Source organism: Nonomuraea sp. NPDC051298 (assembly GCF_055586305.1).
This window is the reverse complement of sequence record NZ_JBVJIM010000010.1, coordinates 222388-333941: the sequence shown is the minus strand read 5'-3', so window position 1 is coordinate 333941 and position 111554 is coordinate 222388. Positions and strand designations below refer to the sequence as shown.

111 protein-coding genes, 2 tRNA genes and 1 pseudogene (1 of these 114 running past the window's edge) are annotated in these 111554 nt (G+C 68.9%); 52 read left to right on the top strand and 62 right to left on the bottom strand.

The annotated features are described in order from the left end of the window. Nucleotides 1–140 precede the first annotated feature (140 nt). From ACZ6S0_RS28370 to ACZ6S0_RS28360, 3 genes are all read left to right on the top strand, one after another. Nucleotides 141–332, top strand: coding sequence for a hypothetical protein (locus ACZ6S0_RS28370; protein ID WP_465922342.1), 192 nt, complete (start codon nucleotides 141–143; stop codon nucleotides 330–332). Between the two features lie 6 nt (nucleotides 333–338). After that, nucleotides 339–1106, top strand: a complete 768-nt coding sequence (locus tag ACZ6S0_RS28365) for a tyrosine-protein phosphatase (RefSeq protein ID WP_465922341.1) — start codon at nucleotides 339–341, stop codon at nucleotides 1104–1106. A 75-nt stretch (nucleotides 1107–1181) separates the two neighbouring features. Next, the gene (locus ACZ6S0_RS28360; protein ID WP_465922340.1) at nucleotides 1182–3407 is read left to right on the top strand and encodes a tetratricopeptide repeat protein; all 2226 of its coding nucleotides are present in this window, start codon (nucleotides 1182–1184) and stop codon (nucleotides 3405–3407) included. Nucleotides 3408–3444: 37 nt separating this feature from the next. Here the strand turns inward: ACZ6S0_RS28360 and ACZ6S0_RS28355 are convergent, their stop codons facing one another. From ACZ6S0_RS28355 to ACZ6S0_RS28290, 14 genes are all read right to left on the bottom strand, one after another. Further along, nucleotides 3445–4431, bottom strand: a complete 987-nt coding sequence (locus ACZ6S0_RS28355) for an SIS domain-containing protein (RefSeq protein ID WP_465922339.1) — start codon at nucleotides 4429–4431, stop codon at nucleotides 3445–3447. A 3-nt stretch (nucleotides 4432–4434) separates the two neighbouring features. Beyond that, nucleotides 4435–5337, bottom strand: a complete 903-nt coding sequence (locus ACZ6S0_RS28350; RefSeq protein WP_465922338.1) for a PfkB family carbohydrate kinase — start codon at nucleotides 5335–5337, stop codon at nucleotides 4435–4437. Then, nucleotides 5334–6341 (bottom strand): adenosine deaminase, encoded by a 1008-nt coding sequence (locus ACZ6S0_RS28345; RefSeq protein ID WP_465922337.1) that lies wholly within the window; start codon nucleotides 6339–6341, stop codon nucleotides 5334–5336. The genes ACZ6S0_RS28350 and ACZ6S0_RS28345 overlap by 4 nt, the downstream gene beginning before the upstream one ends. After that, a complete protein-coding gene (locus ACZ6S0_RS28340; RefSeq protein ID WP_465922336.1) occupies nucleotides 6338–7300 on the bottom strand; it encodes a nucleoside hydrolase in 963 nt (320 codons plus the stop codon). Before ACZ6S0_RS28340 ends, ACZ6S0_RS28345 begins: the two co-directional genes overlap by 4 nt. Continuing rightward, the gene (locus tag ACZ6S0_RS28335; RefSeq protein WP_465922335.1) at nucleotides 7297–8241 is read right to left on the bottom strand and encodes a nucleoside phosphorylase; all 945 of its coding nucleotides are present in this window, start codon (nucleotides 8239–8241) and stop codon (nucleotides 7297–7299) included. The genes ACZ6S0_RS28340 and ACZ6S0_RS28335 overlap by 4 nt, the downstream gene beginning before the upstream one ends. Before the next feature lie 2 nt (nucleotides 8242–8243). Next, the gene (locus ACZ6S0_RS28330; RefSeq protein ID WP_465922334.1) at nucleotides 8244–8648 is read right to left on the bottom strand and encodes a secondary thiamine-phosphate synthase enzyme YjbQ; all 405 of its coding nucleotides are present in this window, start codon (nucleotides 8646–8648) and stop codon (nucleotides 8244–8246) included. Nucleotides 8649–8666: 18 nt separating this feature from the next. Continuing rightward, a complete protein-coding gene (locus ACZ6S0_RS28325; protein WP_465922333.1) occupies nucleotides 8667–9791 on the bottom strand; it encodes an SIS domain-containing protein in 1125 nt (374 codons plus the stop codon). Between the two features lie 43 nt (nucleotides 9792–9834). Then, entirely contained in the window at nucleotides 9835–10782 is a 948-nt protein-coding gene (locus ACZ6S0_RS28320) for a carbohydrate kinase family protein (RefSeq protein WP_465922332.1), read from the bottom strand. Next, on the bottom strand, nucleotides 10779–12911 hold the full coding sequence (locus ACZ6S0_RS28315) for an ADP-ribosylglycohydrolase family protein (RefSeq protein ID WP_465922331.1): 2133 nt from the start codon (nucleotides 12909–12911) through the stop codon (nucleotides 10779–10781). Before ACZ6S0_RS28315 ends, ACZ6S0_RS28320 begins: the two co-directional genes overlap by 4 nt. Then, entirely contained in the window at nucleotides 12893–15037 is a 2145-nt protein-coding gene (locus ACZ6S0_RS28310; RefSeq protein WP_465922330.1) for an ADP-ribosylglycohydrolase family protein, read from the bottom strand. The genes ACZ6S0_RS28315 and ACZ6S0_RS28310 overlap by 19 nt, the downstream gene beginning before the upstream one ends. Beyond that, nucleotides 15034–15873 (bottom strand): carbohydrate ABC transporter permease, encoded by an 840-nt coding sequence (locus tag ACZ6S0_RS28305; protein ID WP_465922329.1) that lies wholly within the window; start codon nucleotides 15871–15873, stop codon nucleotides 15034–15036. Before ACZ6S0_RS28305 ends, ACZ6S0_RS28310 begins: the two co-directional genes overlap by 4 nt. After that, complete coding sequence (locus tag ACZ6S0_RS28300) at nucleotides 15870–16790, bottom strand: carbohydrate ABC transporter permease (protein ID WP_465922328.1); 921 nt, start codon at nucleotides 16788–16790, stop codon at nucleotides 15870–15872. Before ACZ6S0_RS28300 ends, ACZ6S0_RS28305 begins: the two co-directional genes overlap by 4 nt. A 142-nt stretch (nucleotides 16791–16932) precedes the next feature. Continuing rightward, complete coding sequence (locus tag ACZ6S0_RS28295) at nucleotides 16933–18285, bottom strand: ABC transporter substrate-binding protein (RefSeq protein ID WP_465922327.1); 1353 nt, start codon at nucleotides 18283–18285, stop codon at nucleotides 16933–16935. A 337-nt stretch (nucleotides 18286–18622) separates the two neighbouring features. After that, entirely contained in the window at nucleotides 18623–19387 is a 765-nt protein-coding gene (locus ACZ6S0_RS28290; protein ID WP_465922326.1) for a GntR family transcriptional regulator, read from the bottom strand. A 525-nt stretch (nucleotides 19388–19912) separates the two neighbouring features. Between ACZ6S0_RS28290 and ACZ6S0_RS28285 the strand changes: the two genes are divergently transcribed. From ACZ6S0_RS28285 to ACZ6S0_RS28275, 3 genes are all read left to right on the top strand, one after another. Then, a complete protein-coding gene (locus ACZ6S0_RS28285) occupies nucleotides 19913–21046 on the top strand; it encodes a sensor histidine kinase (protein ID WP_465922325.1) in 1134 nt (377 codons plus the stop codon). Next, complete coding sequence (locus ACZ6S0_RS28280; RefSeq protein ID WP_465922324.1) at nucleotides 21043–21717, top strand: response regulator transcription factor; 675 nt, start codon at nucleotides 21043–21045, stop codon at nucleotides 21715–21717. The genes ACZ6S0_RS28285 and ACZ6S0_RS28280 overlap by 4 nt, the downstream gene beginning before the upstream one ends. A gap of 333 nt (nucleotides 21718–22050) precedes the next feature. After that, nucleotides 22051–23322, top strand: a complete 1272-nt coding sequence (locus tag ACZ6S0_RS28275; protein WP_465922323.1) for a prolyl oligopeptidase family serine peptidase — start codon at nucleotides 22051–22053, stop codon at nucleotides 23320–23322. A 63-nt stretch (nucleotides 23323–23385) separates the two neighbouring features. Here ACZ6S0_RS28275 and ACZ6S0_RS28270 read toward each other — a convergent pair whose 3' ends face one another. Next, the gene (locus ACZ6S0_RS28270) at nucleotides 23386–24000 is read right to left on the bottom strand and encodes a TetR family transcriptional regulator (RefSeq protein WP_465922322.1); all 615 of its coding nucleotides are present in this window, start codon (nucleotides 23998–24000) and stop codon (nucleotides 23386–23388) included. 78 nt (nucleotides 24001–24078) lie between these two features. Here ACZ6S0_RS28270 and ACZ6S0_RS28265 point away from each other — a divergent pair, with 78 nt between their 5' ends. The 6 genes and pseudogenes from ACZ6S0_RS28265 to ACZ6S0_RS28240 all read left to right on the top strand — a co-directional run. Next, complete coding sequence (locus ACZ6S0_RS28265) at nucleotides 24079–25293, top strand: amidohydrolase family protein (RefSeq protein ID WP_465922321.1); 1215 nt, start codon at nucleotides 24079–24081, stop codon at nucleotides 25291–25293. Between the two features lie 595 nt (nucleotides 25294–25888). Then, entirely contained in the window at nucleotides 25889–26821 is a 933-nt protein-coding gene (locus tag ACZ6S0_RS28260) for a sensor histidine kinase (protein ID WP_465922320.1), read from the top strand. Nucleotides 26822–27061: 240 nt separating this feature from the next. Further along, complete coding sequence (locus tag ACZ6S0_RS28255) at nucleotides 27062–27244, top strand: hypothetical protein (protein WP_465922319.1); 183 nt, start codon at nucleotides 27062–27064, stop codon at nucleotides 27242–27244. Between the two features lie 80 nt (nucleotides 27245–27324). Beyond that, nucleotides 27325–27771, top strand: coding sequence for an ester cyclase (locus ACZ6S0_RS28250; RefSeq protein WP_465922318.1), 447 nt, complete (start codon nucleotides 27325–27327; stop codon nucleotides 27769–27771). A 685-nt stretch (nucleotides 27772–28456) separates the two neighbouring features. Continuing rightward, a complete protein-coding gene (locus ACZ6S0_RS28245) occupies nucleotides 28457–28765 on the top strand; it encodes a site-specific integrase (protein WP_465922317.1) in 309 nt (102 codons plus the stop codon). A 12-nt stretch (nucleotides 28766–28777) separates the two neighbouring features. After that, nucleotides 28778–28915: pseudogene (locus ACZ6S0_RS28240) on the top strand (site-specific integrase); the annotation flags it as partial. A gap of 205 nt (nucleotides 28916–29120) precedes the next feature. Here ACZ6S0_RS28240 and ACZ6S0_RS28235 read toward each other — a convergent pair. From ACZ6S0_RS28235 to dnaA, 10 genes are all read right to left on the bottom strand, one after another. Then, nucleotides 29121–30080: an HAD-IA family hydrolase gene (locus ACZ6S0_RS28235; RefSeq protein ID WP_465922316.1), complete on the bottom strand. Its 960-nt coding sequence runs from the start codon at nucleotides 30078–30080 to the stop codon at nucleotides 29121–29123. Nucleotides 30081–30220: 140 nt separating this feature from the next. After that, nucleotides 30221–30294 (bottom strand) — tRNA-Ile (locus ACZ6S0_RS28230). A 142-nt stretch (nucleotides 30295–30436) separates the two neighbouring features. Then, nucleotides 30437–31228 (bottom strand): DUF3566 domain-containing protein, encoded by a 792-nt coding sequence (locus ACZ6S0_RS28225; protein ID WP_465922315.1) that lies wholly within the window; start codon nucleotides 31226–31228, stop codon nucleotides 30437–30439. A 3-nt stretch (nucleotides 31229–31231) separates the two neighbouring features. Next, complete coding sequence (gene gyrA, locus ACZ6S0_RS28220) at nucleotides 31232–33730, bottom strand: DNA gyrase subunit A (RefSeq protein ID WP_465922314.1); 2499 nt, start codon at nucleotides 33728–33730, stop codon at nucleotides 31232–31234. A 21-nt stretch (nucleotides 33731–33751) separates the two neighbouring features. Then, on the bottom strand, nucleotides 33752–35695 hold the full coding sequence (gyrB, locus tag ACZ6S0_RS28215; RefSeq protein WP_465922313.1) for a DNA topoisomerase (ATP-hydrolyzing) subunit B: 1944 nt from the start codon (nucleotides 35693–35695) through the stop codon (nucleotides 33752–33754). Nucleotides 35696–35998: 303 nt separating this feature from the next. After that, complete coding sequence (locus tag ACZ6S0_RS28210) at nucleotides 35999–36583, bottom strand: DciA family protein (protein ID WP_465922312.1); 585 nt, start codon at nucleotides 36581–36583, stop codon at nucleotides 35999–36001. After that, a complete protein-coding gene (gene recF, locus ACZ6S0_RS28205; RefSeq protein ID WP_465922311.1) occupies nucleotides 36573–37817 on the bottom strand; it encodes a DNA replication/repair protein RecF in 1245 nt (414 codons plus the stop codon). Before recF ends, ACZ6S0_RS28210 begins: the two co-directional genes overlap by 11 nt. A gap of 101 nt (nucleotides 37818–37918) precedes the next feature. Continuing rightward, a complete protein-coding gene (gene gnd / locus ACZ6S0_RS28200; protein ID WP_465922310.1) occupies nucleotides 37919–38863 on the bottom strand; it encodes a phosphogluconate dehydrogenase (NAD(+)-dependent, decarboxylating) in 945 nt (314 codons plus the stop codon). A 49-nt stretch (nucleotides 38864–38912) separates the two neighbouring features. Then, nucleotides 38913–40052 carry a DNA polymerase III subunit beta gene (gene dnaN / locus ACZ6S0_RS28195; RefSeq protein ID WP_465922378.1) on the bottom strand — a complete coding sequence of 380 codons (1140 nt, stop codon included), beginning with the start codon at nucleotides 40050–40052 and terminating at the stop codon, nucleotides 38913–38915. Between the two features lie 541 nt (nucleotides 40053–40593). Next, nucleotides 40594–42174 carry a chromosomal replication initiator protein DnaA gene (dnaA, locus tag ACZ6S0_RS28190; protein ID WP_344878844.1) on the bottom strand — a complete coding sequence of 527 codons (1581 nt, stop codon included), beginning with the start codon at nucleotides 42172–42174 and terminating at the stop codon, nucleotides 40594–40596. 445 nt (nucleotides 42175–42619) lie between these two features. Between dnaA and rpmH the strand changes: the two genes are divergently transcribed. From rpmH to ACZ6S0_RS28150, 8 genes are all read left to right on the top strand, one after another. Continuing rightward, a complete protein-coding gene (gene rpmH, locus ACZ6S0_RS28185) occupies nucleotides 42620–42757 on the top strand; it encodes a 50S ribosomal protein L34 (RefSeq protein WP_043614899.1) in 138 nt (45 codons plus the stop codon). Nucleotides 42758–42837: 80 nt separating this feature from the next. Next, nucleotides 42838–43179 (top strand): ribonuclease P protein component, encoded by a 342-nt coding sequence (rnpA, locus tag ACZ6S0_RS28180; protein WP_465922377.1) that lies wholly within the window; start codon nucleotides 42838–42840, stop codon nucleotides 43177–43179. Then, nucleotides 43176–43457 (top strand): membrane protein insertion efficiency factor YidD, encoded by a 282-nt coding sequence (gene yidD / locus ACZ6S0_RS28175; RefSeq protein ID WP_344878850.1) that lies wholly within the window; start codon nucleotides 43176–43178, stop codon nucleotides 43455–43457. Before rnpA ends, yidD begins: the two co-directional genes overlap by 4 nt. A gap of 4 nt (nucleotides 43458–43461) precedes the next feature. Beyond that, nucleotides 43462–44412, top strand: a complete 951-nt coding sequence (yidC, locus tag ACZ6S0_RS28170; RefSeq protein WP_465922309.1) for a membrane protein insertase YidC — start codon at nucleotides 43462–43464, stop codon at nucleotides 44410–44412. A gap of 20 nt (nucleotides 44413–44432) precedes the next feature. Next, nucleotides 44433–44921 (top strand): Jag family protein, encoded by a 489-nt coding sequence (locus ACZ6S0_RS28165; RefSeq protein ID WP_344878855.1) that lies wholly within the window; start codon nucleotides 44433–44435, stop codon nucleotides 44919–44921. A 380-nt stretch (nucleotides 44922–45301) separates the two neighbouring features. After that, nucleotides 45302–45973, top strand: coding sequence for a 16S rRNA (guanine(527)-N(7))-methyltransferase RsmG (gene rsmG, locus ACZ6S0_RS28160; protein WP_465922308.1), 672 nt, complete (start codon nucleotides 45302–45304; stop codon nucleotides 45971–45973). 305 nt (nucleotides 45974–46278) lie between these two features. Next, a complete protein-coding gene (locus ACZ6S0_RS28155; RefSeq protein WP_465922376.1) occupies nucleotides 46279–47046 on the top strand; it encodes a ParA family protein in 768 nt (255 codons plus the stop codon). A 785-nt stretch (nucleotides 47047–47831) separates the two neighbouring features. Further along, nucleotides 47832–48794 carry a ParB/RepB/Spo0J family partition protein gene (locus ACZ6S0_RS28150; protein ID WP_465922307.1) on the top strand — a complete coding sequence of 321 codons (963 nt, stop codon included), beginning with the start codon at nucleotides 47832–47834 and terminating at the stop codon, nucleotides 48792–48794. Nucleotides 48795–49460: 666 nt separating this feature from the next. On the opposite strand, the gene ACZ6S0_RS28145 is transcribed toward ACZ6S0_RS28150, so the two are convergent. The 3 genes from ACZ6S0_RS28145 to ACZ6S0_RS28135 all read right to left on the bottom strand — a co-directional run bounded on the left by ACZ6S0_RS28145 (nucleotide 49461) and on the right by ACZ6S0_RS28135 (nucleotide 53439). Then, the gene (locus tag ACZ6S0_RS28145; protein WP_465922306.1) at nucleotides 49461–50507 is read right to left on the bottom strand and encodes a threonine aldolase family protein; all 1047 of its coding nucleotides are present in this window, start codon (nucleotides 50505–50507) and stop codon (nucleotides 49461–49463) included. Between the two features lie 455 nt (nucleotides 50508–50962). Beyond that, a complete protein-coding gene (locus tag ACZ6S0_RS28140) occupies nucleotides 50963–51922 on the bottom strand; it encodes a D-alanine--D-alanine ligase family protein (protein WP_344878867.1) in 960 nt (319 codons plus the stop codon). 170 nt (nucleotides 51923–52092) lie between these two features. Then, a complete protein-coding gene (locus ACZ6S0_RS28135; RefSeq protein ID WP_465922305.1) occupies nucleotides 52093–53439 on the bottom strand; it encodes an aminotransferase-like domain-containing protein in 1347 nt (448 codons plus the stop codon). Between the two features lie 155 nt (nucleotides 53440–53594). Here ACZ6S0_RS28135 and ACZ6S0_RS28130 point away from each other — a divergent pair, with 155 nt between their 5' ends. Further along, nucleotides 53595–54212 carry a GNAT family N-acetyltransferase gene (locus ACZ6S0_RS28130; RefSeq protein ID WP_344878870.1) on the top strand — a complete coding sequence of 206 codons (618 nt, stop codon included), beginning with the start codon at nucleotides 53595–53597 and terminating at the stop codon, nucleotides 54210–54212. A gap of 130 nt (nucleotides 54213–54342) precedes the next feature. Here the strand turns inward: ACZ6S0_RS28130 and trxA are convergent, their stop codons facing one another. The 7 genes from trxA to ACZ6S0_RS28095 all read right to left on the bottom strand — a co-directional run bounded on the left by trxA (nucleotide 54343) and on the right by ACZ6S0_RS28095 (nucleotide 62725). After that, nucleotides 54343–54657 (bottom strand): thioredoxin, encoded by a 315-nt coding sequence (gene trxA, locus ACZ6S0_RS28125; protein ID WP_465922304.1) that lies wholly within the window; start codon nucleotides 54655–54657, stop codon nucleotides 54343–54345. 10 nt (nucleotides 54658–54667) lie between these two features. After that, entirely contained in the window at nucleotides 54668–55600 is a 933-nt protein-coding gene (trxB, locus tag ACZ6S0_RS28120) for a thioredoxin-disulfide reductase (RefSeq protein WP_344878878.1), read from the bottom strand. Nucleotides 55601–55752: 152 nt separating this feature from the next. Continuing rightward, nucleotides 55753–56670, bottom strand: coding sequence for an anti-sigma factor family protein (locus tag ACZ6S0_RS28115; protein WP_465922303.1), 918 nt, complete (start codon nucleotides 56668–56670; stop codon nucleotides 55753–55755). Beyond that, entirely contained in the window at nucleotides 56660–57295 is a 636-nt protein-coding gene (gene sigM, locus ACZ6S0_RS28110; RefSeq protein ID WP_127937855.1) for an RNA polymerase sigma factor SigM, read from the bottom strand. The genes ACZ6S0_RS28115 and sigM overlap by 11 nt, the downstream gene beginning before the upstream one ends. 15 nt (nucleotides 57296–57310) lie before the next feature. Beyond that, a complete protein-coding gene (locus ACZ6S0_RS28105) occupies nucleotides 57311–58831 on the bottom strand; it encodes a protein kinase family protein (RefSeq protein WP_465922302.1) in 1521 nt (506 codons plus the stop codon). 166 nt (nucleotides 58832–58997) lie between these two features. After that, a complete protein-coding gene (gene murJ, locus ACZ6S0_RS28100; RefSeq protein WP_465922301.1) occupies nucleotides 58998–60602 on the bottom strand; it encodes a murein biosynthesis integral membrane protein MurJ in 1605 nt (534 codons plus the stop codon). Beyond that, nucleotides 60599–62725 carry a DUF6049 family protein gene (locus ACZ6S0_RS28095; protein ID WP_465922300.1) on the bottom strand — a complete coding sequence of 709 codons (2127 nt, stop codon included), beginning with the start codon at nucleotides 62723–62725 and terminating at the stop codon, nucleotides 60599–60601. Before ACZ6S0_RS28095 ends, murJ begins: the two co-directional genes overlap by 4 nt. A 385-nt stretch (nucleotides 62726–63110) precedes the next feature. Between ACZ6S0_RS28095 and ACZ6S0_RS28090 the strand changes: the two genes are divergently transcribed. Continuing rightward, nucleotides 63111–64511, top strand: a complete 1401-nt coding sequence (locus ACZ6S0_RS28090; protein WP_465922299.1) for a CCA tRNA nucleotidyltransferase — start codon at nucleotides 63111–63113, stop codon at nucleotides 64509–64511. Here ACZ6S0_RS28090 and ACZ6S0_RS28085 read toward each other — a convergent pair. Next, the gene (locus tag ACZ6S0_RS28085; RefSeq protein WP_465922298.1) at nucleotides 64491–65780 is read right to left on the bottom strand and encodes an MFS transporter; all 1290 of its coding nucleotides are present in this window, start codon (nucleotides 65778–65780) and stop codon (nucleotides 64491–64493) included. The genes ACZ6S0_RS28090 and ACZ6S0_RS28085 overlap by 21 nt on opposite strands. A gap of 105 nt (nucleotides 65781–65885) precedes the next feature. On the opposite strand from ACZ6S0_RS28085, the gene idi reads away from it, so the two are divergent. Beyond that, the gene (idi, locus tag ACZ6S0_RS28080) at nucleotides 65886–66470 is read left to right on the top strand and encodes an isopentenyl-diphosphate Delta-isomerase (RefSeq protein ID WP_465922297.1); all 585 of its coding nucleotides are present in this window, start codon (nucleotides 65886–65888) and stop codon (nucleotides 66468–66470) included. A 75-nt stretch (nucleotides 66471–66545) separates the two neighbouring features. Here the strand turns inward: idi and ACZ6S0_RS28075 are convergent, their stop codons facing one another. Together ACZ6S0_RS28075 and ACZ6S0_RS28070 are read right to left on the bottom strand one after the other, a co-directional pair. Continuing rightward, nucleotides 66546–67625 (bottom strand): inositol-3-phosphate synthase, encoded by a 1080-nt coding sequence (locus tag ACZ6S0_RS28075; RefSeq protein ID WP_465922296.1) that lies wholly within the window; start codon nucleotides 67623–67625, stop codon nucleotides 66546–66548. Between the two features lie 13 nt (nucleotides 67626–67638). Further along, entirely contained in the window at nucleotides 67639–68229 is a 591-nt protein-coding gene (locus tag ACZ6S0_RS28070; protein WP_344878907.1) for a PadR family transcriptional regulator, read from the bottom strand. Nucleotides 68230–68362: 133 nt separating this feature from the next. Between ACZ6S0_RS28070 and ACZ6S0_RS28065 the strand changes: the two genes are divergently transcribed. The 4 genes from ACZ6S0_RS28065 (at nucleotide 68363) to ACZ6S0_RS28050 (ending at nucleotide 73985) form a co-directional block, all read left to right on the top strand. Continuing rightward, nucleotides 68363–68749: a DUF5318 family protein gene (locus ACZ6S0_RS28065; protein ID WP_465922295.1), complete on the top strand. Its 387-nt coding sequence runs from the start codon at nucleotides 68363–68365 to the stop codon at nucleotides 68747–68749. Between the two features lie 232 nt (nucleotides 68750–68981). Then, a complete protein-coding gene (locus ACZ6S0_RS28060) occupies nucleotides 68982–71570 on the top strand; it encodes a transglycosylase domain-containing protein (protein ID WP_465922294.1) in 2589 nt (862 codons plus the stop codon). Beyond that, a complete protein-coding gene (locus ACZ6S0_RS28055) occupies nucleotides 71567–72901 on the top strand; it encodes a glycosyltransferase family 87 protein (RefSeq protein WP_465922293.1) in 1335 nt (444 codons plus the stop codon). Before ACZ6S0_RS28060 ends, ACZ6S0_RS28055 begins: the two co-directional genes overlap by 4 nt. 19 nt (nucleotides 72902–72920) lie before the next feature. Next, entirely contained in the window at nucleotides 72921–73985 is a 1065-nt protein-coding gene (locus ACZ6S0_RS28050) for a mannosyltransferase family protein (protein WP_465922292.1), read from the top strand. A 73-nt stretch (nucleotides 73986–74058) separates the two neighbouring features. Here ACZ6S0_RS28050 and ACZ6S0_RS28045 read toward each other — a convergent pair whose 3' ends face one another. Further along, entirely contained in the window at nucleotides 74059–74802 is a 744-nt protein-coding gene (locus tag ACZ6S0_RS28045) for a deoxyribonuclease IV (RefSeq protein ID WP_344878921.1), read from the bottom strand. A gap of 78 nt (nucleotides 74803–74880) precedes the next feature. Here ACZ6S0_RS28045 and ACZ6S0_RS28040 point away from each other — a divergent pair, with 78 nt between their 5' ends. Continuing rightward, nucleotides 74881–75060: a hypothetical protein gene (locus ACZ6S0_RS28040; protein WP_344878924.1), complete on the top strand. Its 180-nt coding sequence runs from the start codon at nucleotides 74881–74883 to the stop codon at nucleotides 75058–75060. A gap of 90 nt (nucleotides 75061–75150) precedes the next feature. Here the strand turns inward: ACZ6S0_RS28040 and ACZ6S0_RS28035 are convergent, their stop codons facing one another. Next, the gene (locus tag ACZ6S0_RS28035; protein WP_465922291.1) at nucleotides 75151–75468 is read right to left on the bottom strand and encodes a hypothetical protein; all 318 of its coding nucleotides are present in this window, start codon (nucleotides 75466–75468) and stop codon (nucleotides 75151–75153) included. A gap of 193 nt (nucleotides 75469–75661) precedes the next feature. On the opposite strand from ACZ6S0_RS28035, the gene rpsF reads away from it, so the two are divergent. The 7 genes from rpsF (at nucleotide 75662) to ACZ6S0_RS28000 (ending at nucleotide 79988) form a co-directional block, all read left to right on the top strand. Then, nucleotides 75662–75952 carry a 30S ribosomal protein S6 gene (rpsF, locus tag ACZ6S0_RS28030; protein ID WP_344878929.1) on the top strand — a complete coding sequence of 97 codons (291 nt, stop codon included), beginning with the start codon at nucleotides 75662–75664 and terminating at the stop codon, nucleotides 75950–75952. Nucleotides 75953–76030: 78 nt separating this feature from the next. Then, nucleotides 76031–76579, top strand: a complete 549-nt coding sequence (locus ACZ6S0_RS28025; protein ID WP_465922290.1) for a single-stranded DNA-binding protein — start codon at nucleotides 76031–76033, stop codon at nucleotides 76577–76579. A 63-nt stretch (nucleotides 76580–76642) separates the two neighbouring features. Then, entirely contained in the window at nucleotides 76643–76879 is a 237-nt protein-coding gene (gene rpsR / locus ACZ6S0_RS28020; protein WP_020543048.1) for a 30S ribosomal protein S18, read from the top strand. A 14-nt stretch (nucleotides 76880–76893) separates the two neighbouring features. Further along, entirely contained in the window at nucleotides 76894–77340 is a 447-nt protein-coding gene (gene rplI, locus ACZ6S0_RS28015) for a 50S ribosomal protein L9 (RefSeq protein ID WP_465922289.1), read from the top strand. 181 nt (nucleotides 77341–77521) lie between these two features. Further along, complete coding sequence (locus tag ACZ6S0_RS28010) at nucleotides 77522–78400, top strand: ABC transporter substrate-binding protein (protein ID WP_465922288.1); 879 nt, start codon at nucleotides 77522–77524, stop codon at nucleotides 78398–78400. Then, on the top strand, nucleotides 78397–79236 hold the full coding sequence (locus ACZ6S0_RS28005; RefSeq protein ID WP_465922287.1) for an amino acid ABC transporter permease: 840 nt from the start codon (nucleotides 78397–78399) through the stop codon (nucleotides 79234–79236). Before ACZ6S0_RS28010 ends, ACZ6S0_RS28005 begins: the two co-directional genes overlap by 4 nt. Then, nucleotides 79233–79988: an amino acid ABC transporter ATP-binding protein gene (locus ACZ6S0_RS28000; protein ID WP_465922286.1), complete on the top strand. Its 756-nt coding sequence runs from the start codon at nucleotides 79233–79235 to the stop codon at nucleotides 79986–79988. The genes ACZ6S0_RS28005 and ACZ6S0_RS28000 overlap by 4 nt, the downstream gene beginning before the upstream one ends. On the opposite strand, the gene ACZ6S0_RS27995 is transcribed toward ACZ6S0_RS28000, so the two are convergent. Continuing rightward, on the bottom strand, nucleotides 79985–81457 hold the full coding sequence (locus tag ACZ6S0_RS27995) for an APC family permease (RefSeq protein ID WP_465922285.1): 1473 nt from the start codon (nucleotides 81455–81457) through the stop codon (nucleotides 79985–79987). The two genes, ACZ6S0_RS28000 and ACZ6S0_RS27995, sit on opposite strands and share 4 nt — an antisense overlap. 101 nt (nucleotides 81458–81558) lie before the next feature. Continuing rightward, the gene (locus tag ACZ6S0_RS27990) at nucleotides 81559–82860 is read right to left on the bottom strand and encodes an MATE family efflux transporter (protein WP_465922284.1); all 1302 of its coding nucleotides are present in this window, start codon (nucleotides 82858–82860) and stop codon (nucleotides 81559–81561) included. A 280-nt stretch (nucleotides 82861–83140) separates the two neighbouring features. Here ACZ6S0_RS27990 and dnaB point away from each other — a divergent pair, with 280 nt between their 5' ends. Continuing rightward, a complete protein-coding gene (gene dnaB / locus ACZ6S0_RS27985; RefSeq protein WP_465922283.1) occupies nucleotides 83141–86413 on the top strand; it encodes a replicative DNA helicase in 3273 nt (1090 codons plus the stop codon). A 111-nt stretch (nucleotides 86414–86524) separates the two neighbouring features. After that, nucleotides 86525–87016, top strand: coding sequence for an SRPBCC family protein (locus ACZ6S0_RS27980; protein WP_465922282.1), 492 nt, complete (start codon nucleotides 86525–86527; stop codon nucleotides 87014–87016). Between the two features lie 125 nt (nucleotides 87017–87141). Here ACZ6S0_RS27980 and ACZ6S0_RS27975 read toward each other — a convergent pair whose 3' ends face one another. Together ACZ6S0_RS27975 and ACZ6S0_RS27970 are read right to left on the bottom strand one after the other, a co-directional pair. Next, nucleotides 87142–87942, bottom strand: a complete 801-nt coding sequence (locus tag ACZ6S0_RS27975; protein WP_465922281.1) for a helix-turn-helix domain-containing protein — start codon at nucleotides 87940–87942, stop codon at nucleotides 87142–87144. Between the two features lie 102 nt (nucleotides 87943–88044). After that, entirely contained in the window at nucleotides 88045–88881 is an 837-nt protein-coding gene (locus tag ACZ6S0_RS27970; protein WP_465922280.1) for an alpha/beta fold hydrolase, read from the bottom strand. A 170-nt stretch (nucleotides 88882–89051) separates the two neighbouring features. Between ACZ6S0_RS27970 and ACZ6S0_RS27965 the strand changes: the two genes are divergently transcribed. After that, nucleotides 89052–89513, top strand: a complete 462-nt coding sequence (locus ACZ6S0_RS27965) for a universal stress protein (protein WP_465922279.1) — start codon at nucleotides 89052–89054, stop codon at nucleotides 89511–89513. Between the two features lie 67 nt (nucleotides 89514–89580). Here ACZ6S0_RS27965 and soxR read toward each other — a convergent pair whose 3' ends face one another. Continuing rightward, a complete protein-coding gene (gene soxR, locus ACZ6S0_RS27960; protein ID WP_465922278.1) occupies nucleotides 89581–90075 on the bottom strand; it encodes a redox-sensitive transcriptional activator SoxR in 495 nt (164 codons plus the stop codon). A gap of 9 nt (nucleotides 90076–90084) precedes the next feature. Next, entirely contained in the window at nucleotides 90085–90516 is a 432-nt protein-coding gene (locus ACZ6S0_RS27955) for an Lrp/AsnC family transcriptional regulator (protein WP_344878965.1), read from the bottom strand. Nucleotides 90517–90572: 56 nt separating this feature from the next. On the opposite strand from ACZ6S0_RS27955, the gene ACZ6S0_RS27950 reads away from it, so the two are divergent. Next, nucleotides 90573–91487 carry an SMP-30/gluconolactonase/LRE family protein gene (locus ACZ6S0_RS27950; RefSeq protein WP_465922277.1) on the top strand — a complete coding sequence of 305 codons (915 nt, stop codon included), beginning with the start codon at nucleotides 90573–90575 and terminating at the stop codon, nucleotides 91485–91487. A 59-nt stretch (nucleotides 91488–91546) separates the two neighbouring features. Here the strand turns inward: ACZ6S0_RS27950 and ACZ6S0_RS27945 are convergent, their stop codons facing one another. Both ACZ6S0_RS27945 and ACZ6S0_RS27940 read right to left on the bottom strand, forming a co-directional pair. Beyond that, on the bottom strand, nucleotides 91547–92275 hold the full coding sequence (locus ACZ6S0_RS27945) for an ABC transporter permease (RefSeq protein WP_465922276.1): 729 nt from the start codon (nucleotides 92273–92275) through the stop codon (nucleotides 91547–91549). Further along, nucleotides 92272–93177, bottom strand: coding sequence for an ABC transporter ATP-binding protein (locus tag ACZ6S0_RS27940; RefSeq protein ID WP_465922275.1), 906 nt, complete (start codon nucleotides 93175–93177; stop codon nucleotides 92272–92274). The genes ACZ6S0_RS27945 and ACZ6S0_RS27940 overlap by 4 nt, the downstream gene beginning before the upstream one ends. Nucleotides 93178–93286: 109 nt before the next feature. Here ACZ6S0_RS27940 and ACZ6S0_RS27935 point away from each other — a divergent pair, with 109 nt between their 5' ends. The 3 genes from ACZ6S0_RS27935 to dnaN (ACZ6S0_RS27925) all read left to right on the top strand — a co-directional run bounded on the left by ACZ6S0_RS27935 (nucleotide 93287) and on the right by dnaN (ACZ6S0_RS27925) (nucleotide 96569). Continuing rightward, the gene (locus tag ACZ6S0_RS27935; protein ID WP_465922274.1) at nucleotides 93287–94717 is read left to right on the top strand and encodes a sensor histidine kinase; all 1431 of its coding nucleotides are present in this window, start codon (nucleotides 93287–93289) and stop codon (nucleotides 94715–94717) included. Beyond that, nucleotides 94714–95364: a response regulator transcription factor gene (locus ACZ6S0_RS27930; protein ID WP_425568610.1), complete on the top strand. Its 651-nt coding sequence runs from the start codon at nucleotides 94714–94716 to the stop codon at nucleotides 95362–95364. Before ACZ6S0_RS27935 ends, ACZ6S0_RS27930 begins: the two co-directional genes overlap by 4 nt. Before the next feature lie 107 nt (nucleotides 95365–95471). Then, complete coding sequence (dnaN, locus tag ACZ6S0_RS27925) at nucleotides 95472–96569, top strand: DNA polymerase III subunit beta (protein WP_465922273.1); 1098 nt, start codon at nucleotides 95472–95474, stop codon at nucleotides 96567–96569. Nucleotides 96570–96618: 49 nt separating this feature from the next. Here the strand turns inward: dnaN (ACZ6S0_RS27925) and ACZ6S0_RS27920 are convergent, their stop codons facing one another. The 7 genes from ACZ6S0_RS27920 to upp all read right to left on the bottom strand — a co-directional run bounded on the left by ACZ6S0_RS27920 (nucleotide 96619) and on the right by upp (nucleotide 101300). Then, nucleotides 96619–97080, bottom strand: coding sequence for a MarR family winged helix-turn-helix transcriptional regulator (locus ACZ6S0_RS27920; RefSeq protein WP_465922272.1), 462 nt, complete (start codon nucleotides 97078–97080; stop codon nucleotides 96619–96621). A gap of 131 nt (nucleotides 97081–97211) precedes the next feature. Beyond that, nucleotides 97212–97886: a FadR/GntR family transcriptional regulator gene (locus ACZ6S0_RS27915; protein ID WP_465922271.1), complete on the bottom strand. Its 675-nt coding sequence runs from the start codon at nucleotides 97884–97886 to the stop codon at nucleotides 97212–97214. A gap of 99 nt (nucleotides 97887–97985) precedes the next feature. Further along, the gene (locus ACZ6S0_RS27910) at nucleotides 97986–99329 is read right to left on the bottom strand and encodes a helix-turn-helix domain-containing protein (protein ID WP_465922270.1); all 1344 of its coding nucleotides are present in this window, start codon (nucleotides 99327–99329) and stop codon (nucleotides 97986–97988) included. Nucleotides 99330–99425: 96 nt separating this feature from the next. Then, nucleotides 99426–99959, bottom strand: coding sequence for a PH domain-containing protein (locus ACZ6S0_RS27905; RefSeq protein ID WP_344878998.1), 534 nt, complete (start codon nucleotides 99957–99959; stop codon nucleotides 99426–99428). Further along, nucleotides 99956–100114, bottom strand: coding sequence for a hypothetical protein (locus ACZ6S0_RS27900; RefSeq protein ID WP_168010888.1), 159 nt, complete (start codon nucleotides 100112–100114; stop codon nucleotides 99956–99958). Before ACZ6S0_RS27900 ends, ACZ6S0_RS27905 begins: the two co-directional genes overlap by 4 nt. A gap of 97 nt (nucleotides 100115–100211) precedes the next feature. Then, a complete protein-coding gene (locus ACZ6S0_RS27895; protein ID WP_344879006.1) occupies nucleotides 100212–100436 on the bottom strand; it encodes a hypothetical protein in 225 nt (74 codons plus the stop codon). A 225-nt stretch (nucleotides 100437–100661) separates the two neighbouring features. Then, complete coding sequence (gene upp / locus ACZ6S0_RS27890) at nucleotides 100662–101300, bottom strand: uracil phosphoribosyltransferase (RefSeq protein WP_465922269.1); 639 nt, start codon at nucleotides 101298–101300, stop codon at nucleotides 100662–100664. A gap of 274 nt (nucleotides 101301–101574) precedes the next feature. On the opposite strand from upp, the gene ACZ6S0_RS27885 reads away from it, so the two are divergent. The 4 genes from ACZ6S0_RS27885 (at nucleotide 101575) to ACZ6S0_RS27870 (ending at nucleotide 103153) form a co-directional block, all read left to right on the top strand. Further along, complete coding sequence (locus ACZ6S0_RS27885) at nucleotides 101575–102090, top strand: tRNA adenosine deaminase-associated protein (protein ID WP_465922268.1); 516 nt, start codon at nucleotides 101575–101577, stop codon at nucleotides 102088–102090. A gap of 17 nt (nucleotides 102091–102107) precedes the next feature. Then, complete coding sequence (locus ACZ6S0_RS27880; RefSeq protein WP_465922267.1) at nucleotides 102108–102584, top strand: tRNA adenosine deaminase-associated protein; 477 nt, start codon at nucleotides 102108–102110, stop codon at nucleotides 102582–102584. Nucleotides 102585–102600: 16 nt separating this feature from the next. Next, entirely contained in the window at nucleotides 102601–103056 is a 456-nt protein-coding gene (tadA, locus tag ACZ6S0_RS27875) for a tRNA adenosine(34) deaminase TadA (protein WP_465922266.1), read from the top strand. Nucleotides 103057–103066: 10 nt separating this feature from the next. After that, nucleotides 103067–103153 (top strand) — tRNA-Ser (locus tag ACZ6S0_RS27870). 207 nt (nucleotides 103154–103360) lie between these two features. Here the strand turns inward: ACZ6S0_RS27870 and ACZ6S0_RS27865 are convergent. Both ACZ6S0_RS27865 and ACZ6S0_RS27860 read right to left on the bottom strand, forming a co-directional pair. Further along, nucleotides 103361–104077, bottom strand: a complete 717-nt coding sequence (locus tag ACZ6S0_RS27865) for a GntR family transcriptional regulator (protein ID WP_465922265.1) — start codon at nucleotides 104075–104077, stop codon at nucleotides 103361–103363. 5 nt (nucleotides 104078–104082) lie between these two features. After that, nucleotides 104083–104634, bottom strand: a complete 552-nt coding sequence (locus ACZ6S0_RS27860) for a UTRA domain-containing protein (protein WP_465922264.1) — start codon at nucleotides 104632–104634, stop codon at nucleotides 104083–104085. Between the two features lie 545 nt (nucleotides 104635–105179). Here ACZ6S0_RS27860 and ACZ6S0_RS27855 point away from each other — a divergent pair. After that, nucleotides 105180–105392 carry a DUF397 domain-containing protein gene (locus ACZ6S0_RS27855; protein WP_465922263.1) on the top strand — a complete coding sequence of 71 codons (213 nt, stop codon included), beginning with the start codon at nucleotides 105180–105182 and terminating at the stop codon, nucleotides 105390–105392. A gap of 78 nt (nucleotides 105393–105470) precedes the next feature. Further along, nucleotides 105471–105878, top strand: a complete 408-nt coding sequence (locus ACZ6S0_RS27850; protein WP_465922262.1) for a hypothetical protein — start codon at nucleotides 105471–105473, stop codon at nucleotides 105876–105878. Between the two features lie 551 nt (nucleotides 105879–106429). On the opposite strand, the gene ACZ6S0_RS27845 is transcribed toward ACZ6S0_RS27850, so the two are convergent. Together ACZ6S0_RS27845 and ypfJ are read right to left on the bottom strand one after the other, a co-directional pair. Beyond that, on the bottom strand, nucleotides 106430–106726 hold the full coding sequence (locus tag ACZ6S0_RS27845) for a type II toxin-antitoxin system VapB family antitoxin (RefSeq protein ID WP_344879030.1): 297 nt from the start codon (nucleotides 106724–106726) through the stop codon (nucleotides 106430–106432). Between the two features lie 115 nt (nucleotides 106727–106841). Further along, nucleotides 106842–107807, bottom strand: coding sequence for a KPN_02809 family neutral zinc metallopeptidase (gene ypfJ / locus ACZ6S0_RS27840; protein ID WP_465922261.1), 966 nt, complete (start codon nucleotides 107805–107807; stop codon nucleotides 106842–106844). A 97-nt stretch (nucleotides 107808–107904) separates the two neighbouring features. On the opposite strand from ypfJ, the gene ACZ6S0_RS27835 reads away from it, so the two are divergent. Next, on the top strand, nucleotides 107905–108546 hold the full coding sequence (locus ACZ6S0_RS27835) for a LysE family translocator (protein ID WP_344879036.1): 642 nt from the start codon (nucleotides 107905–107907) through the stop codon (nucleotides 108544–108546). A gap of 19 nt (nucleotides 108547–108565) precedes the next feature. Here the strand turns inward: ACZ6S0_RS27835 and ACZ6S0_RS27830 are convergent, their stop codons facing one another. Then, nucleotides 108566–108961: a hypothetical protein gene (locus ACZ6S0_RS27830; protein WP_465922260.1), complete on the bottom strand. Its 396-nt coding sequence runs from the start codon at nucleotides 108959–108961 to the stop codon at nucleotides 108566–108568. A 203-nt stretch (nucleotides 108962–109164) separates the two neighbouring features. Between ACZ6S0_RS27830 and ACZ6S0_RS27825 the strand changes: the two genes are divergently transcribed. Then, nucleotides 109165–109725: a GNAT family N-acetyltransferase gene (locus ACZ6S0_RS27825; RefSeq protein ID WP_465922259.1), complete on the top strand. Its 561-nt coding sequence runs from the start codon at nucleotides 109165–109167 to the stop codon at nucleotides 109723–109725. A gap of 71 nt (nucleotides 109726–109796) precedes the next feature. Here the strand turns inward: ACZ6S0_RS27825 and ACZ6S0_RS27820 are convergent, their stop codons facing one another. Both ACZ6S0_RS27820 and ACZ6S0_RS27815 read right to left on the bottom strand, forming a co-directional pair. Next, nucleotides 109797–110615, bottom strand: a complete 819-nt coding sequence (locus ACZ6S0_RS27820; protein WP_465922258.1) for a WXG100 family type VII secretion target — start codon at nucleotides 110613–110615, stop codon at nucleotides 109797–109799. Next, on the bottom strand, nucleotides 110615–110920 hold the full coding sequence (locus ACZ6S0_RS27815) for a hypothetical protein (protein ID WP_465922257.1): 306 nt from the start codon (nucleotides 110918–110920) through the stop codon (nucleotides 110615–110617). The genes ACZ6S0_RS27820 and ACZ6S0_RS27815 overlap by 1 nt, the downstream gene beginning before the upstream one ends. Nucleotides 110921–111086: 166 nt before the next feature. Here ACZ6S0_RS27815 and ACZ6S0_RS27810 point away from each other — a divergent pair, with 166 nt between their 5' ends. Both ACZ6S0_RS27810 and ACZ6S0_RS27805 read left to right on the top strand, forming a co-directional pair. Beyond that, nucleotides 111087–111491 (top strand): YbaB/EbfC family nucleoid-associated protein, encoded by a 405-nt coding sequence (locus ACZ6S0_RS27810; protein WP_465922256.1) that lies wholly within the window; start codon nucleotides 111087–111089, stop codon nucleotides 111489–111491. 31 nt (nucleotides 111492–111522) lie between these two features. Continuing rightward, nucleotides 111523–111554 carry the start of a hypothetical protein gene (locus tag ACZ6S0_RS27805; RefSeq protein ID WP_465922255.1) on the top strand. It continues 298 nt past the right edge of the window, so the window shows 32 of its 330 coding nt (coding positions 1–32); it begins with the start codon at nucleotides 111523–111525; its stop codon lies beyond the right edge, outside the window.

Below are 111554 nucleotides of genomic sequence, written 5' to 3'. Positions count from 1 at the left end.
TGGCCCACTGTTTCCCAGCTCAAAGCCCCATCGCCGACGCGCGGCGACCGCCCGCCCCACCCGGACGGCCGCCCTCGCCCGACCTCCCGCACACCGCTCCGACGACCCGCGCCGCCCTCGCATACCACAACCCACACCCTGTGGACGACGGAACCGCCGACGTCCCCGCGAGCATCGTGACCGCCGCCGCCCCCACGATGGCGGCGGACCGTACGCACTTCCTCTGGCTCATCACCGGCAGCACGCTAGCGCCGCCCCACCGGCCACCGGCTCAGATCAAAAATCCTCGAATCGTGGACGGCGAGAACAATGTCACCACTGAACGCGTCTGAAGCCGTATGAGCGACTTGGCGCAAGGTGGGCGGCATCTCGGGTGGCAGGGGTGCTTCAACGTCCGCGAGTTGGGCGGCATACCGGTGCTCGGTGGCGGCGCGATCCGGGCAGGAGCCGTCGTCCGGTCCGACAACCCGGAACGCCTCACCGCCAAGGGCTGGTCGGCCCTGGTCGAGCACGGCGTGCGAACCGTCGTCGATCTACGGAACGCGGACGAGAGAAAGGCGGACCTCGCCGCCCGCCCGGCAGTGCTGACGACCGTACACGTGCCGTTGGACGACTCCGCCGACAGGGCGTTCTGGAGTAATGTCCGGGACAACGAACTGGACGGATCTCCGCTCTACTACCGGCCGTTTCTCCGGCGGAAGGCACAGCGGTGCGCGGCGGCCGTAGGGGCCGTCGCTCGCGCGGAGCCCGGCGGGGTGCTGGTGCACTGCACGCTCGGGCGCGATCGGACAGGGCTCATCGCCATGCTGCTCCTGGCGCTCGCCGGAGCGCCGCCGGAGGACATCGCCTCCGACTACGAGGAGAGCACCGGGAGGCTGCCCGCGTTGTTCGAGGCGTCGGGGATCGCGGACCAGACCGAGAAGATCCGGGGAATTCTGGCGCGCAGGAACACCACCGCCCGGGCCGCGCTGCTCGACACGCTGAACGAACTCGACGTGGAGGAGTCGCTGCGGGCGGCCGGGCTGGACGACCGCGACTTCTCGGCCCTCCGAGCCCGGCTGCTCGACGCCGAGCCCCGATGGCCCACGCCTCAGCCCTCGGCGTGATGCCGGTCCTTCCGGTCGTTCACCGGCGGGGGGCGATCGGTCGACATCCGATGCCGACTTTCCTAGGGTCACAGTATGGATGTGGGCACGGGGCTGACCGCCGCCGGTCTCGTCGTCGCCGTCGTGGGCGCCGTGATCGCATGGCTCCAGTTGCGGAGCGCGCAGCACACGAAACCGGCCCTGTCCCCCGGCCGCCCGAGCAAGGGGCCGGACAATCCGGCGCCGCGAGCGAGAATCCTGCCACCCCCGCACGGACAACTGCCGGAGTTCCTGCGTGGCCGCGACTCCCTCCTGAACGAGCTGAGGTCCCTGGTTCGACGCCCCGACGGGAAGACGCACGTGGTGTCCGGCCTGGGCGGTGCGGGAAAGACCACCGTCGCGCTGCAACTGGCCGCGGACGTCCAGTCAGAAGGACGGCCGACGTGGTGGGTCTCCGCGACCGACTCGCATACGTTCGTGCTGCAGATGCTGAGCCTGTGCCGCGAACTGGGCGCCACGAGCGGCGAGGTCGAGGAGGCGCTGGAAGGGCGGCGCAATGCCGCCGACCTGGTCTGGCGGTTCCTGGACGAGTCCGAGGGCTGGCTGCTGGTCATGGACAACGCGGATGATCTGCGCGTGCTCGACTCAGGGAACCAGCATGTCAGCGGGGGCAACGCCTGGCTGCGCCCGACGCGCTCCGGCCTGCTCCTGGTGACGAGCCGCGTGGGCGCGAGCGCCGAATGGGGCCGACATGCCGAGGTGCACAGGATCGGCGCATTGTCGCCCCAGGACGGCGCACGCGTGCTGCTGGACATGGTGCCTTCGGCGGGGAGCCCGGCAGAGGCCGAGGAACTGGCGGAGAGACTCGGAGGATTGCCGCTGGCGCTGCATCACGCCGGAATGCACCTCGCCGCGACTTTCACTGTGGAGCGCGATTTCATGGCCTATCGTGACGCGTTGGACGACGACTCGCATGGTTTGCTGCGCCAAGGCGCCGATAATCGGTCGGACATGGCGACCACGTGGGAGATGTCGCTCAACTTGCTGGCGAGCCGGGCGGTCCCCCAGGCGCGTACGCTGCTCGGCGTCCTTTCCTGCTTCCCGGCTCCGCTGCCGGTTCCCGAATGGCTCATCGACCAGCGGGTGCTCGCCGACGAACTCGGCCTCACCGGAAGTGGCCGGGTGGCCGACGGGCTGATGGCACTGCACTCGGTGGGGCTGGTCGAATCGGTGGGGCAGGTCGAACACGTCCGCCCGGCCGATCACGACGCGGCCGGCGTGGCCGTCCATCCGCTGGTGGCCGAGACGACCAGGCGCAACCTCGCAGGCAGCGAACTGGGCAGGCAGACCGCCACCGCGGCCGTCGCCCTCGTCACCGGAGCCGTCAGCCGGCTGAGCGTCGACCGGACGACCGACTGGCCGAGGTGGGCGGCGCTGTCGGCCCAGGTCCGCGGGATCTGGACGGCCGCCGTCAAGGATCTGGACGATGCCGGCCTCGCGGCCCTCGCCTCGAACACGGCCATGTGCGCGATCGGATCGACGTACGGGGGCTCGTACCGCTCGGCCCTGGAGTTGACGACGGTGGCCTTGGACAGGTTCGAAGACCGGCTGCCCCCGGACAACCTGGCCATCCTCGACCTCCGGCACCGGCACGCCAGCGCGAAGATGTTCCTGGGCCTCGCCGTGGAAGCCGAGGAGGAGTTCCGCGGGATCCTCGCGGACCGCACGCGGGTGCTCGGCCCCGACCACCCGAAGACGCTGGCGATCCGCCACAACCTGGCACGCGTACTGGCCGACCAGGAGCGATTCGACGAGGCTCTGACCCAGTTCGAAGACGCCCACGAAGCCAAGGCGCGAGTTCTCGGGCCGGAGGATCCCGACACGCTGGCCACCCGGCACGAGGCGGCTCGGGTCCTGCTGGCCCAGGGCAAAGGCGCCGAAGCGGAGGCCGAACTGCGTGCCATCCATGACATCAAGGTAAGAGTCCTCGGCCCTGAGCACCCCGACACGCTCGTCACCCGGCACGAGATCCCCCGTTCGCTCCTGGCTCAGGACAAACCACAGGAGGCCGAGGCCGAGCTACGGGACCTCCTGCGACTTCGCCGCCGATTGCTGGGCGAGGATCACCCGCACGTGCTGACCACGGGAAACCTGCTGGCGCACGCGCTGGAGGCGCAAGGACGACACCCCGAGGCCATCGAACAGTTCGGCCGGATCCTCGATGCTCGACAACGGATCCTGGGCGCCGACAACACCTACACCCTCGCAACCCAGGAAGCGCTGTCGAGGCTGCGGGAGAAAACGGCGCACAGCAGCCCCTGAGTCGCCGGGTGCTGGGCGCCCGGTCGCCTTGGGCGGGCTACTCGCCGAGCTTGATGTGCTGGGCGTCCATGGGGACGGCGCCGCCGCGGAAGGGCGGGCGGTGCCAGCGGATCGCGGCCTCGTGGCAGGCCGCCGCGCCTGCCGCTCCCAGCGCGACATCGACGCCGTCGGCCGAGGCGGCGGCCGCCGCGTCCCCGAACAGCCGCATCGCGTCCACGGTGACGAGGTCGTGGCCGTTGGCGCGCAGTGCGGCGGCGAGGCGGTCGTGGCGGTCCCGCCCGGCGCGGCCGGTCAGGTCGATGGTGCAGTGCGGCTGCGGGCCGACGAAGAAGTCGACGTGGCCGCTCTCCTCCAGCGCCACGGCGCGGGTGGCCACGCCCGCGGCCTCGATGAGCTTCAGCATCCAGAAGTCACCGGCGCTGCGCAGGTCGGGCAGGGTCAGCACCGTTGCGGACGAAGGAGCGGTGCCGGGCCAGGGCAGCGGCGTTCGCGCGTGTTCCCTGGCGAACGCCGCCAGCAACCCGCCGACCTCGCGGCCGAAGCCGGTCAGGTCGCGGCCGCACAGGCCGAGCACGCCGGCCGACAGGGAGACGTACCCCGCGGCCGGGATCGTCTCCGTCACCTGCGGCATGGGCACCAGGCGTACCTGGTCGGCGGTCTTGACCAGGGCGGATTCGCCGTTGGTGGTCAGCGCGACGGTACGCAGGCCGGCGGCGCGGGCGATGCGCAGGGCCAGCACCGTCGCGCCGGTGTTGCCCGACTGGGAGACACCGACCACCGTGTCGCACCGGGGCGGGATCTCCCCGGTCCAGGCGATGTCACCCGCCGACAGCGCCCGGTGACCGTACCGCTGCGCGAGGAGCGCGGCGGCGAGCGAGTCGCCCGAGCCGACGAACACGGCGTTCCCGAGGTCGCCGCGGTCGTCCGGGCTCGGGGCGGCGGGAGAGTTCAGGGCGGGCAGGGACTCCAGGGCGGAGGCCAGGGTGGCGAGTTGTTCGGCGGCGAGCGCCGGTTCGGACGTCACTACTTATCCTTCCTTCGTCATCGTGACACCGGGCAGCGGTGCGGTGAGCGGGGCATGCCCGGGGAGTGCGTGGTGGCCGACGCCGGACAGGACGATCCTGGCCGCGCTGACCCCGTACGCGGTCGCCTCGGCCACGTCGGCTCCGGCCGCCAGCGCGGCGACGGTGGCGCCGGCCATCGTGTCGCCCGCTCCGGTCGTGTCGACGATGTCGTCACCGCCGATGGCCGAGTCGCGTACCGTCCAGGACGGTCCCGCCGGATCGGCGACGTAGGCGCCTTCGGCGTCCAGGCGGGCGACGACCGCGAGGTTCAGCCGTACGGCGAGCCGCCCGGCCGCGACGCGCGGCTCGGGGTGCAGGGCGGCCAGTTGCACCCTGCTCGGCAGCAGCACCCCCGAGGCCACCCGGATCGCTTCCCAGTACGCCCAGCCGAGCTTGCTCACCTGCGACTGATCCGGGTCGACGCCGACCACGGTCCGCTCGTCGTAGCCGCGGTCGAGCCGCACCGGCGAGCAGAACAGCAGACCATCGAGGCCGGTGAAGAAACCGGGCGGGACCGGGCCAGGCGTGGGAACGCTGTCGTCCTCCTCGGCGATCTCCATGCCGGGCGGCGGCGCGGTCGTCACCAGGCGACGTCCCTGCGGCGAGTCGAGCAGCCAGACCCGCACCGGATCCGGTACGGACGTGCACGCGGACAGGTCGACGCCGGCGGCGGTGAGGGTCTCGGCGAACTCCGGGACCGAGTCCGGCAGCTTGCACCGCAACCGCACCCGCGTACCGGCGACGAGACGCGCGCCGAGGGCGGCGTACAGGCCGGGACCGCCGAGGCGGTCGTAGTGCGCCGGCCGTCCGACCCGCACGATGTGGTCCACGGAGAGGCCGCCGACGACACCGACCAGCGTGGTCATCGGCTCCCGCCCGGTGCCACGACCTCGGCCGCGGCCTCGATCTCCGCCAGCAGGTCGTTCTTGCGGGCGCGGTCGAGGAAGGACGCCTCGATGGAGTTCTCCGCCAGTTGGCGCAGGTCGGCCGGGGTCAGGTCCAGTGCGCGGGCCGTCGCGCCGACGTTGTCGTCCAGGTAGCCGCCGAAGTACGCGGGGTCGTCGGAGTTCACGGTCACGTGCAGCCCGCGCCGGAGCATCTCCCGGAGCGGGTGCGCGGCCAGCTCCGGCACGACGCGCAGCCGTACGTTGGACAGCGGGCACACGGTCAGCGGGATCCGCTCGGCCACCAGGCGGTCGACCAGGCGGTCGTCCTCCAGGCAACGGACGCCGTGGTCCACGCGTTCCACCCGCAGGACGTCCAGGGCCTCCCAGATGTAGGACGGCGGGCCCTCCTCGCCGGCGTGTGCCACGCAGTGCAGGCCCTCGGCCCTGGCGCGCTCGTAGACGGCGGCGAACTTGGACGGCGGGTGACCGACCTCGGCGGAGTCCAGGCCGATGCCCAGGATCGGCGTGCCGAGGGCGAGAATGCGGTCGAGGGTGCGCAGGGCGTAGTCGGCGTCCAGATCGCGCAGGAACGCGATCAGCAGCCCGGTGCTGACGCCGTGCTCGCGCTCGCTGGAGGCGAGCGCGGTGGACACGCCCTCCAGCACCGTCTCCAGCGCGATCCCGCGGTCCAGGTGCGCCTGGGGGTCGAGGAACACCTCGGCGTGCCGCACCCCGCCCGCCGCGGCGCGGGCGAGGTAGGCCGTGGTCATGTCGGCGAAGTCCTCGGCGGTCCGCAGCGTCGCCATGTTCGCGTAGTACAGGTCGAGGAAGGACTGCAGGTCGGTGAAGTCGTACCTGCGGGCCAGGTCGGCGACGTCGGCGTAGGGGAGGGTCACCCGGTTGCGCTCGGCCAGCGCGAAGATCGTTTCGGGTTCCAGTGTGCCTTCGAGGTGCAGATGCAGCTCCGCGCAGGGCAGGGTCACGACGCGCCGCCCGGCTCCGCCGTCAGGGCGTCGACGAGCATGGTCAGGATCTTGTCGTGGTCGGCGCTCACGGCGACGTTCAGCAGCGGCAGGTGGTCCCAGCGGAAGTGCTCGCGCTCGTCGACGACGGTCTGCCCGAGCGTGGCGGTGCCCGTGGTCTCGACGGTGACGTGCAGTTTCTCGGTGGTGAGCACCGACGGATCCAGGCAGGCGGCGACGGCCATCGAGTCGATCAGCCCACAGTACGAGTCGAACCCCATGTCGCGCACGTAGTCGGCGATGTCGAGCAGGAACGCCGCCTCCGGACGGTCGGACGTCGCGAGCCGTTCGCGGTCCTCCGCACGCAGGTCGAGGTCGGGGTGGGTGACGACGTCCAGCCCGAGCGCGGTGATCGGCACGCCCGACCGGAAGACGTGCTGGGCGGCCTCGGGATCGACGTAGACGTTCCACTCGCTCACGGGGTTGTCGCCGGTGGCGCGGGTGTAGGCGTACCGGTTGCGACCGAAGGCGCCGCCGATGAGGTAGACATGGGCGATCCTGGTCGCCAGGGACGGGTCGCGCATGAGGGCCAGGGCGAGGTTGGTGAGCGGGCCGAGGGCCAGGACGGTGATCTCGCCGGGTGCGGCGTTCACCACGTCGGCGATGACGTCGGGGGCGAACCGCGGGTCCAGCGGCGTGGACGAGGCGGCCAGGCCCGTGTTGCCGAGCCCGTCGTCGCCGTGCGAGAACGGGTCTCTCGGGTAAGGGCGGACGAGAGGCGTCTGCGTCCCCCGCGCCACCGGAATCGACTCCGCGTCGAGCAGTCGCAGGACGCGCAGCGCGTTCTCGGCCGCCCGGTCGGCCTGCAGGTTGCCCGACACGGCGGTCAGCGCCTTGATGTCGAGCCCGGCGCGGCGCGCGAACATGATCGCTACCGCGTCGTCGATGCCCGGGTCAGTGTCGATCAGTACGGACCTCATTCGCCTTCCCCTCGGATCCCGAGCCGGGGCAGCCACATCGGCAGCCCGGCCGCTTCTGCGGTGCGATCGAGCCGGTGGAGGAGCGCGATCCCCTCCAGCGCGACGTCGATCGCGGTGATGTGCCCGGCGCCCGCCTGGAAGGTCGCGCCGGTGCTGATGTTGTCGGCGACCGAGCAGATCGATCCGCCGCGCCGCCCGAAGAGCTGCGCGAGCGTGACGATCGCCGCGGACTCCCTGTCGCCGTTGAGCACCCCGGCCCTGGCCCAGTCGTCGACCACGGTGGTGTGCCAGGACTGCAGGTAGCCGCCGACGCCGGGCCGGCCGCCGGCCACGAAGTCGCTGTCGGTGGACCGGGTGACGCCGACATGGTACGGCGCGCCCGCGTCCTGGGCCGCCTGGGTGAGGGCGAGCACGACCAGCGGATGGCTGGCCGCCGGCCAGGACGACGGCACGTACGCCGCCGTCATGCCCTCGTCGCGCACCACTCCGGAGGCGATGACCAGGTCGCCGGGGCGGACCTTCGGGTGCATGCCGCCCGAGCCGCCGACCCGCAGGTACGTCGTGGCCGAGGTGTTCTCCAACAGTTCGTGCATGACCAGCTCCGCCTCGGGAGAGCCGGAACCGCCGGAGACCACGCTGACCGACGCGCCCCGGTACGAGCCGGTCCACGTGCTGAACATGCCCGACCGGCCGACGACCCGCGCGCCGTCCAGCTTCGCGGCGATCTGCTCGGCCGGGTCCAGGTCGTACGCGCACAGCGGGTCTCGCACCGTGACGATGACGTACTCGCCGACCTGGGCGGGATCGACCCGCGTCAGCGCCGGGCGTCCGTCGACGTAGAGCCCGCGAAGCGGGACGTGCGCCGCGTGGTCGTAGCGTTCGAGCGCCTTGCGGTTGAGCGGGCCGACCGACGACAGATCGTTCGGGTCCGGGCTGCTCACCGCTACTGCCCCACGACCTGGACGTGGAACTGCCGGTTACGCGGCCCGTCGTGCTCCATGAAGTACACCTTCTGGGAATGGCCGAGCAGCGGCGCGCCGTCGGTGACGATCAGCGACAGGGACGTGCCGATCAGGGTGGACTTGACGTGACCGGCGGCGTCCTGCGGCGTGTCGTGCTGGTGCTTGAAGTCGATCCGGGTCGGGATCCACCGGTTGACCTCGTCCATCACGTCGACCAGGCCGAGAGGGTCGGGGAAGGAGATGATGCCGACGCTGGCGGTCGTGTGCGGCAGGCTGACCACCGCGACGCCCTCGCGGACGCCGCTTTCTGTCACCGCCTTGACGACCTCGTCGGTGATGTCGATGGCACGGTTGCCGTCGGTGCGGAGCTTGAATGTCGCGACCATGGGAGTGGGGAGAGCCTTTCAGGAGTTGGCGAGCGGCACGGTGATCCGGCTCGATCGGGTGGTCGAGCCGTCGGCTGAATCCGCCCATCCGTCCCGGCCGCCGCGACCGGGCTCCTCGCCGCGCAGCCGCATCAACTCCTCGGCGAGGAGCGCGAGCGGCACGATGTGCAGCAGCGGCTGCCACAGCTCGCGCACGCCCGCCGCGTACGGGAGGTGCACGCCGGCGAGCGGCTGGTCGGAGACGGTGGCGGTGGGACGGCCCAGCTTCTCCAGGAGAGGCGCGATCTCCTCGGCGCGGGACCGGGCGGCGCCGTCACCGGGCGTGGTGAGGACGACCGGGATCGACGTGTCGGCGGTGAAGTACTCCAGGTGCGCGAACTCCTCCACGTCCTGGTCCCGGGCGGAGATCCCGGTGGCTTCGAGGACCTTCGCCGCGCCGTAGCCCGCGCTCGCCCGGGAGGGGCCGGACCCCAGGTACTGGAGCTGTGCCCGGTCGCCCCAGTCCGCGGCGAGGCGCGCGACCACGGGCGCGACCTCGGCGACGGTCTGGTCGACGGCGTCGGCCAGCGCGGCCAGCTCGCGCCGCAGCACGCCCGCCTCGTCCATCGTGTAGCGTCCGCGTACTTCGCCGCTGCGGATGGCGAGGTGGAACAGGCCGAGCAGGCTCATGGCGTAGGACCGCACTCCCGGCGCCGCCGCGAAGGGCGGCGCGGCGACCGGAAGGACCTTGTCGGCCGCGGCGGCGAGCCTGCTGTCGGCGGCGGCGGTGACCGCCACCACGAAGTTGCCCTGCGCCTGGGCGGTACGCGCGGCCTCGACGACGCGGGCGACCTCGCCGGAGTTGGAGACCGCGACGACCAGGGGCCGGAACCGCCGGCCGCCCACGAGGTCGCCGATCCGGTACCGGGCGGCGGTGAGGGCGTCGTCGGCGAAGCACGGCAGCCCGGTCAGCTCCTGCCAGGCGAACTGGGCCGCTCGGGCCGCGAAGAACGAGTCCCCGCATCCGGTCAGGAGCACCAACTGGAGCGCGTGGTGGTCCGGTGTGCCGATCGTGCGGCGGGCGTGGTCTTCCACCTCCCAGGTCGTGTCGCGGATCAGCGCGCCCAGGCTTTCGACCTGGGCGCGGAGAGCGGTGTGTGTCATGCGAAATCCGATCGTGATGGGTCGGGAACTGTCGGGAAAAGGATCAGATGGCGTGGTGGGTGACCGGGGTCAGCGCGGTCCGCTGCTCCAGCAGTTCCGCCCGCGCCGGGCCGTGGGCCGCGGGCGGCCCGTACTGCTCGATCACGAGCGACGCCGCCGCGGCCGCCCGGCGGGCGGCGAGCACGAGGTCGCCGGTGTCGCCGAAGGCGGCGAGTAAGGCACCGCTGTGGCTGTTACCGGCTCCGGTGGGATCGACGACGGGGCCGCTGGGGGCGACGCCCACGTGCGTCAGCTCACCGCCGTCGCACAGGATGGTCCCGGCAGCGCCCATCCGCAGGCTGACGCGCGCGGCGCCCGCCTCGGCGAGCATGGCGGCGCAGGCCGCGGGCTGCTCGACGCCGCACAGCCCGCGGGCTTCCGTCAGGTTGACGGAGAAGAGGTCCACCTCGCGGAGCAGGACGCTGACCTGGTCGAAATGGCCCGGGTCACAGACGTCGGCCGAGATCTCCCAGAGCACCGGGCAGCCGGCGGCTCGGGCGTGGGCGATCACGCCGTCCCAGTCGCGGGGATCGACGCCGGCGAACAGATAGAGTCCGCGCAGCGAGTCCCAATCGGCGGGAATGTCGGCGACCCTGGGCGCCATGCTCGCGAAGTGGTCCAGCCCCAGCAGGGGCATCTCGCTCCGCTCCCCGTCGGCGCGGTAGACGATCCTGGACCGGGGGGTGCGCTCCCCCGCCACCCTGAGCGCCGTCGTGACGATCCCCCATGCGTCCAACCGGTCGAGATCGGCCCGCCCCAGGTCACGGCCGATGCCAGAGATCAGACCGGCCGGACCTCCGCCGGCCGTGGCCGCGCCGAGGGCGGCGTAGAACCCGGCGCCGCCGAGCAGGCCGGGCACTTCCGTACCGTCGGCGAGCACGAGATCGTCGATGATGAGGCGGCCCAGCACGGCGTATCCCGGACCGGGTTCCCTCATCGTGTCGTCCGTCATGCCGGCCGCCGTTCTGGCCGGGTCGCGGCGATGGCGATCCCGTCGGCGAGCATGGTGCCGCGTTCGATGAGGAAGCCGGCCCCGCCGTGCCGGTAGGGCATCGTCGTGTCGGACGCGTGGAGTACGCGTTCCCCGTCCACCAGCAGCTCGATCTCGCTCCCCGTGCACGACAGCCGTACGTCGTAACCACGGTCCTGCTCGTACGGCCAGTCGCGGACCGCCAGCACCTGCCGGTGGCGATCGCGCTGCTTGACCAGGCTGACGCGGGAGCCGCCGGAGAAGACGGCCGCGTAGAAGCGGCGATGTCCCGCGCTGCGCACGACGAGGCCGCCGCTGTCGTGCAGGCTGAACATCAGGGTCGAGCCGGCGGAGTAGTCGTCCCAGTCGCGGCCGCCGATCGTGACCACGCCCAGCTCCCCCGGGTGCGACACGGAGTAGCTGTAGCCGAAGTCGGCCTCGAAGTTGCGGGCCGACGCGACCCAGGCGTCCAAGGGCACCGGGTGGGTGTCCCAGATGGACGACAGGAGGACGCCCGACTGGGTGAAGCGCGTGGGCGCGCCCCGCCAGTCGACCTCCTCCACCGTGACAGCGCCGTCGAACCGTTCGGCGGACTCCAGCTCGATGCCGAACCTGAACAGCAGGTCGGCGCCCACCTCGGGCACCTGCCAGCGCAGTGTCACCGGCTCCTGTCCCAGCGCGAACGGCTCGCTGACGCTGCGCCGGATCTCGCCGCCGCGGTGGTGCAGCACGTACAGGCGCGCGGACGGCGCGGGCGACCGGTCCGCGCGGATCCGTGCCGTGACCACCTGCCCGGGGTAGAGGGACGGGCTGGCCACGGTGGAGAAGTTCGTCATCCGGTCGGCGGGGTCGAGGAAGACCGGGGTGGACGCGGCGGCGGTGAGCCCCGGGCCCAGCCCGCGGCAGCGCAGGAGCAGACCGGCGCCACTGGTGCCCTCCACCTCGACGGTCGGGTAGGCGGCATCGGCGTAGGGGCAGCTCTGGAAGCCCTGGACCGAGCCTCGGTACCGGAAGCCGAACCGAGGGCCGACGTCGTCCTTGAGGCTCTCCCCTCGGGCTCGGGCCGCCGCGCGGACGATCTGGTCGGCCTCGCGCACGGCGTCGGAGACGCACGCGCCGCCGTCCGCGGTGACGACGAGCAGCCGGTCGGCGACGGCGGCGCGCAGGTCCACCTGCGCGGTCAGGGCGTCCAGGCCGAGCCGTACGCCGTTGAGGCTGCCGACGCAGCCGGCGTTGCTGTCGGTGTCGAAACCGGCCGACGAGGCGATCATGACGGAGCGCTGGAAGTCGTCGCCGCCCAGCAGCAGGGCGGCCAGCGTCATGGCGTGGTTGGGCACCACATGACAGGGCCCTGGATACTGCCGGTAGCCGTGCCGCCGATCGATCCGGTCGCGGACCGCGCGCCAGTCGTCCTCCTTCGCGCAGAGATCGACGACGTCGTCGATCACCCGCTGAAGGAGAGGCGAGGTGACGTAGCCGCGGCACTGCTCGATGAGCCGGTGCAGGTCCGTGACGTCGAAGGCGAGGGCCCGCAGCGCGCCGAGGAACGCGGCGGCCTCGACGGCGATGCCGTCGTGGCTGACCGAGGCCGCCCGGCGGACCAGCGCGGCGGCGCGTTCCGGATCGCCCGGGTGCATCATCGAGAAGGCGTCGCTGAAGATCTGTGAGCCGACCTGCTCCGACAGGGTGCGCCCGTTCAGCTCGGCCGACCCGCTCGCGGGCGCGGTGACTCCGGCACGCAACCGGAGGAAGGCGGTGTGCTCGGTCGAGCGCCCCAGGCCGCCCCACCACAGGATCGTCTTGTCCTCGATGACGTAGTTCAGCCAGGTGTCGCCGATCTGCTCGGCGGTCGGTTCGGGGTCGGGCCCGTGGTCGGCGACGGCGCGGAAGAAGGCGAAGGTGCCGGAGATGTCGTCATCGGCGACGATCAGCGGGAGGTCCAGGGCGGAGTTGATGTAGTACGACAGCTCCCCGAACCGGGTCTGGATGTCCTCGTACGGCCAGCCCTCGACCGGGCGGCCGAGATAGACCCCGATTATCTTGCCGAGCACCCCGGCGTAGATCGCCTCGGCGTAGTCGGCGGCTGACTTGCTCACCTGCGTGGTTCCCATCTCTGCACGGAAAGGCCGCGGGCCAGGATCGCCCCGCGGTCGACGACGAGCCCCGCTCCGCCGCCGGCGTACGCGTCGTCGCGGGCCTCCGCGACCACGGCGCCGTCGACCAGGAGCGACAGCCTCTCGCCGAACAGCCTGAACTCCAGGTCGCGCACGTCGTCGATGCGATGGTCGACCGGGGCGCTCGCCAGCACGGTCTGCGCGCCGTCACGACGGCGGACGATCAGGGCCCGCCCCGCCGACAGCAGCCCCGCGTAGTAGCGGCGATGGCCGCGCGCGCGGCCCACGAGCCCGGCCGCGTCCTGCTGGTTGAAGGTGATGCGCGAGGCGACCGAGTAGTCCGACCAGTCGGCGGTGCCGATGGTCACGATCCCGTTCTCCTCCGGATGGGAGAGCGAGAACGTGGTCGTGTAGTCGGGTGCGAAGTTCGCCGCCGAACTGGTGAAGGTGCGCAGCCAGGCGGTGTCGGTCGTCCACGGGGTCAGATCGGGCGAGAGCTCCTCGGCCAGGCCGAGGCGGAAGTCCTCGGGAGCGCCGGCCCAGTCGAGGTCGACGAGGGTGACGCTGCCGTCGAGGCGGGCGCCGGAGGTGAACTCGAGGCCCAGGCGGTGGACGGCCTTCCCGCCGGTGTCGGGCAGGGTCCAGCTCACCCGGTTGACGCCCACGGCCAGCGGCCGGCGCTCGGCCCTGCGGGTCTCCACGACCTTGTCGTCGCCGTAGACGTCGATGAAGAAGTTCATCGCGGGCGCTCGGTCGCCTCGTACGTCGAGGGTCGCCCGGACGGTCTGCGTGCCGTACAGGGAGGGGCTGCCGACGACCTCGAAGTAGCTCGTCCCCGCCACCCCCGTCGACCGCGGATCGCAGGAGGTCTCGACCGAGATGGCGGCGCGCGTCCCTGGGGCGAGCGCGCGGAAGGCGGCCGTCAGCCCCTGGCCGGTGTTGGTCAGGGACGTCAGCGCCTGGTCGAGCCCGGTGCCCGGGTGGGGCCTGAACCCCTGGGTGGAGCCGGGGAACTCGAACGCGAAGCGCGGAGTGGCCGGCGGAACCGGCTCGCCGCGCAGTTCGGCGCCCGCGGCGAGGATCTTGCGGGTCTCCCGTACGGCGTCCGTCACGCACTCGCCGCCGTCGGAGCTGACGGCGAAGAGCCGGTCGGCGACCGGGGTACGCAGGTCCGCGCCGGCCGAGAGCCCGGCCAGGCCCAGCCGGATGCCGTTGACACAGCCGACGTTGCCGGTGTTGCTGTCGGTGTCCCAGCCGGCCGAGGTGCAGATGGACAGGCTACGCTGGAAGTCGTCGCCTCCCATGAGCAGCGACATCAGCACCGCGGCGTGGTTGGTCTGCATCGGGCTGTTGCCGGGATAGTTCGCGTAGCCGTGCCGGTCTTCGATCCAGTCCCTGACCTCGTGCCAGTCGTCGGTGGCCGAGCATGTGGTCACCACCTCCTCGACGAGGCGGTGCAGCCGGGGTTCCGTCACGAACGCCAGGCCGCGTTCGACCAGGGTCGTCATGTCCCGCTCGGTGAAGGCGAGCGCCTCCATCGCCGCGATCAGGCACGCGGCGTCCACGGCCAGTTCGTCGTGGCTGACCGAGGCGGCGGCCCGCGCGAGCGCCGCGGCGCGCTCGGGGTCGCCAGGGCTGACCAGGCCCCATCCGTCGACGAAGATCTGCGCGCCCACCCCCTCCGCCATCGACCGCCCGTTCAGGGCGATCGAGCCGGTGGCGGGCGGGACGACGCCCGCCTTGAGCCGCAGGTACGCGGTGTGCTCGGTGGACCGGTTGAGCCCGCCCCACCACAGGATCGTCTTGCCCTCGATCGCGTAGTTCAGCCAGGTCGACCCGACCGCCGCCGCGTCCAGTGGGCGGACGTCGGGGTGGTCGGCGAGGGCGCGGAAGAAGACGAACGTGCCGGAGATGTCGTCGTCAGGGACGATCAGCGGGACGCCCAGGCTCTCGGCGACGTAGAACTCGATGGCGCCGAACCGTTCGCGGATCGCCGGGTAGCTCCAGCCCTCGACCGGGCGGCCGAAGTACACCCCGATGATCTTCCCGAGCACGCCCGCGTAGGTGCGCTCGGCGATCGTCTCGTCGTACGGCGCGGGGGACGCCGATACGGACCTGCTCATCCCTTCACCGAGCCGCTGACGAATCCGTCGACGAAGTGCCGCTGGAGCAGGATGAAGACCACCATGATCGGCGCCACCAGGATCACGGCGCCGGCCATCATCACGCCCTGGTCGGTGCTGAACGTGCCGTTCATCGACAGGTACCCCAGGGTGGCGGTGATGCTGGACTCCTCGCCGCCCTGCAGGAACGTGGAGGTGATCAGGAACTCGTTCCAGGCCATCAGGCCCACGATCGTGGCAACGGTGATGAGCCCGGGCGAGACGACCGGCAGCATGACCGAGCGCAGCAGTTGGAAGGTGTTCGCCCCATCCACCAGGGCGGCCTCCTCGACCGACTTCGGGATCTTCAGGAAGAAGGTCCGCATCAGGAACACCGACAGCGGCATGTTGATGGCGGCGATCACCACGCCGACGGCGACGACGTTGCCGAGCAACTGGAGCTGGGCGAAGACGTAGTACAGCGGGAAGAGGAAGAGCTGGATCGGCACCGTCATGGCCACCATGAAGTAGATCATCACGGCGGGCCAGGCGCGGATCTTCTTCCCGGCCAGCACGTATCCGGCCAGGGACGAGCAGACCAGCACGACGACCACGGTGGTGAAGGTCAGGATGAAGCTGTTGACGAAGCCCTGGGCGAAGTGGCCGTAGTTCCACGCCTCGGCGAAGTTGTCCAACCGCAGCTCGGTCGGCGGCGCCAGCGGGTTCGCGGTCACCTCCGACGAGGTCTTGAAACTGTTGATCAGCACCAACAGCAGCGGGAACAGCGCGGTGGCCGCGAAGGCGACCAGCAGGACGTGGCCGACGATGACGGCGACGTGCTTCATCCGGCCCCTCATGCGTTCAGGTCCTTTCGGCTCAGCCAGGTGTAGACGAACGACGAGATCAGCCCGAAGAAGCTCATGACGAGACCGACGGCCGCGGCCTTGCCGAACTGGAAGCTCGCGAAGGCGAAGCTGTAGGCGTAGGTGCTGAGCATCTCGGTCGCGTGCGCGGGGCCGCCCTGGGTCAGCAGCCACACGTAGTCGAACGCCAGGAACGAGAAGATGATGATCATCACCCACATGAGCTGCATGGTCGATCTGATGTTGGGCAGGTAGACGAAACGGAACACCTGCCAGCCGTTGGCGCCCTCGACCAGTGCCGCCTCGACCTGCTCGACGGGGGTCTGCCGGAGCGCGGCGAGGTAGATGACGGTGAGGAAGCCCCAGAAGTGCCAGATGTCGACGGCGGCGATCGCGTAGATCGCGGAGTTCAGGTTCGACAGCGGGGTGCCGAGGTCCAGCCCGTGATCGTTGGCGTAGCCGACGACGCCCGAGATCGGGTTGTAGATGATGTTCAGCCAGAGGATCGCGTTGGTGATCGGCGCCAGCACGTACGGCACGAGGAAGACGACCTGGTAGACCGTTCTGGACCGCGGCCTGGTCAGCAGCAGGAGCGCGGTCAGGAGCCCGATGCCCACCGGGATCGTCAGGAACAGCAGCATCCACCGGAGGTTGTTGCCGAGGGCGGTGGTGAAGACCGGGTCGTCCAGGATCTCGGCGAAGTTCGCCAGGCCGATCCACTGTGCCTGCAGACCGATGCCGTCCCAGTCGGTGAACGCGGCGACGGCGGTCATGACGCCCGGCACGACGACGACGAACGCGGACAGCAGCACCGCCGGCGCGATGAGCAGGTAGAACTTCAGCGTGCCGCGCCCGCGGCGAGACCGTCTGGGCGACGCTCCCGCGGGGTCGGCACCGGATCGACGCGCCATGGCGCCATTGCCACGGCGTGTCGCCCCCTCGACTGCGGCCAATTTCCCTCCTCGATTCAGGCGGCCGGGGCGGAGACGGGCACCTCTTGGGCCCGTCTCCGCCCGGCTCGTTCTCCGCGGGTTGTGGTGACGGTCTGCCGCGTCAGCCCTGAGCGGCCGGCTCGGGGATCGGCGGCACCAGCTTCTTGTCGAACTCGGGCTTGAAGGTGCTCTCCACCTTGGACAGGAAGGACTGCGCGGAGGTCTGGCCCAGCCACACCGAGTCGATGTTGACCATCTCCTGCTGCGTGGCCGGCGGGAAGAACGTCGCGGTGAAGTAGCCGAAGTCGCCCTTGTTCACCGCCTCGCTCATGTCCTGGATCGCGAGGATGTACTGCTTCGACAGCCCGGTGAAGTCGTCCGGGGCGGCGTCGAGCGTCTTCAGCGGCGCGCCCCAGTAGCCCGGCCAGACCGCGGTCATCTTCTTGGAGAAGTCCGCGGACATCATGTAGTTGATGACCTCGGCCGCGCCGTCCTTGTTCGGCGAGGCGGCGTTGATCGACAGGGACGCGGTGGAGCCGAGCGTCCACAGCGGCGACGGGAGCGTGGGGTCGACGTTCGGGAACGCCGTGAATCCGAGGTCGTCGACGTTGCCGCTCTCCGCGTTGAAGTAGTCGGTCGCGAACTGGAAGGCCAGCGACGGCCCGATGAAGAAGGGGGACTTCCCGTCCTTCAGCAACTGCATGGCGTCGGTGAAGTTGAGGTTGCTGTAGTCCTCGCCCGCCAGGTAGCCCTTCTTGAAGAAGTCGGCGGAGTCCTGCACCGCCTTCACGATCGCCGGGTCCGTCCACGGGATCTCGCCCTTGAGCGCCTTGTAGACGGCCTCAGGCCCCGCGGCGTGGGTGAGGAAGAGCGAGGTGTAGTTCTCGTTGACCGGCTTCCAGCCCTTGTTGCCGGTCACGGAGGCGTACAGGCCGGCCGCCTTCGCCTTGTCCATGGTGGCCTGGAGATCGGCGAACGTCGTGGGGACCTGGGCGCCGAGCTGGGCCAGCACCTTCTTGTTGTAGAAGATGCCCAGGGTGTTCAGCGAGTTGGGCAGCGAGTAGAGCTTGCCGTCGACCGTTCCCGCCTCGTACATGGGCGCGAGGATCTTGTCCTTCCAGCCGTACTTCTGCGCGTACGCGTCCATGTCGGCGAGCTTCCCCTTGGCGACGTAGGCCGCGGCGAAGGACGGGCCGGAGCCGTACACGATGTCCGGCCCCTTGCCCGCGGTGAGCGCCACCTGCACGTTCTGGTCGACGTTGTTGTTGAACGTGACCGTCAGCGTGTACTTGTCCTGGGCGGCGTTGAAGCCTTCCACCAGGATCTTCTTCATCGCGTCCTGGTGGGCGGGCGGCGCGCCCCAGAACCAGAACTGAAGATTCTGGCGGCCGCCCGAGTCTGCGGCGTCCGAGCCGCCGGCACCGCCGGACGAGCAGGCGCTGAGCGCCATCGTCGCAATACCCAGCGTGATCATTACCGATCGCCATTTGGTGACCAAGGGCATCCTGACCTCCGATACGACATGGATGCGCACTGTGGGATGCGGCCGGGCTGCGACGACGAAGTAGCCGGCCGGACTTCCTGAGCCGTCCACACCTGGGGTCGGCTCGATGCGTCCTGAGACATGGTTTGTTGTATTGAGGTCAGTACGTTAATTCCGCGCCAGGCAGCCGTCAAGACCGCATGAGGGGGTTTTGCACGTATTGCCGGAAACGTTCAGACCCAACCAAAAGGTACGTCCGGATACCTGGACAGTCCAGGAAGGAGCCAGGTGCGGCCCTGTGGGCGGTATGGGCTGGTACGCGCCGCTGTCAGGCGTCGGTCGCCGGCTCGGCGTGGTGCACGAAGCGGAAGCGCACCCGCCCGCCCACCCACGAGGTCCTGGAGACGTCGATGATCTCGCCGTTCCGCTGCCGGCTGCGCGCGACGACGACGAACAGCGGAGCGTCGACGTCGGTGCCCAGCAACTGGGCGTCGGCGGCGCTCGCCAGGATCGTCTCGAGCGAGTTGTCGACCTCGGCGGGGAGGATCCCGTAGCGCTCGCGCAGGGTGAGCGAGAGGGAGCCCTCCATCAGGGGCTCCTTCGACAGCCCGGGGGCGAGCCGGGGCGGCACCCAGGATTCGCTCAGGCCGATCGCCTGGGAGTCGACGCACTGCAGCCTGCGGAGGTAGACCAGCTCCCCCGTCAGCGCCTCGTCCGGAAACCGTCGCGCCAGGTCGGCGGGGAGCTTCTCGTACGCCGCGACTCCGAGCTGGCGCGAGACGGCGTCGTGCCCAGCACCCCTGACCCGGTCGCGCCACGGGGCGCTGAGGGCGAGATCGTGCTGGACGAGGTCGGGCCTGGGCGAGACGAACGTGCCGACGCCCTGTCTGCGCTCCACGTAACCCTCGGCGGCGAGGTGGGCCAGCGCCTGGCGGATGGTGATCCGGCTGACGTCGAAACCCACCGCCAGCTCCTGCTCGGAGGGCAGCCGCTCACCGGCGCCCAGCGCACCGGCGTCCATCTGACGGCGGAGGATCTGCGCCACCTGCGCCCACGCGGGGACCGGAGAGGATCGATCGACACCTTCGGGCACCGCAGCCGTCCTTTCCGTCCGCAACAAGACCGACCTCGTGTTTTTACCTGACCGTAATAGTCATCATATCATCATGACGACTAGCTTACCTGTCACGGCTTCCGAGCAGAGCCCGGAGACCTGACAGGCATGCGAGGTGGAGGCCGGTCTTATTGTCCACGAATGCCGGACGAGCCGGACCCCCGACCGAGGGGACGGCAGAGCAGCAAGTTGAGTACGACATCGCGCCCGTGATTCATCCCCGCGTCCAGCGGTCGCGCCCGATGCCTTCGCGACCGCGTACGGTCCGTTCCGCCCTGGCCGGCCCCACGCGGTCGTACTCGCCCACCAAGGCGACAACCGGCCCTCCGACCTGGGCATCAGCCCGTCTCCCGCCTGCGGAACTACCTGTTCGCTACCGTGCCTGCGGTAGGCACGCATACCGCAGGCAGTCGATTCCGGACGACTTACCAGGCCGGTAAGGTGATTTTTATGGATGAATCGGGCATCCAGTCGTCCCCGCCATGGCGACAGGTGCCCCCACCAGTGCTGGACGTCGTTCTCGCGGTCGCGGTAGTGGCGGCCGGCCTGATCATGGTCACCCGCCCGGGAACCGCCGAAGGCAGGCCGATGACCTGGCGCGATGCGCTCGTCGCGGCCATCGCCTTCGGGCTGGTCCTCGTACACCGCCGATGGCCGCTGCCACTGCTCGCTGTGTTGACGGCGCTGGTGACAGTCACGGCCTTGTCCGCGAACGATCCGGCCGGCTTCGTCGCGGCCACTGTCGTCGCCGCGTACACCGTGGCCGTTCAGACCAACCGGCGGAGCGCGTGGCTGGCGAGTGGGACGGCGGCGGCCGTGGGGTACGTGGGAACCGTCGCCTTCACCGATCAGGTCTGGCTCGGCCCGCCGCTGGGGATGGCTGCCTTGACCGGCATGGCGACCGCGATCGGTGATGCCACTCGCAACCGTCGGGCCTATATAGCCTCGGTCCGGGAGCGCGCCAGGAGGGCGGAGCAGACTCGTGAGGAGGAGGCCCGCCGCCGGATCGCCGAAGAGCGGATGCGCATCGCCCGGGATCTGCACGACGTGGTCGCCCATCACATAGCGGTGATCAACGTGCACGCCGGGCTGGCCGAACACACCGTACGCACCAGGACGGAGCAGGCCGAAGCGTCTCTGGGCCATGTACGGCAGGCAGCCCAGACCGTCCTCGGCGAGCTGACCACGATCCTGTCCGTGCTACGGCAGAACGGTGACGCCGATGCGCCCACCGAGCCGGTACGGAGCCTGTCGCAGCTCGGCGAGCTGCTGGACACGGTCGCCGCGGCCGGGCTGCGGGTCGAGCATCGTCAGGTCGGCCCAGAGCGCCCGCTGCCCGCGGCAGTCGACCAGGCGGCCTACCGCATCGTCCAGGAGGCGCTGACCAACGCGCACAAGCATGGCATCGGACCTCTGGCGAACCTGCGCATCGAATACCGCGCGAACGCCGTCGTGCTCGACGTCGACAACCCGGCAGCGCCCCCGATCACGCCATCAGGCGAGACAGGGCATGGCCTGATCGGCATGCGCGAACGGGTGCATGCCGTCGGCGGCACGATCGCGGCCGGTCCTGCCGGGGATCGCTTCCACGTTCATGCCGTCCTGCCCATGGCGGCCCAACCAGAAAGCAGACTGTGACGACTCGCGTCCTCATCGCCGACGACCAGGCCCTGATCCGCGCCGGCCTGCGTGGCATCGTCGAATCCGCGCCAGATCTCGAAGTAGTCGGCGAGGCCGCCACCGGCCGCGAGGCGGTCACACTCGCCCGTACCGCCCGTGCCGACATCGTGCTCATGGACATTCGCATGCCGGAGATCGACGGGCTCCAGGCGACCCAGCAGATCACGGCCGACGAGAACTTGGCCGGAGTGCGGGTGCTCATCCTGACCACGTTCGAGCTCGACGAATACGTACTGCGCGCCCTGCGCGCCGGGGCCAGCGGCTTCCTCGGCAAAGGCGCCACCCCGACGGAGCTGATCGACGCCATCCGAACCGTCGTCGATGGAGACGCCCTCCTGTCTCCCAAGGCCACCCAAGCGCTGATCGCCCGGTTCCTCGCCAGCGGTGACCCCGGTCCGCTCCCGGACGCTTCCGTCCTCGACCTCCTCACCGACCGCGAACGCGAGATCCTCGCGCTGGTCGCGCTCGGCCTGTCCAACAACGACATCGGCGCGCGGCTCTACCTCTCCCCTTCCACCGCGAAGACGCACGTCAACCGGGCCATGACGAAACTAGGAGTACGCGACCGGGCGCAACTCGTCGTCATCGCCTACCAGACCGGACTGGTACGCCCCGGCGATACCCTCTAGCCGTGTCCTTGACCATGCGGTAGGCGTTGAAACCGATCTCGGCCGGCAGGTCACGGGCCGTGTGGGCGGTGCTCGACCCGCGGCCCGGCGGCGTGACCACGATAGGCAGCGGCCTCGTGCCCGACCCCCGCCCCGGGCTGCGCTCCAGGCGAGCGTGCGGTGATTTTCCGCGGCTACCAGCCGGTGCGGGCGGACGCGTCCGCCGGGACGCCGGGCGTACCACGGCCGCAGTACCTCAACGAACCGCGCGCAGACGACGCCGATTACAGCCACCGGTCGCGACAGTGGATCGCACCGGAGTGAGCCGCTCCGGACCGTTGGAGGGAGACAGCAGTGAACCACGAAGACGCGAAGCCGACCGCCAGGCCGTACGGCAGACGGAGGGTAGCGGTACCGGCCGTGCTGACTGCTCTGGGCTTCTTGACGGTCGCCGCATGCTCGTCGGGCAGCGGCAGCGCGGAGACGCCGAGGCCCGCCTCCGCCTCTTCCGCCTCCGCTTCCGCGGCGTGCCCGCAGCCGTCCTTCGCCGGACGCAACGGCGGCGCCCCGCCGTCCGGCCCGGCCGCCGGCGCCACCCCTTCCTCGCCGCCCGGTGCGGCGAGCCCTCCGGCAGGGACATCCCCCGGCCCGATCCGGGAACTGACGGTCGCGAAGACGATCAAGCCGAGCGACAACAGCACGAGCACCGTCTACACACCGGCCGGACCGGAGATCACCTGCGGCCAGACGCCGGTCAGCCTTCAGTCCGACATCACGTATGCCACTCCGACCACGACAGACGGCCGGCAGATCCCGCTGAAGCTCGACATCCAGACCCCGGAGTCGGCCGGCAGCAAGCCCCTGGTCGTCTATATCACCGGTGGCGGGTTCAACTTCGCGCAGAAGTCCGGGAACCTGAACCAGCGCACCTGGGTGGCCGAACAGGGCTACGTGGTGGCCAGCATCGAATACCGGACCGTCAGCAACGGTAACGCCACCTACAAGGACGCGGTCGCCGACGTGAAGTCCGCCGTGCGCTACCTGCGTGCGCACGCAAGCGAGTACGGCATCGATCCGGCCAATGTGGCGGTGTGGGGTCAGTCGGCAGGAGGTTACCTGGCCGCAATGGCCGGAGCCACCAATGGGGACAAGCAGTACGAGCAGGGCGACAACCTGGACCAGAGCAGCGAGGTCCAGGGCGTAGTGGATCAGTTTGGCCCTTCAGACCTGTCCAAGCTCGCCGCCGACTTCGACGTCGACATGCAGAACGACACCTACACACCTGGCAACGGCTTCGCGCAGTGGGTGTACGGTCCGGGGACCGAACGGTCCGTCAAGGACGAGACGCCGGAGGTCCGGGCGGCCAACCCGGCCAGCCATGTCAGCAGCCGTTCCGCGCCGTTCATCGCACTGCACGGCTCCCAGGATCACTTCGTCTCACCCAGTCAGACCCTGATCGTGCATGAGGCGTTGCGCGCCGAGGGTGTCGAGTCCACCCGTTACGTGCTCGAGGGCGCCGATCACGGCGATCTGTCCTTCACAGGCGACACCGAAGCCTCCAAGCCCTGGAACAGCCAGCAGACCATGGGGTACATACTCGAATTCCTGAACAGGCACCTGACCTGACGGTGAGGATGGGTCAAGCTTGTGTTTTGAGGTGGCGGATGGCGTCGGCCGGTTGAGGTGTGCCTATCGGGCGGCGTCCCGCGGCTCGGCGAAGCCGTGAAGGATGGCGTCGGCGAGCGCCTGTGCCTGTTGTGCGGGTGAGAACAGGGCAGGGCATGCCAGCCAGGTGGCGGCGGTGCCGTTGACCGCGGTGATGATCGCGAGCGACGCGGTGTTCGCGGTGACGCCCGGACGGAGTTCGGCCTTGCTCAGCAACTGCACCATCTGCCGTCGCCAGTTTTCCATGATGGCCTGCTTGTCGTGCAGGCCGCGTTCCAGTTCGGGTGCGCCCTCCATGCCGCGCATCGACAGTGCGAACACTTCCCGGAACGTCGAATCCTCCTCCAGTGCCGTGAAGAATGCGACGAGGAAGTCGGCGACGCGTCGGAGAGGTGGTTCTGGGCCGTCGAGCTTGTTCCAGACGGGCGTCGCGGCCTCGGCCCACAGTTCGCTGATCGCCGACAGGCACAGCGCGGCCTTGTCTGTGAAGTGGTGGTAGAGCGCGCCGCGGGTTACTCCTGCCCGTGCGGCGATCCCGCCGAGGGTGGCAGCCGCGTAACCAAGCTCGGCGAACTCCGCAAGAGCCGCGACCAGCAGGGCGCGACGGGTGGCCGCCGCCTCCTCCGCAGTTCTCCGCATGACGGCCAGTTTCCCATACGTGCGGGCATGTATGCTTCACTAAAGATACATAGATGCATGTATGTAAAGGGGCTCGCCATGCTGCTGTTCCGCGACGTCAAAGTGTTCGACGGCGAGGAGGTCCTTCCGCTCACGCACGTCACCGTCGTCGAAGGACTGATCGCCGCAGTTGGGGAGGCGGAGGCGCCCGGAGCGGTCGTCGTCGAAGGGCGCGGAGCCACCCTGATACCCGGCCTCATCGACGCGCACGCGCACGTCTTCCCCGGCGACCTGGAACAGGCCTCGGTATTCGGGGTCACGACCGTACTCGACATGATGGCCGACCCCGTCCAGGCCGCCACGCTCCGCGCTGCGGCCGCAGCCGTCCCCGAGCTGGCGGACCTGCGCACCGCGGGTACCGCCGCCACGGTTCCCGGCGGGTACGGCTGGTACCTCGTCGAGATGGGCCTCCTGCCGCCCTTCCCCACACTCACCGCCCCCGAGCAGGCAGAAGCCTTCGTGGCCGAGCGACTGGCCGAGGGGTCCGACTACCTGAAGATCCTTCTCGACGACGGCTCGACCGTGGGCGTGCCGACCCCGTCGATGCCCAACGAGACACTCCATACGCTGGTCGCCGCCACCCATGACAGAGGCAGACTGGCGATCGCCCATGCGCTGACCGCGGAGTCGGCCCGGCTGGCAGTCGCGGCAGGTGTCGACGTGCTCGGCCACCTATTCGTCGACCGGCCCGCCCCAGAGTTCGCTGATGAGCTGGCGGCAAGGGGAACTGTGGTCATCCCCACGCTCGCCGTACTCGGCGAACTGTTCGGCAGGTCGCAAGGCCGACAACTGGCCACAGACCCCCGGGTCATGCCATACCTGAGCGAAGGGGCACGGCGCATGCTCACCATGGAACCCGTGCCGCTCGGCGAAGGCGCACGACACGACTTCGACGTGGCGACCCACACGCTGGCAGAACTCCGCGACGCCGGCGTCACCGTACTGGCCGGATCCGACGCCTCCAACATGGGAACCGCCCACGGCGCGACCCTGCACGATGAACTGCGCCGGCTCGTGGCCGCCGGCCTGACTCCCCGGGAGGCCCTGACCGCCGCGACCGCCGCCCCCGCCCGCTGCTTCGGCCTCACCGACAGGGGCACGATCGCGCCCGGACTCCGCGCCGACCTGGTACTCATCGACGGCGACCCCACAGCCGACATCGACCACACCCTCGACATCCTCGGCGTCTGGCGGGGCGGACAGCGCATAGCACGCGAGCACCAACTCGGTGACGAAGCCCCTCCTACCAACTGAGAGACAGCCGATGGACGCCTCATCAGAAACGAAGCTCTAAAACGATGGTCGTGACCCGTCACCACGGCGAGCAGTTCTCCTCATTACCTGAAGTTCCTGAAAGCGTGCCGATCTGGACGAATGTCGCCCTCCGCCACCCAGAACAGGCCGAACGCCGGACCTGGGTGCTGCTCACCGCCTATGCCCAACTCCTACTCGCCCGCGGGCCTTGCCCAAGATCAACGCTTCCCTTGGGAACGCCGCCACCGCCGCAGGCTCTCACCTCGGACGAGCCCGCCGCGATTTCGCCCCTGTGCCACCAATCATCGACACCCTCGCTGCCCCTCCGAAACCCTCCAAGGCAGGCCCAGGACGACCGCGGACGCACCAGCACCCCAGCTCGCCGCCACCCAGCGCTCAAGAAGTCAGCGTGATCGCCTTATGCGGTCTGTCCACCTGGCTCGCCGCCGCATAGATGCCGCGACGCATCCGTTCCGACAGCGCCATGTCACGGTGGCGCCTCGACCGCGACGTATTCGACACGTCCGACCACACGGCATCTCACGTTCATGGCGACCCGCACGTCTTCACAGTAGCGAGAGGGGAAGGTGCCGACATGAGTACTCGACACACCGTGGTGGATACCGCCCTTGGGCCGCTCACGATCGTCGCCGACGGCGACGCGGTCACGGGCCTTTACTTGCGGCACCATCTCCGCCGCCCCGCGCAGGAGACGCTCGGTCCCGCGGTCGCGAGCGCCAACGACACGCTGCTCGCAGAGGCAGCCGCGCAGCTCACGGCTGGGAGCGACGAACTGGCCAGGCTGGCCATGATCGCCAACCGCACGCTGGACCGGCTGGAGGACGTGATGGAACGGCAGCGCCAGTTCGTCGCCGATGCCTCGCACGAGCTGTGCACCCCGATCGCCGGCATCCGCGCCCAACTGGAGAGCGGCCTGCTGCACCACGAGGACATGTCGGATGCGATCCGGTCGGCGCTGCGGGACACCGGCCGGCTGGAGCTGATCGTGAACGACCTGATCTTCCTGGCCAGGATCGGATCCGCCCGGGCTCAGGCGCCGGAGGAGGTGGACCTGACCAACCTGGTCACCACTCATGTGGCCAACCGCCCGGCTCGGCTGCCCCCCAAGCTGACCGCCGACCAGGACGTCCGGGTCTATGGGGTGGAGTCGCAGCTGGCCAGGGCCCTCACCGAGTTGCTGGTGAACGCCGACCGGCATGCGGCCGCCGCGGTCTCGGTGGAGGTGCGCCGCCGCGGCGGAGAGGCGGTGGTTGTGGTGGCCAACGACGGGGAGCCCATCGCCGCAGCCGACCGGGAGCGCGTCTTCGAGCGTTTCACCCGGCTGGACACCGCGCGCAGCCGGGATCGCGGCGGCAGCGGTCTCGGCCTGGCCATCGTCTGCGAGGTGGTGGAGGCGCACGGGGGCACGGTGGTCGCCGAGAGCGACGGCCGGGGGGCGCGCTTCGTCATCCGGCTGCCGCTCGCTCGGGTCTCGCTCACCGCCGCCGAACTGCAGCAAGACCGATGAGGCATCGGCGACGACGGGGGGCGGGCATTTCGAGGAGTTGCTGCCGGATGCGGCTTCGCGCTCCTCAACGCAGTAAATGATCAGGTGATGGGGATCGGCCAGATGGTCCTGCCCGGCCCGCCGCGCGACCCGCTGTAGATCCTCGACACCCTGATCGACATCAGCGAACACTGGCCGCCTCCATGCCGCAGTCACCAGGGACGCGTCGATCTCTTTCGGCGCCGGCGGCTTGTGGGAGACGTGCCAACGCGCCAGATCGCCCCGGACTGCTCCAGCCCGCAGAAGGCGATGGAACTTCTGCGCAACGCTCGCGAGGCGGGCATCGACCGGGTGATCGTCCGGTGCGGCACGGCGACCGAGGGCGTCTACGAATTCCTCGGCCTGCGCGACTGCCAGGAAATTTCTTTCGATTCATCATCGTGAATCTCACGTATCGGCTCCGGCCAACGTTTTCGATATGTCATTCCGCTTACTGGCGGATACCAACAAAGAGGGATGAGCAAATGTCTGAGAAGAACAAGGAAATTGTCGGCCGATGGTTCACGGAGTTCTGGGGAAACCCCTTCAACCCCGGCATCATCGACGAACTCGCCGCCCCGGACATCCGGTTCGAGTACTCGCTGCACAAGCCCATGCGCGGCCGAGACGAGGTGCGCGCGTTCGCGACCAACTTCCGTACCGCGTTCCCGGACCTCAACTTCTGGGGCACCGCGGACCTCATCGCCGAGGGTGACTACGTCGTCGGCCAGTGGGAGGGCGGCGGCACGCACACCGGGCCGATCGTCTTCGACGACCTTCCCATCGGCTCCGTGCCGGCGGCCTCCGGCAAGACGCTCCGATTCACCGGCACGACGGTGCTCAAGGTCCAGGACGGCCTCATCGTCGAGGAAGTCGGGCTCGACGACGGCGTGAAGGTTCTTCAGCAGCTCGGGATCATTCCTACCGCCTGAACCGAACACCAGCACGGGCCACCCCGGCATCGAGGCCACCCATAACGCCTCGGCCGACGTCACCCAGGTCCACCACCGCGGCGACACGCCCCGGGCAGGCGGGTACGGGCAGGCCGTGAAGCAGCCCGACGAACGGGATACCCCTGCCGTCGAGGCCAGAGTGGACTGTGGCCGACCGGCTTGACCGGCCCGCTGCACAATGCGGTGGGGCCAGCGGCTTGATGAGCCGTTGGCCCCACTGACGATCCTCGCACCACGTGGGGTGTTCACGAGTACGGCTGATCTGCAGCGCGAGAGCTACTTCGAAGATCGCTTCCCTACCCAGGAATGATCGTTTCCCGAGAGCAGATACAGTTCACGCTTGATCGCCTCACGCATCGCATTGTGCTGTGGTCCCAGAGCGAATTGCTGGTCGCTCCAGTGAGGTGTTGTCAGTAACCGAAAATCACGTTACTGAGCAGAAACTGGCCTACTGGACGGTAGCTCAGTTGCGGGCGACGTGATGTAGAGCAGGTCGCGATCACGGAAGAAACTGCAAACAAGCTCGGGTGTCGCCTGGAGGTGGTCGACGGCTCACTCAATTCTGTCCGCCAGGTCCTTTACGGAGCGCACGATGGTCGGCCGACTCGATCACGCTTGATGCTTTTCCAGACTCACTCGGGCCGCCACGTCCAAGGCCCTGACAATGGCCCAGGCCGAGGAGGTGCTGAAGGAATCGGAGGGCAAGATCCTGCACGCCTCCATCATGGTGTCACTCCTGACAGGAGCACGCGCCGAGGAGCTACGCGCGCTGTGCTGGGATCACGTGGACCTGATAGCCAACCTCGACGCCGTTCCATCCGTGCCCCCGTACATCGCGGTGTGGCGTTCAGTACGAAACGGTGGAGACACCAAGACGCGCAAGTCCCGCCGCACGCTTGCACTGCCCAAGCGATGTGTAGACGTCCTGATCCAGCAGCAGGCAGCTCAGCAGGAGGAGCAAGGCGACGCCTGATCCGAGCGCGGCCTGGTATTCGCGTCCACAGCCGGAACCGAACTGGACGCGGCCAACGTAAGGCGAGCGTTTCGCCGGGTCATCAAGCACACCAGCCTGGACCCATCGGAGTGGACGCCAAGAGAGTTACGGCACAGCTTTGTCTCCCTGCTCTCGGACGCTGGGACGCCGTTGGAAGAGATCTCCCAGCTGGTAGGCCACAGCAGCAAGCACGGCGGTCACCTAACTCGTCTACCGCAAGCAGATTCCGCCTGTGCTTCAGGGAGGAGCGGTGGTCATGGACCGCATCTTCGCAAGACCGGACCCCTGATGACCACGAGTGTCTCGTCCTCGGCAAGTGCCGAGGACGAGACACTCAATCCTTGGACACGATGTACTCGAAGCAGGGATCGCACACGGTCAGCCCATCGCGATCTGCTGACATCCATTCACCGCAGCTACTGCACTGTTCCAGATCCGCACCGTCGCCGAAATAGCCGCACTCGAAGCAGCCATGCACCGCGTCGACTGTTGCCACGGTCTGAAGGTTATGGACCAGCGCTTCCTCCTCACAGGAGTGGCAGTTGCTGACAGGCCACTCACCACCATGCTTTAGCACTCGATACCGCGACTCTCCAAGGACGTTCTCCGCATACGCCTCTGCGGAGACGATTCCGATAGGAGAGTAAGAACAGAACAGGCAGCAGCCTTTCCCTCCCAGCCGAAACGTGTCCTGCAGACACTCCGGGCACTTGACCACAGGGGTGTCGGCTTCGGCGATCACGGGCTTCAAGCTGTTCAAGAGCTCACGAACCATCACTTCGATCGAGCGCACCTGCTCCATGACGCTTCTGAGCGTGCGGCTTATGAGCCTACGCTCCTCATCAGGAGCGCCCGGCGCCAACTCCTTCTCGATGAAGCGTAGAAGCGCCCCCATGGCTGCGGCCACCGTCGCCTTGGTCACCAGAGGGTTGTCCGACAAGAGAGCGAAGTGAGCGACTTGGTTGCGGACTCGGTTCAACCCCTTGATCCGCTTTAGGTCCTTGTCCGAGATCGTCACGTTCGCGATGTTTACTAGGCGATCCAACGCCTGGTCGATAGTGACGCTTTTGAAGTCGCCCACTTCATACTTGGCTCGCTGAGCTTCACGGAGGTCAGCCACGACGAGAGACCAGTGCTCACGAGCCAGGCGGGCCTTGAGCAAGGTCTCGAAGCTCGCACTCAGGTGCAGTGCCGCGTACTTGACGTCCCGATCGCTGCCGCCCCCAAGCAGTTCGACTGCGCTCTTGAGGAAATCTAATCCATTGTTGATCACATGCCAGTTGATCTCAGCCACGGCGGTTCTCCTCAGACAGTGGCTCTACTGTCATCCATCGCTTCCGGCCAGGGACCCTAGTCACGCAGATAGTCACGCAGAATGCGGAGAGGCCACTCCCCGAAGATCGAGAAGCGGCCAAACTTGCTGGTCAAACTATGTGGGGCTACCAGGACTTGAACCTGGGACCTCTTCCTTATCAGGGAAGCGCTCTAACCGTCTGAGCTATAGCCCCGCTCGCACCCCGAACGCTATCGCATCCGCCCTGAAGAAGGCGAACCGATTGTTCGGACGAGGAAAAGCTTACCGCCTTCGGCGGGCTGCTCGCGCCGTACGCTCCCCTGGAGCACGGCGCGAGCACCCGGCCGCAGCAGCCCCTATTCGGCCTCGCTGAACGTCACCTCGACGCCGCCCACCAGGTCGGAGGCGATGTTGTAGATGACCGCCCCCAACGTGGACAGGGCAGTGATCAGTACGACGTTGACCGCCCCGATGAGTGCCGTGTACCCCAGAATCCGGACCGGCTCGAACCAGGACGCGATGTCGATCGGGATGGAGTTCTGGCCGCCCTCACCCTGGCCGAGCTGGTTGACCAGGTCGACGATGGAGTCGAACACGCCCAGGGCCGACAGCACGCCGTACAGGACGGCCACGGCCACGAACAGCACCACGAAGCAGACCAGGGACACCACGAAGCTGAACTTCATGGCCGACCACGGCTCGACCCGGCGCAGGACCAGGTGGGCCTTGCGGGGGAGCCGGCCGCCGGAGGAGTTCGACCCCTTCTTCTTGTTGGTCAGCTCGACGACGGGCGGGGCCTCGGTGGCCAGCGACGGACGGATGCGCACCGTGTCGTTGCCCTCCGGCTGCCCGGGGCCGCCCTGCGGGCCGCCGGGTCCGGCCCCGACGGGTACGCGAGGCCCGCCGGGCCCGTTCGGACCGGAGACAGGGCCCGGGCCCGGGGCAGGTCCGGTGACGGGGCCGGGTGTGCCCGGCTGACGCGGCGATGGCCTGCCGTCGTCCTTGCCCGGCAACGGCCCACCCTGAGCGGGTGAGGTGTCGCGGCCGTCGTCGACCGCGTCGAAGATCTCGGTTTCTCTGGGCTTCTTCGGTTGTTGTCCGTTACCCGAAGCCGCCTTGGTCCTGGCGGAGCCACCCTGGGCGCTCATGAACTATTCTCCTCCCCCGTCTTCCTCATTTTCCACCGAAGTCTCCATGGACTCCGCGTTCCGGGCGAGGGCCACCACGCTGTCGCCTTCAGCGAGATTCATCAATCGCACTCCCATGGTCTGGCGGCCGGACTGCTTGATCTCTCCGGCACTCGTCCGGATCACCCCGCCGGCGGACGTGATCGCGAAGACCTCATCCTCTGGGTTGACCATGACGGCTCCGACCAGCTTGCCACGGGAAGTCACGATTTTCGCCGTCAGCACACCCCTACCGCCACGTCCTTGAACTGGATACTGCTCCACTGGCGTCCGTTTTGCGTACCCACCCTCGGTAGCGATAAGCACATCTTGACCGTCGGCGATCCGATTCATGGCGAGAAGTTCGTCACCTTCGAGGAACCTCATGCCGATGACGCCGCTGGTCGCCCGTCCCATCGGACGGAGCGCGTCGTCGGAAGCGGTGAACCGGATCGACTGCGCGCCCTTGGAGACGAGCAGCAGGTCGTCGGACTCGGAGACCAGGCGGGCTCCGATGACCTCGTCGTCCTCCCGCAGGTTGATCGCGATCAGACCGCCCGATCTGGGGGAGTCGTATTCGGACAGGCGGGTCTTCTTGACCAGCCCGCTGCGGGTGGCGAGGACGAGGTAGGGGGCGACGTCGTAGTCGCGTAGGTCGAGAACTTCCATGACTGTTTCGTCGGGCTGCATGGCAAGAAGGTTCGCGAGATGCATGCCCCGGGCGTCACGACCAGCGTCGGGCAGCTCGTACGCCTTGACGCGGTAGACCCGGCCCTTGTTCGTGAAGAACAGCAACCAGTGGTGCGTCGTGGTGACGAAGAAGTGGTCGACGATGTCGTCCTGGCGGAGCTGCGCCCCGCGTACGCCCTTGCCGCCCCGCTTCTGGGCCCGGTAGAGATCGGTACGGGTGCGCTTGGCGTACCCGCCCCTGGTGATCGTGACGACGATCTCTTCCTCGGCGATGAGGTCCTCGATGGACATGTCACCGTCGTAGGCGATGATCTCGGTCTTCCGGTCGTCGCCGAAGCGGCCGACGACCTCCGCCAGCTCCTCGTTGATGATCTCCCGCTGGCGGCTCTCGCTGGCCAGGATCGCGTTGTACTCGGCGATCTGGGTCATCAGGGAGTCGTACTCGTCCTGGATGGACTGCCGCTCCAGGGCGGCCAGCTTGCGGAGCTGCATGTCGAGGATGGCCTGCGCCTGCACCTCGTCGATCTCCAGCAGCCCCATGAGGCCCTGCTGGGCGGCGGAGGCGGAGTCGGAGGCCCGGATGAGGGCGATGACCTCGTCGAGCCGGCTGAGCGCCTTCAGCAGGCCGCGCAGGATGTGCGCGCGCTCCTCGGCCTTGCGCAGCAGGTAGCGCGTCCGGCGGACGATGACCTCGATCTGGTGCGCCACGTAGTGCCGGACGAACTGGTCGAGCCGCAGCGTCCGCGGCACGCCGTCGACCAGCGCCAGCATGTTGGCGCCGAAGGTGTCCTGGAGCTGGGTGTGCTTGTACAGGTTGTTGAGCACGACCTTGGCGACCGCGTCGCGCTTCAGCACGATGACCAGGCGCTGCCCCACCCGCGAGGAGCTCTCGTCACGGACGTCGGCGATGCCGGTCAGCTTGCCCTCGCGCACCAGCTCGGCGATCTTCAGCGCGAGGTTGTCGGGATTGACCTGGTACGGCAGCTCGGTGACGACCAGCGCCTGCCGCCCCTTGTCCTCCTCGACCTCGACCACGGCCCGCATGGTGATCGAGCCGCGCCCGGTGCGGTAGGCGTCTTCGATGCCGCGCCGGCCCACGATGAGCGCCTTGGTCGGGAAGTCGGGCCCCTTGACCAGCCTGATGGCCGCTTCGAGCAGCTCTTCGTCGCCGGCCTCGGGGTTTTCCAGCGCCCACTTGACCGCCGCGGCGACCTCGCGCAGGTTGTGCGGCGGGATGTTGGTCGCCATGCCGACCGCGATGCCGCCCGAGCCGTTGACCAGCAACTGCGGGAACCGCGCAGGCAGGACGTCGGGCTCCTGCGACTTGCCGTCGTAGTTGGGACGGAAGTCGACGGTCTCCTTGTCGATGTCGCGCAGCATCTCCATGGCGATGGGCGCGAGCTTGCACTCGGTGTAGCGCATCGCCGCGGCCGGGTCGTTGCCCGGCGAGCCGAAGTTGCCCTGGCCGTCGACCAGCGGGTAACGCAGCGACCACGGCTGCGCCAGGCGGACCAGCGCGTCGTAGATCGAGGTGTCGCCGTGCGGGTGGTAGGTGCCCATCACGTCGCCGACGACGCGGGCGCACTTGAAGTAGCCGCGGTCGGGACGGTAGCCCCCGTCGTACATCGCGTAGAGCACGCGCCGGTGCACGGGCTTGAGGCCGTCGCGCACGTCCGGCAGCGCCCTGGACACGATGACGGACATCGCGTAGTCCATGTAACTGCGCTGCATCTCGGACTGGATGTCGACCGGCTCGATGCGCTCAGCCGGGGGAGTGGTGTTCACGTCCGTCACAGGTAAAGGTCCTTCTGGTGGCTAAACGTCGAGGAAGCGCACGTCGCGCGCATTGCGGATGATGAAGTCGCGCCGCGCCTCCACGTCTTCCCCCATCAGTACGCTGAACAGGTCGTCGGCCTGGGCCGCGTCGTCGAGCGTGACCAGGCGCAGCAGCCGGGTCTCCGGGTTCATCGTGGTCTCCCAGAGCTGGCTCGCGTTCATCTCGCCCAGCCCCTTGAAGCGCTGTACGTTGTCGCGCGGCCGCGGGTCGGGCTTGCCGTTGGCGATGCCCTCGGCGATGACCGCGTCGCGTTCGGCGTCGGAGTAGGCGTAGGAGGCGTCCTCGCCCTTGCGGTCCCACTTGATCTTGTAGAGCGGCGGGCACGACAGGTAGACGTGACCGGCCTCGATCAACGGCCGCATGAACCGGAACAGCAGCGTCAGCAGCAGCGTGTTGATGTGCTGGCCGTCCACGTCGGCGTCGGCCATGAGGATGACCTTGTGGTAGCGCAGCTTGGTGATGTCGAACTCGTCGTGGACGCCGGTGCCCAGGGCGGTGATCAGCGCCTGGACCTCGTTGTTCTTGAGGACCTTGTCGATCCGCGCCTTCTCGACGTTGAGGATCTTGCCGCGGATGGGCAGGATCGCCTGGAAACGCGAGTCGCGGCCGCCCTTGGCCGAGCCGCCGGCCGAGTCGCCCTCGACGATGAACAGCTCGCACTTCTCCGGGTCGTTCCACTGGCAGTCGGCCAGCTTGCCCGGCAGCCCGCTGCCCGCCTCCAGCAGCGACTTCCGCCTGGTCAGATCGCGCGCCTGGCGGGCGGCGATGCGGGCGCGGGAGGCCTGCAGGGACTTGTTGATGATGTCCTTGGCCTCGCCGGGGTTGCGCTCGAACCAGTCGCGCAGGTGGTCGTTGCAGGCCTTCTGGACGAACGACTTGGCCTCGGTGTTGCCCAGCTTGGTCTTGGTCTGGCCCTCGAACTGCGGGTCGGACAGCTTGACCGAGATGATCGCGGTCAAGCCCTCGCGAACGTCTTCACCGGAGAGGTTGTCGTCTTTACCCTCTTTGAGGAACTTCTGCTCGCGCGCGTAGCGGTTGACGATCGACGTCAGCGCCGCGCGGAAGCCCTCCTCGTGGGTGCCGCCCTCCGCCGTGTTGATGGTGTTGGCGAACGTGTAGACCGACTCCGAGTAGGAGTTGTTCCACTGCATGGCGATCTCGACCGCGATGCCGTCGCCCTCCTCCTCGAAGGCGATGATCGACGCGTGCGCCGGCTCCTTCTTGGAGTTGAGGTGCTGGACGAAGTCGGCCAGGCCGCCCGCGTAGCTGTAGACGACCCGGCGCGGCTCGCCGTTGACGTGGTCGGGGCGCTCGTCGGTGAGCGTGATCGTCAGGCCCTTGTTGAGGAAGGCCATCTCCTGGAAGCGGCGCGAGAGCGTCTCGAAGTTCCAGGTGGTGGTCTCGAAGACCTCCGCATCCGGCCAGAACGTGACCGTGGTGCCGGTCTCGTCGGTCTGCTCGCCCTTGGCCAGGGGCGCCGTGGGCTTGGACATCTCGTAGCGCTGGCGCCAGTAGAAGCCATTCTGCTTGACCTCGACCTCCAGGGCGGTCGACAGCGCGTTGACGACGGCCGAGCCGACGCCGTGCAGGCCGCCGGAGACCGCGTAGGACTGGCTGTCGAACTTGCCGCCCGCGTGGAGCGTGGTCAGCACGACCTCCACGGCCGAGCGCTTCTCCACCGGGTGGATGCCCGTGGGGATGCCGCGACCGTTGTCGATGACGCGCACGCCGTTGTCGGCCAAGATCGTGACGTCGATCCAGGTGGCGTAGCCGGCCAGGGCCTCGTCGACCGCGTTGTCCACGATCTCCTGGACGAGGTGGTGCAGGCCGCGCTCACCGGTCGAGCCGATATACATACCCGGGCGCTTGCGAACCGCCTCAAGCCCCTCGAGTACGGTGATTGAGCTAGCGTCGTAGGACAACTGCGAAATCCTCCTGCCGCGGACACGCGGCGGGGGAGGCCATCATTCGCGAAAGCTGCCCCTGCCGTGCCCGTCACCGTCGTGAGTGCCCCGATGCGCGGTCACCCAGGGGAGTCGGCTTGCTGCCGGGGTGACACGCAAGCGGACGTGTCCGGAATCCTTTTTTATTCTACCGCCTCCGGAGGGCCAAGGTGGCAATGAACGCGCCTGTGATGCCCTCTAGCTCGTTTTGCCCCCTGTCAAGCATCCCCCCTCCGGAAAGGGGGCTTATCGCGTCTGCGGCTGTCTGATCGCTCCCGGCGCCTAACCGTAGGTGTCGCGCGGGCCCCGGCTTCCGGTCACCCGCAAACCTCCCGTCGGACGGGGCCCGCTCTGCGGCCCCTTGACCTTCACCTTCGTCACGCTGCCGTCGCCCAGCTCCTCGTTGAGCCTGCGTACGAGGGTGCGCGCGAGCAGCCTGACCTGCGTCGCCCACGCCGTGGAGTCGGCCGCGATCAGCACCTCACCGTCGTCGAACGACTCGGGCCTGGTGTGCGCGGCCAGGTCAGGACCCACGATCTCGGGCCAGCGGCCGAACACCGCGCCGACGGCCGCCGGACGCTCCCAGCCTCGATCGGCCAGCAGGTCGGCGATGGCTCGTCCGAAAAGCTGTGGATCGCCGCTCTCCCGGCGCGGCCCCTTCGCCTTGCGCCGGGGCTCGCGGCGGGGGAGCTGGCCGCGCTTGGCCGCGTCGGCCTTGGCCTGGGCGAGCTTCTCCCTGGCCATCGCCACGCCCCTGGCGGTCGCGTTCTCCCCGCCTCGGGTCAGCCTCGGGTCGTCCCCAGCCTGTGGACGAGCGCCGGCCGCCTTCGGGGCGCCGTCGCCAGGACGCGGGTCGTCAGCGGACACGGCCCACACCCCCCTCCGCGACGTCGTATCTGCCTCCCACCAGCTCGCGCGGCACGTCGTCGGGCACGGCCGCCGTGATGAGCACCTGCTCGGCCGGCGCCACGATCTCGGCCAGCCGCCGCCTGCGCTGGCTGTCGAGCTCGGCGAACACGTCGTCGAGGATCAGCACCGGATCGCCGCCGTCGGCCCGCAGCAGGTCGTAGGCCGCCAGCCGCAGCGCCAGCGCGAACGACCACGACTCACCGTGGCTGGCGTATCCGCGGGCCGGCAGGTCGCCGAGGCCGAGGACCAGGTCGTCGCGGTGCGGGCCGACGAGGGTGACCCCGCGTTCGAGCTCGGACGAGCGGACCTCCACTAGCCGCTCCCGCAGACGTTCTTCAAGGGTTTTCCCCAAGTCTGTGGATAACGTCTGTGTATCGAAAGATCCCCGCTCACCGGGGACTTCGCCCTCGGGAAGACCCTCCTCCTGGTCCTCCCCTGTGGACAACGTGCTGCGGTAGGCGAGCGTCGCCGGAGCGCTCGACGGGGCGAGCGCGGCATAGGCCCCGGACACCAGCGGCCGCAGCGCCTCGATGAGCTCCAGCCGCGCCCGCAGCAGCTCTGCCCCGTGCCTGGCGAGGTGGGAGTCCCACACCTCCAGCGTGCTCAGCACGTCGCCCGCGCCCGCCGCGGCGAACCCGCTGTCGCCCTCCTGCCGCCGAGGGCTCCTGCTGCCCCTGCGGGCCTGCGCGGCCGTGCGCAGCAGTGCGCTGCGCTGCTTCAGCACCCGGTCGTAGTCGGCTCTGACGCCGGCGAACCTCGGAGCCCTGGCCACCAGCAGGTCGTCGAGGAAGCGGCGGCGCTCGGACGGGTCGCCCTTGGCCAGCGCGAGGTCTTCCGGCGCGAACAGCACCGTGCGCAGCAGGCCGACGACGTCACGCGCCCTGGACACGGGGGAGCGGTTGAGCCGGGCGCGGTTGGCCCGCCCCGGGTTGATCTCCAGCTCGACCAGCGCCCGGCGCTCGTCCCTGTGGACGGCGCAGCGCACGATCGCCCTCGCGGCCCCCTGCCGCACCAGCGGCGCGTCGCTCGCGACCCGGTGGCTGGCGTGCGTCGCGACGTAGCCGAGGGCCTCGACCAGGTTGGTCTTGCCCTGGCCGTTGGGCCCCACGAACGCCGTGACGCCCGGCTCCAGGCCGAGCTCCACGGAGGCGTAGGACCGGAAGTCGGTCAGCGAGAGGTGGGCGACATGCACCCCACGAAGGTTAGTGGGCCTCGCGGGTCACCGGGGTCACCGGCATGCGTTCTTGTGGAAAACCCTGCGTCTGTGGATAACCCTGGCCCGCACCCGGCGACTCAGCGGGCGGCCTCGCGCGGCGGCGTCACGTCGGCGCCGGGGGAGTCGGCGCCCCTGCCCGTGCTGCCCTCCGACGAACTGATGGCGTGGCCGCCGAACTGGTTGCGCAGCGCCGCGACGACCTTCATCGCGGGGGAGTCGTCCTGGCGCGAGGCGAACCTGGCGTAGAGCGCGGCGGTGATGACCGGCAGCGGGACCGCGTGGTCGACGGCGGCCTGCACGGTCCACCGGCCCTCGCCGGAGTCCTGCGCGTAGCCGCGGAGCTGATCGAGGTGCTCGTCGTCGTCGAGCGCCCGCACCAGCAGGTCGAGCAGCCAGGAGCGGATCACGGTGCCGTGGCGCCAGCTACTGAAGGAGCCCTTGACGTCTTTGACGACGTCGGACGCCTCGAGCAGCTCCCAGCCCTCCGCGAACGCCTGCATCATGCCGTATTCGATGCCGTTGTGGACCATCTTCGCGAAGTGCCCGGCACCGACGTCACCCGCGTGGACGAAGCCGTCCTCGCCCTGGGGCTTGAGGGTGTCGAAGATCGGCATGACCCGGTCGACGTCGGCCTTGTCGCCGCCGCACATGAGCGCGTAGCCGTTCTGCAGGCCCCAGACGCCGCCGCTCACGCCGCAGTCGACGAACCCGATGCGCTTGCCTGCCAGCTCGGCGGCGTGCTTCTGGTCGTCCACATAGTGTGAGTTTCCGCCGTCGATGACGATGTCGCCCTGGTCGAGCAGCCCGCCCAGCTCGTCGATGGTGGTCTGGGTGGGCTTGCCGGCCGGGACCATGACCCAGACCACGCGCGGCGCCTCCAGACGTTCGGCCAGCTCCTTCAGGCTGGCCACGTCGCTGATGGCCGGATCGCGGTCGTAGCCGACGACGTCGTGGCCGCCGCGGCGCAGCCGCTCGGCCATGTTGCCGCCCATCTTGCCCAGCCCCACCATGCCGATCTGCATGACTGTCCTCTACCCCCTCGTCGGACTTCCATCATCCCCGATGACAGGTTCAGCCTGACAGGCGGATGGGCATGATCAGATAACGGTAGTCGGTGGTGGCGGTGTCCTCCACAGGCTTGCCACCCGTGAGGATAGCGGGCTTCGTCGATGTGGTCATCTGCAACCGCGCGACGTCGGAGTCGATGGCCCCCAGGCCCTCCAGGAGGAACTGGTGGTTGAAGGCGATGTTCATCTCCTCGCCCTCGTAGTCGACCGGGAGCGCCTCGACGGCCTGCGCCTCGTCGCCGCTGCCGGCCTCCAGCACGACCTCGCCGCTCTTGAACGCCAGCCGCACCGGCGTGTTGCGCTCGGCGACCAGGGCGACGCGCTTGACCGCCTCCACGAACGTGCCTGTGGACAATTCGGCGCGGGCGGAGAACTCGGTGGGCAGCAGTGAGCGGTACTTCGGGAACTCGGGGTCGAGCAGGCGCGTCGTCGTACGCCGTCCGGCGCTGGAGAAGCCGATCATGCCCTCCCCGGTGCCGCCGGCCGCGCTGAGCGCGATCTCGACCTCGGCGCCGGTCGCGCCGAGCGCCTTGGCGGTGTCGGCGAGCGTCTTGCCCGGGATCATCGCGATGGCGGCGAAGTCGGGCTGGCCCGGCTGCCACTTCAGCTCGCGTACGGCCAGCCGGTAGCGGTCGGTCGCGGCGAGGGTCACCGTGTCGCCCTCGATCTCCATCCGCACGCCGGTGAGCATCGGCAGCGTGTCGTCGCGGCCCGCGGCGACGGCGACCTGGCCGACGGCCGAGGCGAACACGTCGCTGCCCACCCGGCCCGCGGCCGGGGGCATGGCGGGCAGGGACGGGTAGTCCTCCACAGGCATGGTCAACAGGGTGAACCGGGCGCTTCCGCAGGTGACGACCGCCTTGGCGCCGTCCACCACGAAGTCCACAGGCTGTGCGGGAAGAGCGCGCGTGATCTCGGCGAGCAGCTTGCCGGAGACCAGGACGACTCCCGGCTCGCCGGTGTGGACCTCGAGCGTCACCTCGGCGGAGACCTCGTAGTCGAAGCCGGAGAGCTTGAGCCGCTGCTCGTCGGTGACCTCGAGGCGCATGCCGGCGAGTACGGGCACCGACGGCCGCGCCGGGAGGCTGCGTGCCGTCCATGCCACCGCCTCTGCGAGGACGTCTCGCTCGATTCGGAACATCACGGTCATCAGCCTCCTGGGTCGTCGTTGATTGAAGGATCTCAAGGATCCACCCTCCCGGACTCGCGCTCCGAGAGAACCCCTCTATGGGTCTTTGAGTTTCTTAGTTAGAGATAAGAGGTCATCACACTAGGGGCTGTGGAAACTGTGGACAACCAGTGTCTTGGCTGCTCAGTGGCCTTGTTTTCATCCACTGGGGGTGTGGGCGGAGCCTGGGGAGAACTCATGGTGCCTGGGGACGAAGAATTTTCGCCCACAGGCCGTCCCCAGATCATGGTGCCTTCATCCACGGATGAGGGCGGGTTATCCACGAGGTTTCCACAGGTTGTCCACGGGGTAAAACGGGCCGTTCTGGAGCCCCAGATCGGTTGTTCACAGTCTGTCCACACGTTGTCCACTGGTAGTCCCCAGGTTCTCCCCAGGATGTCCCCAGCACTGTCCCCAACCGATGTGGATGGATTTTTCCCGGCATTGTGGGGTGAACTGCGGGGGACATTTTGCGTTTTCGCTGGTCCACAGTGTTTTCCACAGGCTGTGTATGACTTCACGACCCGCGCTGTGTCTGCTTGATCCGCATTGTTAGCTCGTTGACCTGGTTGTACATCGACCTGCGCTCCGCGATGAGGGACCGGATCTTGCGCTCGGCGTGCATCACGGTGGTGTGGTCGCGTCCGCCGAACTGCTGGCCGATCTTCGGCAGCGACAGCTCGGTCAGCTCGCGGGCCAGGTACATGGCGATCTGCCGGGCGTTGACGAGCGCCCGGCTGCGTGAGGTTCCGCACAGGTCGTCGATGCTGATGCCGAAGTACTGGGCGGTCTCGCTCATGATCGCCGCGATGGTGATCTCGGTGTCGGACTCGGAGGTGATGAGGTCCTTCAGCACCACCTCGGCGAGCTGCAGGTCGACGCCCTGCCGGTTGAGGCTGGCGAACGCGGTGACCCTGATCAGCGCGCCCTCGAGCTCGCGGATGTTGGTGGAGATGCGGCTGGCGATGTACTCCAGCACCTCGGGCGGCGCGGCCAGGCCCTCCTGGATGGCCTTCTTGCGCAGGATCGCGATCCGGGTCTCCAACTCGGGCGGCTGGACGTCGGTGATCAGGCCCCACTCGAACCGGTTGCGCAGCCGGTCCTCCAGCGTGATGAGCTGCTTGGGCGCCCGGTCGCTGGAGATGACGATCTGCTTGTTGGCGTTGTGGAGGGTGTTGAAGGTGTGGAAGAACTCCTCCTGGGTCTGCTCCTTGCCCTCCAGGAACTGGATGTCGTCCACGAGCAGGATGTCGATCGCGCGGTAGCGGCCACGGAAGCCGTCGGCCTTGTGGTCGCGGATGCTGTTGATGAAGTCGTTGGTGAACTCTTCGGAGCTGACGTATCTCACCCGCGCGCCGTCGTACAGGCTTTGGGCGTAATGCCCGATCGCGTGCAGCAGGTGGGTCTTCCCCAGCCCGGAGTCCCCGTAGATGAACAGCGGGTTGTACGCCTTCGCCGGCGACTCGGCCACCGCCACGGCCGCCGCGTGGGCGAACCGGTTGCTGGCTCCGATGACAAATGTCTCGAACGTGTACTTCTGGTTGAGTCTGGCCGGTTCGCTGGGCTTGTTGCTCTTCGCCTCCCACCGGTTCGGCGCGGGCTCGGGCGTCTTTTCCACAGGCGGTGTGTACGACTGCCCCTGTTCATAACCGAAGCCCTGCTGTGGATACTCGGTGGATATCTGAGGCTGCTCCGGCTGTGGAGAGTAGAACTGCGGCGGCTCCGAAGGCTGGTTGTGCTGGGGCTGCGCGGGCAGTGCATAGCGGAGCTGACTCTCCACACCCTGGGGATAACTTTGAGTCACAGGCTGTTGATGAGAGTCGACGACGGGCGGCTCGGGAGCCGTCGTGTCGATCATCACGGCCAGCCGCATGGTCTGGCCGAGCTCCTGGGAGAGCGCGTGCGCCACCAGCGGGCGCAGCTTGCCCTCGATGAGGTCCTTGAGGAAGTCGTTGGGGACGCCGAGCACGATCGTGTCGTTGGCCCGCGCGATCGGGCGCACCATGGACAGCCAGGTGCGCTGCTGGATCGGCACGCTCTCGTTGAGGAAGTTGCCCAGGGCCCTCGCCCAAACCTGGCTGAGGTCGACACCGGTCATGGTGTGGTCCCTTCCTTCCTCTCGCGGCCCCCCGCGATCGTTCATCCACATGGCGCGACCGCCCACGGTGCTCGGCGGCCCCTTCGTCCACACGCGGCAGGCGGTCTCTCTGCCCGCGCCCTCCACAGGCGATCCACAGGCTGTCCACAGCCCTTGGGCAGGCCCGAAAGGGCCGACAGTATCTATGTGCACAGCCGTGTTCAAGACGTTGTCCACAGCCTAGTGGCACCTGAGTGCACAAACTGTGGACGTGGGACGGGCGGTGGAAAAGTGGCCTGTGGATTAGTGGATAACCGGTCTGGTTTGACCTGGACGGCACTTGGCCCGTAACGTACGACGGTCGGCTTGTCACGCGACGGCTATTTCGCGTGCCCTCGCTTTCCTGGCAGGCCAGCCCTGTGTGTTAGGCGCCCTTGCGGCGCACCATCAAGCCTGGAGCCCACCCGTGAGCAAGCGTACTTTCCAGCCGAACAACCGTCGCCGCGCGAAGACCCACGGCTTCCGGCTGCGGATGCGCACCCGGGCCGGTCGTGCCATCCTCGCCGCTCGCCGCCGTAAGGGCCGCGAGAAGCTGTCGGCCTGACCGTCCTTCGCGAGTGCAGCCCGCCGGCAGATCAGGCCGGCGGGCGTTAGACGTATACGGTGCTGTCCCGTCACTCCCGCATGCGACGCGGGGAGGAGTTCGAAGCGGCCGTCAGGCGCGGTAAGCGCGCGGGCCGCCCGACCCTAGTGGTGCATTTCACCATTTCGGGGGAAGAGCCACCTCTGGTGGGTTTCGTGGTGAGCAAGGCGGTCGGTGGCGCCGTGACCCGGAACAGGGTCAAACGACGGCTCCGACACCTGATGCGGGACCGTCTCGACCGGCTGCCGCGAGGTAGCCTGCTTGTGGTACGCGCCAATCCACCGGCCGCGTCCGTGCGATTCGAGCAACTGGCCGCCGAGCTCGATCTCGCGCTGGATCGTTTGCTCAGGCGGCGCGAGTCCTCGACGGGTGGACAAAAATGACGGAGCAGCCGCAAGGGGCGGCGCCGGGCCTAGTCGCCCAGGCGCTGATCATCCCCATTCGGTTCTATCGGGCGTTCATCAGCCCGCTGCTCGGTCCACGCTGCCGGTTCTATCCGTCGTGCAGTGCATACGGGCTCGAAGCGATTGCCGTACATGGCGCATTGCGCGGTACATGGCTGACTGTCCGGCGCATCGGGCGGTGCCACCCATTCCATCCCGGAGGTATAGACCCGGTGCCCCCACGCCCGGTCCGGTCCCACGAAACGCAAGGGAGATAGCTCGGTGGAGCTGTCCTGGCTGAGCTGGCTGTACCAAGCCGTAGCCCAAGTCATCATTTGGATCCATACTGCATACAGCACGGTCCTCAACCCGGACAGCGGGCTGACCTGGGCGTTGACGATCATCACGCTGACCGTGTTCATGCGGATCCTGATCTTCCCTCTCTTCATGAAGCAGATGCGCTCGTCGCGGAAGATGCAGGAACTCGCGCCCAAGGTCCAAGAGCTGCGCAAGCGCTACAAGAACGACAAGCAGCGCATGAACCAGGAGGTCATGGCGCTCTACCAGGGCGCGGGCGCCAACCCCCTTGGCGGCTGCCTCCCGGTCGTCGCGCAGTTCCCGATCTTCATCTCCATGTTCACGGTGCTCCAGAACATGGCGAACGGGCACGCGAAGTACGGCATGACCAAGGAACTGGTCGACAGCGCCCGGTCCGCGCACATCTTCGGCGCGCCGCTGCCGGCCAACTTCTGGATGTCCTCCGCCGAGATCGCTGGATTCGACGCGGGCGTCGTCCAGACGAAGGTGGTCCTGGCGATCTTCGTGGCGGTCAGCTCGCTGACCACGTTCCTCACCGTCCGGCAGAGCGTCACCCGCTCCATCGCCCAGATGCCGGACAACCCCATGGCGCAGCAGCAGAAGATCCTCATGTACATCTCGCCGCTGTTCGCCTTCTTCAGCCTGAACTTCCCGCTCGGCCTGATCCTTTACTGGGTCACCACCAACGTGTGGACGCTTGCTCAGCAGCACTGGTTCTACAGTCGGCATCCGATGCCGCAGTACGACGCCAAGGGCAACGTGATTCCGATCCAGGCCAAGCCCGGTCTCATTGCCAAGCTCCGCAAGACCACTCCGGAAGAACAGGCCCCTCCGCCGCCTCCGGAGCCTAAGATCATTAGGCAGCAGCCGAGCCGGCAATCCCGCAGCAAGCGCACCGGCAGCAAGAAGTCTTGAACACGAAGGAGAGGCCGGCCATGACCGAGGCCGAGCAGGAGAAGGCTCCTGATCTCAACGCGCTGGAGCAGGAAGGCGAGATCGCTGCCGACTACGTCGAGGGCCTTCTCGACATCGCCGACATCGACGGTGACATCGACATGGACGTCGAGGGCGACCGCGCCATGGTGTCCGTCGTGGGGCTCAAGAGCACCGAGCTGGTGGGCCCCGGGGGAGAGGTCCTGGAGGCGCTGCAGGAGCTGACGCGTCTGGCCGTGCACCGGCAGACGGGGGAGCGCTCGCGGCTGATGCTCGACGTGGCGGGCTACCGCGAGCGGCGGCGGGTCGAGCTGACCAAGCTCGGCACCGAGGTCGCCAACGAGGTCAAGGAGGACGGCGAGCCGAAGTCGCTGCAGCCGATGACCCCGTTCGAACGCAAGATCGTCCACGACGCGGTCGCGGCCGCCGGGCTCCGCAGTGAGTCCGAGGGCGAGGAGCCGCAGCGGTACGTGGTGGTCCTGCCCGCCTGAGTCGGATCCCGTGTTCGGGGTTCGAGGCGCGTTCGTGCCTGTCGATCCGGCCGTCCGCCCCGCCGTTCGTGGCGCGGTGGGCGGCCGTTTCGTTTATCCGGGCACTTAAGGCGTATCCCTTCTTATCTCGCTTCTCGGATATGCCCTGACATGTCATGAGAAATATTCACCAACTGCCCCCAACCATGCGCGGACGGCGTGCTCACAGGCCGCCTTTACCCGGGGCCGCTAGTCTTCCCTTGTGATCTCACCCAATAGCCTTGGATAGAGATCGGACTCGAAACCCAAGACCCTGTCGCCGCGAACATCGAACGCCGGGCGACGACCCCGTACCGACACACCGATCAAGGGCCACCAGCCCCAGAAAGGGCCACCGAGCAGTGAGCGATGAGCTTCCGGAGCCGCCGGACATAGCGCGGGACGTCTTCGCCGGGGAGGCTTGGGATCGTGCCAACGCGTTCGCCGAGCTGCTGGCGGGTCCTGGTGTCGTCCGTGGGCTGCTGGGTCCGCGGGAGGTGCCCCGGATCTGGGATCGCCATCTGCTCAACTGCGCGGTGGTGGCCGAGGTGGTGCCGCCCGACGTACGGTTGGTGGACATCGGCTCGGGGGCCGGGCTGCCCGGCCTGGTCCTGGCGATCGTCCGGCCGGACATCACCGTGACGCTGCTGGAGCCGTTGCTGCGCCGTACCGTGTTCCTGGAGGAGTGCGTCGACGCGCTCGGACTGGGCAACGTCGAGGTGCTGCGCGGCCGGGCGGAGGAGTTGGCGGGCAAGCGGGAGTTCGACGTCGCCAGCGCCCGTGCGGTGGCACCGCTCGACCGCCTCCTGAAATGGGCGATGCCGCTGCTGCGCGAGGGCGGCGAGCTGATCGCCATGAAGGGGGAGCGGGCCGCCGGCGAGCTGGCCGGGGCCGAGGAGCAGTTGCGAGCCAGCGGTGCCCGAACGGCTGAGCTCGTGACCGTCGGGCGCGGTAAGGTCGAGCCGCCTGCAACATTGGTTCGGGTGGTAGCGGGTCGCACGCCGGAGAGAGCCAGGCGGCGACAGAGGAGGTGACGGTTGTGCCAGTCGCGTCAAGCGGGCTTGGCTGGCCGGACAGCCGTCCGTCCGAGAGTCCAACCGGGGTTGGCTGGCCCGAAATGGGCGTGTCGCGACAGCAAACTCCCGGCACCGGCCCACCACTGGTTGAAAGGATGGCCATCGTGACCCAAACCCCCCTGAACCCCGGTGATTCGCCGTTGGTACGAGAGGCGCTCAGCTCAGTGGTTTCACGTGAAACATCTGCGACCCAGACGGCCGCCCCGACCGGCGAGACCTCCGGTGACGGTGCGGGCGCCTGGCCGCGCCCGCTCAAGACCCGAGTGGTCGCGGTGGCCAACCAGAAGGGTGGCGTGGGCAAGACGACCACCTCGGTCAACATTGCCGCCGCCCTGTCGATGCACGGCCAGCGTGTTCTCGTGGTGGACCTCGACCCGCAGGGCAACGCCTCCACCGCCTTGGCCACGGAGCATCGTGGTGACGTCCCGGACGTGTATCAGGTGCTGGTCGACGATCTTCCGATGGCGGACATCGTCAAGCAGGTGCCCGACATGCCCAACCTCTATTGCGCCCCGGCGACCATCGACCTGGCGGGGGCTGAGATCGAGCTGGTCTCCTTGGTGGCGAGGGAGGCGCGGCTTCGGCGTGCGCTGGCGGCGTACGAGGGGGTGGACTTCGACTACATCATCATCGACTGCCCGCCCTCGCTCGGCCTGCTGACTGTCAACGCGTTGGTGGCGGCCGACGAGGTGATGATCCCGATCCAGTGCGAGTATTACGCGTTGGAGGGCCTCGGGCAGCTCCTGAGGAACGTGGACCTGATCAAGGCCCACCTGAACCCGACGCTGCGACTCTCGACCATCGTGCTCACGATGTACGACGGGCGTACCCGGCTCGCCTCGCAGGTGGCGGATGAGGTGCGGTCTCACTTCGGGGACACCGTGCTGGAGACGGTCATCCCGCGCAGCGTCCGGCTGTCGGAGGCGCCCAGTTATGGGCAGTCGGTGATGACGTACGACCCGGGGTCGAGCGGGGCGACGGCGTACCTGGACGCGGCCCGCGAGATAGCCCACCGGGCCACCGTCGCCTGATCGCCGGTCGTTCGCGCGTTGGCGTTGGGGCCGGTGCACGGTCCTGTAGCGGGTCGGCCCGTTGGCACGCACCGCAGCTCCTGCATGCGTGAAGGCGCGCGTGGGCGCTTCTCCGGCTCCGCTCGGTTCTGGTGGGTGCGCTGGCTTGAGGCGGGGGAGGGTGCGGCCGGGCGGAGGGCGGCACAGGAGCGGCGAGTTGAGTACGTGCAGTGCGACGGGCCAGGGGAGTGTGCGGGCGGTCGTGTCAGCCGGTCGCATTCGAGGGCGCGTTGTCGGGAGATCTCGGCGCCGGGAGTCCGTCGGCGACCGCTCGAATGGAGCGGCGTACGGTGCGCTCATGTGGAGACGCGTGCGGTTGCTTCGCGTGGAGAAGGCGTGCGGTCGACCGCATGGAGAGGTGGCACGGGTCGATCGCGTTGAGCGGCGAACGGTCCATCAGGTGAAGCGGTGTGTGGTCGACCGCGTGGAGCGGAGTACGGGTCGATCGCGTTGAGCGGCGGGCGGTCGATTCCGGGGGCGGCCTTGTCTTCCCCACCGCTTCAACTTCCCCCGAGCCTTTGAGGACGCCGGTGAGTCCGCGTTGAGTGGTTGGTGAAAGGCGGTTCGGGCGAGGGTGTGGCGTTCCCGTGTACGCATCTTGGGCCGGAGTCACGAGTTGGGCAGATTTGTGACCGTGTCGGTGTAAATCCAACGGGACGGTGTGTGGCGAGCGGGCACTACGTCGGGCGTACGACGGTAACCTCTCCTGGAGTGACCGGAATCGACCGGGTGGATGAGGAGACGCAGTGAGTCAGCAGCGGCGGGGATTGGGCAAGGGGCTCGGGGCGCTCATCCCGACCGGTCCTATCGTTGACGGCACGGGGGCGGCGCCGTCCCCGGCGAATGGTTCAGCGGAGGAGACGGGGCCGAAGCCGATTGCGGGGGCGTACTTCAAGGAGGTCGCTCTTCGCGCGATCGTCCCCAATCCGCGTCAGCCGCGTGAGATCTTCGACGGGGAGCGCCTGGACGAGTTGGCGGCCTCGATCCGGGAGGTCGGCCTGTTGCAGCCGATCGTGGTCCGGTCGGTCGGCGGTGGCAAGTATGAGCTGATCATGGGGGAGCGGCGCTGGCGAGCATGCCAGCAGGTCGGCCTGGATCCGGTCCCGGCCATTGTCCGCAACACCCAGGACACCGATCTCCTGCGCGACGCGCTCATCGAGAACCTTCAGCGTGAGCAGTTGAACGCCCTGGAAGAGGCGGCGGCATACCAGCAGTTGCTCGACGACTTCCAGGCGACGCACGAAGAGCTCGCGCAGAAGGTCGGCCGGTCGCGTCCCCACATCACCAACACGCTGCGCCTCCTCAACCTCCCCCCAGAAGTTCAGCGAACGGTGGCGGCCGGAGTCATCAGCGCGGGCCATGCCCGAGCGCTCCTCGGTCTCAAAAGCCCCGAAGAGCAGCTACGGCTTGCCAAGCGAATCGTGGCGGAGCTGCTGTCGGTGCGGGAGGTGGAGGAGATCGTCTCCATGGGCAGCGCCAAGGCCGCGAAGAATCCGCCCCGCGAACGCCAGCCGGCCAAGCCAACGGCTCCCGGCCTGACCCACCTCGCCGACCGTCTCTCGGATCATTTCGAGACCAAGGTGAAGGTGGATCTGGGGCGGAGGAAGGGGCGGATCGTCGTGGAGTTCGCGACGATCGACGACCTTGAGCGGATCATCGGCACGATGGCGCCGGAGGCGGTCCGAGCGATGAGGGAAGCGGAAGACTGACGCTCGGGCTTCTTCTTTGTTCCACGTGAAACATGAAGCTGTTGGACGTGGACGTGGACGTTGCGGTTTCACGTGAAACAAGGAAGCCCGGCCGTCGATGGTCGGATGTCGATCCGCCCTTGCCCACCTGCCGGACTGCTGCGGCGAACTCGGCCAGGTACGACGTCCTGGTCCTTGAGCAGGTGGCCAAGCCCGCCGACGCCGTCGACTGACAGCTCTGCGCGCCTGGCGTATCGGCCACGCCTTCTAGCTCGCCTCCTCACGTCGGCCGTCCTCGCGCGTGGGCCGTCCTCGCGTGTCGGCCGTCCCCGCGTGTCGGACGCCTGCCCGCATCGGTTACCGTCGCGGACTGGCAGCTGCCTTGGGCTGGCCGCTTCCGCGGGTCGGCTGCTCTTGCGTTGGCCACCTTCTCGCGTTGACTGCCTTCTCGCGCTGGCTGTCTTCTTCCGGCCTCCGCGGTTCTCCTCGCTGGAGATCGGATGCGACAGGTGGCGCTTGTTTCACGTGAAACAAGCGTCGTGGCGGCGGTCGCGCGGCGTGAGCGGTCGGGGTAGTGGTACGCGCCCGACGAGCGAAAGGGCGCCGTGTTTCACGTGAAACACGGCGCCTCAAAGGCGGCCGGTGAGCGGCGAGGACTGGCGTCGGTTGGCGTCGGTTGGCTTCTCTCTACACGGCGGCGGCTTTGCGGATGTCGTCGAGGAAGTCGTCCACGTTCTCGGGTGTCGTGTCGAACGCGGTCATCCAGCGGACGGTACCGGCCGCCTCGTCCCAGAAATGGAAGAGGTAGCGCTGCCGGAGAGCCTCGGCGACCGTGGGCGGGAGGGTGGCGAACACGGCGTTGGATTGCACCGGATGGGCGAGGGAGACGCCAGGGAGTTCGGCCACCCCGTCGGCAAGACGGTTGGCCATGAGATTCGCGTGTGCCGCGTTCCGCCGCCACAGGTCGTCCGTCAGGAGGGCGGAGAGTTGCGCGGAGATGAAGCGCATCTTCGAGGCGAGCTGCAGCGACTGACGACGCAGGAACGGGACGGCATGCGCCAGCGACCCATCGAGCACCACCACGGCCTCGGCGGCCAGGGCGCCGTTCTTGGTGCCGCCGAAGCTGAAGACGTCGACACCGGCGTCGGTCGTGATGGTCCTCAGCTCGCAGTCGAGGTACGCGGCGGCGTTGGCCAACCTGGCACCGTCGACGTGCAGGCGCATCCCGGCCTCGTGCGCCACGTTGGCGAGCGCGGCGATCTCGGCGGGGGAGTAGCAGGTGCCGAGTTCCGTCACCTGGGAGATGGAGACGACCGTCGGCTGAGTCTCGTGGGGATTGCCGAGGCCGCCCAGGCGTGACGTGACGTCCTCCGGACGAAGCTTGCCGTCCCGTGTCGGGACGGTCATGAGCTTCACGCCGAGCAGGCGCTCCGCGGCACCTGCCTCATGGGTGGCGATGTGCGCGCTGTCGGCACAGATGACGGCGTCGTAGCGGCCGAGCATGAGGGCCAGGCCGACCATGTTGGCGCCTGCCCCGTTGAGCACCGCGAAACCCTGCGCGCCCGGACCGAATACTTCCTTGGCCTTGTCCTCGAACGTGGACGTCCAACTGTCGTCGCCGTACGCCGGCGCGTCTCCGTGGTTCGCGGCGGCCATCGCTTCGAGGATGGCCGGATGCACGCCCGCATGGTTGTCACTGGCGAAGCTCTTGGGGTACATGGAATCGATCAGCACACCGTAAGGCTACTTACCTCGCGTGTGGCGGCCTGTCGGCCGGGGGGTGGTGATGCGGCGACGAGGAAGGCGACGAGGAGGGTGACGGGGAGGGTGACGGGGAAGCCGTGCCGCGCGCACATGGCCGACCGCACGCGGACACGGCTGGTTCCGGAGGACGGCTGGTTCCGGAGGACGAGGCGCGCCTCCAAGAGGGATCGGGGCGGATGGTCGTGTCACCCACCGCCTCGCTCGAGCGGCGCCGCCATGCTCACATGAGCGCGCTCGCACCGCATGCGCTCGTGCCGCGTGCGCTCGTGCCGCGTGCGCCCGCACCGCGTGCGCTCGTGCCGCGCGTGTCCGTGCCGCGCGTGTCCGCGCTGCGTCCGCGCCGCGTGCGTCCGTGCCCGTGTCGGCGCGGGCTCGTGCCGAGTGAGGGCGGAGCTGGTACCGGGCGGTGGGGAGGAAGAAGCGGGTTACGAAGCCCGGGCGCGGGCGGCGGCGTTCTGGAGGAGGGTGCGGCAGAGGTCGCCGAGGTCTTGTCCGGCCGCCTCCGCCGACATCGGCAGGAGGGAGGTCTCCGTCATGCCGGGGGCCACGTTGACCTCCAGGAAATGCGGCACCCCGTCGGCGTCGACGATGAGGTCCGTACGCGAGATGTCCCGCAGCCCCAGAGCCGTGTGGGCCGTCACGGCCGTCTCGGCGCACGCCGCCGCGGCCGCTGCCGACAGCCGGGCCGGGGCGAAGAACTCGGTGTGCCCGGCCGTGTAGCGGGCCGCGTAGTCGTAGACGCCTTCGTCCGGCACGATCTCCACGGCCGGCAGGGCCACTGGGCCGTGGCCGAGGTCGACGACGGAGACCGCCACCTCAACGCCTTCCACGTACCGTTCGATCAACGCCGTGTCGCCGTACGCGAAGCAGCCGACCATCGCGGCGGGCAGTTCCTCGGCCGTGCGGACGAACGAGGCGCCCAGCGCCGAGCCGCCCCGCGCGGGCTTGACGAAGAGGGGGAGCCCGAGGTGTTCGACGATGCGGCCGAGCACGACCGTGGCGCCGAGGTCGTGGAAGGTCTCCTTCGGCAGCGTGACGGACTCGGGAGTGCGCAGCCCGACCGACCGGACGACCGCCTTGGCGGTGGGCTTGTCGAAGGCCACCCGGCACGCGTCGGGGTCGGCGCCGACGTAGGGGACGTTGAGCAGCTCCAGCACGGACCGGATGGCGCCGTCCTCGCCCGCGCCGCCGTGGAGGGTGACGAACACCGCGTCCGGCGGGTCGGCGAGGATCGAGGGGACGAGCGAAGCGTCGGTGTCGCGTGCCTCCACGTCGATGCCGGTCGCGCGCAGCACCTCGCTGACCCTGCGACCCGAGCGCAGGGAGACCTCTCGCTCATAGGAGAGACCCCCGGCCAGCACCAGCACGTGGCCCAGATCGCTCATCACATCTCCTCCGCTCGCGGCACGCTGTCCAACCGTACCGGCGCCTGGGGTGAATGGTGTACGGGAGGTGCTATCTGCGGCGATCCCCTCCCATCCCAGCCAAACGGTAGGGAATTCCTTGACGACGAAGTGAGGGGCCGGCGCGGCGGCCGGCCCCTCACGTGAAGCGGTCAGGCCAGGTCGGGCCCCGGAGTGTCGACGCCCTGGTGGTCGCGCACGGAGGCGGTGCCGAACGTGTCTCTGAGCTGCATCTCCTGCTCGATGACCCCGGCCAGCCTGCGCACCCCTTCGCGGATGCGGTCGGGCTCGGGATAGCAGTACGACAGCCGCATGTGCCGCGCCCCGCTGCCGTCGGAGAAGAACCCGGTGCCGGGCACGAACGCCACCCGCTCGGCCACCGCCCGCGGCAGGATCGCCTTCGAGTCGAGCCCTTCGGGCAGGGTCGCCCACACGAAGAAGCCGCCTCCGGGACGTGTCCACGTCACCTCGGGCGGCATCAGCGACTCGAGCGCGTCCAGCAGCGCGTCGCGGCGCTCGCGGTAGAGCTCCCTGAACGTTTTGATCTGCTCCTCCCACGGCTGCGTGGCCAGGTACTGCCCCACGGCGAGCTGCGTGAACGAGGAGTGCGACAGCACGGCCGACTCCATGGCCAGCACGAGCTTCTCGCGGATGGCGTGCGGCGCCAGCGCCCAGCCGACGCGGAAACCGGGGGCGAGCGTCTTGGAGAACGACCCCAGGTAGACCACGCCGTCCGGATTGTCGGCACGCAGCGCGCGCATGGGCTCCCCGTCGAAGCCGAGCAGCCCGTACGGGTTGTCCTCGATGATCAGGATGCCGGCCCGCTGGCAGATGTCGAGGACCTGCTGGCGGCGGGCGATGTTGAGGGTGACGCCGCCGGGGTTGTGGAAGGTCGGGATCGTGTAGAGGAACTTGATGGGCGCCCCTGCCGTCTCCAGCGCGTAAATCGTCTGGGCGAGCGATTCGGGCACGATGCCGTGGTCGTCCATAGCGATGTGTACGACTTTGGCCTGATAGGCGGCGAACGTCCCCAGCGCCCCCACGTACGAGGGGCCTTCGGCCAGCACGACGTCACCCGGGTCGATGAAGATCCGGGTGATCAGGTCGAGGGCCTGTTGCGACCCGACGGTGACGACCACGTCGTTGGCCCCGGCGCGAATCCCCTCCAGCCGCATGACCTCGCAGATCTGCTCACGCAGGTGCAGGTCGCCCTGGCCGGAGCCGTACTGCAGCGCGACGGGGCCGCGCCGCGTGACGAGGTCGGAGACCAGCTCGCCGACCATGTCGAGGGGAAGAGCCGTGACGTACGGCATGCCGCCCGCGAGCGAGACCACCTCGGGCCTCGACGCGACGGCGAAAAGAGCTCGGATCTCGGAGGCGACCATCCCGGTAGCTCGTGCGGCGTACCGATCGACGTAAGCGTCGATGCGCGACCCTTGGGTCGCGGGCGTCTGACCGTGATCAAGCTCTTGCGTCACGGCCCACCTCCTAGGTGTCATATCGGACTGAAATACCAGATTACGCCAGACGGACATGTCGCCCGTGACCGGGCTCGACCGTCGTGGTGTCCGCTGGTGGCATCTTCACTGGGCTACGATGCCACCTGTAGACGCGGTTTTCGCGCGCTTTTCCTGGTCAACGATAGGGGCCGTAGTTGTCGCGCCGGCTGGTCAACATAACCCTGGACAATCTCGAAGATCTGCCGCGCCGCTGCCGGCGGTGTGTGTTCTGGGAGCTCGACCCGATGAGCGGTGAGCGCGCGGTCGACTCGGGTGACCCCGGGCTGGAGAAGGAGGCATGGATCTCCGGCACCCTGCTCGAATGGGGGAGCTGCGGGAAAATCGCCTATGTCGACGGGGCTCCCGCGGGGTTCGTGGTCTACAGCCCGCCGCTCTACACCCCGCGTTCGGTGGCCTTCCCCACCTCGCCGGTCAGCGCCGACGCGGTGCTGCTGATGACGGCGCACATCGTTCCCGAGTTCTCGGGTGGCGGGCTGGGGCGGATGCTGGTCCAGGGCGTGGCCAAAGACCTGACGCGGCGTGGTGTGAAAGCCATTGAAGCTTTTGGGGACCTGAAGTGGGAAGAGCCTAGTTGTATAGTTCCGGCGGAATACTTGCTTTCTGTGGGGTTTAAGACAGTTCGTCCGCATTTGCGTTTTCCGCGGTTGAGACTGGAACTCAAGAGCGCCGTCTCGTGGCGTGAGGACGTCGAGGTCGCCTTGGAACGCCTCCTCGGCTCCATGAGCCCGGAACGCGCGCTACGCCCCGTCTGAGAGCCCCACAGGGCCACCCAACGCCCGGCAGGCGGGCACACACGCGAAAGCCCCCCGCGGGCCAGAGATCCGCGAGGGGCTGTCGGCGGGCGAAGCGCGCCCCGACGGGCGAGTCACCGGGCGGGGCGGGCTAGATGATGCCCTCGAGCTCGCGCAGCAGCATGGCCTTCGGCTTGGCGCCGATGATCTGCTTCACGACCTCGCCACCCTGGTAGACGTTCAACGTGGGGATCTGGAGCACACCGTACTGGCGCGGAACCTCGGGGTTCTCGTCGATGTTCAGCTTGACGATCTCGAGCTTGTCGCCATGCTCCTTCTCGATCTCCTGCAGGATGGGCGCGACCTGACGGCACGGGCCGCACCACTCGGCCCAGAAATCGACCAGCACGGGCTTGTCGCTCTTGAGGACCTCGGACTCGAAAGTGGCGTCGGTGACAGCCTTCACGGTGCGCTCCTTACTTCTCGTTGTTGGCCAGCCAGCGCTCGGAGTCGAGCGAGGCGGCGCAGCCGGTGCCGGCCGCGGTGATGGCCTGGCGGTAGGTGTGGTCGACGACGTCGCCCGCGGCGAACACGCCCTCGATGTTGGTCGCGGTGGAGGGGGAGGCCACCTTGATGTAGCCGTTCTCGTCGAGGTCGATCTGCCCCTTGACCAGCTCGGTACGGGGATCGTGGCCGATGGCCAGGAACAGCGCGTCGGTCGCCAGCTCGCACTCCTCGCCGGACTTGACGTTGCGCAGCTTCACCGCCTCGACCTTGGTGTCGCCGAGCACGTCGGCGACCTCGGAGTCCCAGACGAAGCGGATCTTGTCGTTCGAGAGCGCCCGGTCCTGCATGATCTTGCTCGCCCGCAGCGAGTCGCGGCGGTGCACCACCGTGACCATGCGCCCGAACCGGGTCAGGAACGTGGCCTCCTCCATCGCCGTGTCGCCGCCGCCGACGACCACGATGTCCTTGTTGCGGAAGAAGAACCCGTCACAGGTCGCACACCAGGACACACCGTGACCGGACAGTCGCTTCTCGTTGTCAAGCCCCAGCTCGCGGTAGCCGGAGCCCATGGCCAGGATGACCGACTTGGCGTAGTAGGTCTCGCTGTGGGTCTTGATGACCTTGGGGTTGGCCTTCAGGTCGACCTCGACCACGTCATCGGCCACCAACTCGGCGCCGAACCGTTCGGCCTGCTTGCGAAGGTTGTCCATCAGGTCGGGGCCCATGATGCCGTCGGGGAACCCGGGGAAGTTCTCCACGTCGGTCGTGTTCATGAGCGCGCCGCCCGCGGTCACGGAGCCCTCGAAGACGAGCGGCTTGAGTTCGGCGCGTGCGGAGTAGACAGCCGCCGTGTAACCGGCGGGGCCGGACCCAATGATGATCACGTTACGAACGTCGCTCAACGCTCCACGCCTTCCTCGTCTGCTGTTGCCATCGGCGTCAACAGATCCTAGGCCGCCGTGATTCCCCAGCCCTACCCCACACCGCCGGGACAAACGAAAGAGCCCGCCGAAGCGGGCTCTGACGTGGGCTTTCCGTTACCGCAGGTATTCCGTTACCAGCGGCCCAGCGCGGGCTTACGCAGGTTCTTGCAGTTGAACGGGTCGACGACGTCGATGCGGATCTTCTTGGTGGCCTGCTGCTTCCAGGAGGTGACGATGAGGGCCTCCTGGCCGTTGTACTGCCCCTGGTCCACCGCGAACACGTCGAGCTTGGACCGGTTGGACACCGCGGTGACGCACTCGGCGACCTTGTCGGCGTCGCTGGAGTCGCTGTGCAGCATGGGCGCGGGGCCGAGGAAGCTCTGCAGCGACATCCGCAGCTCGGGGTCGCTGTAGTTGTGGCCGCTGTCGGTCAGCGCGTACGCCCTGGCCCTGGTCGCGGACTTCGTCGGCGCCGGAGACTGCTTCGGGGGCAGGGCGGCGGGTGGCACGACGCTCACGCCGCTGTCATCGCCCCCGGCGACCACCAGGTTGGTGGCGGCCATGGCCGTGCCGACCACGACGGCCGCCGCCGCGGCCGCGATCGCGGGCATCGCCCAGCGCCGCCGCCGGACCGTACGGCTTCTGGCCGGGACGATCGTGCCGTCGTCGGACACCACGCCGAGGCGCACCGGCTCGGGGACGTCGGCCCCTCCCACCGGCGAGGGGACCTCGACCGGACGCTCCCACGGGGCGTCCCGCATCAGCTCGTCCCAGTCAGGTGGTTCGGCGAGGCCGACACTTCCACGCCGCCTGGAGGACTCGGCCTCGGCGGCCAGGGCCTGGTCTATGCGCAGTGCGACGCCCATCGGCATGGCCGGTGTGGGGGTCGCGGCCAGGACCTCGCGAACCGCCGCCAGGTCCGCCAGCGACTCCCCGCAGGGGTCGCAGACCGCGAGATGCTCGCGGACCCGGCGTGCCGTGGCAGCGTCCAAGAGACCCTCGGCCAGCTCGGCGAGGATCTCAAGATCGTAGTGCGTATCACCCGTCACGAAGTTCTGCTCCCTTCGCGGATGAGACGCGATTGAGGTCCGATCGGTTCCGCAGATGCGAAAGAATTGGGGCAAGTTTCGCGCGCCCTCGGGCGCACCGGCTCTTCACCGTGCCACTGGGCACCTGAAGCACCTGAGCTGCGTCTTCGACCGAATAGCCCATCATGTCCACCAGCACCAGCGCCGCCCGCTGGTCGGCGGGCAGCAGCTTCAGAGCGGCAGAAACCTCCATCGAGACCTCGCGCTCGACGGTCTGGTCGGGCAGCGGGGTCTCGCGCTCCGCGGCCTCGATGAGTTCGTCGTCGGCGACCGGCCGGACGGACTTGCGTCGCATCCGGTCGAGGCAGGCGTTGACCACGATGCGGTGCAGCCAGGTGGTGACGGCCGCCTCGCCGCGAAACGTGGCGGCCTTGCGGTAGGCGGAGACGAAGGCGTCCTGCACGGCGTCGGCGGCCTCGTCGGGGTCACCGAGCGTACGCAGGGCGACCGCCCACATGCGGTCACGGTGCCTCTTGACGATTTCGCTGAAGGCGTGTGGATCCCCGTTGATGTGCGCGGTCAGCAGCTCGGCGTCTGTGACTGCCGGCCGCTCCGCTGCTGAGGGTGTCTCGGGTGGGGAGTTCACAAGAGGGATTCCTGATTATGCCGATCCGGGGGAGTGCACCACTACCTCATAGATGGTGCCATGAAAAGTGCCCGCATCCATCGGAACACGCGTAAACCAGATCAAAACGTACTGACCGCTTGCCGCCTGCTCGGGGGTGAGCGTGGTCTTGCCCGCCGCGTTCTTCGCCGTCGCCACGGTCTTGAGCGCGCCCAGTTCGGGGGAGTCGCCCACCTTCAGCTCGACGGTCGCCCCCTGGGCCGGCGACAGCGTCGCCACCACGTCGCTGATCTGCATCGACTCGCCCATGTCGAGCAGCAGGCCCACGCCGTCCTTGAGCCGGCCCAGCTCGGCGCTGCTGTAGGTCTCGGTCTTCCACAACGTGTCCGGTTTGCCGTCGATGGCCAGCTTGGCCATTTCGGACTTCTCCTCGTTGTCGCCGAGCGGGTCGAAGCCCTGGGCCTTGTCGGGCTTGACCACCTTGGCCTCGACCGAGGCCGCCGCGGGGTCGCTGGGCCGCGCGCTGGCCGTCTGCGACGCGGTCGGGCTGCCCAGGCTGCGGCCGATCGTCCAGGCGCCGACGCCGACCGCGGCGATGACCAGCAGCACCAGCAGCGTCACCAGCACCCGGTTGACCGTGCCGCCGCCGCCGTTGCCGGACATCCGGCGCGGCGGCAGAGGCGGCAGCGTGGGAATGGCGGCCGCCTGCCGGTGGGCGATGTCGAGGCCCTCGGTCTGGGACGCCGAGGCCACCGCGGGGGTCGAGGGGTAGGAGATCGGGATCGGCATCGGCCTGGCCACGTCGGCCAGCGACTCGGCCACCTCGGACGGGCTGGTCAGCATGCTCTGGCCCCTGCGCGACTCGGGCAGGCACGCCCGCACGGTGACCGCGTCGAGGTAGCCGGGCACGCCGGCGGTGACCTGCCGGGGCGTGCAGAAGTGGCCGTCGTTCATGGGGGCGGCGGGCAGCCCGCCCTCCTCCTCGTCGCCCGGCCAGTGGCCGGTCAGGCCCGCGTACAGCAGCCGGCCCAGGCCCTCGGCGTCGTCGAGCGCCGGCTGGTCGGTGGTGAGCCCGTACATGGCCGCGTCGACCGCCACGCCGAGCACCTTGACCGTGTTGCCGGTCGTCCACACCAGGTGGGAGGGGCGCAGGCACAGGTGGTAGAGCTGCGCCGCGTGGGCGTGGGCGAGCGCCTCGGCGGCCTCGGCCACCAGCCCGGCGGCGCGCTCGGGCTCCAGCGGCCCGGCGGCCAGCAGGTCGGTCAGCGACTCGCCGTTGACCCACTCGCTGACGACGTAGGCGTGATCGTCCTCCTCGGCCGCGTCGAACACCTGCGTCAGGCGCGGGTCGGTGAGCCTGCTCGCCGCGCGGGCCGCGGTGACGACCTCGTGGACGCGCGGGAAGTCGGGCGAGAAGGTGTGCACCGTCACGGGACGGGCGAGGATCTCGTCGATGGCCTTCCACAACGTCGCGCCGTCGGATTCGCTGACGCGATCTTCCAACCGGAAGCGTTCGGCTAGACGGGTGCCGGGTTCGACGGCCGACGTGCTGCTCACTGGCTCACTCCGCTTGGCCGATCGGGCGTACTCATGACTCGACTCACCTGCGTGGTCATGTCCCACGAAGGCACGTTATGCCGGGTGGATCCGCCCACGCCCCTCCTGCTTCCATTCGCGCGTGTCGGGCTCCATGGTAGTGCCGAGTAGATTCCGCCCGCGTTCTTTACCGACCTACCCGCCTCGCGACCATCCCAACGAGCGAGTTGACCTCGGGGATGCGCATTCTGTGGGCAACCGCGAGATAGAGCAGCATGCCCAGCCCGCCCCCGATGCCCAGCACGATCACCGAGTTGAGGAAGCGGAGCCCGTCGAAGACGCCCGTGAAGATCCAGACCGCGGCCAGCGCGAGCACCGCCGTGGGCAGCGCCGCGAGGTACATCCTGGTCATCGCCATGCCGACGGCCCAGCCGCCCAGCCCCTGGACCCGGCGGGCGGCCAGCCACCACGCCAGGGTCGCGCCCAGCGCGTACGCGATCGCGTACGCCAGAGCCAGCCCCATCACCGCGTAGCGAGGCGGCAGCGCCAGGTACAGCAGCACCATGAGCAGCGCGTTGACCGCGGTCGTCCCCGCCCCGATGAACACCGGAGTCCTGGTGTCGCCGAAGCTGTAGAAGACCCGCAGCAGCAGTTGGAACACCGCGAACGGCACCAGAGCCAGCCCGTAGACCTGCAACACGTTGCCGATGTAGACGGCGTCGGCGACGCTGTTGGCCCCGTGCCCGTAGATCGGCACGGTGATGGCCGGCCCGAGCACCATGAGCAGCAGCGACACCGGCACCATCAGCGAGCAGACGAGCCGCACGCTCGACCCGAACTCGGCACGCACGTCGCCGAACCGGCCCTCGGCCACGGCCCGGCTCATGCGCGGCAGCATGGCGGTGATCACCGAGACGCCGATCACGCCGTACGGGAGCTGGAAGAGCTGGAAGGCCAGCGTGTACGGGCTGATGCCGTGCCCCTCGACCAGGCTGCCCGCCGCGCTGGCCAGGTTGGTCGTCAGCATGAAGCCGAGCTGGGTGACCACCACGTAGCCGATCGTCCACACGCCCGCCTTGCCCATCTCGCCCAGCCGGGCGTTGCGCAGGTCGAAGCGGGGCACGAAGCTGAACCCGACCCGCCGCAGCGCCACGATCAGCACCGCCGCCTGCGCCACGATTCCGGCCGTGGTGCCCAGACCGAGCAGCGCCAGGTCGCCGTCGGTGGCCTGGGCGATGTCGGCGCCCGTGCCGACCAGGGTGTAGAGCACGAACACGATGATGACGACCAGGTTGTTGAGCACGGGGGCCCACATCGGGGCGCCGTAGCGGTCGCGGGTGTTGAGGATGGCCCCGGCCACCGCGCCCACCCCGAAGAAGGCGAGCTGCGGCAGGATGAAGCGGGCCAGCGTGACCGCGACCTCGAACCTCCTGCTGCCCGGGGCCCAGTCGGTGTAGAGGTCGATCAGCAGCGGCGCGGCCAGCACGGCGAGCACCGCGACCACGGCCAGCGCGACCGTGGAGATCGTCAGCAGCCGCTGCTCGTAGGCCCGGCCGCCGTCGTCGTCGTGCTGCTGGGCCCGGATGATCATCGGCACCACGACGCTGCTCAGCACTCCCAGGAGCAGCAGGTCGAGGATGCTGTACGGGATGGCGTACGCGGCGTTGTAGGCGTCACCCAGGGCCGCCGTGCCGATGGCGTAGGCCAGCACCATGGTCCGCACGAACCCCGTGACCCTGGACACCATGGTGCCCGCCGCCATGATGGCGCTGGCCCGAAGCATGCGGCTCATTCGGTCTCACTCTCCCGGGACTTGGCGCGCGCGAGTTTGCGCTCCGACCGCCGCCGCAGCAGCCGCGTGACCACCGCGGCGAGCATCACGGTCAGCGCCGCCCCGACGATCACCAGGGCGATCCCGGTGTAGCCGGTGGTGCGGATCGTCAGCCGCTGCGGCTCGCCGTACGGCCGGCCGTCGGCGGTCATGAGCTGGACGGTCACGGTCGCGTCGCCGCTGGTGTCGGGGGCGGCGCTCATCGACACCTGGAACGTGGTGATCTGCCCGGTGCTGATCACCCTCGTGTCCGGGGTGAGGCTGACCGTGAGCAGCTCGGGGTCGTCGGACTTCACGTCGAGGTAGAGCTCGACGGGGGCTTCCATCTCGTTCTTGACGCTGATGGGCACCACGCCGTTGCTGCCCGCCAGCGTACGCGGCTGGTCGGGGCCCTCTCCGGTGATCTGGATCTGCGCGGTCTTGGCGTCGACGGCCGTGCCGACCAGCTTGGTGACGGCGCGGCCCGTACGGGTGCTGTTGCGCCAGGCGGAGGAGGTCAGCCGCAGCACCGCCGTCTCGAAGCGGGACGGCTCCTCCTTCTCGAACACCTGCGCGATGCGCTCCGCCTTCGACCAGGCGTCCTTGACCGGCGCGAGGTAGTTGGCGGTCAGCTCTTCCTTGCGGTCCGCGGCGGTGTAGGTCAGGCCGGCGCGTGGGACGGACGCCTTGCCGGGCTTGACCGTGTCCAGCGGGCTGAGCTTCAGCCACGGCAGCCGTTCCGCGGTCTTCAGCAGGGCGGTGACGAGCGTCGGGTTGGGGTTCCAGCGGCGGGAGGGGGCGACGACCAGCGACCTCGACCGGGTCTGGCCGGGCTCGGAGGCGATCATCGCGGTCTCGGCGATGAAGCGCTGTGTGCTGAGCAGGGTGGAGGTGCCGGAGGCCGGCTCGAACATGCGGCTCAGCTCGGCGTCGGCGACCAGCGCGGTGACCGGGCCGCTGACCGCGTCGAGCGTCGTGGCCGCGTCGGGCGTGGTGGTGACGGGCGCCTGCGGCGGCAGGTTGGTGGAGTTGAGCAGGACGGTGTTGACCCCGCTGACCGAGAGCAGGTCGAGCGCGTCGGCGTCGAGCACCCCGGCGGGCGGCCAGTTGATGTTCGTCTTCGTGTTGGGGCTGATCGTCGCGGCGACCGTCTGGCCGCCCAGCTTGACGGCGCGGTCGGTCTGCGTGTCGAGCCCCTGGTGGGCCAGCGCGGCCACGTCGGGATCGGCGTACGGGACCGCGACCACGGGCGAGGCGGCCAGCGCCGTGCGCATGGTCGTCAGCCACTGCGTGGCCGCGGCGCTGGGCGGCTTGGCCTGAGGGCCGTCCTTGGTCTTGACGTCGTAGCCCTTGGCCATCGCGTTGAGGTCGTCGAGCAGCGACGGCTCGATCACCCACGTGACGCTGTCAGGCGCGGACTGCGCGATGGTGGCCAGGTCGGCCAGGCGGCCCCGGCCGGCGATCGACTGGCTCAGCTTGTCGTCCACGAACAGCGGCTTGCCGCTCTGCGGGTCGACGTCGGTGCCCCGGCGCGGCTGGTCGATGACGGGCAGCGCGACGGAGAGCCTGTTCTGCGGCAGCTTCGGCACCGTGGGCGGCGCGTACGTCAGGAACGTGCGCTGGGCGACCAGCGGCACGCCGTTGGGCGCCACGTCGACGGCGATCGGGTAGACCCCGAACGACCGGAGGCCGAGCTGCACGGGCGTCGCGGTGAACTCCCAGCGCAGCGAGGCCCCGGGGGCCAGCGACGGGATCACCGCCCGCGAACTGCCGGAGACGGCGCTGGGCAGCGTGGTGAGGCTCTGGTCGGCGGCGTAGGAGCTCATCGTGACGCGGTCGGCGAACGGCTGCGACTCGTAGCGCAGCCGGATCAACACGTTGTAGAGCGTCGAGCCGGTGTCGTTGCGCACCGTGCCGCTGAACGTGATCTGGTCGGTCAGGCTCTTGGGGACGTCGGGCGTGATCGACGAGATCGACACCGAGGCGGTCTGCCTCGCGGCCGCGTTCGCGGTCGGCTTCGCGGCAGCCTGGTGCGGCGTCACCGCCATGACGGGGGCGAGCAACGCGGCGGACAGCGTGGCGATCAGCGTGGCCTTACGGATCACGCGGAGGCCCGGCCTGGACTACGACGACGCACGCCCGCAATGGTACGGGCTCAGTGCCGTCGTGCGACCGCCGCACGTGACGCTCCGGCCCGCGGACGCCGTAGGCCGACGATCTTTCCTGGTGGCGGTGCCGGCAGGTCGCGGGACCGTCCCCGGCGGCTCTTCCGCGCGTGTCATGGGACGCGGAAGGCTACGATCTCATGATGGACCTGGTGTGCGAGGAGCCGGCGGTGGATCGCGGGGGCGTCCTTCATATAGTCCTCCTTGCCGCATTCCATGCCCCCGACGGTCCGTGGACCGACGGTAAGCACACAAGAAGGCCGACTCTGCTTTGTCCGACTCAACTCTGACCGACTCAACTCTGACGGAAAGCCAGCAGCAGGGCATGAACGACCTGTTCAGAAAGATCGCCCCGGTGGCCGACGAGCTGGGCCGCCTGTTCGCCGCCCAGGGGCACGAGCTGGCCCTCGTCGGCGGCCCCGTGCGCGACATCCTGCTCGGCCGCAGCGGCAACGACCTCGACCTGACCACCGACGCCCACCCCGAGCGGGTGCTCGAGATCGTCAGAGACTGGGCCGACTCCGTGTGGACGATCGGCATCGAGTTCGGCACGGTCGGCCTGCGCAAGGGAAACTGGCAGATCGAGGTCACGACCTACCGGAGCGAGTCGTACGACCCCAAGTCGCGCAAGCCCGACGTCATGTACGGCGAGACCCTGGAGGCCGACCTCGAACGCCGTGACTTCGCGGTCAACGCGATGGCGGTGCGGCTGCCCGGCCACGAGTTCGTCGACCCCTACGGCGGGCTGTCCGACCTGCGCGCCAGGCTGCTGCGCACGCCGGGGCCCCCCGAGCGGTCGTTCGGCGACGACCCGCTGCGCATGCTGCGGGCCGCCAGGTTCGCCTCGCAGCTCGGGTTCGCGGTCGACCCGCGGGCGGTGACGGCGATGACCGAGATGGCCGAGCGCATCGAGATCGTCTCGGCCGAGCGCATCCGCGACGAGCTCGACAAGCTGGTCTGCGGCGCCGACCCCCGCGAGGGCCTGCGGCTGCTGGTCGAGACGGGCCTGGCCGCCCACGTGCTGCCCGAGCTGCCCAAGCTGCGCCTGGAGATCGACGAGCACCACCGGCACAAAGACGTCTACGAGCACTCGCTGACCGTGCTCGACCAGGCCATCGCGCAGGAAGACGACGGCAAGCCCGACCGCGTCCTGCGCTGGGCGGCGCTCCTGCACGACATCGGCAAGCCCAAGACCCGGCGGCACGAGCCAGGGGGGCGGGTGTCGTTCCACCACCACGAGATGGTCGGCGCCCAGATGACGAAGCGGCGGATGGCCGAGCTGAAGTTCCCGAAGGACGTCGTGTCCGACGTGGCCCGGCTGGTCGAGCTGCACCTGCGCTTCCACGGCTACGGCACCGGCGAGTGGACCGACAGCGCCGTGCGCCGCTACGTGCGCGACGCCGGCCACCTGCTGTCCCGGCTGCACAAGCTGACCAGGGCCGACTGCACCACCCGCAACAAGCGCAAGGCGCTGGCGCTGTCGCGGACCTACGACCACCTCGAAGAGCGCATCGCCAGGCTCGCCGAGGAGGAAGAGCTGGCCAAGATCCGGCCCGAGCTCGACGGCAACGAGATCCAGCGGGTGCTCGGGGTCGGGCCTGGGCCGGTGGTGGGGAAGGCGTACAAGTTCCTGCTCGAACTCAGGCTCGACAAGGGCGTGATCGGCAAGGAGGCGGCCACCGAGGCACTGCTGGAGTGGTCTCGGTCAGACGACCTCGGCGCGTGACGACGGCGTGATGACCATCCGGTACACGAGCGCCGCGGCGGCGTAACCGACCCCGATGATCATCACGGCCGCGTACGACTTGCCGTCGGCGGGCAGGATGAGCGCCGACAGGGCGGCGGCGAGCACGTACATGCCGTTGAAGAGCATGTCGTAGATCGAGAACGCGCGGCCCCGGTAGATGTCCTCCACGTCGCGCTGGACGGTGGTGTCGGCGCAGATCTTGACGCTCTGCCCGGCCACCCCCAGCACGAACCCGGCCGCCGGCGGCCCCCACTCCTGGAACGGCAGGATCAGCACCGCCGCCAGCGCCCCGGCCGCCACCAGCGCGATCTGCACCCAGAGGCCGATCCCGAACCGCTCGGTCGCGTACGGGGTGACGATCACGGCGAGGAAGTAGCCGACTCCTGAGACGGCCACCACCACGCTGAGCCCGCGCAGCGCGGCCTCGGGGTCGCCGTGGGAGAAGTAGTAGCGGTAGAGGATGATGCCCGTCGCGGTGCACATGCCGTACAGGAAGCGGTGGGCGGCCATCGCGCCCATGGTGGCGGCGGCCATGCGGCGGTGCGCGAGGTGCCGGGCGCCGTCGCGCAGCCCGGCGACCACGTTGTGCAGGGCCTCGCGCGCCTGCGGACGCTCGGGGTCGGACCACGGGCCGAGCAACTGGCGGTCCATCGTCCGCGCCACCAGCGTGCTCATCGTGAACACCACGCCGGAGGTGACCAGCAGCAGCGCCACGCCCGTGTCGTCGCCGCCGAAGATCTCGCGCAGCAGGAAGCCCACGCCCGCGCCGACGAACGTGATCACCGTGCCCGACGTCGGCGTGACCGCGTTGGCCGCCATGAGCCGCTCGGGCGGCACCACGTGCGGCAGCGAGGCGCCGAGCGCGGCCAGGAAGAACCGGTTGACCCCGAGCACGCCGAGCGCCGCCGCGTAGAAGGCGGGATCGGGCGCGTCGGCGGCGACCAGCCCGGCCGCCACCAGCAGCAGCATGCCGCGTACGAACGGCGCCACCACCAGGATCTGCCGCCTCGGCCAGCGGTCGATGAAGACGCCCACGAAGGGCCCGAGCAGGCTGTACGGCAACAGCAGCACCGCCAGCCCGGCGGCCACCTCGATCGCGGTCGTCTGGTTCTCCGGGCTGAAGAAGGCGAATCCGGCCACCGCGAACTGGAAGATCCCGTCGGAGAACTGGGAGACCAGCCGAGTGCCGAACAGCCGCCTGAAATCTCGCCCCCGCAGGACCACGCGGAGATCGGCGACAAAAGACACGCCGTCAGCCTAGCCCCGTGTCCGTGCTTTAGGATGCCCGGAGATCGGTAGGACAGATGAACTTCGGGTTCCGGATCGCCTGGGTGATCTCGTACGCTTCATAGCGTGACCATCGAGGAACACGTTGTGCTGGTCGACCCCGACGGCCGCGCCGTCGGCACCGCTCCCAAGGCGTCGGTGCACGGCCGCGAGACCCCCCTCCATCTGGCGTTCTCCAGCTACGTCTTCGACCACGAAGGCAGGGTGCTGCTCACCAGGAGGGCCGACCACAAACTCACCTGGCCGAGTGTCTGGACCAACAGTTGCTGCGGCCACCCGCTGCCCGGCGAGCCGCTCGACCACGCGGTCCTGCGCCGCCTCTCCTACGAGCTGGGGCTCACGGCCGAGGGCGCCGACCTCATGCTGCCCTCCTTCTCCTACCGCGCGGCGATGGCCAACGGCATCGTCGAGCACGAGCTGTGCCCGGTCTACCGGGTGGTCGCCGACGGGCCGGTCGAGCCCAACCCGGAAGAGGTGGGGGAGACGCGGTGGATGCCGTGGAAGGAGTTCGCGGAGGGCGCGCTCAACGGGCTGCTGGCGATCTCGCCCTGGTGCAGGGAGCAGGTGCCGCTGCTGACCGAGCTGGGCGCCGATCCGCTCTCCTGGCAGCCGGCCGCGAGCACCGCCCTTCCCGCGGCGGCCCGGCTCTGAGGCAGGCCGACGCGCACGGCGCCGCGCCCCCGCTACGAGGGCACGGCGCCGCGACCGGGGGCCCAGGTCAGCGGGTCAGCGCTCGACCTCGCCCCGGATGAACTTCTCGACGTAGTCGCGGGCCTCGTCGTCGGAGTACTGCTCCGGCGGCGACTTCATGAAGTACGAGGACGCCGACAGGATCGGCCCCCCGATGCCGCGGTCGAGCGCGATCTTGGCCGCGCGCACCGCGTCGATGATGATCCCCGCCGAGTTGGGGGAGTCCCACACCTCGAGCTTGTACTCCAGGTTGAGCGGCGTGTCACCGAACGACCGCCCCTCCAGCCGCACGTACGCCCACTTGCGGTCGTCCAGCCACGGCACGTGGTCGGACGGCCCGATGTGCACGTCGGCCTTGCCCATCTCGTGCGGGATCTGCGAGGTGACCGACTGCGTCTTGGAGATCTTCTTCGACTGGAGGCGCTTGCGCTCCAGCATGTTCATGAAGTCCATGTTGCCGCCGAAGTTGAGCTGGTACGTGCGCAGCAGCTCCACCCCGCGGTCCTCGAACAGCTTGGCCAGCACCCGGTGCGTGATCGTGGCGCCCACCTGTGACTTGATGTCGTCGCCCACGATCGGCACCCCGGCCTCGGTGAACTTCTCGGCCCACTCAGGGTCGGAGGCGATGAAGACCGGCAGCGCGTTCACGAACCCGACCTTGGCGTCGAGCGCGCACTGCGCGTAGAAGCGGTCGGCCTCCTCCGACCCGACGGGCAGGTAGGACACCAGCACGTCGACCCGGTTGTCACGCAGCACCTGGACCACGTCGACGGGCGACTCGTCGGACTCCTCGATGATCTCCTGGTAGAACTCGCCGAGGCCGTCGAAGGTGTGGCCGCGCTGGACCGTCACCCCCGTGGGCGGCACGTCGCAGATCTTGATGGTGTTGTTCTCACTGGCGACGATCGCCTCGGACAGGTCGCGCCCGACCTTCTTGGCGTCCACGTCGAACGCGGCGACGAACTCGACGTCGCCGACGTGGTACTCGCCGAACTTCACGTGCATCAGGCCCGGGACCCGTGTGTCCGGGTCCGCGTCCTTGTAGTAGTGAACGCCCTGGACCAGCGACGACGCGCAGTTGCCGACACCGACAATGGCCACGCGAACCGAACCCATCGCACTCGCTCCCTTACTCATCAGTTGACGTGGTGTCTCGGTCGGGCCTCTCCTCTGACGAGGCCCGACGCTCCGTTGCGATCAGCTCGTTCAGCCAGCGCACCTCGCGCTCGACGGACTCGAGCCCATGACGTTGCAGCTCGAGCGTGTAGCTGTCGAGACGCTCTCTGGTACGCGCCAGCGCAGTGCGCACCGCGTCGAGCCGCTCCTCCAGCCTGCTACGGCGGCCTTCGAGGATGCGCAGCCGCACTTCGGCCTCGGTGTGGCGGAAGAAGGCGAAGTGCACGCCGAAGCTCTCGTCCTCCCAGGCGGAGGGACCCGCCTGGGTGAGCATGTCCTGCAGGCGCTCCTTGCCGTCGGCGGTCAGCTTGTAGACGATCTTCGATCTGCCGCCGACGATCGCGGAGGGAGCGGGCTGCTCCTCCGCGATGAGGCCCTGAGCCAGAAGCGATCGCAGACACGGGTACAGCGACCCGTAGGAGAACGCACGGAACATCCCCAGCAGGGCGTTGAGCCGTTTGCGCAGCTCGTAGCCGTGTAGCGGCGTCTCGTGCAGCGACCCGAGCACGGCCAGTTCCAAGACCCTGCCCTGTCCGCTGGCCACTGGAACCGCCCCCTCTCGCATCGATGTATCGAGCCGATACATCTCGAGGATACGTCCAGCCGCTATATGGCCGCAATCTGTGAATCTGCCAAGCCGTTGGGATGAACCCGTAAAACGCCGTAGTCTGGCGCTCATGTGGTCACAGAGAAGGGTGGTGGATTACGGCCTCGCGAAACGGGCGGTGGTCCGCTCTCTGCGCGCGGGGCGTGCCTCGCGCGGTGACGTCTGTGACGCACAGCCCTATCTCCTTCGCGCGGCCCGCCACTTCGGCGAGCCGACCGGACGTATCTGCCCGGTCTGCGAACGGGAGAACGTCACCGACGTGACCTACGTCTACGGCGATTCCCTCGGTCGGCATGCCGGTCAGGCAAAGGTCACCGCAGAACTCGACGCCATGGCTCATGATTACGATGAGTTCCGGGTGTACGTTGTCGAGGTCTGCCAAGGTTGTTCCTGGAATCACCTGGCGGTTTCGTATGTCCTGGGCAACGGACCGCCTGACCTCGTCGATCAGACGTGAAGACCGAGGGCGGCGAGATGCCTCACGCCCAACCGCCGTTACAGTTCCGACGACGTTGCGAGGACGTGTGAGTCACAGCATGAACGAGGGGACGGCCCGCCCGGGGAGGCGCCGTCGCTCCAACTCATCCCGTTCTCTGCCCCAGGGTTCCCCGGCCCAAACCGGGGACCAGGGCTACGGTGCGGCACAGCCGCCGCGTCGTCCGGAAGCGGCCTACGAGCAGACCGGCGCCATGGCCGCGCAGCCGTACGACGAGCCGCCGCCCAGGCGCTCCCAGTCGTACGACGAGCCTCCTGGACGCGCGCGGTCGTACGACGAGGCGCCGAGGCGTGCGCAGTCGTACGACGACGAGCCCGCGCCCAGGCGCGCGCAGTCCCGCCAGGCACGGGCCGAGCACCCCGCGGGCGCCGGCGACCAGCCGGGGCCGCGCTCGCGTGCCCGCCAGGACACGCGCGGGATGAGTCATCAGGAGACGGTCGTCAGCGACGCTCCGCGGCGCTCGCGCCGCCGGGGGCCGGGCGGTCCGCCGGAGCCCCCCGGGCCGCCCACGAAGAATGACGGCGGCGGCCGCGGCGGCTGGCGCAGGTTCGTCCCGAACTGGAAGATCGTCGTGGTCGGCGTCGTCGTGCTCTCGGCCGGCCTCTTCGGCATGGTCATGGTCGCGTACGCGAACACCCCCGTTCCCACGGAAGCCCAGGCAGAGGCACTGGCCCAGCAGAGCACCATCTACTTCCGCGACGGCAAGACCAAGATCGCCGACCTGGGCTTCAAGCGCGAGTCCGTCCCGATCACGGCTATGGCGCAGGTGGTCAAGGACGCCGCGGTGGCCATCGAGAACGACACGTTCTACGAGGACTCCGGCATCTCCATCCCCGGCATGTTCCGCTCGCTGTGGAACACCGTGTCGGGGGAGCAGCTCCAGGGCGCCTCGACGATCACCCAGCAGATGGCCCGTAACTACTACGACGGCCTCAGCCAGGAAGTGTCCATCAAGCGGAAGGTCATGGAGATCTTCGTCGCGGTCAAGCTCGACGACGAGCTGTCCAAGGACGACATCCTGCGGAACTACCTCAACACCGTCAACTTCGGTCGGGCCTACGGTGTCCAGGCCGCCGCCAAGGCGTACTTCGGCTCCAAGGCCACCGCCGCCAACCTCACCCCCGAGCAGGGCGCCTACCTCGCCGCGCGCATCCAGCAGCCCAACTGGGAGCCCGACGCCCCCGCGCTGAAGTACCGCTTCGACACCGTCATCGACTACATGTCCAAGCAGTGGCCCGACAAGTACGGCGACCTCCCGAAGACCGCCAAGTTCCCCAAGACGGTCAAGAACCAGTCCGACAACGACCTGGCCGGCACCAACGGTTACATGGTCGAGCAGGTGCTGCAGGAGCTGGACCAGCGGGGCCTGAGCCGCGACGAGGTCAAGAGCGGCGGCTACCACATCACCTCCACCTTCGACAAGAAGCTCATGAAGGACGCGCAGACCGCGGTCAAGAGCACCATGAGGGAATTTCGGATGAGCACCGAGTTCCACGGGGGTCTGGCCGCGGTGGATGCCAAGAACGGCCGCGTCCTGGCCTTCTACGGCGGTGACGACTACCTCACCGACCCGTGGAACGAGCCCTTCCAGTCCACGAAGCAGGCCGCCTCCGCCTTCAAGCCGTACGTGCTGGCGGCCTGGCTGCAGGCCGGCTACTCGCTCAAGAGCTTCGTGCCGGGCAACCAGACGGTGCCGAAGGAACTGCCTGGCCAGCAGCCGGGCGGCATCAAGAACAGCCACAACGTCGGCGCCGCCGTCGACGTGGTCAAGGCCACCGCCGAGTCGGTCAACACGGCCTTCGTGTCGATGGCGTTCGCGCTGCCCGGCCAGCTCGACGACGTCCAGAAACTCGTCGAGGACGCCGGGTTCAACCCGAAGCGCATGAAGGATGACATCAACGAGCACCACTACCAGTTCGCCATCGGCAGCGCCCTGGTGACACCGGTGGAGCAGGCGGCCGGCTACGCCATCTTCGCCAACGGCGGCAAGTACACGCGCTACCACGTGGTCCGTGAGGTCAGGCAGAACAAGAAGCTCGTCTATGGCGAGCAGGCCAGCTCCAAGTCGGTCATCGACGCCGGCGTCGCCGCCGACTCGACGATCGCCATGCAGGAGGTGCTCAAGAGCGGCACGGCAGCGGGCAAGGGCCTGGGCAACAGGCCGGCCGCCGGCAAGACCGGGACGAACAACGACGAGAAGGAAGCCTGGTTCGTCGGCTACACGCCGCAGATCTCCACGGCGGTCGGGTTCTACCGTGAGCAGTGCAAGACCAAGTCGGGCAAGGTCGTGCCGCCGGAGCACTCCAACTGCCCCTACCTCCGCAAGGGCAGCGACAAGTACGGCCCGGACAACCCGTACACGGAGCCCAAGGAGGTCTCCCTGGGCTTCGAGGGCGCGGGCCCGCCCACGATCGCCTGGCAGCGGTTCATGCAGCTCGCGCACGAGAAGCTGCCGGTCGAGCAGTTCCCCGACCGGGCCGAGGTCGGGGTGGCGGAGAACATCGTGCCGAGCCCGACGCCCACGCCGTCGCCCACGCCGGAGGCCGACGACGATCCGTTCGCTCCCGACGACCCGTTCGCCGACGAGAACCAGGACTGCCTGATCGGCTGTGACGGCAGCGACCCGACCGTCCCCGACGAGCAGCCGACCATCGACGACGGCGACGGCTTCCCCCAGACGCAGGACGACGTCGGTGACGTGGGCGTCGCGGGCGGCGGCTCGCCCGACAACCAGGGGTCCGGCGGCTCGCGGCAGGTGCCCGTCAGGCCAGAGGACCAGTGACGAGCACAGTGACGAGCACCGAGGCACGCGCCCCCTGGGTGGCGCGTGCCGTGCCGTACCTGCCCCTGGGGCTGATCGCGGTCCTGGGGGCCAGCCTGGCGTACGTGGTGCGCCTGCCGTGCCGTACCGGCGGCTGGAACAACCAGGTCACCACGTACACGAACTTCTGCTACACCGACATCTACCCGCTCTACTTCGACCGGGAGCTGTCCACCCAGAACCCCTACTTCGCCCAGGTGCCGTTCGACAAGCAGGTCGAGTACCCGGTGGTGCTGGGCGAGGTCATGCAGGTGTTCAGTTGGATCGCGCGGGCGCTCGACCCCGACAACGTCGCGCAGGCGGTGCGCTTCTACGACCTGACGGTGATCCTGCTCGGCCTCTGCCTCGTGGTCGGCGTGCTGCTGATGGCCGCGGTGGCCGGGCCCACGCGCCGCTGGGACCCCCTCTGGTACGCCATCTCGCCCGCCGTGGTGCTGGCCGCCTACATCAACTGGGACCTGGTCGCGGGCGCGCTGTCGCTGGGCGCGCTGCTGGCCTGGAAACGGGGCCGGCAGGTGCCCGCGGGGGTGCTGCTGGGGCTGGCGATCGCGACCAAGTTCTATCCGCTGATGTTCGTGGGCGCGTTGTTCCTGCTGACGTTGCGTACCGGGCGATGGCGGCCGTTCCTGGTCACGATGGGCTCGGCGGCGGCGGCGTGGCTCGTGGTCAACGTGCCGTTCATGGTCTTCGCGTGGGACGGCTGGCGCAGGTTCTACGTCTTCTCCCAGGAACGCGGGGTCGACTGGGGCTCGCCGTGGCTGTTCTTCCAGAACAAGGGCTGGCCGGTCCTGGGCGAGGCCGACGTGAGCACGCTCGGCATGGTGGCGCTGGCCGTCATGTGCCTGGGCATCGCCGTGCTGACGCTGGCCGCGCCGCGCCGTCCCCGGCTGGCGCAGATCTGCTTCCTGGCGCTGGCCGCGTTCATGATGACGAACAAGGTGTGGTCGCCGCAGTTCGTGCTGTGGCTGGTGCCGTTCGCGGTGCTGGCCAGGCCCAACTGGAAGCCGCTGGCGCTGTGGCAGCTCGCCGAGGTCTGGTACTTCGTCGCGATCTGGCTCTACCTGCTCGCCCAGCCGCCGCTCGATCGGGACGACCTGGGCATCGCCGACGACACGTACTTCACCGCCGTCTGGGGCCGGGTCATCACGATCGGGATCATGATGGCGCTGGTGGTGCGCGACATCCTGCGTCCCGAGAAGGACGTGGTGCGCCAGGCCGACATCGACGACCAGGCGGGCGGCGTGTTCGACCGCGCCCCTGACCGCTTCACGCTGGCCACCCTCACCAAGTGACCCGCCAGGCGCCCGGCAGATGATCACTCGCTCGATCGGCCGGGACGCGCTGCTGCTCTGGCTGGGCTCGCGGGCCGGGCTGCTGGTCGCGACGGTGCTCGGGGTGGCACTGGCCGAGTACGCCGACAGGTGGCGCAAGTGGGACGCCACCCTGTTCATCACGATCGCCCAGTACGGCTACGACGGAGAGCCCGGCAAGCCGCCCGACGAGGGGCTGCCGGCGTTCTTCCCCGGGCTGCCCGCGGCGCTGCGCCTGGTCCACCTCGTGATCCCCGACTGGGGGGTGGCCGGGCTGCTGGTCTCGCTGGTCGCGGGGGCGGTGGCCGTGGTGGCGCTGGCCCGGCTGGCCGAGTCCGAGGGCGCCTCCGGCTGGATCGCGGTGCTGGCGCTGCTGTTGTTCCCGATGGCGGTGTTCCTGTCCGCGGGATACAGCGAGTCGCTCTTCCTGGCCTTCGCGATCCCGGCGTGGCTGGCGGCCAGGCAGGGGAACTGGGCGTCGGCGGCGTTCCTGGCGGCGGGGGCCTCGTGCGTGCGGATCACGGGGTTGTTCCTGGCCGTGGCGCTGGTGGTCGAGTTCGTGATGCGGCGCGATCAGGTGCGGCGGGCGGCGTGGCTGGTCGTGCCGTTCGTGCCGCTGGTGGCGTACTCGTATTACCACTACGGCAGGACCGGCGACTGGCTGGCCTGGAAGCACGCCCAGGAGGCCGGGTGGGGGCGCGACTTCGCCTGGCCGTGGGAGGCGTGGGGGACGACCTGGCAGTCGGCCATGGAGTCGGGTGACTTCGCGGTGGCCTTCCGCATGGAGATCGTCGGGGCCGTGGCGGCGGTGGGGGTGCTGGTCTGGCTGCTGGTGCTGCGGCGGTGGAGCGAGGCCGTCTACACGGGTACGCAGGCGGCGGCGCTGATGACGTCGGCGTACTATCTGTCGATCCCGCGGTCGCTGCTGCTGTGGTTTCCGCTGTGGGTGCTGGTGGCCAGGCTCGCGACCCGGCGTACGTGGGTGATCACCGTCTACGCGCTGATCTCCGCCCCGCTGATGATCGCCAACGCCGGCCGTTTCCTGAGCGGAGCCTGGGCCGGCTGACGGCGATCAACTTGCTTACCCGGTTTCTCGTCTCGGTAATCCAGGGAAGTTATCCACAGGCTGTGTGTATTCGCTAGAGGTTCTTCCTCAGGAACGCGATGTCTGCCGCCTGGCCCTCGGCGGGCGTCTCCACCACGACCGGCGCGCCGGCCGCCCGGCAGACCGCCAGGATCAGCTCGGGGTCGATCTTCCCCTGGCCCAGGTTGGCGTGGCGGTCGGCGCCGGAGTCGAAGTCGTCGCGCGAGTCGTTGCAGTGGACGAGGTCGATGCGCCCGGTGATCGCGATGACGCGGTCGACCACGTCGACCAGCTCTTCGCCGCCGGCGTGGGCGTGGCAGGTGTCGAGGCAGAACCCCACGTCGAACCCGTCGAGCGCGTCCCACAGCCGCGCGATGCGCTCGAGCTTGCGCGCCATCGCGTTGCCGCCGCCCGCGGTGTTCTCGATCAGCACCGGGATGGGGCACTCCATGCGCTCGAACACCTTGCGCCAGTTGTCGAACCCGCTCTGTGGATCGTCGTCCTTGTTGACGTGACCGCCGTGCACGATCAGCCCCTTGGCGCCCAGCCCCGCCGCGGCCTTGAGGTGCTGCTCCAGCAGCTTGCGGCTGGGGATCCTGATGCGGTTGTTGGTGGTCGCCACGTTGACCAGGTAAGGGGCGTGGATGTAGATGTCCACGCCCTCGACCGGTTTGGCGGGCAGCACGGGCTTGTCGTAACCCTGCGGGTCGCCGAGGAAGAACTGCACCACCTCGGCCCCCACCTCCGCGGCGTGGGCGGCGGGGTCGTCCTGATCGACATGAGCTCCGATGCGCACCATGTCACCGAGCTTATCCGTTTGGCAGGCGCGCGTTCGGGCAGTCGGGAGGCACCCCAACCTCCTGAGGAGAAGCCGAACATGAGCCGCTGGCGCTTACGAGCGCTGATCGTCTTGATCTACGTCGCCGTGGGCCTCTACATCGCCTGGGTGTACGACTACATCACGCCGGGGCTGCTCAAGGACCTCGTCGAGGCGCTGCTTGCGATCTTCTTGTGGTTCCTGGTCCTGCTCGGAACAGACCTGCGCATCGGCGGGTGAGCCGCCCGTCGGACGGCCCCGGAGCAGGCACGCCCGGGGCCGTCACCCGTGTCCGTACGCTCGGCGTCGGCCGCTCGGGCCTGGGGAGAGCTAGGGATGAGGGAGGAAACCGCCGTGAGCGATGCCGAGCGCGGCCCCGACGAATGATCCGACGAGCCCGATGATGTTGAGCGAACGCTGCGGCGTGGTCGCCGAGATGTACTGAGAATAGAGGCCCATCCCGAACCCCAGGGTGCCGAACCACGACGCGATGATGTGCGCCGAGATCCAGAACGTCGAGACGAAGGCCACCACGCCACACGCCAGCGTGGCGATGGCCAGGGCGTTCTCGACCGGGTGTGAGCGTCCGTCGGTGTTGAGCGTGAGCCTGAACCGCTCCCTCTCGGAGGGCTGAAGCACATGTGGCACAGCCACCACCCCCTTGGTTTCCTAAAGGCTTTCCCACCATCGCGCGACTGGTAACCTGGGCACGCTGCGTTGTGATGGGTGACCCATCACCCCGGGCAGGCCGAAAAGGGGTCACGTCCGGGCTCACGTCAGCGTCCTCCTGTCACGGCAGAGCGTCGTGACCGCAAGAGTCCAGAGGAGGTTGGAGTCCCGCATGCGTCGTTACGAAGTAATGGTCATTCTGGACCCTTCGCTCGATGAGCGCACCGTCACGCCGTCCCTCGACCAGTTCCTCACCGTCGTGCGCAACGACGGCGGCACTGTGGAGAAGGTCGACGTCTGGGGTCGGCGCCGTCTCGCCTACGACATCGACAAGAAGTCCGAAGGCATCTACGCCGTCATCGACCTGTCCGCGGAGCCCGCGACGGTCAAGGAGCTCGACCGGCAGATGAACCTCAACGAGGGCATCCTGCGCACCAAGGTCCTGCGTCCGGACGTGCACTAACCTCCGGCTTTTGTCGGGGAAGACCCGTACTCTGAGCCGTAACCCAAGCGAAGGCGTGCAGGAAGGCGAGCGCTAGCCATGGCAGCAGGCGACACCGTAATCACCATCGTCGGCAACCTGGTCGACGACCCGGAGCTGCGCTTCACCCCGACGGGGCAAGCGGTGGCTCGATTCCGCATCGCGTCCACTCCGCGGTTCATGGATCGACAGACCAATGAGTGGAAAGACGGCGAGAGCCTCTTCCTGACCTGCAACGTGTGGCGGCAGGCGGCGGAGAACGCCGCCGAGAGCCTGCAGCGCGGCATGCGGGTCATCGTGCAGGGGCGGCTCAAGCAGCGGTCTTACGAAACCAAGGAAGGCGAGAAGCGCACGGTCTACGAGGTCGAGGTCGACGAGGTCGGCCCGTCTCTGCGCAACGCCACCGCCAAGGTCAACCGCACCTCCCGTCAGGGCGGGGGCGGGGGCGGCGGCTTCGGCGGCGGCCCGGCCGACGACCCGTGGGCCTCCGCGTCGCCCGCCCCGCCTCAGGGCGGCGGCTTCCAGGGCGGCGGCGGTGGCGGCGGCGGCCAGCAGGGCGGCGGCGGCTTCGGCGGCGGCAACGACTTCAGCGACGAACCGCCTTTCTAGATCCAGTCCACCAGTCCGAGTCCATTCCCGCCCAGAAGGCGGGGCTCTGAAAGGAGCACCACGATGGCAAAGCCGGCACTGCGCAAGCCCAAGAAGAAGGTTTGCCTGTTCTGCCACGACAAGATCTCCTACGTCGACTACAAGGACACGGCCCTGCTGCGGAAGTTCATCTCCGACCGCGGCAAGATCCGTGCGCGCCGGGTGACGGGCAACTGCACCCAGCACCAGCGCGACGTGGCGACGGCGATCAAGAACGCCCGTGAGGTGGCTCTGCTGCCCTACACGAGCACCGCGCGCTAAGGAGGCCTGTCGAAATGAAGCTCATCCTCACTCACGAGGTCTCCGGCCTCGGCACCCCTGGCGACGTCGTCGAGGTCAAGGACGGCTACGGCCGTAACTACCTCATTCCGCGCGGCTACGCCATGCGCTGGACGCGTGGGGCCGAGAAGCAGATCGAGACCATCCGCAAGGCTCGCGACGCCCGCGAGATCCGCGACCTCGGCACCGCCAAGGAGGTCGCCGGTCAGCTCGGCGCGCTGCGCGTCCGCCTGGCCACCCGCGCGGGTGACACGGGCCGCCTGTTCGGCTCGATCACCACGGGTGACATCGCCGACGCCGTCAAGGCCGCCGGTGGCCCGATCCTCGACCGCCGCCGCATCGAGATCGTCAACCCGATCAAGAGTGTCGGCTCCCACAAGGTCACCGTCAAGCTGCACCCCGAGGTGCGGGCATCGGTTGCCGTGGAGGTCGTCGCGGGCTGAGCCCGTCTGCGAAACCCCCGCCTCGTGCGGGGGTTTTCCTTTTCCTGCGCCTTTGCCGCGTTGCCCTTGTCGCGTGCTGCGGCTGCCGGGCGACCGTCGAGGGACCCCTCGGGCGCTATTTCCTACCCGGGCCGCGTAGAATGCCGTCGTTCTTCTGCACGTTCCCCCTGGAGGCAAGGCCATGGCCACTCGCCCGTTGATGCTGTTCGCGCTGGCCGTGGCCGTGGCCGGGTGCGCGCCCGTCGACAACACCGACAACACCGCCGGCGCCGGTACGGCCACCGCGGCGGCCCCGTCGCAGTCCACGGCCTGCGCCAAAGAGCAGCTCCAACTCGTCACCCCCGGCAAGCTGACCATCGGCACCGACAAGCCCGCCTATGAGCCCTGGTTCAAGGACGACGACCCGAGCAACGGCCAGGGCTTCGAGAGCGCGGTGGCGTTCGCGGTGGCGGGCGAGCTGGGCTTCGACCGAAGTGAGGTGCAGTGGAGCACGGTGAAGTTCGACTCCGCGTACGCGCCGGGGGAGAAGCAGTTCGACTTCGACGTCAACCAGGTCTCGATCACTCCTGAGCGGGCCGGGGCGGTCGACTTCAGCAAGGGTTACTACACGGTCAAGCAGGCGATCGTGGCCGTCGAGGGCGGCAAGTACGCCGGGGCGAAGAGCTTGGCCGAGCTGAAGGACGCGAAGATCGGCGTACAGGTCGGGACGACCTCGCTCGAAGCGGTCAAGAACGTGATCAAGCCCGCCGACGACCCCAACGTCTACAACGAGCAGATCGACGTCGTCAACGCGTTGAAGAACAAGCAGGTGGACGCCGTGGTGGTGGACCTGCCGACCGCGTTCTACGTGACGGCCGCCCAGGTCGACAACTCCAAGATCGTGGGCCAGTTCAGCTCGACCGGCGGCACGCCGGAGGAGTTCGGGCTGGTCATGGAGAAGGGCAGCGCGCTCAAGACGTGTGTCGACAAGGCCGTTGACGCGCTGAAGTCGAAGGGCGAGCTGGCCAAGATCGAGCAGCAGTGGCTCGGCTCGGCGGCGGGCGCCCCCGAGTTGCGATGAGCGAGTGGGTCAAGTCCGAGCGGCAGGCCGAGCGCGAGCACGTCCGCAGGTCGCGCGCCCGCCGCTCGGCCTCGATCGCGACGGCTTCGACGCTGGTCTTCATCGTTTTGGTCGTCTGGGGGATCACCAACTCCCCTGGGTGGTCGCGGGTGCGGGAGACGTTCTTCGACGGTGAGCGGTTCGCCGCGGCGCTGCCCGACGTGCTCAGCGGGTTCGTGCTCAACGTCAAGATCTTCCTCGTCGCCGAGGTGCTGATCCTGGTCATCGGGCTGCTGGTGGCGCTGGCCAGGGGGATCAGGTCGCCGGCGTTCTTCCCGATCCGGGCGCTTGCCACGCTCTACACCGACGTCTTCCGCGGTGTGCCGACGATCCTGGTGATCTACCTGGTCGGGTTCGGGCTGCCCGCGCTGCGGCTGCAGGGCATCCCGTCCGACCTGGCGACCTTGGGGATCATCGCGCTGACGCTCTCGTACGGCGGGTACGTGGCCGAGGTGTTCCGCTCCGGCATCGAGTCCGTGCACCCGAGCCAGGTGGCCGCGGCGCGCTCGCTCGGGCTCAGCCATGTCAAGACCATGCGGTTCGTGGTCCTGCCACAGGCCACCCGCAGGGTCGTGCCGCCGTTGCTGAACGACTTCGTCTCCCTGCAGAAGGACACCGCGCTGGTGGCCACCATCGGCCCGCTGGACGCGCTCAGGCAGGCGCAGATCCACGCGGCCAGCACGTTCAACTACACGCCCTACCTGGCCTCGGCGCTGCTGTTCATCCTGCTGACGATCCCGATGGCCAGGTTCACCGACCACCTGGCAGCGCGCACGCGCAGGAGGCGTGGAGCATGAGCGAGCACCCGAGCCTGCTGACCGTCGAGGGGGTGTGGAAGAACTTCCACGGCCACAGCGTGCTGCGCGGCATCGACCTGGAGGTGGCCCCGCACGAGGTGGTGAGCCTGATCGGGGCCTCGGGCTCGGGCAAGTCCACGCTCCTGCGCTGCGTCAACCTGCTGGAGACGGTGGACGACGGCGCCGTCTTCCTCGACGGCGAGGAGATCACCCACCCGCGCGTGAACGTCGACGAGGTGCGCAAGCGGCTGGGCATCGTCTTCCAGGCGTTCAACCTGTTCCCGCACATGACCGTGCTGGACAACATCACGCTGGCGCCCCGCCGGGTGCACGGGGTGAGCAGGGGGCGGGCGGAGGAGGAGGCGTACGACCTGCTGGCCAGGTTCGGGCTGGCCGAGAAGGCACGGGCCTACCCCGACCAGCTCTCCGGCGGACAGCAGCAGCGGGTGGCGGTCATCAGGGCGCTGGCCACCCAGCCCAGGCTGATGTTGCTCGACGAGGTCACCTCGGCGCTCGATCCCGAGCTGGTGCTGGAAGTGCTGGGGATCATCAGGGAGCTGAAGGGGTCGGGCATGACGATGATCCTCACGACGCACGAGATGGGCTTCTGCCGGGACATCTCCGACACAGTGTGCTTCCTCGACGGCGGCGTGCTGCTGGAGAAGGGGCCGCCCGAGCAGATCTTCACCGAGCCGGAGCACCCGCGTACGCGGGAGTTCCTGCGCAGCGTCCTGGACTCGGGACGGTTCTAGCGGCGGTGCCGCCCGGGGACCGGCCTGGCGGGGAGGTCCGGCTGGGCCAGGACGCTGTGGCGGCGGCCGTACACGAGGTAGACGAGCAGGCCGAAGGCCATCCACAGCACGAACCAGGCCCAGGTCAGCACCCGCAGGTTGACCATGAGCCAGAGCGTGGCCACCAGCGACAGCGCGGGCAGCAACGGCGACAGCGGCACCCGGAACCCCCGCTCCAGGTACGGCATGCGCCGCCGCATCACGATCACCCCGGCCGCCACGAACGTGAAGGCGAACAACGTCCCGATCACCACGAGCTGCTGCATCGTGAGCACCGGCACGAACTCGGCCAGCACGATCGCCACCAGCCCGATCACCAGCGTGACCCGGGTGGGCGTGTGGTAGCGGCGGCTGACCGAGGCCAGGGCGCGCGGGATGAGCCCGTCGCGGGCCATCGAGAACAGCACCCGCGTCTGCCCCACGATCAGCACCAGGATCACCGTGGTCAGCCCGAGCACCGCGCCCGCGTCGATGACGTGCGCCATCCACCCCACGCCCACGGCCTGGAACGCGCTGGCCAGCGGCGCCTGCTCGGAGATCCGCGTGTACGACACCATGCCCACCATGACCAGCGCCACCGCGAGGTAGATGACCGTGGCGATCACCAGGCTGCGGATCATGCCTCTGGGCACGGCCCGGCGCGCGTTCGCGGTCTCCTCGGCGGAGGTGGCCACGATGTCGAACCCGATGTACGCGAACGCGATGGCCGAGGCCGCCGCGAAGATCCCGAACCAGCCGAACGCCTGGCTCTCCCCGATGAAGACCTCGAGCACGGTGGCCGGCGCGGTGTCCAGCGTCTTCGGCGGCACGTAGAACTCGCCGAAGTTGGCGACCTGGATGTAGGGCAGGCCCACGACGATGACCGCGCCGATGGCCAGCAGCTTGGCCGACACCATGATCCACAGGGCGCGCAGCCCCACCCGCGCGCCCAGGGCCACGATGCCGGTGAGCAGCACGAGGATCACGAACACGAGCACGTCCTGGACGACACCCTCGTGGGGGACGCGGACGCCGAAGTTGGTGATCGCGCCGACCGCGATCGCGCCCCAGGCCCTGGCCACCATCGCGGCGGCGAACTGTAACTCCAGGATCAGCGCCCAGCCGATGATCCAGGCCCAGACCTCGCCGAAGATGACGTACGTGAAGGTGTAGGCGCTGCCGGAGGTCGGCATCGTGGAGGACAGCTCCGCGTAACACAGGCAGGCGAGCAGACAGGCGATCCCCGCGATCATGAAGGACAGGATGACGCCGGGCCCGGCGGTGGTGGCGGCCTGTTCGCCCGCGATGCTGAAGATGCCCGCGCCGATCATCACGCCGAGACCGAGCACCACCAGGTCGGCAGGGCGGTAGACCTCGACCAGGCTGTGCCGGGCGCCGATACGCAGGCCAGTTGCCTCCGAGGCAGGCAGTCTTCGCAGAATCGTGGACACGGAACACCCCGCTCAGGGAACGCGCCCACTCTGTCTCACCCCTTGAACAACGGCAAGCACGAAACCATTACGGGTGGACCGTGCCCGGAGGGTGCGGGTGGCTACGCGCCGGTCACCAGCCAGGCGGTGCCGGACGCCCGCCGTACGAGGGTGATCAGGCGGGCCACCATCCACACCCCGAGCGCGCACCAGAGGGCGACCACTCCGTAACCCGAGGCCAGCAGGGCGGCCGGCAGGTAAGCCAGCGTCGTCCACACCGCGGCCCACGCCAGATACCGCTGGTCGCCCGCCCCGATCAGCACCCCGTCGAGCACGAACACGATCCCGGACACCGGCTGGAAGAGCGCCACCGGCCACAACAGGTCCAGCAGCATCCCGGCCACCCGCTCCTCGGCGTCGAACAGCCCCGGCAACACCGGCCGCGCCGCCACGACGAGCAGCCCCAGCACCGCGCCCGACCAGGCGCCCCACTGCACCATGCGCTTCGTCGCGGCCCGCGTGGCGGCCACGTCACCGGCGCCGAGCGAGCGCCCGGTGATGGCCTGTCCCGCGATGGCGATGGCGTCGAGGGCGAAGACGAGCAGCGTCCACACCTGGGTGGCCAGCGCGAACGCGGCCAGCTCGGCCTGGCCCATCCTGGTGGCGAGCACGGTGGCCGCCAGCGTCACGACCCGCATGCTCACGGTACGGATGAACAGCGCGAACCCCGCCGTACCGGCCTGCTTGACGCCCCGCAGCCCAGGCGTCAGCGGCGTTCCCATCCGGCGCGCGCCCCGCGCCACCACCACGAGGTAGACGGCCGCCCCCAGCGTCTGGGCCAGCACCGTCCCCCATGCCGACCCCGCGATGCCCCATCCCAGCCCCAGCACGAACCAGGCGTTCAGCGCGGCGTTCGCGGCGAACGAGCCCACGGCCACCACCAGCGGCGTCACCGTGTCCCGCAGCCCGCGCAGCACCCCGGTCCCCGCCAGCACGACCAGCATCCCGGGCGCGCCGAGCAGGCTGATCCGCAAGTACGTCACGGCCTGCTCCGCCTGCGTGCCCGTGGTGCCGAACAGTCCCACGATCGTCGGCGCCAGCGGCCAGCACACCGCGATCAGGACGGCCCCGATGACCAGCGCCAGCCAGATGCCGTCCACACCGCTGCGCATGGCCCGCGCGTGCTCGCCCGCCCCCGACTGCCGCGCCACGGCCGCCGTCGTCCCGTACGCGAGGAACACGCACAGGTTCATCAACGTCGCCAGGACCGTTCCCGCCACGCCCAGCGCACCCACCGCCGTGGTGCCGAGGCCGTGCCCCACGATGGCGTAGTCGGCGAGCAGGAAGAGCGGTTCGGCCACCAGCGCCGCGAAAGCGGGCACGGCAAGCCGTAGAATCTCCCGATCCCGGGGGGTAATGAGCATTTGTCCATTATGGCCATTACACGGCGCGTCGGACCAACTTTCTTTCCTCCACAGCCAGTGGACACCGTTCGCCCCGCTCACACGGGCTTCGGTGGATATCCGCAAGAGTTATCCCCAGCCCCGTCCACAGGTCGTTCACACCCTTGGCGCCATCGTGCACAGCTTGACCACAGGGTTGTCCACAGGCCACGTTGCCGAGCGACCGAGACTCCGCGAAACTGTCAGACCGGTCGACTACAAGTGGGGGTGGTGCGACCGCCTGCGAGTTCGAGGGGGCGCGGTGAGCATTGACGAAGAGGCCGGCGGAGGCCCTGGTTTCGAGCGCACACCCCCGCACAACATGGAGGCGGAGCAGTCCGTCCTGGGCGGCATGCTGCTGTCGAAAGACGCCATCGCCGACGTGGTGGAGATCCTGCGTTCCGACGACTTCTACCGCCCGGCGCACCAGATGGTCTACGACGTCATCACCGACCTCTACGGCCGGGGCGAGCCGGCCGACGCGGTCACGGTCTTCGACGAGCTGCAGAAGCGCGGCGAGATGGCCAGGGTGGGCGGCGCGGCCTACCTCCACACGCTCACGGCCGTCGTGCCCACGGCCGCCAACGCCGGCTACTACGCCAAGATCGTCCGGGAGCAGGCGATCCTGCGCCGTCTCATCGAGGCCGGCACCCGCATCGTCGCCTTCGGCTACGGCGGCCAGAACGAAGAGGTCGACGACCTCGTCGACCGCGCGCAGGCCGAGATCTACCAGGTCACCGAGCGCCGTACGGCCGAAGACTACGCGCCGCTGGCCGACATCATGCCAGGCGCCCTCGACGAGCTGGAGGCCATCGGCAGCCGCGGCGGCCAGATGGTGGGCGTGCCGACCGGCTTCCAGGACCTCGACTCGCTCACCAACGGCCTCCACCCGGGCCAGATGATCGTCGTGGCCGCCCGTCCCGCGATCGGCAAGGCCCTGGCCCTCGACACGCCGCTGCCCACGCCGACCGGCTGGACGACGATGGGCGAGGTCCGGGTCGGCGACCTGCTCATCGGCGCCGACGGTGAGCCGACCTGCGTGGTCGCGGCGACCGAGGTCATGCATGGGCGGCCGTGTTACGAGGTGGAGTTCAGCGACGGCACGGTGATCGTCGCCGACGCGCGGCACCAGTGGCGCACGACCACCGGCGCCGCCGAGCACCAGACCGTGCACACCACAGAAGAGCTGGCCGCCTCGCTACGCCGCACGGCGCCCGGTGGCGGGCCGCGCCACGCGGTGCCCGTGGCCGCGCCCTTCCAGCTCGTGGAGCGGGCCCTGCCGCTGCCGCCGTACGTGCTCGGCACCTGGCTGGGCGCCGCCCACGGCGCCCCGGAGTGTCCCGCCTGCGCGGACCCTTCGAGTGGTCCGCGACGTCGCGAGATGTGTGACCACGACACCGTCCGAGACCTCCTGGGCGAGCTGGGCGTTCTCCACGACAGGCACATCCCCGCGCTCTACCTGCGCGCATCGGAGAAGCAGCGCCGCGATCTCCTCGACGGGCTGCTCGGCGCCGACGCACACCTCGACCCCGAAGGGCGGCTCCAGCTCGCCGTGCCGGGCCGGCGACTGGCCGATGACGTGCTGGAGCTGGTCCTGAGCCTCGGGCACCAGGCGACGATGCGCGCGAAGCGGGCCGACGGGCGCACGCCCGGCTGCCACCTGATCGACTACGCCGCCTCCGAGCAGTCCCTCCAGCTCCCAGGGCAGGCCGGCGCGCGCCCGTCCGCGCGCCTGCGATACGTCGTCGACGTGCGCCCCGTCCCGTCGCGCCCGGTCCGATGTGTCGAGGTCGACAACGCCGACCACCTGTACCTCGCCGGCCGGTCGTGCATTCCCACCCACAACAGCACGCTGGGCCTCGACTTCGCCCGGTCCGCGGCGATCAAGCATGGGATGACCACGGTCGTCTTCTCCCTGGAGATGTCCCGCAACGAGATCACCATGCGACTGCTGTCGGCCGAGGCCCGCGTGGCGCTGCACCACATGCGCTCGGGCATGATGGGCGACGACGACTGGACCCGCCTGGCCCGCAGGATGAGCGAGGTGGCCGAGGCGCCGCTGTTCATCGACGACTCGCCCAACATGTCGATGATGGAGATCAGGGCCAAGTGCCGGCGGCTCAAGCAGCGCAACGACCTGCGCTTCGTGATCATCGACTACCTCCAGCTCATGAGTTCGCCGAAGAAGACCGAGAGCCGCCAGAACGAGGTTTCGGAGATCTCGCGTGCGATCAAGCTGCTGGCCAAGGAGCTCGAGGTGCCGGTCATCGCGATCTCCCAGCTCAACCGTGGTCCCGAGCAACGTACCGACAAGCGTCCGATGGTCAGCGACCTGCGCGAGTCGGGCTGCCTCACCGCGGACACCCGGGTGCTGCGGGCCGACACCGGGGCTGAGGTGTCGCTGGGCGAGCTGCTGGAGTCCGGGGCCCGCGACGTCCCGGTGTGGTCTCTCGACGAGAGGCTCAGGCTCGTCCCGCAGACCATGACCCATGTCTTCTCCAGCGGGGTGAAGGAGGTCTTCCGGCTGCGGCTGAAGTCCGGCCGGGAGGTCGACGCGACGGCCAACCACCCCTTCATGACCCTCGACGGCTGGCGTCCGCTGGGCGAGCTGTCCCCAGGGGCACGACTCGCCGTCCCGCGCCACGTCCCCGCCCCCCAGCGTCTTCGGGAGTGGCCGCACGCGCTGCGCGGCCACGGGAGGTCCGTTCCCGCCGAGGTCTTCTCGCTGCCCAGGCGGCGGCTCGCACAGTTCCTGCGGAGCCTGTGGGCCACCGGTGGATGCGTCCGATGGGACGAGCCGCTCGGGCAGGCGCGGATCCACTACGCCGCCACGAGCCGGCGGCTCGCCGACGACGTCGCGCGACTGCTGCTGCGCTTCAACGTGCTGGCGCAGGTGCGCGAGCACGGCCGGGGGCCGGGCTACCACCTGGTGATCCACGGCGCGGAGGACCAGCTTCGGTTCCTGGACGAGGTGGGCGTGCCCGGCGAGTGGTCCCCGGAGGCCGACCGGTGTGTCGCCGAGCTACGGAAGATCACCGGCACCGCCGGCCTCGACACCGTTCCGGGTGAGGTGTGGGGCCGCGTCCGCGAAGCGCTGGTGGAGCGGGGTGGCACGCACCGCCGGGTCGCCGCCCGAGCCGGGGCCGGCGCGCAGGGGGAGCACGCACCCGGTCGCGAGCCGCTGGGCCGGGTCGCCGCGATCCTCGATGAGGCCGACCTGGAGATCCTGGCCACGAACGACGTCTTCTGGGACGAGATCGCCTCCGTCGAAAGCCTGGGGGAGCAGCCGGTCTACGACGCCACCGTGCTCGGCACCCACAACTTCGTGGCCAACGGGATCAGCGTCCATAATTCGATCGAGCAGGACGCCGACATGGTCATCCTGTTGCACCGCGAGGACGCGTACGAGCCCGAGTCACCCCGAGCCGGTGAGGCCGACCTGATCGTGGCCAAGCACCGTAACGGCCCCACCGCCACCGTGACGGTGGCCTTCCAGGGCCACTACAGCCGCTTCGTGGACATGGCCCAGCACTGAGCCGCCCCCCGCTGCAGGGTCTCAGTTTTCTTGGCAATTAATTAGTATGGACTAATATAAGACAAGGCTGTTAGTGTGCGTCCGTTCACTCGAGAGCTGGAGCACTCCCACATGAAGTACACCGTCTCGATCGAGATCGCTTTGCCGCGGGAGAGGGTGGCCCAGCTACTCGCCGACCCGGAACACCTGTCGAAATGGCTGCGGGGCCTGGTGCTGCACGAGCCGCTGAACGGGGTGCACGGGCAGGTCGGCACCAAGTCACGAGTTGTGATGCAGATGGGGCAGCAGAAGATGGAGGCCACCGAGACCATCACGCGCCGGGAACCGGTGGACCTGCACGGGATCCCGCGGGAGATCGTCGTCCACTTCGACCGCGAGATCGTCGGCAAGGGCATGTGGAGCGCCGCGCGCGACCGCCTGACCGAAACCGGCCCGGAGACGACGCTCTGGGCGAGCGAGAGCGAGTACCGGTTCAGCAGCTTGCTGATGCGGCTGATGGGGCTCCTGATGCCCGGCGCTTTCCGCAAGCAGTCGCTACAGCACATGCAGGACTTCAAGGCATTCGCCGAGCACGGAACGGACGTCCGCCAAGCGAAGGGCTGATCTGCGGTCTGCCCGAGAGAGCTGAAACGCTCCGCCCCCAGGCATCGCGCTCGCTCTCGTCGAACGGATCCGTGGACAGGTCGTCGATCGATGAGACCCTGCACCCGCGCAGGTCGGTCGCCTGTTCAACGGAGGTCGGGGATGCGTACGCCACCCGTCACAGGGCGCCGGGCCGGCGACGAAGCCGGCCACGCGACGTCGTCGATCGCGAGCCACGGCGCGACGGCCACGGCCGCGGGCGTCAGCCCGGTGAAGGTCCTGACCTCGCGGTGGAGGTGGGACTGGTCGACGTAGCCGCTCTCGGCGGCGACGCCGGCGGCGGTGTGGCCCGCCGCGAGAAGGTGGCAGGCGTGGTCGAACCGCACCAGTCGGGCGGCGCGTTTGGGGGTGATGCCGAGCCGGGCCCGGAAGCGGGACCACAGGCGCTTGCGGCTCCAGCCGACCTCGTCCGCCAGGCCGTCGACCCGCACCCGCCCCCGGCTGGTGAGCGTCCGCCGCCAGGTGTAGGCGAGCTCCGGATCGACCGGCGGGCGGGCGCACAGCCGTCGGCCGAGGATCTCCGCGGCGATCGTGAACCGTTCGTCCCACGACGCGGCGGCGCGCAGCCGGTCCTCGGTCCGCCCGGCGTCGCGGCCCCAGATGTCTTCCAGCGACGTCACCGTCCCGCTCAGCTCGGTCGATGCGCCGAGCACCGCAGCCGCCACGACCGGCTCGAGCCGGATCTGGAGGCACTCGATCCGCGCCCAGCCGGCCGCCCGAAGATCGCCGGGCAGGAGCCCGACGACGACGCTGCCGCGCTCGTGCCGGCCCTGGACGTCGTACGCGAGGCCGTCTCCCTCGCTCAAGTCGACGAGCACGGTGACGGAGGGGTGCGCCACCATGGCGATGTCACCGAACGCGGGGGCACGTTGGCGGAACCCGGCCATGCTGATCCCCGGCAGCCGATCTGACGGGCGCGGGACGGCGACCTCCACGTCCGACCATGCCCATCCGCGTGGTGGTGTCCCGGCCGACAGCACATGACCAGTCTATGCGTCAGGGCTCGCGGGCGGGGCGTCAGCGCTCGTCGCCGTGAAGCCGAGCAGCAGTTCGCCGGTGGTCTCGGGCGCTTCGAACATGGGTAGGTGCCCGACGCCGGGCAGCAGCTCGACCCGCGTGTTCGGGGCCGCGTCGTACTGGTGCGCCGACGACGGGTCCCAGCGTGGGTCGGCCGTGCCGAAGAGCACCAGCACCGGGACGTCGAGGGCGGCGAGACGCGAAGGCACACTCCGCTCGGTGAGGTACGCGCTGTTCCCCCGCAACGTCGACCTCATCGCGCGGTACGTGGTGCCCCGTAGCTCGGCGATCACGTCGTCCGGGATGTCCACCGGACGGGCGCACGTCGCGCCTATCGCCCTACGGGTTGTCGCGTCCGTACGCCTCGACCAGAGGAGCGGGCCGAGAGGCGGGGCCATCAGGGCCCGGAGGAGGAGCGGTTGCGGAAGGAACGCGTCCATACTCGGGCCGGTGCTGATCAACGCGAGCGACGTCACCAGGTCGGGGCGCTGTTCGGCGAGCGCGGTGGCGGCGTAGCCGCCGCTGGAGTGCCCGATCACGGTGATGGAACGAATCTCGAGGCTGTCGAGGAGTGCCGCCACCCGGCCCGCCTGCGCGGGCACGTCGTAGGACGGCGGGGGCGGGGACTGGCCGCAGCCCGGCAGGTCCGCCCGGATGACGTGATGGTGGCCGGCGAGTGCGGGGATCACCGGTTTCCAGGAGCCGCTCGAGGCCCCCGATCCATGGATGAGCAACAGCGGCGGCGCCTCCCGCGGGCCGTCGTGGACCACGTGCATCCGATGCGAGTGCTCAACGTAAGACTCACTCATACCGGGACTGTGCACGGGCGGTCGGTCATCGGTCTTGGACAAATGTTCCCGGAAAGTCGACGACCCACGGCAGCACGGGACAGACGTGTGACAAACCAGACAACGTCCTCAGGAATGGCGTCCGATCGCTCCAGTGCTGAAGCGGATGACTGAAGCGAAGGGAAAACGCCATGACCATCCTCGTCGCCTACGACGGCTCGGCCGACGCGCGCGCCGCGATCGAGTTCGCCGCCAAGCACCTTGCCGCCGAGCCCACGGTCGTCATCACGGTGTGGGAGCCGCTGCTCGTCCAGCTCAAGAAGTATCCGCTGGCCGCCGGCGCGATCGACCCCGGCACCGAGGGTGAGGCGCAGGCCCAGGCCGAGCAGCACGCCAAGGAGGGGGCCGAACTGGCGCTCGCCTCCGGGCTCGGCGAGGTCACCTACCGGGCGGTGGCCGACAACGAGTCGATCTGGAAGACGATCGTCGACGTGGCCGACGAGATCGACGCCTCGCTGATCGTGACCGGCTCGCGTGGTCTGGCCGGGGTCAGGTCGGTGCTGCTCGGCAGCGTCTCCAACCACGTGCTGCACCACGCCCACCGGCCGACCCTCATCGTCCCTCCGGCCAAGACGCCCAAGACTCCCTCGTAAGCCGCCGTCAAGACGCCTGAGACTCCCTCATAGGCGGCGATCCCGGGCGCTCCTGTCACTTCCGGGGTCAGCACGCCGTGCTGGTGCCGCAGGTCTGAGGTGGGCACAGCCGGGTGTCGATGCGCCGCGCGCCCGGCCCCTCCTCGCCCAGCCGGTCGTGCGGGTTGGCCACCGGACACCGGTCGAGCGACAGGCAGCCGCAGCCGATGCAGTCGGTGAGGTCGTCGCGCAGCCGCTGGAGCTGCTCGATCCGGTCGTCCAGCTCACCGCGCCAGGCCGCCGACAGCCGGGCCCAGTCGTCGCGGGTGGGGGTGCGTTCGTCGGGCAGCTCGGCCAGGGCGTCCTTGATCACCTTCAGGGGGATGCCGATGCGCTGGGCCAGCCGGATGAACGCCACCCTGCGCAGGCTGTCACGGGTGTAACGGCGCTGGTTGCCCGCCGTACGACGGCTCTGGATGAGCCCTTTGGCCTCGTAGAAGTGCAGGGCCGAGACGGCGACGCCGCTGCGCTCGGCGAGCTGGCCGACGGTGAGTTCCTTGGTGTTCCAGGCGACCTTCGTCATACCTGAAGGTTACTTGAGGCTGCGTTCGAAGAAGGTTTCGAGGACGACGACCGTACGCGTCCCGGTCACGCCGTCCACCTGGAAGATCCGGCGCAGGACGTCCTGGAGCTCGCGGGTGCCGGGAGTGCGGACCTTCACCAGCACCGACGCCGGGCCCGCGATGACGTGCGCCTCCTCGATCTCCGGGATCGCCGCCAGCCCCTCCTTGCTGTCGCCCATCCACGAACCGCCGTCCACCAGCACGTACGCGGTCACGTGCCGCCCGAGCGCCGCCTGGTCCACCTCGATCGTGGTGCGCCTGATCACGCCGCGCTCACGCAGCTTGCGCACCCGCTCGTGCGCCGCGCCGCTGGACAATCCCACCGCCTGCCCCAGCACCGCGTACGACCGCGTCGCGTCCTCCTGGAGCAGCCCGATCAACATCTTGTCGACTTCATCCATCACCGAATGATATCTGGCAATATGCCATTCATGCCGAACCGCGTATGGTGTTCGGCATGACGGACACGATCCCCACTGAGTTCGAGGTGCTCGACGAGCGTTTCGCCGCGATCGGCGGAGACGACCGGGTCGAGATCCTCCACACCGGCACCCGCTGGGCGGAGGGCCCGGTCTACTTCCCGGCCGGCCGGTTCCTGGCCTGGAGCGACATCCCCAACGAACGCATGCTCCGCTGGGACGAGATGACCGGCGCGGTGGGCCCGTTCCGGCAGCCGTCCGGCTACACCAACGGCAACACGCTCGACCGCGAGGGCCGGCTGATCTCCTGCGAGCAGGGCAACCGCCGGGTCACCCGCACCGAGCACGACGGCTCGATCACGGTGATCGCCGACCGCTGGGAGGGCAGGCGGTTCAACAGTCCCAACGACGCGGTCGTCCACTCCGACGGCTCCATCTGGTTCACCGACCCGCCGTACGGGATCACCAGCAACTACGAGGGCGTGGCCGCCGAGCAGGAGATCGACGGCTGTCACGTCTACCGGGCCGACCCGGTGACCGGCGAGGTGCGCGTGGTGGCCGACGACTTCACCCGGCCCAACGGCCTGGCCTTCTCCCTGGACGAACGCCTGCTCTACGTCGCCGACACCCAGGCCAGATACCTGCGGGTCTTCGAGGTGGGCGACGGCGGCACGCTGGGCGGCGGCAAGGTGTTCGCCGCGGGCGGCGACCCGGACACGTACGACGGCCTGCGGCTCGACGACACCGGCCGGGTCTGGGCCGCGGCCGGCAAGGCGGTGCTCTGCCACGACCCCGACGGCACGCTGATCGGCCGGCTCCGGCTGCCCGAGTTCACGGCCAACCTGGTCTTCGGCGGGCTCAAGCGCAACCGCATGTTCATCGCGGCGTCGTCCTCGCTGTACTCCCTGATGACCAACGTCACAGGCGCGCGCCCGGTCTGGGCCGGGCGCTGACGCCTCCCGCCGCGCCCCCGCGACGGCGGGCCCGATCCCCAGGCCGACTCGCGCGGCGGTCACTCCCACCGGAAGAGCCGCACGGCCAGCCCGCCGAGGACGACCAGCCCCACGGCCACCACGATCAGGTGCGTGAGCTGCGGCGCGTGGCCCGCCCACGTGTCCCTGAGCGCCTGCCCGAACGGCCCGGCCACCGAGTAGTCGCTGACCGTGCGCAGCGCGTCCGGCATGACGTCGCGCGGCACCCACATCCCGGCCAGGAACAACAGCGGGGACATCACCGCCGACCCGATCCCCGGCGCGACCTTGCCGTTCGGGGCCAGGGCGGCGATCACCAGCCCCAGGGCCATCAACGCGGCGCTGCCCAGCAGGAAGACCAGGACGAACCCCACCCACTGCCGCGGCGCCGACGAGCCGAACACCAGCGCCCCGGTCACGATCAGGATCACCGTGGACAGCGCCCCGATGGCCAGGTTGATCAGGAGCTGCACGCCCAGCAGCCGTGCGGGGTGCACGGGCGTGGTCGACATCCGCCGCAGCACCCCCTGCTCCCGGTACGTGGTCAGCACCGCCGGCACCACGTTGCAGGCCAGCGTCATCAACGACAGGAGCGTCATCATGCTCGGCATCTGCGTGTCCACGAACCGTTCCCCCGACTCGCCCACCGTCGTGAGGTCGGGGATGCTGATCCCCAGCACGACCAGCAGCGCGACCGGCAACCCGATCGTGAAGATCAGGAACGGCCAGTCCCTCAGGTGCAGCTTGGTCTCCACGAGGAGCAGCTTCATGACAGCTTCCTTCCGGTCAGAGCGAGGAACGCGTCGTCGAGCGTGGCCTGCTCGATGCGCAGGTCTCCGGGGACGACCTGGTGGTGGGCCAGGGCGAGGGTGACGACGGGCGCGAGATTGCCCGAGCCGCTCACCACCATCTGCTCGCCGCTCCTGGTCACCTCCCGCACCTCGGGCAGGGCCAGCAACACCGCGTCGTCCACGGGCGCGGACGGCCGGAACCGCAGCCGCTGCCCACCGCCCACCTGCGCGATGAGCCCGGCCGGGGTGTCGGTGGCGACGACCTTGCCCGCGTCGATGAGCGCGAGCCGGTCACACAGCCGCTCCGCCTCCTCCATGAAGTGGGTGACGAGCACGATGGTCACGCCCGTGGCGCGTAGCTGCGCGACCAGCTCCCACGTGTCCCTGCGGGCCTGCGGGTCGAGCCCGGTGGTCAGCTCGTCGAGCACGGCCACGCGGGGCCGCCCCACCAGCGCCAGCGCCACGGACAGCCGCTGCCGCTGGCCGCCGGACAACTTCCTGAACGTGGTCTCGCGCTTGTCGGCCAGGCCCACCCGCTCGAGCAGCTCCGTCCAGTCGGCCGGGTCGGGGTAGAAGGAGGCGTACAGGTCGAGTGCCTCGCGTACCTTGATCTTCTCGGGCAGCGCCGCGCTCTGGAGCTGCATGCCCAGCACCCGGCGCAGCTCGCCGCGGTTGTCTCGCGGGTCCAGCCCGGCCACCCGTACGGTGCCGCCGTCGCGCTCCCGCAGGCCCGCCACGCACTCCACGGTGGTGGTCTTGCCCGCGCCGTTCGGGCCGAGGATGCCGAAGATCTCCCCCTCCGCCACCTCGAACGACACATCGTCGACCGCCAGGTGGTTCGGATACTGCTTGCGCAAGTTCCTGACTTCGATGATTTTCATGGCTACGACGCTAGGAACGCCGCATTCCTCGGGGAATCGGGCTGGATGCCCGGCAGGGGTGTATCTAGGTGCAGTGACCTGGCCCCTGGCCGTGGCGCAGACTGGTGGCATGCTTCGGAGGCTCGGGAACGTCGTGACCCTGCTCGCGCTCGTGCTCGTGCAGGTCCCCATGATCGCCCTGACCGCCGTGATGCTGCTCCTGGCGTTCGCGCTGGGCATGGTCTTCCTGTTCCCGCCGCAGGTGATGATGGTCAGGGAGCTGGCCGAGCTGAATCGGCGACTCGTACGCGACTGGACGGGGCTCGACATCGAGCCCCCCTACCTGCCCGCGCCCCTGCCCCCGGTTCCGCAGGCCGACGGGATGTACCGCTCCGAGCGCACGCTCTACCGGACACCCCGCGTTCCGGCCTGGAACAACCGGTGGAAGTGGCTGGTCAGCGATCCGGCGACGTGGCGCGACGAGGTCTGGCTGCTGTTCGACCCGCTGGTGAAGGTCGTGCTGCTGCCGGTGCTCGTCCTGCTCCCCGGGCCCGGCCTGCGCCTGTACGGCCGGTGGAGCCGGTGGCTGCTCGGCGCGACCGCCGCCGGCCGCCTGGCGGGCCAGGTGAGCCACCTCAGGCGCACCCGCAACCTGGCGGCCGACTCCCAGGCGGCCGAGATGCGCAGGATCGAGCGCGACCTGCACGACGGCACGCAGGCCAGGCTCGTGGCGATCGGCATGACGCTGGGCGCGGTCGAGCAGCTCGTCGAGACCGACCCGGGGGCGGCCAAGGCGCTGCTGGCCAAGGCCAGGGACGCCTCCTCCGAGACGCTCACCGAGCTGCGCCGGGTGATCCGCGGCATCCACCCCCCGGTGCTGGCCGAGCGCGGGCTGGCCGACGCCGTACGCGCCCTGGCCATGGACAGCCCGCTGCAGGTCACCGTGGACGTCGACCTGCCGCACCGGCCCGAGGCGCCCGTCGAGGCCGCGGTGTACTTCGCCGTCAGCGAGCTGCTGTCCAACGCCGCGCGGCACGGCGACGCCGAGACCGCGATCGTGGACATCAGCACCGACGGCGCCGACCTGCGGGTCACGGTCACCGACGACGGCCTCGGCGGCGCCGATCCGGCCAGGGGCAGCGGCCTGGCCGGGATCGAACGGCGGCTGGCCGCCTTCGACGGACTGCTCGCGCTGCACAGCCCGCCGGGCGGCCCCACGATCGTGACCATGAACCTGCCCAAGGTGCTGCCCGACCACCGGGCGGGCAACCTGTCGAGGCTGCCGCGCTGGAAGTCCGTCACGGTCATGCTCCTCTGGGCCACGGCCTGGTGTCCCACGTTCCCGCAGGGGCTGGTGGCGGCGGTGTTCAAGATCCTGGGGGTCGAGGAGAAGAGCTGGTTCCTGGCCCTGTACGTGCCCGAGCCCTGGCAGTGGCCGGTGATCCTCGGCATGGTCTCGCTGGGTGTCATCATGCATGTCATGGCCATCCGCATCCCAGCCGCGCACGACCGCGGGTGCTTCATGGCCGAGGCGCAGCCGGGGAAGCCGTGGTGTTCGTGAGCCGCGTACTCATCGCCGAAGACCTCTACCTGCTCCGGGACGGCCTGGTCCACCTGCTCCAGGCGCACGGCTTCACGGTCGTGGCGGCCGTCGAGAGCGGGCCCGAGCTGCTGAAGGGCCTGCTGGAGCTGCGCCCCGACGTCTCCATCGTGGACGTACGGCTGCCGCCGACCTTCACCGACGAGGGCCTGCAGGCCGCGCTCGCCGCCAGGAAGCAGATGCCCGGCCTGCCCGTCCTCGTGCTGTCCCAGCACGTCGAGCAGCTCTACGCCCGTGAGCTGCTCGCCGACGGCTCGGGCGGGATCGGCTATCTGCTCAAGGACCGCGTCTTCAACGCCGAGCAGTTCGTCGACGCCGTACGCAGGGTGGCCGCGGGCGGCACCGCCATGGACCCAGAGGTGATCGCCAAACTGCTGGCCAGGAACGCCAGGAACGAGCCGCTGGCCGCGCTCACGCCGCGCGAACGCGAGGTGCTGGAGGCCATGGCGGAGGGACGCTCCAACGCGGCCATCTCCCAGCGGCTCTACCTGAGCGAGAGCGCCGTGGCCAAGCACACGGCCTCCATCTTCGGCAAGCTGGGTCTCGCGCCGTCCGACGACGACAACCGCCGCGTCCTGGCCGTGCTCGCCTACCTCAACAGCCGCTGACCGGGGTTACCGGGTCGGCCGACCCGGTAACTCCTCGAACGGCCGTGACTTGTCGGTGGCACCGGCTATTTTCATAGAGGCACGGCACGACGAAGAGGTGGTATCAGGTGAAAATCCGGGTTAACCGCGATGTTCTGGCAGATGCGGTGGCATGGGCTGCCCGAGCCCTGCCGAGCCGCCCCGTGGTGCCCGTCCTGTCCGGGCTGCTGCTGGAGGCGGGGGAAGAGGTCACGCTGTCCGCGTTCGACTACGACGTCTCCGCTCGGGCGACGATCGACGCCGACGTGGCCGAGGAGGGGCGCGTGCTGATCCCCGGCCGCCTGCTGGCCGAGATCAGCCGGAGCCTGCCCGCCGACGACGTCGAGATCGTCACCGAGGGGCCCGAGGCCGTCCTCACCTGCGGCAGCGCGGAGTTCGGGCTGATCACCATGCCGGTCGAAGACTTCCCGACCCTGCCTGCCATGCCGCCCGGCATCGGGGCCATCGGCGGCGGCGTGTTCGCCTCGGCGGTCGCCCAGGTGGCCCCGGCGGCCAGCCGCGACGACACGCTGCCCATGCTCACCGGCATCCGGATCGACATCGACGGCGAGTCGGTCGCCATGGCGGCCACCGACCGCTATCGCATCGCCGCCCGCGACTTCACCTGGCGTCCGGCGGGTCCCGACGCCGCCGTCTCCGCCATGGTGCCGGCGCGGGTGCTGGTCGAGGTGGCCAAGTCGTTGCGCGGGGGCGAGGTCTCGGTCGCGATGGGCGACGGGGTGGCCGGGTTCGAGAGCGTCGGCCGCAGCACGACCGTCCGCCTGCTCGACGAGCAGTTCATCGACTATCGCACCAGGCTCACCGCCGACTGGTCGATCAGAGCCGACGTGCCGGTGGCGCCGTTCGTGGGGGCGATCAAGCGGGTGGCCCTGGTGGCCGAGCGCAACACCGCGATCCGGCTGGCGTTCAGCCAGGGGCAGGTGCTGATCCAGGCCGGTGGCGGCGACATCGGGCGAGGCGCCGAGGTGGTGCCGTGCGAGCTGCGCGGCGACGACCTCGAGATCGCCTTCCAGTCGCAGTTCCTGCTCGACGGGCTGACGGGCATCGAGACCGAGCTGGCCCGCATCAACCTCGAGTCGCCCACCAGGCCCGCGCTCATCCAAGACGTGCCCGGCGACGCCCAGCCCGCCTTCCGCTACCTCGTCATGTCCCTGCGCCAGAGCTGAGCCCGCCCCGCCCCGGGCCGCAGGGCCGAGGCTCGACGCGCTGGTCGGGCTACGGGTCGGTCCTGTCGCCGGTCTGGCGTTCGACGACCAGCCGGAAGACCCTCTTGAACTCCGCGTACGCCTCCTCGCCCACCGCCCGCGCGTGGGCCGCCTCCATCTCGGCGAGGATCACGTCCGACTTGGCCATGTGATCGAGCCCCTTGGCGGTGGGCACGATGAGCTTGGCCCGCCGGTCGGCCGGGTCCGGCCGCCGTTCCACGTACCCGAGCTCGACCAGCTCGTCCACCAGCGTGCCGATCACCTGCTTGTGCTGGCCCGACTGCGCGGCCAGGTCGGTGGCCCGGCTGCCTTCCTCGTCGAGGTAGGCCAGCACCGCGCCGTACCGGGGCCGCAGCCCTGGGTGCCCCTGCTCGGCGAGCTTGGCGAACAGCTCGCGTTGCAGGCTGAAGAGCGTCCTGCCGGAAAGGACGCCGAGATCCGGATCATCCTGCTTGCGTCGGCTCCTGCGCACCACGCACTCCCGAGGATTGGCATTTGTTGGTCACCGATGGTCGAGTCATGACCACCAACGTGGAGGGCGCCGTCGAATGACCGCGCCGATCAGGCCCTCGGCGGGATCGTGATCGGCCCGGGGGCCGCCGATCAGGAGTCGGTGAGCGCGATGAGGATGTGCTCCATGCAGGCGTGCCCCGCCCGCTCGGCCGCCGACGCGTCGCCGGCCGCGATGGCCCGCGCGATGGCGTCGTGCGGGATGTAGCTCTTGTTGAGCGACGTGCCGACCGCCGTGATGCTGGCCCGCAGCGCCGCAGAGAAGTCCTCGTAGAGGTCGATGAGCACCAGGTTGTGCGTCGCGTGCGCGACCGCCATGTGGAAGGCCAGGTCGGCCTCGACGAAGAAGTCGGGGTCGTCCAGCTCCCAGGCGCGGTCGCGCTCGGCCAGCGCCTCCTCGATGCGCCGGATGTCCTCGTCGGTACGCCGGGTGGCGGCCAGCCGGGCCGACTCGACCTCGAGCGCACGGCGTACTTCGAGGATCTCGAGTTGCTCGGCCTGGCGCAGCCGCCGCAGCATCGCGCCGGACAGCTCACTCGTGGCCCGGACGTAAGTGCCGTCGCCCTGACGGCACTCGAGCAGCCCGGCGTGCGTGAGCGCGCGGACGGCCTCACGAACGGTGTTACGCCCCACCCCGAGTTGCTCGGCGAGCACGGTCTCGGTCGGGATCTTGCCGTTCATCGGCCACGACCCTGAGGTGATCTGCTCCTTGAGCTGATCGATCACCTGGTCGACGAGCGAAGCCCGCTGCGCCGTACGCAGACTCACAGTCCGCCTCCTCCGGGAAACCAATCATCCTATGAGTCAATGACTGGTCGACCCTAATTATTCCAGACTCGAAAGGCCAAATCTGGAGCTCCCGGAGGTTCAGCGAGAGACCGTGGCGTCAGCCGTCACCCCCGCCATGGCGGAGCGAACTCCGGCAGCTTCGAGGGCTTTACGATATGCGGCCGTCTGCTGAGTCCTGGACCCGACCCGGCCGTACAGGTCGCCCAGCTCACGCCAGCAGCGGGCGGCCTGGCGGTCGGTGCCGAACACCGGCCGGTCGAGCGAGTCGAGCAGCTCGTACGCGCCGCGCAGGTGCGCCGAGGCGTCCCCCTCCTGGGCGAGCGCGACGGTGGCCAGCACGAGACGCGCCTCGGCGGCGGTCGTGCCCACGCGGTCGTGCGCCGGCCCCAGTGCCGTCACGGCCAGCTCGCCGGCGCCCACCAGGTCGTCGGCGCGCAGCTTGACCCGCGCGTGGACGACCAGGCTCTCCCCGTGCTCGCGCGCCGTGGACGGGAACGCCGAGAACGTCCTGACCGCGCCCGCGACCAGCCGCTCGGCCTCGTCGGCCGGCGCCGTGGACAGCCTGGCCCAGTGCATGGCCGTACGGGCGAGCTGCAGCGCGAGCCGAGTCTGGCGGCCCGCCATGATCGCGTCGTCGGCCAGGCGCACGGCCAGCGCCGAGTCTTCACCGGCCGCCGCGGTGGCACTCGCCCGCCACAGCGCCTGGATCTCTCCGGAACGGTCCACAACCTCAGGTATGCCGGTCGTGTCCAGCACGTGCTGGACGTACGCCAGCTCGGGGGAGTCGCTCTCGCGCTCGCTGCGCCCCTCGATCAGCGCGGCGGCCAGGTCGGTGGCCAGCTCTCCCTGGGTGATGGACAGCCGCTCGGCCTGCCCCAGCGCGGCGGTGGCCAGGTCGCGGGCCCGCAGACGGTCGCCCGCCCGCTGGTAGCAGCGGCTCAGCGCGATGGTGATCGGCAGGTCGGCCAGGCGCTCGGGGTGCGCCGCCGCCTCCCTGCGCAGGCGCTCGAACGCCTCCACCGCCTGCCCCAACCGGCCTTGGGCCTCCAGCGCACGCGCCCGGCCGAACCGCGCCTGCGCGGTCAGCATGGCGTTCTCCTCGTCGGCCGCCTTCACGATCTCCGTGAAACGGTCGGCGGCGACGGACGGATCGCCGTGCTGCAACTCGAGCTCGGCGTGACGCAGCCCCAGCTCGGTGTCGATGCGCTGCCGAGGCTCGATCCCGTGAAGGAGGAACTCGGTCGTGCACCCCAGCCGCTCAGCCAGGAGCCGTGCCACCACTGGAGTCGGCGTGCGCTTGCCCGACTCTATGAGCGAGACATAACTGTCAGACAGGTCGGGTCCGGCCAGTTGGGCCTGGGACATCCGCCTGTTCAGCCGCAGTCCGCGGACGCGGTCACCGATGGTTCCCTGACTCGGCATCTCATCTCTCAAGGCGGGGAAGGGTCAACAACACGCAATGATTGCATGAAGTAGCCGAATCTGGTATCCCCGCGTGAAGAATTTGCCACGCCGAGATTAATCGTCGCTGTCGTCCTTGCCGGGAAAAAGCATCTGGCAGACCTCTAGGTAGAGGGTCTCCGGATACGGAATGTACTCCACCGTTGACAGAGCCTGATCCTGACCGGCTGACTCGAGGATGAACTCACCGTAACCGAGCATGCGCCCAAGCAGAGATCTTTGGAAGCTCATGTCGGTGACCTTGCCCAGGGGCATCATCGCGACCTTGCGCGTGATGAGCCCTGTGGTGAGCAACATACGCTTCGAAGTCACCACAAAGTAATCGACCGACCACTCCGCGACTTTCCATACGAAACGGATCAGAAGCAGGAGCCAGAGCCACCACACGACCACGAGCGTCGTGCCACCCGCCTCGCCGCCGCCGAAGAACCTGCTGAGCACTCCGGCGATGATCAGGCCGCCGAGCACCTCGGCGACCGGGCGAAGCAGGATGGCAGGGTGCCGCCGCACCATGATGACCTGTTGTTCGTGGGGGAGGAGGTAGCGGTTGACCGACGATGGAGCGGAGTCCCCGTGGGTCACAAGTCTCATGAGAGGCTGTTCACAAATTGAGCCAGCGAGTCGGCCGCGTTGAACACCGTGTCGAACGCTCCCCTCACCGCATCCGCGGCGTCTGCTGGTCGCGCGAACAGGTAGTACGCAACAAATGCGATACCACCGTATGTGAGGACCTTTTTGACCTGCACCGTCGCCTCCGTGCCACTTACCCACTCCACCCGCCAACTACATTACCCACCCGGGTGCCCGGGTAAAGGTAACTTGGCGGGTTAGTTCGGATCTTGCTTAGCCACGTTCGCTGGCCACCAGAGCCAGCACGTGAAGGTGCTTGCGCGCGATGCGCTCGACAAGGCTGGGATGGGCGTAGCCGGTGACCTCCAGCGCGCCGTAGTGCGCCGCCTCCACGCAGCGCGTTACGGTGGTCGTGGAGTGGACGCCGGCGAACTCGTCGCACAGCACCGACTCCACATCCGCGTACGGAGTCGGATCCGCCTCGGTGTGATCGCTCATCGTGCTTCCCCCACGCGCATCCGGAAGTTGCCTTCCGTTCTCATTCGTACCCACCAAACCACAGTATGTAACGAAGCGATGACTCGGCGTGATGAGAAGCGGGCTTTCCGGACGGATCCTGGGGCGTGCCTTTCTCCCGACGGCTACCTGACGCCGGCGGCGCTTACGCGTCGCTGACAGCGTCTATACGTCTGGGTCTGGGACGTCTATACGTCTGGGACGCGGTCACACGACGCCGTAGAGCCGGTCGCCGGCGTCGCCGAGGCCCGGCACGATGTAGCCGTTCTCGTTGAGCCGCTCGTCGAGGGCGGCGGTGACGACGCGGATCGGCTTGCCCGAGTTCGCGAACACCTTGTCCATGTACGCCAGCCCCTCGGGCGCGGCCAGCAGGCACAGCGCCGTGACGTCGACCGCGCCGCGGTCGAACAGGTACTGCACCGCCGCCGACAGCGTGCCGCCGGTGGCCAGCATCGGGTCGAGCACGTAGCACTGCCGCCCCGACAGGTCGTCGGGCAGCCGCGTGGCGTACGTCTCCGCCTGGAGCGTCGACTCGTTGCGGATCATCCCGAGGAACCCGACCTCGGCCGTGGGCAGCAGCCTGGTCATGCCGTCGAGCATGCCGAGCCCGGCCCGCAGGATGGGCACGACCAGCGGGTACGGCTTGGCCATGCGCACACCGCGGGCGGGCGAGACGGGGGAGTCGACGGTGACCTCCGCGACCCGGACGTCACGCGTGGCCTCGTACGCGAGCAGCGTCACCAACTCGTCCGCGAGCCTGCGGAAGGTCGGCGAGTCGGTGCGGACATCGCGCAGCGTGGTGAGCTTGTGGGCCACGAGCGGATGATCGACGACGAGGGTCTCCATGGGACCCCACGCTATCTCCTGACCCACCCTGCTGCCGACCCCCCGTACCAGGGGCGAACGTCACAAATTCCCGGGTGACGGCGGGGACGGCTCGGAGCCCGTCCGCACGCGGCAGTGGAACACGACAAGGCGGCGGTGGAACACGACAAGACGGTCCCGGGGAGCTGACATCTTTGGTTTTGATCACAATTTGGCCCGAGAGGCACACGGCCAGTGGCCGGTTCTGGAACGATTGGGTCTCGGTGATATCTGTCGTGTCAGAGGTCGGGTGGGGATGGCGATGACAGACGAAGACGCTCTCGACTTCGCCATCGTGGTCTATCGCGAGGACGAATGCTGGCAGGCCGCGCTGCTGCCGGTCACGCTCACGTCCGACCTGCAGGGGCTCATCCATGCCCTGAAGCAGCAGCCGAGCGAGAGCGGCACGATCGGGCTGGTCGCGGTCGGCGATGAGTTCTTCGTGGCGCTGCGGGTCCTCGGCGAGCGGGTCGACGTCTTCCTCTCCGACATCGCCGCCTCCTGGGACTTCCCGCTGGCGCGTCAGGTCCTCCACTACCTCGACGTCCCCGTGCCGGACGAGGAGGAGCTCGACGAGATCCTCCAGGACGAGGAGACCGTGCTCCCCGCCGGTGATCTGTCGATCTTCGCCGACCTCGGGTTGGACGAGATGGAGCTGGGCATCCTCTCCGGCGACATCGACCTGCTTCCCGAAGATGTGTTGTCCAGCATTGCCGCGCGGCTCGGCTTCTCCGAGCCGTTCGAGCGTGCCATCGAATCGGTCTTCGGCTGACCCCCTGGAGCGCGGACATGGCGTCCAACACCTTCACTGCGGCTTTTGTCAGGACTTCCGATGGCTGGAGCGGCGCCGAAGTCGACCTCGGGGACGCCGAGATCGTCGACGACTTCGGCGACGCGGTCACGGAGACGCTCGGCCTCTCCGGCGACGAACTCGCCCTGTTGTGCGTCGAGGTCGAGGACGAATGGTTCGCCATCGCCCGTTACCGGGGCGAGGACGAGCCACGGGTGTTCCTCTCCGACGTGCACGCGATCCTGTCCGACAGGTTGGGCGAGCTGTTCGCCGAGTTCGCCGGGGTGGTGCCCGACAAGGAGAGCAACGGCCTCGGCGTACGCCCGGCGGGCGACTTCGAACTGCTCAGCGACCTGGGCGTGAGTTCTGAGGAACTGCTCGAACTGAGCATGGAAGAGGGCCTGCTGCCCGCCGACATCCTGTCGGTGATCGCCGAGCGGCTGTCGTTCGGCGACGAGCTCGACCGACTGCGGTGACGTACCGGGGCTCGCGGTGACCGACGAGGAGGCCATGCGCCTGGCCCTGGCGGAGGCCGTCACGGCCGGCGCGAGGGGGGAGATCCCCGTGGGCGCGGTGGTGCTCGACCCGCTCGGTGAAGTGTTGTCGGCGGCGGGCAACGACCGCGAGTCGGCCGCCGACCCGACCGCCCACGCCGAGGTGCTCGCGCTGCGCCGGGCCGCCGCGCTGCGCGGGCAGTGGCGCCTCAGCGGCTGCACGCTCGTGGTCACGCTGGAGCCCTGCACCATGTGCGCTGGGGCCGCGGTGCTGGCCAGGGTCGAACGCATCGTGTACGGCGCCACGGACGAGAAGGGCGGGGCCGTGGGCTCACTCTGGGACGTCGTACGCGATCGGCGGCTCAACCATCGACCCGAGGTCGTGATGGGGGTCCTGGCGGAGCAGTGTGGAGACGTACTAAAGCGGTTCTTCGCCACTCGCAGGATCCGGTAAGCTCGTCCGCGGTGGTGTCGCCTAGTGGCCGAGGGCGCACGCCTCGAAAGCGTGTGATGGGGCAACTCATCCGTGGGTTCAAATCCCACCACCACCGCCGCTAAGTTGGGCCTCTGACCTGCGAAAGTAGGTTGGAGGCCCTTCGTCTTCCCGTCATGAGGGGATATGGGGGCATCGGCCCTCAGCCGTGATCGCGCAGACGACACCGCCCACGATCTTCGCCGCGCTTCGGACACACGCCAGAGGGGCCGATGAATTTGGCTCGAGCCCCCCGTGTCGGCGCCGACCGAGGTGCGACGGCCACTTACTCCGCGAGTTGCCGGTAGGACAGCTCGTAGAGGTGGCCACCCTTGATGAGAACGGATACTTCCACCGGCTGCCTGGAATTGCTGTAGACAGTGCGAAACTGACGGAACACCGGCACGTCGGGCGGTAGGTCCAGCCCTTCGACCTCTTCCGATGTCGGTTGCCGTACAGAAATTCGGTCCTCGAAGTAGCGCTCTGGAAAGCCCAAGTCGGCCAGGACCTCCGGTGCGCCTCCACGGATCTTCTTACGGGCTGCCAGCGGAGTTCCGGCGGCGATGTGGACCGGATAGTACGACCATGACAGCTCAACTGGATCACCATCGTGGACCAGCAGTCTCTGGCGCACGACGACGCGGCCGCCGTCCTCGGTCCCGAGCGCGGTGGCCACGTCGTTCGGTGGCTGCACCTCGCCGACCTTGAGGAGTTCGTAGCTGTAGCCGCGCGGGTTCGGGGACTTGTATGCCGAGGCTTCGACGACGAAAGGCTTTCTGTCTCGTACGAACACGCCCTTACCCGCGTGTCCGCGTACGAAGTCCTCATCCTTCAAAGCTTGCAGGGCTCGTTGAATCGTCGCGTTGGCCGCGCTGAAACGCACGACCAGATTTGACGTGGAAGGAAGCTGCTCGCCCGGCCGCAGAGTGCCGGACATGATCTCGGCGCGCAACTCTGCGGCGATCTGCTGATGACGAGGACGCGGGTCCAGCCGTCTGGCCAAGATGGTCAGCTCTCCTCATTAATGATCATTTTGTAGCGCAGTTCGCGGCCCTCGGCGACCATCGTCATCACGGTGACCTCGATCGGCGTCCCGTCGCCGGCTCGCAGCACTCTTGTGAGTACCAGGACCCAGTCTTGTGGGCGAATGTCGAGCGTCGCCTGCTCTTCCTCCGTCGAGGGTCGAGCGGTGACACTCTCCTCGGCGTCGCACGGCTCGAGGCCGAGCTCGGCCAGCAGGGCAAGGGCCCCGCCCCGAATCTTGCGCATCTCAGCGAGGGCGGTATCGCGAGCTATCGCCGGCGGGTAGTAGGAGTCGGCGAGTTCTGTCGGCCGCCCGTCAAGAAGCACCAGTCGGCGTCGGACGATCGCGGTCTCCTCCGCGCCGAAGCCGAACGCTTCTGCGACCTTCCGCGGCGCACGAACCTCTTCCACGCTGCGGAGTTGATGCGTGCCGACGTGGCCCTGCTGCGCGGCCTCTTCAGCCCAGGCGTCCGGCTCTCCGGGGCGGCGAGGCCGTACATACGGAGCAGAGACACTGACCCAGCCTGTGTCTGCCATGAGTTCCTCCGTTGGGCAGAAAGGGCCATTTACCGGCCACCGCGCCGGTTCGGTAGATGGCGGCCAGATCAAGAGTATCCACGTCGCCTCTCCTTGCGGCCTTGCTGCTTTTCGGGAATCGCAGTAAGGCTTTGTCGCGCCACTCGGTAGGTCCTTCGGCCTTGCTCCAGACGCATCGGGCCCGCCACGACCTTGTGGGACGTCGGACGGGCCCTTGATCAGGAATCGAGGTCCTGACATCCGTGGACAGTCCAGGACCGCCTTCGAGACGCCGATCCACAGGCCCTCTCGGGCTCCTGCCGAGATCTCGCGGCCCTGTCGGCGGCACTGCCTCAGAGGTCTTGCCGGTGGGTGGATCACGCTGATGGGCGGCTTGTGCGCCCAGGACATGACGGTGGGCCCGTCTGCACGGCCCCAATGAGCAGCCCCGGTCCGCCCTTGTCTGCACGGCAGGCGGCGGGCTGGGGTTTCAAGCCCTCGAGCGCAATCCCGTGCTCGGGGTGAGCCGCCTCGGAATCTCCCGAGGCCAGGCGAGAGGAGATCCCATGGATCTGTACGCACGCCCGATCGGTGACGTGCCGTTCACCAAGCTCTGCGGCGGCAACCAGCAGAACGAGGACGGCGAGTCGTGCGTGGAGATCGCCCCGATTCCGGGCGTCGAGGACGCTTACGCGCTGCGTGACTCGAAGAACCCGGACGCCGGGACGCTCCGGTTCTCCGGTGCCGAGCGTCGCTCGGCCGGTGTAACCACCATCTAGCAGTCCGAGACGGCGGCCCCTGCCTGGGTCTAGCAAGCAGGGGCCGCACTCGGAGAACTCTACGGGAGCATCCTGATCATGCACTGGCACGCCTACCAGTGGGTCGGTGTCGGCGCCGACCGCGGCAACGAGGCCGAACGCCGCCCGTCGTCCCCTGACTTCGCGGCGTCGCCGTTGCCGCCGATGCGGACCGGTGACTGGTTGGCCAAGCCCGCCTCCCTGATCGCGGCCACGTTCGACGACCCCGCCGAGGCGGTGGCCTGGCTGACGTCCGAGTACCGCACGGTGCGGGCGGCGTTCCTGCACCCGGAGAGTGTCCTGGTGGAGGACCGTCTGGAGTGGGCTGCCGATGCGCTGTCGCGTGGCGTGGACGTGCAGTGGGGCGAGTGGCTGCGGGCCGGCCGGTTCGCCTCGATCGCCATGATCTGCTGCCCGAACCGGCACGTGCCCCATCCCTGCCCGACCGCAAGGGGCACGGCCCCATGAGTCGGCCTGGCGGCGACCGGGGTCGCGGCTCTCGTGCGCGAGACTGGGGGACTCCCGCCCGCCGCGTCCCGGACATGACGAACGACGCCCCCGCCCATCCTGTGGACAACCTGTGCACAACTTGGCTCCTGGGCTGTGGACAAGCTGTGGAAAGGTCTGTGGATTCGTGTGGACGGAGTCCACACCGTGAAACGTTGATCGGCTAGTTTTTGCAGGTCAGAGCTTCACGTGAGGTGATCCACAGGGACTCGCAGGCTGTGGATGGACGAAGTGTTGAAAGAACCTTGGCCGACCGAGGGGCCGGGTGGCCCGTCCGTCCGGTCCCGGCCGGGTCTGTCTGCGTCCGTCCTGACCGGCTACGGGCTGGGGTGCAAATCCCGTCCGGCAGTCGAAGGTCCTTTCGCGTGCCGGGGGACGCGCGCCGGTCGCGCAGGGCGACGGGCATAACCGTTTTCAGTGGGATTCCCGAATGAGGTGGGAAAGTTCGGGCCACTTGGCCGGGCACCGAAAAGGGAGGAGCCGGGATTCGCGGCCCCTCCCTTTTCCCTTTCTCAGTCGGGCAGCTCCAGGACCCTGGCGTGCAGGATCGATCGCTGCTGCAGTGCCGCCCGCAACGCGCGGTGCAGGCCGTCCTCCAGATAGAGCTCGCCCTGCCACTGCACCACGTGCGGGAAAAGGTCCCCGTAGAAGGTGGAGTCGGCGGCGAGCAGCGAGTGCAGGTCCAGCATGGCCTTCGTGGTGACCAACGAGTCGAGCCGGACCTGCCGTGGAGGGATTTGTGCCCATTCGCGGTGCGTCAGACCGTGGTCGGGATAAGGGCGTCCGTCGCCGACTAGCTTGAAGATCACCCTCCGATTTTAGGAGAGATTCCGATTCCTCGCGCTATCTCGGTGACGTCGGCGCAGCCCAGTGGGCAGGCGCGTGCTTTTCGCGTCCGTTCGTAAGACGGCTTCCGAAGAGGGCCTATATCTGACCGAAGAAGGTGTCGCACCGCCGGGGATCGCCGCCGTCGTAGCCGACGGTGAACCACTTCTCGCGCTGCCGCGAGGTGCCGTGCGTGAAGGCGTCCGGGGTCACCCGGCCCTGCGTACGCCGCTGGATGCTGTCATCGCCGACCGCCGAAGCGGCGCTCAGCGCCTGGTTGATGTCGCTCTGGGTGAACGGCTCCCGGTAGAAGCCGGTCTTGACCGCGTTCTGGGCCCAGACCCCGGCGTAGCAGTCGGCCTGGAGTTCGAGGCGCACGGAGGGGCTCTCGGCGCCGGGGCGGTTGTCGCGGCCGACCCGGTCCATGGTGCCGAGGAGGTTCTGGACGTGGTGGCCGTACTCGTGGGCGATCACGTACGCCTGGGCGAACGGCCCGCCCTCGGCCCCGAAGTCGCGCTGGAGCGTGTTGAGGAAGGTCAGGTCCAGGTAGACCTTGCGATCGGCCGGGCAGTAGAACGGCCCCGCGGCGGAGTCGGCAGGCCCGCAGCCGGTGTTGACCGCCTGGGAGAACAGCACGGTCTTGGCGGGCGTGTACGCCCGGACCCCGAGATCCTGGAACTCCTGCCGCCAGTAGGCCTGGATGCTGTTGACCGTTCCGACGACACGGCAGTCCTCCGACTGTTCAGCGTCGGCGCCGGTGCGGCAGCGCTCGGCCAGGTTCCCGCTGGGAGAGATCGCGGGCGGAGGGCTGGGCTGCTGCCCGCCGCCCTGCTGCCCGCCCTCGTTGCCGGAGAAGGGCGTGGGGACGATCCCGAACAGGAACATCGCACCCACCGCCAGGAGCAGCAACAGGCAACCGCCGCCTCGGCCGCCGATGGGCAGCATGCAGCCGCCGCCCGGCATCCCGCCGAACCCGCCGCCGCCCCCGCGGCCCGGCTGCGGCCCGGAGGCCCGGACGTCCTCGACCTGCGACGGATCGAGTGGCTTGTCGTCGTCGAACTGCATCGCTACCCCCGACGCAGTTCTCCCCCGTAGTGGGACAAATACGCACCGCGATGGGAATGGGTGGGACTTTTAGCGGCTTGTCGGATAATCTGCCGACATGACGGCTGGCTTGATCGGGATCGCGCTGGTGTCGCTGGGCATGGTTCTCACGCCCGGTCCGAACATGATCTATCTGATCTCGCGCTCGATCGCGCAGGGCCGCCGTTCCGGGCTGATCTCGCTCACGGGCGTCTTCCTGGGGTTCAGCGTCTATCTGACCGCGACCTGCCTCGGTCTGACGGCCGTCTTCGCGTACGTGCCGGCCGCGTACACGGCGCTCAAGCTGGCCGGGGCCGCGTACCTGCTCTGGTTGGCCTGGAACGTCCTCAAGCCGGGCGGCACGTCCGCCTTCGAGCCGCGAGACCTGCCGGAGGAGCGTCCCGGCAAACTGTTCACGATGGGCCTGCTGACCTGCCTGCTGAACCCCAAGATCGCGATCCTGTACCTGTCGTTGCTCCCGCAGTTCATCGACCCGGCCATGGGGCACGTGCTGTTGCAGAGCCTGGCGCTCGGTTCGGTGCAGATCGCCGTCGGCACGCTGGTCAACGGCCTGATCGTGATCACGGCGGGCGGCCTGGCCGCGTTCCTGGCCCGCCGTCCCGTCTGGGTACGCGTCCAGCGGTACGTCACCGGCACGGTCCTCGGGGCCTTCGCCGTCAGCATGGCGACCGACCGCTCGAAGGCCCTGGTCAGCACCTGACCGCCAGGGCCCCGAGCGATCACCGGTCGAACCACGCCGCCGCCGGAGCCCTGCACAACTGCGCGAACACGACCCCGGCCAGCAGCACGCCCAGCACGTTCCCGAAACCGGCGCCGTCCACGAGCTGCCAGACGCCCAGCAGGACGAGCAGGAACTCGATGACGATCCCGCAGGTACGCACCCAGCCGCGCCGGGACGCGACCCGCATCGCGAGGAAGCCGATCAGCAGGATCATCACCAGCGGAACGGTGAGCCCGGCCAGCAGAACCCCGCCCACCGCGCCGACCGGGGCACTCCCCAGCAGCACGAAGAGCAGGAACAGGCCGACCATCCCCAAGACCGCCTGGACCCACATGCAGAGCCTGGCCACGAGAACGGACTGGGGCATCACCTCGACGCCATAGGGCTCGGACATTCGAGCCTCCCGATTCAGGGGCAGCGATTGACTGGGTGAGCATAAAACCGCCCCAGATGGTCATGTCTGGGAAACGACCGCAGACGCATGGGATTGGGTCGTACCGGCATTTCGCCGTCGACCCGAGCGGCTGCCACGGTCCGCGGGTGCCGGGGATGCGGCGCGGTTGAACGCCAGGGCGGGCGCGGCCAGGATGGGGCGTCATGGAGCAATCGACCACGCTGTCCGCCATGGAGATCGCCTCGGATCGGCTCCGGCTGCGCAAGGCGTACGACGGCGATCGCGAAGGTCTCATCGAACTCTTCACCGATCCCGAGGTCCGGGCCCACCTCGGCGGCCCACGGCCCAGGAGCGACGTCGAGCAGTACCTCGACGCGATCGGCGTCGTCAACGCGACGTCCATGCCGGGCAGCTACGTCATCGCCGACCACACGACGGACAGCCTCCTCGGCACCTTGATGCTCGACCGCCGCCCCGCCGAGAGACCCGGGCACGTCACCGAGGAAGGCGGGGAGCTGGAACTGTCCTATGTGCTGCGGCGCGGTGCGTGGGGTGCGGGGCTCGCGTACGAGGCCGCGACGGTCGCGTTGCGGGCCGCCGCGGCGGAGCTGCCCGACCAGCCGGTCGTGGTCGTGACCCAGACCGCGAACGAACGTTCGCTGAAACTCGCCGCCCGCCTCGGATTCCGCCAGGTCGGCACCTTCGAGGAGTTCGGCGCGGAGCAGACCCTCAGCACGGCGAGCCTGTCGTCGTTCGAAGCCTGACCTCACCGGGCGCTCAGGACGTCGGGGCTCAGTACGTCGGGGGTCAGGACGTCGGGGTCAGGACGTCGGGGTCAGGACGGGGTCGGCTCGGCAGGCGGGTCAGTGGGTGGCCCGGCTGGTGCCTCGGAGGTTGGCTCGGAGGTTGGCTCGGTCGGGGCGATCCACTCGAAGCCCTCCGCCGCGTCGGGCAGTTCGTCCCCGTCGTCCGGCCTCTGATAGGTCGGATACTCCGACGTGTCGATCTTGACGGTGGCGAAATCCACGTCCCGCAGCTTCGCTCCGACACTTCCGTCTTCTGCGGTGTGGAAGTCGGCCATCCTGTCCAGCCGATCGATCTGCACCAGCAGGAAGGGAACGATGGCCAACTGCATCGCGACCTGACGGAAGACCGCGACCCACATCACAGTCACGAACTTGTCGGCGGCGTTCGCCAACCACCTCAGAGCCAGCGAGGACTGCAGCGTCGCGACGGGCACCCGCGACATCGCGATGAGGTACGCGGTCAGCGGGATGAGCATCGCGCCGAGACCCGCCATCGCCAGCAGGAAGACCCGGAACGCGATGGCGATGCTCTCGAGTATGTCGCCGATCTTGTGGAACGCGTCCCGCAGGGCCTCGGTGGCGGCGCGCATGTCGTCCGTCACCCGGGAGAACTCCCGCTGGTCCGCGGCGATCCAGCCCAGCCGCGACTGGTAGGGGAGGTCGTCCAGCACCTCGATGGGGCGGTCCAGGTCCTGGGCCATCCGCTTCCAGATCTTGGCGATCTGCGAGATCTTGTCCGTGTCCACGCCCCAGTTCGTCAGGAGCGCCAGGCAGACCAGGGGTACGGCCGCGTAAAGCTGGAGGCTCCTGAGCACCGCGAGGGTGTGCGCGGGCGGGGGTACGGGCATCAGCGGCGTTCCACCATGCTGAGCTGCTCGGCCGTGTGCCAGTTGCGGGCGCAGACCATCAGGGTCTCGGAGATGCCCAGGGACGCTTCGACGCCGTCCTGCAGGGCGTCGACGCAGCCCTTCTGCGCCTTGGCGTAGGGGGCGTGCAGATGTGAGGTGAACAGCGGGCCCAGGGCGTCGCCGAGGTCGGTGTCCCAGATGCGGTCGAGGCTGCTGCGGTAGCCGGCGTAGACGTCCTGGTAGCGCTCGCTCATCGTCTCGATCGTGCGAAAGGTGATGAACCTTGTCTCCTCCGGACCGGACATGCCACTCCCTTCAGGGATATTTCATCCAAGGTCATCTTTATCCGGGAAAGGGAGTTGATCGTTTGGCTTCGCCGGATGTTCATCGTCGAGACGCTGTTCGCTGCCGGGCCGTTCGGGCAATCTTGATCACTTCTAGGCTGTGCCGTCGAACAGGGAAGGCCGTGGCATGTCCGACTTCGATCCGCTCGCCATCACGCCCGAAGAACTCGAGAAGATCAGCCGGCAGGCGGACCAGGCCATGGCCAAGCTGGCCGAGGCGATGACCGGACTTCAAGAGGTCACCGGGGAGGGTACCGCCGCCGACGGGAAGGTCCGGGCCGCGGTGGAGTCCGACGGCCTCGTACGCGAGATCAGCTTCGATCCGCGCCTGTTGCGCACGATGAGCAGCGATGAGCTGGCCGAGGCGATCGTGGCGGCATTGCGTACGGCCCAGCTCTCGGTCCGCGCGCAACAGGAGGAGCGGTTCGCCGCGGCGTACGGCGGGGAGCGTCCGTCCTTCGACGCCAAGAAGGTCGAAGAACGCCTGGACGCCATGCAAGCGGCGTTCCTCTCCGCCCTCTCGCCCCGCTGACGGGGCTGGCCACCGGAGGTCGAGTCCAACCATGATGATGTCGTTCCATGTGCAGTTGCTCAC

Excerpts from the sequence above, each read along its gene's own strand:
- ACZ6S0_RS27830 (WP_465922260.1), bottom strand. The coding sequence starts at position 108,961 with ATGTCCGAGCCCTATGGCGTCGAGGTGATGCCCCAGTCCGTTCTCGTG.
- rpsF (WP_344878929.1), top strand. The coding sequence starts at position 75,662 with ATGCGTCGTTACGAAGTAATGGTCATTCTGGACCCTTCGCTCGATGAG.
- ACZ6S0_RS28135 (WP_465922305.1), bottom strand. The coding sequence starts at position 53,439 with ATGACACCTAGGAGGTGGGCCGTGACGCAAGAGCTTGATCACGGTCAG.
- ACZ6S0_RS27945 (WP_465922276.1), bottom strand. The coding sequence starts at position 92,275 with ATGAAGCTGCTCCTCGTGGAGACCAAGCTGCACCTGAGGGACTGGCCG.
- ACZ6S0_RS27815 (WP_465922257.1), bottom strand. The coding sequence starts at position 110,920 with ATGTCCGGTCCGGAGGAGACAAGGTTCATCACCTTTCGCACGATCGAG.
- ACZ6S0_RS28350 (WP_465922338.1), bottom strand. The coding sequence starts at position 5,337 with ATGACCACGCTGGTCGGTGTCGTCGGCGGCCTCTCCGTGGACCACATC.
- ACZ6S0_RS27975 (WP_465922281.1), bottom strand. The coding sequence starts at position 87,942 with ATGGCCGGGTTCCGCCAACGTGCCCCCGCGTTCGGTGACATCGCCATG.
- ACZ6S0_RS27825 (WP_465922259.1), top strand. The coding sequence starts at position 109,165 with ATGGAGCAATCGACCACGCTGTCCGCCATGGAGATCGCCTCGGATCGG.
- ACZ6S0_RS28325 (WP_465922333.1), bottom strand. The coding sequence starts at position 9,791 with ATGACACACACCGCTCTCCGCGCCCAGGTCGAAAGCCTGGGCGCGCTG.
- ACZ6S0_RS27910 (WP_465922270.1), bottom strand. The coding sequence starts at position 99,329 with ATGCCGAGTCAGGGAACCATCGGTGACCGCGTCCGCGGACTGCGGCTG.
- ACZ6S0_RS28075 (WP_465922296.1), bottom strand. The coding sequence starts at position 67,625 with ATGGGTTCGGTTCGCGTGGCCATTGTCGGTGTCGGCAACTGCGCGTCG.
- ACZ6S0_RS27940 (WP_465922275.1), bottom strand. The coding sequence starts at position 93,177 with ATGAAAATCATCGAAGTCAGGAACTTGCGCAAGCAGTATCCGAACCAC.
- ACZ6S0_RS28165 (WP_344878855.1), top strand. The coding sequence starts at position 44,433 with ATGACCGAGGCCGAGCAGGAGAAGGCTCCTGATCTCAACGCGCTGGAG.
- soxR (WP_465922278.1), bottom strand. The coding sequence starts at position 90,075 with ATGACGAAGGTCGCCTGGAACACCAAGGAACTCACCGTCGGCCAGCTC.
- ACZ6S0_RS27810 (WP_465922256.1), top strand. The coding sequence starts at position 111,087 with ATGTCCGACTTCGATCCGCTCGCCATCACGCCCGAAGAACTCGAGAAG.
- upp (WP_465922269.1), bottom strand. The coding sequence starts at position 101,300 with ATGGAGACCCTCGTCGTCGATCATCCGCTCGTGGCCCACAAGCTCACC.
- ACZ6S0_RS28295 (WP_465922327.1), bottom strand. The coding sequence starts at position 18,285 with ATGATCACGCTGGGTATTGCGACGATGGCGCTCAGCGCCTGCTCGTCC.
- rplI (WP_465922289.1), top strand. The coding sequence starts at position 76,894 with ATGAAGCTCATCCTCACTCACGAGGTCTCCGGCCTCGGCACCCCTGGC.
- ACZ6S0_RS28330 (WP_465922334.1), bottom strand. The coding sequence starts at position 8,648 with ATGGTCGCGACATTCAAGCTCCGCACCGACGGCAACCGTGCCATCGAC.
- ACZ6S0_RS27820 (WP_465922258.1), bottom strand. The coding sequence starts at position 110,615 with ATGCCCGTACCCCCGCCCGCGCACACCCTCGCGGTGCTCAGGAGCCTC.
- ACZ6S0_RS27855 (WP_465922263.1), top strand. The coding sequence starts at position 105,180 with ATGGATCTGTACGCACGCCCGATCGGTGACGTGCCGTTCACCAAGCTC.
- yidD (WP_344878850.1), top strand. The coding sequence starts at position 43,176 with ATGACGGAGCAGCCGCAAGGGGCGGCGCCGGGCCTAGTCGCCCAGGCG.
- ACZ6S0_RS28010 (WP_465922288.1), top strand. The coding sequence starts at position 77,522 with ATGGCCACTCGCCCGTTGATGCTGTTCGCGCTGGCCGTGGCCGTGGCC.
- ACZ6S0_RS28005 (WP_465922287.1), top strand. The coding sequence starts at position 78,397 with ATGAGCGAGTGGGTCAAGTCCGAGCGGCAGGCCGAGCGCGAGCACGTC.
- ACZ6S0_RS28040 (WP_344878924.1), top strand. The coding sequence starts at position 74,881 with ATGAGCCGCTGGCGCTTACGAGCGCTGATCGTCTTGATCTACGTCGCC.
- ypfJ (WP_465922261.1), bottom strand. The coding sequence starts at position 107,807 with ATGCAGTTCGACGACGACAAGCCACTCGATCCGTCGCAGGTCGAGGAC.
- ACZ6S0_RS28270 (WP_465922322.1), bottom strand. The coding sequence starts at position 24,000 with ATGCGGAGAACTGCGGAGGAGGCGGCGGCCACCCGTCGCGCCCTGCTG.
- ACZ6S0_RS27880 (WP_465922267.1), top strand. The coding sequence starts at position 102,108 with ATGGCGTCCAACACCTTCACTGCGGCTTTTGTCAGGACTTCCGATGGC.
- ACZ6S0_RS28225 (WP_465922315.1), bottom strand. The coding sequence starts at position 31,228 with ATGAGCGCCCAGGGTGGCTCCGCCAGGACCAAGGCGGCTTCGGGTAAC.
- ACZ6S0_RS28305 (WP_465922329.1), bottom strand. The coding sequence starts at position 15,873 with ATGAGGGGCCGGATGAAGCACGTCGCCGTCATCGTCGGCCACGTCCTG.
- ACZ6S0_RS28065 (WP_465922295.1), top strand. The coding sequence starts at position 68,363 with ATGTGGTCACAGAGAAGGGTGGTGGATTACGGCCTCGCGAAACGGGCG.
- ACZ6S0_RS28250 (WP_465922318.1), top strand. The coding sequence starts at position 27,325 with ATGTCTGAGAAGAACAAGGAAATTGTCGGCCGATGGTTCACGGAGTTC.
- gnd (WP_465922310.1), bottom strand. The coding sequence starts at position 38,863 with ATGCAGATCGGCATGGTGGGGCTGGGCAAGATGGGCGGCAACATGGCC.
- ACZ6S0_RS28315 (WP_465922331.1), bottom strand. The coding sequence starts at position 12,911 with ATGGGAACCACGCAGGTGAGCAAGTCAGCCGCCGACTACGCCGAGGCG.
- ACZ6S0_RS27860 (WP_465922264.1), bottom strand. The coding sequence starts at position 104,634 with ATGGCAGACACAGGCTGGGTCAGTGTCTCTGCTCCGTATGTACGGCCT.
- ACZ6S0_RS27955 (WP_344878965.1), bottom strand. The coding sequence starts at position 90,516 with ATGGATGAAGTCGACAAGATGTTGATCGGGCTGCTCCAGGAGGACGCG.
- ACZ6S0_RS28140 (WP_344878867.1), bottom strand. The coding sequence starts at position 51,922 with ATGAGCGATCTGGGCCACGTGCTGGTGCTGGCCGGGGGTCTCTCCTAT.
- ACZ6S0_RS28060 (WP_465922294.1), top strand. The coding sequence starts at position 68,982 with ATGGCCGCGCAGCCGTACGACGAGCCGCCGCCCAGGCGCTCCCAGTCG.
- dnaA (WP_344878844.1), bottom strand. The coding sequence starts at position 42,174 with ATGACCGGTGTCGACCTCAGCCAGGTTTGGGCGAGGGCCCTGGGCAAC.
- ACZ6S0_RS27965 (WP_465922279.1), top strand. The coding sequence starts at position 89,052 with ATGACCATCCTCGTCGCCTACGACGGCTCGGCCGACGCGCGCGCCGCG.
- ACZ6S0_RS28000 (WP_465922286.1), top strand. The coding sequence starts at position 79,233 with ATGAGCGAGCACCCGAGCCTGCTGACCGTCGAGGGGGTGTGGAAGAAC.
- murJ (WP_465922301.1), bottom strand. The coding sequence starts at position 60,602 with ATGAGCCGCATGCTTCGGGCCAGCGCCATCATGGCGGCGGGCACCATG.
- ACZ6S0_RS27935 (WP_465922274.1), top strand. The coding sequence starts at position 93,287 with ATGCTTCGGAGGCTCGGGAACGTCGTGACCCTGCTCGCGCTCGTGCTC.
- ACZ6S0_RS28025 (WP_465922290.1), top strand. The coding sequence starts at position 76,031 with ATGGCAGCAGGCGACACCGTAATCACCATCGTCGGCAACCTGGTCGAC.
- ACZ6S0_RS27980 (WP_465922282.1), top strand. The coding sequence starts at position 86,525 with ATGAAGTACACCGTCTCGATCGAGATCGCTTTGCCGCGGGAGAGGGTG.
- ACZ6S0_RS28245 (WP_465922317.1), top strand. The coding sequence starts at position 28,457 with ATGGCCCAGGCCGAGGAGGTGCTGAAGGAATCGGAGGGCAAGATCCTG.
- ACZ6S0_RS27970 (WP_465922280.1), bottom strand. The coding sequence starts at position 88,881 with ATGAGTGAGTCTTACGTTGAGCACTCGCATCGGATGCACGTGGTCCAC.
- ACZ6S0_RS28360 (WP_465922340.1), top strand. The coding sequence starts at position 1,182 with ATGGATGTGGGCACGGGGCTGACCGCCGCCGGTCTCGTCGTCGCCGTC.
- ACZ6S0_RS27835 (WP_344879036.1), top strand. The coding sequence starts at position 107,905 with ATGACGGCTGGCTTGATCGGGATCGCGCTGGTGTCGCTGGGCATGGTT.
- ACZ6S0_RS28260 (WP_465922320.1), top strand. The coding sequence starts at position 25,889 with ATGAGTACTCGACACACCGTGGTGGATACCGCCCTTGGGCCGCTCACG.
- ACZ6S0_RS28320 (WP_465922332.1), bottom strand. The coding sequence starts at position 10,782 with ATGACGGACGACACGATGAGGGAACCCGGTCCGGGATACGCCGTGCTG.
- ACZ6S0_RS28310 (WP_465922330.1), bottom strand. The coding sequence starts at position 15,037 with ATGAGCAGGTCCGTATCGGCGTCCCCCGCGCCGTACGACGAGACGATC.
- ACZ6S0_RS28045 (WP_344878921.1), bottom strand. The coding sequence starts at position 74,802 with ATGGTGCGCATCGGAGCTCATGTCGATCAGGACGACCCCGCCGCCCAC.
- ACZ6S0_RS27990 (WP_465922284.1), bottom strand. The coding sequence starts at position 82,860 with ATGCTCATTACCCCCCGGGATCGGGAGATTCTACGGCTTGCCGTGCCC.
- ACZ6S0_RS28050 (WP_465922292.1), top strand. The coding sequence starts at position 72,921 with ATGATCACTCGCTCGATCGGCCGGGACGCGCTGCTGCTCTGGCTGGGC.
- ACZ6S0_RS27895 (WP_344879006.1), bottom strand. The coding sequence starts at position 100,436 with ATGAGCGATCACACCGAGGCGGATCCGACTCCGTACGCGGATGTGGAG.
- ACZ6S0_RS28090 (WP_465922299.1), top strand. The coding sequence starts at position 63,111 with ATGAACGACCTGTTCAGAAAGATCGCCCCGGTGGCCGACGAGCTGGGC.
- ACZ6S0_RS28265 (WP_465922321.1), top strand. The coding sequence starts at position 24,079 with ATGCTGCTGTTCCGCGACGTCAAAGTGTTCGACGGCGAGGAGGTCCTT.
- ACZ6S0_RS27905 (WP_344878998.1), bottom strand. The coding sequence starts at position 99,959 with ATGAGACTTGTGACCCACGGGGACTCCGCTCCATCGTCGGTCAACCGC.
- ACZ6S0_RS27885 (WP_465922268.1), top strand. The coding sequence starts at position 101,575 with ATGGCGATGACAGACGAAGACGCTCTCGACTTCGCCATCGTGGTCTAT.
- ACZ6S0_RS28340 (WP_465922336.1), bottom strand. The coding sequence starts at position 7,300 with ATGAGGTCCGTACTGATCGACACTGACCCGGGCATCGACGACGCGGTA.
- ACZ6S0_RS28365 (WP_465922341.1), top strand. The coding sequence starts at position 339 with ATGAGCGACTTGGCGCAAGGTGGGCGGCATCTCGGGTGGCAGGGGTGC.
- ACZ6S0_RS28300 (WP_465922328.1), bottom strand. The coding sequence starts at position 16,790 with ATGGCGCGTCGATCCGGTGCCGACCCCGCGGGAGCGTCGCCCAGACGG.
- rnpA (WP_465922377.1), top strand. The coding sequence starts at position 42,838 with ATGCGACGCGGGGAGGAGTTCGAAGCGGCCGTCAGGCGCGGTAAGCGC.
- ACZ6S0_RS27950 (WP_465922277.1), top strand. The coding sequence starts at position 90,573 with ATGACGGACACGATCCCCACTGAGTTCGAGGTGCTCGACGAGCGTTTC.
- ACZ6S0_RS27850 (WP_465922262.1), top strand. The coding sequence starts at position 105,471 with ATGCACTGGCACGCCTACCAGTGGGTCGGTGTCGGCGCCGACCGCGGC.
- rpsR (WP_020543048.1), top strand. The coding sequence starts at position 76,643 with ATGGCAAAGCCGGCACTGCGCAAGCCCAAGAAGAAGGTTTGCCTGTTC.